The sequence below is a fragment of the Colwellia sp. BRX10-3 genome (assembly GCF_014077505.1).
In the GTDB taxonomy this organism is placed as follows: Bacteria; Pseudomonadota; Gammaproteobacteria; order Enterobacterales; family Alteromonadaceae; genus Cognaticolwellia.
This window is the reverse complement of record NZ_JACGWA010000007.1, coordinates 1-115,343: the sequence shown is the minus strand read 5'-3', so window position 1 is coordinate 115,343 and position 115,343 is coordinate 1. Positions and strand designations below refer to the sequence as shown.

The 115,343-nt window shown below is 37.9% G+C and carries 102 protein-coding genes and 1 other annotated feature (1 of these 103 running past the window's edge); of the genes, 48 read left to right on the top strand and 54 right to left on the bottom strand.

Annotated elements, in window-relative coordinates; genetic code table 11:
• The 3 genes in view from sdhA to sdhC are tightly spaced (each overlapping or abutting the next) and all read right to left on the bottom strand, a layout consistent with a single transcriptional unit that may run on beyond the window.
• Positions 1 to 1,728 carry the 5' portion of a succinate dehydrogenase flavoprotein subunit gene (gene sdhA / locus H4J38_RS11890; RefSeq protein WP_182132005.1) on the bottom strand. 42 nt of this gene lie to the left of the window's left edge, so 1,728 of the gene's 1,770 nt are visible here — the first part of the coding sequence; the start codon lies at positions 1,726 to 1,728; its stop codon lies beyond the left edge, outside the window.
• Complete coding sequence (sdhD, locus tag H4J38_RS11885; RefSeq protein ID WP_182132004.1) at positions 1,729 to 2,076, bottom strand: succinate dehydrogenase, hydrophobic membrane anchor protein; 348 nt, start codon at positions 2,074 to 2,076, stop codon at positions 1,729 to 1,731.
• Complete coding sequence (sdhC, locus tag H4J38_RS11880; RefSeq protein WP_182132003.1) at positions 2,070 to 2,444, bottom strand: succinate dehydrogenase, cytochrome b556 subunit; 375 nt, start codon at positions 2,442 to 2,444, stop codon at positions 2,070 to 2,072. The genes sdhD and sdhC overlap by 7 nt, the downstream gene beginning before the upstream one ends.
• A 406-nt stretch (positions 2,445 to 2,850) precedes the next feature.
• On the opposite strand from sdhC, the gene H4J38_RS11875 reads away from it, so the two are divergent.
• From H4J38_RS11875 to tcdA, 3 genes are all read left to right on the top strand, one after another.
• On the top strand, positions 2,851 to 4,137 hold the full coding sequence (locus H4J38_RS11875; RefSeq protein ID WP_182132002.1) for a citrate synthase: 1,287 nt from the start codon (positions 2,851 to 2,853) through the stop codon (positions 4,135 to 4,137).
• A gap of 215 nt (positions 4,138 to 4,352) precedes the next feature.
• A complete protein-coding gene (locus H4J38_RS11870; RefSeq protein WP_182132001.1) occupies positions 4,353 to 5,888 on the top strand; it encodes a response regulator in 1,536 nt (511 codons plus the stop codon).
• Positions 5,889 to 6,635: 747 nt separating this feature from the next.
• Positions 6,636 to 7,421, top strand: coding sequence for a tRNA cyclic N6-threonylcarbamoyladenosine(37) synthase TcdA (gene tcdA / locus H4J38_RS11865; RefSeq protein ID WP_182132000.1), 786 nt, complete (start codon positions 6,636 to 6,638; stop codon positions 7,419 to 7,421).
• A gap of 30 nt (positions 7,422 to 7,451) precedes the next feature.
• Here the strand turns inward: tcdA and H4J38_RS11860 are convergent, their stop codons facing one another.
• Positions 7,452 to 9,143, bottom strand: coding sequence for a SufS family cysteine desulfurase (locus H4J38_RS11860; protein WP_182131999.1), 1,692 nt, complete (start codon positions 9,141 to 9,143; stop codon positions 7,452 to 7,454).
• A gap of 199 nt (positions 9,144 to 9,342) precedes the next feature.
• Here H4J38_RS11860 and H4J38_RS11855 point away from each other — a divergent pair, with 199 nt between their 5' ends.
• Complete coding sequence (locus H4J38_RS11855; RefSeq protein ID WP_182131998.1) at positions 9,343 to 9,588, top strand: hypothetical protein; 246 nt, start codon at positions 9,343 to 9,345, stop codon at positions 9,586 to 9,588.
• Positions 9,589 to 9,661: 73 nt separating this feature from the next.
• Here the strand turns inward: H4J38_RS11855 and H4J38_RS11850 are convergent, their stop codons facing one another.
• The 10 genes from H4J38_RS11850 to rimP all read right to left on the bottom strand — a co-directional run bounded on the left by H4J38_RS11850 (position 9,662) and on the right by rimP (position 22,910).
• On the bottom strand, positions 9,662 to 11,098 hold the full coding sequence (locus H4J38_RS11850) for a hypothetical protein (protein ID WP_182131997.1): 1,437 nt from the start codon (positions 11,096 to 11,098) through the stop codon (positions 9,662 to 9,664).
• 18 nt (positions 11,099 to 11,116) lie between these two features.
• The gene (gene nlpI / locus H4J38_RS11845) at positions 11,117 to 12,034 is read right to left on the bottom strand and encodes a lipoprotein NlpI (RefSeq protein ID WP_182131996.1); all 918 of its coding nucleotides are present in this window, start codon (positions 12,032 to 12,034) and stop codon (positions 11,117 to 11,119) included.
• A 134-nt stretch (positions 12,035 to 12,168) separates the two neighbouring features.
• Positions 12,169 to 14,292, bottom strand: coding sequence for a polyribonucleotide nucleotidyltransferase (pnp, locus tag H4J38_RS11840; RefSeq protein WP_182131995.1), 2,124 nt, complete (start codon positions 14,290 to 14,292; stop codon positions 12,169 to 12,171).
• Positions 14,293 to 14,901: 609 nt separating this feature from the next.
• Positions 14,902 to 15,849 carry an alpha/beta fold hydrolase gene (locus H4J38_RS11835; RefSeq protein WP_182131994.1) on the bottom strand — a complete coding sequence of 316 codons (948 nt, stop codon included), beginning with the start codon at positions 15,847 to 15,849 and terminating at the stop codon, positions 14,902 to 14,904.
• A 464-nt stretch (positions 15,850 to 16,313) separates the two neighbouring features.
• Entirely contained in the window at positions 16,314 to 16,583 is a 270-nt protein-coding gene (gene rpsO, locus H4J38_RS11830) for a 30S ribosomal protein S15 (RefSeq protein ID WP_081180863.1), read from the bottom strand.
• A gap of 137 nt (positions 16,584 to 16,720) precedes the next feature.
• Complete coding sequence (truB, locus tag H4J38_RS11825) at positions 16,721 to 17,665, bottom strand: tRNA pseudouridine(55) synthase TruB (protein ID WP_182131993.1); 945 nt, start codon at positions 17,663 to 17,665, stop codon at positions 16,721 to 16,723.
• 2 nt (positions 17,666 to 17,667) lie between these two features.
• Positions 17,668 to 18,075, bottom strand: coding sequence for a 30S ribosome-binding factor RbfA (gene rbfA, locus H4J38_RS11820; RefSeq protein ID WP_081153081.1), 408 nt, complete (start codon positions 18,073 to 18,075; stop codon positions 17,668 to 17,670).
• Between the two features lie 141 nt (positions 18,076 to 18,216).
• Entirely contained in the window at positions 18,217 to 20,901 is a 2,685-nt protein-coding gene (infB, locus tag H4J38_RS11815; protein ID WP_182131992.1) for a translation initiation factor IF-2, read from the bottom strand.
• 21 nt (positions 20,902 to 20,922) lie between these two features.
• Positions 20,923 to 22,419 (bottom strand): transcription termination factor NusA, encoded by a 1,497-nt coding sequence (gene nusA, locus H4J38_RS11810; protein WP_182131991.1) that lies wholly within the window; start codon positions 22,417 to 22,419, stop codon positions 20,923 to 20,925.
• Between the two features lie 29 nt (positions 22,420 to 22,448).
• Positions 22,449 to 22,910, bottom strand: coding sequence for a ribosome maturation factor RimP (gene rimP, locus H4J38_RS11805; protein WP_182131990.1), 462 nt, complete (start codon positions 22,908 to 22,910; stop codon positions 22,449 to 22,451).
• Positions 22,911 to 23,395: 485 nt separating this feature from the next.
• Here rimP and H4J38_RS11800 point away from each other — a divergent pair, with 485 nt between their 5' ends.
• The 11 genes from H4J38_RS11800 to H4J38_RS11750 all read left to right on the top strand — a co-directional run bounded on the left by H4J38_RS11800 (position 23,396) and on the right by H4J38_RS11750 (position 35,093).
• Positions 23,396 to 25,282, top strand: coding sequence for an EAL domain-containing protein (locus H4J38_RS11800; RefSeq protein WP_182131989.1), 1,887 nt, complete (start codon positions 23,396 to 23,398; stop codon positions 25,280 to 25,282).
• Between the two features lie 226 nt (positions 25,283 to 25,508).
• Positions 25,509 to 26,090: an electron transport complex subunit RsxA gene (gene rsxA / locus H4J38_RS11795; RefSeq protein ID WP_182131988.1), complete on the top strand. Its 582-nt coding sequence runs from the start codon at positions 25,509 to 25,511 to the stop codon at positions 26,088 to 26,090.
• Positions 26,090 to 26,644 carry an electron transport complex subunit RsxB gene (rsxB, locus tag H4J38_RS11790; protein WP_182131987.1) on the top strand — a complete coding sequence of 185 codons (555 nt, stop codon included), beginning with the start codon at positions 26,090 to 26,092 and terminating at the stop codon, positions 26,642 to 26,644. Before rsxA ends, rsxB begins: the two co-directional genes overlap by 1 nt.
• Before the next feature lie 12 nt (positions 26,645 to 26,656).
• On the top strand, positions 26,657 to 29,050 hold the full coding sequence (gene rsxC, locus H4J38_RS11785; protein WP_182131986.1) for an electron transport complex subunit RsxC: 2,394 nt from the start codon (positions 26,657 to 26,659) through the stop codon (positions 29,048 to 29,050).
• Between the two features lie 9 nt (positions 29,051 to 29,059).
• Positions 29,060 to 30,124: an electron transport complex subunit RsxD gene (gene rsxD / locus H4J38_RS11780; protein WP_182131985.1), complete on the top strand. Its 1,065-nt coding sequence runs from the start codon at positions 29,060 to 29,062 to the stop codon at positions 30,122 to 30,124.
• Positions 30,124 to 30,765, top strand: coding sequence for an electron transport complex subunit RsxG (gene rsxG / locus H4J38_RS11775; protein ID WP_182131984.1), 642 nt, complete (start codon positions 30,124 to 30,126; stop codon positions 30,763 to 30,765). The genes rsxD and rsxG overlap by 1 nt, the downstream gene beginning before the upstream one ends.
• Positions 30,762 to 31,466: an electron transport complex subunit E gene (locus H4J38_RS11770; protein ID WP_182131983.1), complete on the top strand. Its 705-nt coding sequence runs from the start codon at positions 30,762 to 30,764 to the stop codon at positions 31,464 to 31,466. The genes rsxG and H4J38_RS11770 overlap by 4 nt, the downstream gene beginning before the upstream one ends.
• Positions 31,467 to 31,505: 39 nt before the next feature.
• Positions 31,506 to 32,165 (top strand): endonuclease III, encoded by a 660-nt coding sequence (gene nth / locus H4J38_RS11765; protein ID WP_182131982.1) that lies wholly within the window; start codon positions 31,506 to 31,508, stop codon positions 32,163 to 32,165.
• 396 nt (positions 32,166 to 32,561) lie between these two features.
• A complete protein-coding gene (locus H4J38_RS11760) occupies positions 32,562 to 32,981 on the top strand; it encodes a VOC family protein (protein ID WP_182131981.1) in 420 nt (139 codons plus the stop codon).
• A 113-nt stretch (positions 32,982 to 33,094) separates the two neighbouring features.
• On the top strand, positions 33,095 to 33,643 hold the full coding sequence (locus tag H4J38_RS11755; RefSeq protein WP_182131980.1) for a YaeQ family protein: 549 nt from the start codon (positions 33,095 to 33,097) through the stop codon (positions 33,641 to 33,643).
• Between the two features lie 184 nt (positions 33,644 to 33,827).
• On the top strand, positions 33,828 to 35,093 hold the full coding sequence (locus tag H4J38_RS11750) for a M28 family metallopeptidase (protein ID WP_182131979.1): 1,266 nt from the start codon (positions 33,828 to 33,830) through the stop codon (positions 35,091 to 35,093).
• 142 nt (positions 35,094 to 35,235) lie between these two features.
• On the opposite strand, the gene H4J38_RS11745 is transcribed toward H4J38_RS11750, so the two are convergent.
• Entirely contained in the window at positions 35,236 to 35,721 is a 486-nt protein-coding gene (locus H4J38_RS11745) for a GNAT family N-acetyltransferase (RefSeq protein ID WP_259365504.1), read from the bottom strand.
• 194 nt (positions 35,722 to 35,915) lie between these two features.
• On the opposite strand from H4J38_RS11745, the gene H4J38_RS11740 reads away from it, so the two are divergent.
• Positions 35,916 to 37,775 carry a DUF885 family protein gene (locus tag H4J38_RS11740; RefSeq protein WP_182131978.1) on the top strand — a complete coding sequence of 620 codons (1,860 nt, stop codon included), beginning with the start codon at positions 35,916 to 35,918 and terminating at the stop codon, positions 37,773 to 37,775.
• A gap of 189 nt (positions 37,776 to 37,964) precedes the next feature.
• Complete coding sequence (locus tag H4J38_RS11735; RefSeq protein WP_182131977.1) at positions 37,965 to 38,429, top strand: isoprenylcysteine carboxylmethyltransferase family protein; 465 nt, start codon at positions 37,965 to 37,967, stop codon at positions 38,427 to 38,429.
• A gap of 190 nt (positions 38,430 to 38,619) precedes the next feature.
• Here the strand turns inward: H4J38_RS11735 and H4J38_RS11730 are convergent, their stop codons facing one another.
• From H4J38_RS11730 to rpsB, 20 genes are all read right to left on the bottom strand, one after another.
• Entirely contained in the window at positions 38,620 to 39,189 is a 570-nt protein-coding gene (locus tag H4J38_RS11730; RefSeq protein WP_182131976.1) for a PhnA domain-containing protein, read from the bottom strand.
• A 180-nt stretch (positions 39,190 to 39,369) separates the two neighbouring features.
• Positions 39,370 to 40,605, bottom strand: coding sequence for a serine/threonine transporter SstT (gene sstT / locus H4J38_RS11725; RefSeq protein ID WP_182131975.1), 1,236 nt, complete (start codon positions 40,603 to 40,605; stop codon positions 39,370 to 39,372).
• A 152-nt stretch (positions 40,606 to 40,757) separates the two neighbouring features.
• Positions 40,758 to 42,134 carry a tRNA lysidine(34) synthetase TilS gene (tilS, locus tag H4J38_RS11720; RefSeq protein WP_182131974.1) on the bottom strand — a complete coding sequence of 459 codons (1,377 nt, stop codon included), beginning with the start codon at positions 42,132 to 42,134 and terminating at the stop codon, positions 40,758 to 40,760.
• A gap of 91 nt (positions 42,135 to 42,225) precedes the next feature.
• Complete coding sequence (gene accA / locus H4J38_RS11715; RefSeq protein WP_182131973.1) at positions 42,226 to 43,182, bottom strand: acetyl-CoA carboxylase carboxyl transferase subunit alpha; 957 nt, start codon at positions 43,180 to 43,182, stop codon at positions 42,226 to 42,228.
• A 52-nt stretch (positions 43,183 to 43,234) separates the two neighbouring features.
• Positions 43,235 to 46,798 (bottom strand): DNA polymerase III subunit alpha, encoded by a 3,564-nt coding sequence (dnaE, locus tag H4J38_RS11710; protein ID WP_182131972.1) that lies wholly within the window; start codon positions 46,796 to 46,798, stop codon positions 43,235 to 43,237.
• Positions 46,799 to 46,806: 8 nt separating this feature from the next.
• Complete coding sequence (rnhB, locus tag H4J38_RS11705; protein ID WP_182131971.1) at positions 46,807 to 47,457, bottom strand: ribonuclease HII; 651 nt, start codon at positions 47,455 to 47,457, stop codon at positions 46,807 to 46,809.
• Between the two features lie 18 nt (positions 47,458 to 47,475).
• Positions 47,476 to 48,624: a lipid-A-disaccharide synthase gene (lpxB, locus tag H4J38_RS11700; RefSeq protein WP_182131970.1), complete on the bottom strand. Its 1,149-nt coding sequence runs from the start codon at positions 48,622 to 48,624 to the stop codon at positions 47,476 to 47,478.
• Positions 48,625 to 48,688: 64 nt separating this feature from the next.
• Positions 48,689 to 49,477, bottom strand: a complete 789-nt coding sequence (lpxA, locus tag H4J38_RS11695) for an acyl-ACP--UDP-N-acetylglucosamine O-acyltransferase (protein ID WP_182131969.1) — start codon at positions 49,475 to 49,477, stop codon at positions 48,689 to 48,691.
• A gap of 1 nt (position 49,478) precedes the next feature.
• Complete coding sequence (gene fabZ, locus H4J38_RS11690; RefSeq protein ID WP_182131968.1) at positions 49,479 to 49,931, bottom strand: 3-hydroxyacyl-ACP dehydratase FabZ; 453 nt, start codon at positions 49,929 to 49,931, stop codon at positions 49,479 to 49,481.
• Positions 49,932 to 49,982: 51 nt separating this feature from the next.
• A complete protein-coding gene (lpxD, locus tag H4J38_RS11685; RefSeq protein WP_182131967.1) occupies positions 49,983 to 51,005 on the bottom strand; it encodes a UDP-3-O-(3-hydroxymyristoyl)glucosamine N-acyltransferase in 1,023 nt (340 codons plus the stop codon).
• A gap of 186 nt (positions 51,006 to 51,191) precedes the next feature.
• Entirely contained in the window at positions 51,192 to 51,710 is a 519-nt protein-coding gene (locus H4J38_RS11680) for an OmpH family outer membrane protein (protein WP_182131966.1), read from the bottom strand.
• Between the two features lie 141 nt (positions 51,711 to 51,851).
• The gene (gene bamA / locus H4J38_RS11675; RefSeq protein WP_182131965.1) at positions 51,852 to 54,326 is read right to left on the bottom strand and encodes an outer membrane protein assembly factor BamA; all 2,475 of its coding nucleotides are present in this window, start codon (positions 54,324 to 54,326) and stop codon (positions 51,852 to 51,854) included.
• Positions 54,327 to 54,355: 29 nt separating this feature from the next.
• Complete coding sequence (rseP, locus tag H4J38_RS11670; protein WP_182131964.1) at positions 54,356 to 55,711, bottom strand: sigma E protease regulator RseP; 1,356 nt, start codon at positions 55,709 to 55,711, stop codon at positions 54,356 to 54,358.
• 20 nt (positions 55,712 to 55,731) lie between these two features.
• Complete coding sequence (gene ispC / locus H4J38_RS11665; RefSeq protein ID WP_182131963.1) at positions 55,732 to 56,931, bottom strand: 1-deoxy-D-xylulose-5-phosphate reductoisomerase; 1,200 nt, start codon at positions 56,929 to 56,931, stop codon at positions 55,732 to 55,734.
• A gap of 5 nt (positions 56,932 to 56,936) precedes the next feature.
• Positions 56,937 to 57,803 carry a phosphatidate cytidylyltransferase gene (locus H4J38_RS11660; protein WP_182131962.1) on the bottom strand — a complete coding sequence of 289 codons (867 nt, stop codon included), beginning with the start codon at positions 57,801 to 57,803 and terminating at the stop codon, positions 56,937 to 56,939.
• Between the two features lie 30 nt (positions 57,804 to 57,833).
• Positions 57,834 to 58,601 (bottom strand): polyprenyl diphosphate synthase, encoded by a 768-nt coding sequence (gene uppS, locus H4J38_RS11655; protein ID WP_182131961.1) that lies wholly within the window; start codon positions 58,599 to 58,601, stop codon positions 57,834 to 57,836.
• A 192-nt stretch (positions 58,602 to 58,793) separates the two neighbouring features.
• Positions 58,794 to 59,351, bottom strand: coding sequence for a ribosome recycling factor (frr, locus tag H4J38_RS11650; protein WP_182131960.1), 558 nt, complete (start codon positions 59,349 to 59,351; stop codon positions 58,794 to 58,796).
• A gap of 20 nt (positions 59,352 to 59,371) precedes the next feature.
• Positions 59,372 to 60,112, bottom strand: coding sequence for a UMP kinase (gene pyrH, locus H4J38_RS11645; protein WP_182131959.1), 741 nt, complete (start codon positions 60,110 to 60,112; stop codon positions 59,372 to 59,374).
• A 285-nt stretch (positions 60,113 to 60,397) separates the two neighbouring features.
• Positions 60,398 to 61,270: a translation elongation factor Ts gene (gene tsf, locus H4J38_RS11640; RefSeq protein WP_182131958.1), complete on the bottom strand. Its 873-nt coding sequence runs from the start codon at positions 61,268 to 61,270 to the stop codon at positions 60,398 to 60,400.
• Positions 61,271 to 61,364: 94 nt separating this feature from the next.
• Entirely contained in the window at positions 61,365 to 62,093 is a 729-nt protein-coding gene (gene rpsB, locus H4J38_RS11635) for a 30S ribosomal protein S2 (RefSeq protein WP_182131957.1), read from the bottom strand.
• Between the two features lie 349 nt (positions 62,094 to 62,442).
• Between rpsB and H4J38_RS11630 the strand changes: the two genes are divergently transcribed.
• From H4J38_RS11630 to H4J38_RS11610, 5 genes are all read left to right on the top strand, one after another.
• Positions 62,443 to 63,069, top strand: coding sequence for a hypothetical protein (locus H4J38_RS11630; protein ID WP_182131956.1), 627 nt, complete (start codon positions 62,443 to 62,445; stop codon positions 63,067 to 63,069).
• A gap of 386 nt (positions 63,070 to 63,455) precedes the next feature.
• The gene (map, locus tag H4J38_RS11625; RefSeq protein ID WP_182131955.1) at positions 63,456 to 64,244 is read left to right on the top strand and encodes a type I methionyl aminopeptidase; all 789 of its coding nucleotides are present in this window, start codon (positions 63,456 to 63,458) and stop codon (positions 64,242 to 64,244) included.
• An 83-nt stretch (positions 64,245 to 64,327) separates the two neighbouring features.
• Complete coding sequence (glnD, locus tag H4J38_RS11620) at positions 64,328 to 66,952, top strand: [protein-PII] uridylyltransferase (protein ID WP_259365503.1); 2,625 nt, start codon at positions 64,328 to 64,330, stop codon at positions 66,950 to 66,952.
• 29 nt (positions 66,953 to 66,981) lie between these two features.
• Entirely contained in the window at positions 66,982 to 67,812 is an 831-nt protein-coding gene (dapD, locus tag H4J38_RS11615) for a 2,3,4,5-tetrahydropyridine-2,6-dicarboxylate N-succinyltransferase (RefSeq protein WP_182131954.1), read from the top strand.
• A 306-nt stretch (positions 67,813 to 68,118) separates the two neighbouring features.
• On the top strand, positions 68,119 to 68,472 hold the full coding sequence (locus H4J38_RS11610) for a hypothetical protein (protein WP_182131953.1): 354 nt from the start codon (positions 68,119 to 68,121) through the stop codon (positions 68,470 to 68,472).
• 43 nt (positions 68,473 to 68,515) lie between these two features.
• On the opposite strand, the gene truC is transcribed toward H4J38_RS11610, so the two are convergent.
• A complete protein-coding gene (truC, locus tag H4J38_RS11605; RefSeq protein ID WP_220465527.1) occupies positions 68,516 to 69,292 on the bottom strand; it encodes a tRNA pseudouridine(65) synthase TruC in 777 nt (258 codons plus the stop codon).
• Between the two features lie 382 nt (positions 69,293 to 69,674).
• Here truC and H4J38_RS11600 point away from each other — a divergent pair, with 382 nt between their 5' ends.
• The 3 genes from H4J38_RS11600 (at position 69,675) to H4J38_RS11590 (ending at position 72,919) form a co-directional block, all read left to right on the top strand.
• Positions 69,675 to 70,715 (top strand): DUF3549 family protein, encoded by a 1,041-nt coding sequence (locus H4J38_RS11600; protein WP_182131952.1) that lies wholly within the window; start codon positions 69,675 to 69,677, stop codon positions 70,713 to 70,715.
• Positions 70,716 to 70,723: 8 nt separating this feature from the next.
• The gene (locus H4J38_RS11595; protein ID WP_182131951.1) at positions 70,724 to 71,026 is read left to right on the top strand and encodes a DUF3301 domain-containing protein; all 303 of its coding nucleotides are present in this window, start codon (positions 70,724 to 70,726) and stop codon (positions 71,024 to 71,026) included.
• 1,020 nt (positions 71,027 to 72,046) lie between these two features.
• On the top strand, positions 72,047 to 72,919 hold the full coding sequence (locus H4J38_RS11590; RefSeq protein ID WP_182131950.1) for a hypothetical protein: 873 nt from the start codon (positions 72,047 to 72,049) through the stop codon (positions 72,917 to 72,919).
• A gap of 984 nt (positions 72,920 to 73,903) precedes the next feature.
• Here H4J38_RS11590 and H4J38_RS11585 read toward each other — a convergent pair.
• Entirely contained in the window at positions 73,904 to 74,554 is a 651-nt protein-coding gene (locus tag H4J38_RS11585) for a GNAT family N-acetyltransferase (RefSeq protein WP_182131949.1), read from the bottom strand.
• A gap of 172 nt (positions 74,555 to 74,726) precedes the next feature.
• The gene (locus H4J38_RS11580; RefSeq protein WP_259365502.1) at positions 74,727 to 75,542 is read right to left on the bottom strand and encodes a choice-of-anchor H family protein; all 816 of its coding nucleotides are present in this window, start codon (positions 75,540 to 75,542) and stop codon (positions 74,727 to 74,729) included.
• Between the two features lie 242 nt (positions 75,543 to 75,784).
• Between H4J38_RS11580 and H4J38_RS11575 the strand changes: the two genes are divergently transcribed.
• The 4 genes from H4J38_RS11575 to H4J38_RS11560 all read left to right on the top strand — a co-directional run bounded on the left by H4J38_RS11575 (position 75,785) and on the right by H4J38_RS11560 (position 79,897).
• On the top strand, positions 75,785 to 76,096 hold the full coding sequence (locus H4J38_RS11575; RefSeq protein WP_182131947.1) for a PepSY domain-containing protein: 312 nt from the start codon (positions 75,785 to 75,787) through the stop codon (positions 76,094 to 76,096).
• Between the two features lie 3 nt (positions 76,097 to 76,099).
• Complete coding sequence (locus H4J38_RS11570) at positions 76,100 to 76,789, top strand: response regulator transcription factor (protein WP_182131946.1); 690 nt, start codon at positions 76,100 to 76,102, stop codon at positions 76,787 to 76,789.
• Between the two features lie 110 nt (positions 76,790 to 76,899).
• On the top strand, positions 76,900 to 78,228 hold the full coding sequence (locus tag H4J38_RS11565) for an ATP-binding protein (protein ID WP_182131945.1): 1,329 nt from the start codon (positions 76,900 to 76,902) through the stop codon (positions 78,226 to 78,228).
• Between the two features lie 154 nt (positions 78,229 to 78,382).
• Positions 78,383 to 79,897 carry a DUF3300 domain-containing protein gene (locus H4J38_RS11560; RefSeq protein ID WP_182131944.1) on the top strand — a complete coding sequence of 505 codons (1,515 nt, stop codon included), beginning with the start codon at positions 78,383 to 78,385 and terminating at the stop codon, positions 79,895 to 79,897.
• A gap of 157 nt (positions 79,898 to 80,054) precedes the next feature.
• On the opposite strand, the gene H4J38_RS11555 is transcribed toward H4J38_RS11560, so the two are convergent.
• Complete coding sequence (locus tag H4J38_RS11555; RefSeq protein WP_182131943.1) at positions 80,055 to 80,402, bottom strand: DUF3192 domain-containing protein; 348 nt, start codon at positions 80,400 to 80,402, stop codon at positions 80,055 to 80,057.
• A gap of 172 nt (positions 80,403 to 80,574) precedes the next feature.
• Between H4J38_RS11555 and H4J38_RS11550 the strand changes: the two genes are divergently transcribed.
• Positions 80,575 to 80,907: a hypothetical protein gene (locus H4J38_RS11550; RefSeq protein ID WP_182131942.1), complete on the top strand. Its 333-nt coding sequence runs from the start codon at positions 80,575 to 80,577 to the stop codon at positions 80,905 to 80,907.
• A 55-nt stretch (positions 80,908 to 80,962) separates the two neighbouring features.
• Here the strand turns inward: H4J38_RS11550 and syd are convergent, their stop codons facing one another.
• Positions 80,963 to 81,544 (bottom strand): SecY-interacting protein, encoded by a 582-nt coding sequence (gene syd, locus H4J38_RS11545; RefSeq protein WP_182131941.1) that lies wholly within the window; start codon positions 81,542 to 81,544, stop codon positions 80,963 to 80,965.
• Between the two features lie 72 nt (positions 81,545 to 81,616).
• Here syd and queF point away from each other — a divergent pair, with 72 nt between their 5' ends.
• From queF to H4J38_RS11505, 8 genes are all read left to right on the top strand, one after another.
• Entirely contained in the window at positions 81,617 to 82,468 is an 852-nt protein-coding gene (gene queF, locus H4J38_RS11540) for an NADPH-dependent 7-cyano-7-deazaguanine reductase QueF (RefSeq protein ID WP_182131940.1), read from the top strand.
• A 185-nt stretch (positions 82,469 to 82,653) separates the two neighbouring features.
• On the top strand, positions 82,654 to 84,288 hold the full coding sequence (locus H4J38_RS11535) for a GGDEF domain-containing protein (protein ID WP_182131939.1): 1,635 nt from the start codon (positions 82,654 to 82,656) through the stop codon (positions 84,286 to 84,288).
• 22 nt (positions 84,289 to 84,310) lie between these two features.
• Entirely contained in the window at positions 84,311 to 85,651 is a 1,341-nt protein-coding gene (gene ppnN / locus H4J38_RS11530) for a nucleotide 5'-monophosphate nucleosidase PpnN (protein ID WP_182131938.1), read from the top strand.
• Positions 85,652 to 85,656: 5 nt separating this feature from the next.
• Positions 85,657 to 86,478 (top strand): flap endonuclease Xni, encoded by an 822-nt coding sequence (xni, locus tag H4J38_RS11525; RefSeq protein WP_182131937.1) that lies wholly within the window; start codon positions 85,657 to 85,659, stop codon positions 86,476 to 86,478.
• A gap of 164 nt (positions 86,479 to 86,642) precedes the next feature.
• Positions 86,643 to 87,020: a DUF3192 domain-containing protein gene (locus H4J38_RS11520; protein WP_182131936.1), complete on the top strand. Its 378-nt coding sequence runs from the start codon at positions 86,643 to 86,645 to the stop codon at positions 87,018 to 87,020.
• A gap of 465 nt (positions 87,021 to 87,485) precedes the next feature.
• A complete protein-coding gene (locus H4J38_RS11515; protein ID WP_182131935.1) occupies positions 87,486 to 88,493 on the top strand; it encodes an isocitrate dehydrogenase in 1,008 nt (335 codons plus the stop codon).
• 604 nt (positions 88,494 to 89,097) lie between these two features.
• The gene (locus H4J38_RS11510; protein ID WP_182131934.1) at positions 89,098 to 89,400 is read left to right on the top strand and encodes a hypothetical protein; all 303 of its coding nucleotides are present in this window, start codon (positions 89,098 to 89,100) and stop codon (positions 89,398 to 89,400) included.
• Positions 89,401 to 89,432: 32 nt separating this feature from the next.
• Positions 89,433 to 89,714: a hypothetical protein gene (locus H4J38_RS11505; protein WP_182131933.1), complete on the top strand. Its 282-nt coding sequence runs from the start codon at positions 89,433 to 89,435 to the stop codon at positions 89,712 to 89,714.
• A gap of 99 nt (positions 89,715 to 89,813) precedes the next feature.
• Here H4J38_RS11505 and rlmM read toward each other — a convergent pair whose 3' ends face one another.
• The 4 genes from rlmM to H4J38_RS11485 are packed head-to-tail and all read right to left on the bottom strand — an operon-like array spanning position 89,814 to position 92,861.
• Positions 89,814 to 90,899, bottom strand: a complete 1,086-nt coding sequence (gene rlmM, locus H4J38_RS11500; protein ID WP_182131932.1) for a 23S rRNA (cytidine(2498)-2'-O)-methyltransferase RlmM — start codon at positions 90,897 to 90,899, stop codon at positions 89,814 to 89,816.
• 5 nt (positions 90,900 to 90,904) lie between these two features.
• Complete coding sequence (locus H4J38_RS11495) at positions 90,905 to 91,306, bottom strand: DUF423 domain-containing protein (RefSeq protein ID WP_182131931.1); 402 nt, start codon at positions 91,304 to 91,306, stop codon at positions 90,905 to 90,907.
• Positions 91,284 to 91,949, bottom strand: coding sequence for an alpha/beta family hydrolase (locus H4J38_RS11490; protein WP_182131930.1), 666 nt, complete (start codon positions 91,947 to 91,949; stop codon positions 91,284 to 91,286). The genes H4J38_RS11495 and H4J38_RS11490 overlap by 23 nt, the downstream gene beginning before the upstream one ends.
• A 3-nt stretch (positions 91,950 to 91,952) precedes the next feature.
• A complete protein-coding gene (locus H4J38_RS11485) occupies positions 91,953 to 92,861 on the bottom strand; it encodes a transcriptional regulator GcvA (RefSeq protein ID WP_182131929.1) in 909 nt (302 codons plus the stop codon).
• 285 nt (positions 92,862 to 93,146) lie between these two features.
• On the opposite strand from H4J38_RS11485, the gene H4J38_RS11480 reads away from it, so the two are divergent.
• Positions 93,147 to 93,413, top strand: a complete 267-nt coding sequence (locus H4J38_RS11480; RefSeq protein ID WP_182131928.1) for a hypothetical protein — start codon at positions 93,147 to 93,149, stop codon at positions 93,411 to 93,413.
• A gap of 304 nt (positions 93,414 to 93,717) precedes the next feature.
• Here H4J38_RS11480 and H4J38_RS11475 read toward each other — a convergent pair whose 3' ends face one another.
• The 3 genes from H4J38_RS11475 to H4J38_RS11465 form a co-directional block, all read right to left on the bottom strand.
• A complete protein-coding gene (locus H4J38_RS11475) occupies positions 93,718 to 94,371 on the bottom strand; it encodes a thiopurine S-methyltransferase (protein ID WP_182131927.1) in 654 nt (217 codons plus the stop codon).
• Positions 94,372 to 94,411: 40 nt separating this feature from the next.
• Positions 94,412 to 95,461 carry a protease SohB gene (sohB, locus tag H4J38_RS11470; protein ID WP_182131926.1) on the bottom strand — a complete coding sequence of 350 codons (1,050 nt, stop codon included), beginning with the start codon at positions 95,459 to 95,461 and terminating at the stop codon, positions 94,412 to 94,414.
• A 198-nt stretch (positions 95,462 to 95,659) separates the two neighbouring features.
• Positions 95,660 to 98,077, bottom strand: a complete 2,418-nt coding sequence (locus H4J38_RS11465) for a VolA/Pla-1 family phospholipase (RefSeq protein ID WP_182131925.1) — start codon at positions 98,075 to 98,077, stop codon at positions 95,660 to 95,662.
• A gap of 280 nt (positions 98,078 to 98,357) precedes the next feature.
• On the opposite strand from H4J38_RS11465, the gene H4J38_RS11460 reads away from it, so the two are divergent.
• Positions 98,358 to 99,095: a YciK family oxidoreductase gene (locus H4J38_RS11460; protein ID WP_182131924.1), complete on the top strand. Its 738-nt coding sequence runs from the start codon at positions 98,358 to 98,360 to the stop codon at positions 99,093 to 99,095.
• A 142-nt stretch (positions 99,096 to 99,237) separates the two neighbouring features.
• Here H4J38_RS11460 and fadD read toward each other — a convergent pair whose 3' ends face one another.
• The 7 genes from fadD to H4J38_RS11425 all read right to left on the bottom strand — a co-directional run bounded on the left by fadD (position 99,238) and on the right by H4J38_RS11425 (position 106,606).
• Positions 99,238 to 100,893, bottom strand: a complete 1,656-nt coding sequence (gene fadD / locus H4J38_RS11455) for a long-chain-fatty-acid--CoA ligase FadD (protein ID WP_182131923.1) — start codon at positions 100,891 to 100,893, stop codon at positions 99,238 to 99,240.
• Between the two features lie 212 nt (positions 100,894 to 101,105).
• Positions 101,106 to 101,963, bottom strand: a complete 858-nt coding sequence (locus tag H4J38_RS11450; protein WP_182131922.1) for an alpha/beta fold hydrolase — start codon at positions 101,961 to 101,963, stop codon at positions 101,106 to 101,108.
• 66 nt (positions 101,964 to 102,029) lie between these two features.
• Entirely contained in the window at positions 102,030 to 102,734 is a 705-nt protein-coding gene (locus H4J38_RS11445) for a M50 family metallopeptidase (protein WP_259365501.1), read from the bottom strand.
• Positions 102,727 to 103,149, bottom strand: coding sequence for a hypothetical protein (locus H4J38_RS11440; RefSeq protein WP_182131921.1), 423 nt, complete (start codon positions 103,147 to 103,149; stop codon positions 102,727 to 102,729). The genes H4J38_RS11445 and H4J38_RS11440 overlap by 8 nt, the downstream gene beginning before the upstream one ends.
• Before the next feature lie 178 nt (positions 103,150 to 103,327).
• Positions 103,328 to 104,014 (bottom strand): tRNA (adenosine(37)-N6)-threonylcarbamoyltransferase complex dimerization subunit type 1 TsaB, encoded by a 687-nt coding sequence (tsaB, locus tag H4J38_RS11435; RefSeq protein WP_182131920.1) that lies wholly within the window; start codon positions 104,012 to 104,014, stop codon positions 103,328 to 103,330.
• 138 nt (positions 104,015 to 104,152) lie between these two features.
• Positions 104,153 to 106,105, bottom strand: a complete 1,953-nt coding sequence (locus tag H4J38_RS11430) for an ATP-dependent DNA helicase (protein ID WP_182131919.1) — start codon at positions 106,103 to 106,105, stop codon at positions 104,153 to 104,155.
• A 171-nt stretch (positions 106,106 to 106,276) separates the two neighbouring features.
• A complete protein-coding gene (locus tag H4J38_RS11425) occupies positions 106,277 to 106,606 on the bottom strand; it encodes a hypothetical protein (protein ID WP_182131918.1) in 330 nt (109 codons plus the stop codon).
• A gap of 288 nt (positions 106,607 to 106,894) precedes the next feature.
• Positions 106,895 to 107,026, top strand: a sequence feature (His leader region).
• A gap of 85 nt (positions 107,027 to 107,111) precedes the next feature.
• Here H4J38_RS11425 and hisG point away from each other — a divergent pair.
• The 8 genes from hisG to hisIE all read left to right on the top strand — a co-directional run bounded on the left by hisG (position 107,112) and on the right by hisIE (position 114,444).
• Positions 107,112 to 108,011 (top strand): ATP phosphoribosyltransferase, encoded by a 900-nt coding sequence (hisG, locus tag H4J38_RS11420; RefSeq protein WP_182131917.1) that lies wholly within the window; start codon positions 107,112 to 107,114, stop codon positions 108,009 to 108,011.
• Between the two features lie 2 nt (positions 108,012 to 108,013).
• Positions 108,014 to 109,372, top strand: a complete 1,359-nt coding sequence (gene hisD, locus H4J38_RS11415; protein WP_182131916.1) for a histidinol dehydrogenase — start codon at positions 108,014 to 108,016, stop codon at positions 109,370 to 109,372.
• A complete protein-coding gene (hisC, locus tag H4J38_RS11410) occupies positions 109,373 to 110,494 on the top strand; it encodes a histidinol-phosphate transaminase (RefSeq protein WP_182131915.1) in 1,122 nt (373 codons plus the stop codon).
• A 1-nt stretch (position 110,495) separates the two neighbouring features.
• A complete protein-coding gene (gene hisB, locus H4J38_RS11405; RefSeq protein WP_182131914.1) occupies positions 110,496 to 111,566 on the top strand; it encodes a bifunctional histidinol-phosphatase/imidazoleglycerol-phosphate dehydratase HisB in 1,071 nt (356 codons plus the stop codon).
• Between the two features lies 1 nt (position 111,567).
• Positions 111,568 to 112,188 carry an imidazole glycerol phosphate synthase subunit HisH gene (hisH, locus tag H4J38_RS11400; RefSeq protein WP_182131913.1) on the top strand — a complete coding sequence of 207 codons (621 nt, stop codon included), beginning with the start codon at positions 111,568 to 111,570 and terminating at the stop codon, positions 112,186 to 112,188.
• A 3-nt stretch (positions 112,189 to 112,191) separates the two neighbouring features.
• Positions 112,192 to 112,929 (top strand): 1-(5-phosphoribosyl)-5-[(5-phosphoribosylamino)methylideneamino]imidazole-4-carboxamide isomerase, encoded by a 738-nt coding sequence (gene hisA / locus H4J38_RS11395; protein WP_182131912.1) that lies wholly within the window; start codon positions 112,192 to 112,194, stop codon positions 112,927 to 112,929.
• Between the two features lie 109 nt (positions 112,930 to 113,038).
• A complete protein-coding gene (gene hisF, locus H4J38_RS11390) occupies positions 113,039 to 113,827 on the top strand; it encodes an imidazole glycerol phosphate synthase subunit HisF (RefSeq protein WP_182131911.1) in 789 nt (262 codons plus the stop codon).
• Complete coding sequence (gene hisIE / locus H4J38_RS11385) at positions 113,821 to 114,444, top strand: bifunctional phosphoribosyl-AMP cyclohydrolase/phosphoribosyl-ATP diphosphatase HisIE (RefSeq protein WP_182131910.1); 624 nt, start codon at positions 113,821 to 113,823, stop codon at positions 114,442 to 114,444. The genes hisF and hisIE overlap by 7 nt, the downstream gene beginning before the upstream one ends.
• The last annotated feature ends 899 nt before the right edge of the window (positions 114,445 to 115,343 follow it).

Genomic DNA, 115,343 nt, shown 5'->3' with positions numbered 1-115,343 from the left:
CGGGCTCATATTAACAGAGCGTTTGCTCATGTCTTCAGAACCTGGTGTGTAAATAGAGTGACATAACCAATTTTCGTCATCACGTACTTGGAAATCTTCGCGAGCATGTGCGCCGCGAGATTCAGTACGGAAATTAGCTGCTTTGGCAGTACAATAAGCTGTTTCCATCAAGTTGTCTAATTCTAAACACTCGATTCGATGAGTATTAAATTCAGAAGACTTGTCATCTAAATGGGCATTTTGCAGACGTTCACGAATTTCCGTAAGCTCTTTCATGCCTTGTGCCATTGCTTCACCTTCACGAAATACCGAGAAGTTAAATTGCATACATTTTTGTAAGTCTTTACGGATTTGAACAGGATCTTCACCGCTCGTTGATGATTCCCAACGATTAGTTCGAGCTAACGAAGCTTCTAAATCAGATTCTGTAGCATCTTTTCCTGTTTGAGTTTCACTTAAGTAAGTACCTAGGAAATTACCCGCTGCACGTCCAAAAACCACTAAATCAAGTAATGAGTTACCGCCTAAACGGTTAGCGCCATGTACAGATACGTTTGCAATTTCACCAACAGCAAATAACCCTTCGATGATTTTTTCTTCACCGGTTTCTGGGTTAAAGTTAATGGCTTGACCGTTAACATTACAAGGAACACCACCCATTTGATAATGACAGGTTGGTATAACAGGAATAGGTTCTACAGCTGGGTCAACGTGAGCAAAAGTTTTAGATAAATCACAAACTCCAGGTAAACGTTTTTCTAGCGTTTCACGGCCTAAATGATCAAGCTTAAGTTTAAGATGTGGACCTAAAGGACCGTCAAACCCGCGACCTTCACGAATTTCCGTCATCATAGAACGAGCAACAACATCACGACCGGCTAAATCTTTAGCATTCGGCGCATAACGCTCCATGAAACGTTCACCGTCTTTGTTGAGCAGATAACCACCTTCACCACGACAACCTTCAGTCACTAAAGTACCCGCACCAGCTATACCTGTTGGGTGAAACTGCCACATTTCCATATCTTGCATTTGTACGCCAGCACGAAGCGACATACCAACACCGTCACCGGTATTAATGTGAGCATTAGTCGTTGAAGCAAATATACGACCTGCACCACCGGTTGCCAATACTGTTGCGCGCGCTTTGAAGTAAACAATCTCGCCAGTTTCAATGCAAATTGCGGTAGTACCAACAACTGCGCCGTCGCTATTTTTAACTAAATCTAGGGCATACCATTCAGAATAAACGTTAGTTTTGTTTTTAACGTTCTGTTGATATAAACAGTGAAGCAATGCATGACCTGTACGGTCAGCTGCAGCTGCGGTGCGCGCAGCTTGTTCGCCACCAAAGTTTTTAGATTGGCCACCAAATGGACGTTGGTAAATTTTACCTTCTTCCGTACGAGAGAAAGGTAAACCCATTTTCTCTAGTTCGATGATAGATTCTGGACCAGTTTTACACATATATTCGATAGCGTCTTGGTCACCGATATAATCAGAGCCTTTCACGGTATCGTACATGTGTTGTTCCCAATGGTCTTCATGAGCATTACCCAAGGCTACGGTAATACCGCCTTGTGCTGATACTGTATGAGAACGAGTAGGAAATACTTTTGAAATCAAAGCACAAGATTTGCCTGATTCCGATATTGCTAGGGCAGCGCGCATACCTGCACCACCTGCGCCAATGACAATGGCGTCGAATTCACGAATTGGAACGCTCACTTACACACCCCACACAGTTAATAGGCCTGCTGCGAGGTATACAAGCAACAAAACAGAAAAGAAAAATTGTAAACCACCACGTAAAAGCGCAGGTTTAATATAGTCAGACAGTACCTGCCATACACCAATCCAAGCATGAACTAATAACGCAATGAGTGCTAAAATTGTAAATATTTTAGTGCAAATACCACCAAAAAATGTATGCCAGACTTCGAAAGTTACATCCGCAGTTGTAACGAAAAAGCCAACAAGATATAAAGTGTAAAGTGCTAAAATTATTGCACTAGCACGAATAAGAATAAAGTCATGTATGCCACTACGGCCTACTGTTGCTGCGTTATTTACCATAATCGAACTCCTACTACTACAGTAAGCACCAACCAAAGTGCGATAATAAGTTTTGCCGTAGCATTACCCGACGCGAGCTCTTCAAAATAACCTAAATCCATAATTAAGTGACGAATACCGCCAAGTAAATGATAGATAAGGGCAGAAAGCGTACCAAGGATAATTATTTTGAAGAATACACCACTGAGTAGTGACTCTATTTGGCTGAAACCTTCAGCAGAAGATAGAGATAAAGAAAGCGTCCACAATAAAATACCAATAGCAAACACCATGATCACACCAGATACTCGGTGCAATATAGAAGCATTAGCTGCTGCATGCATTTTAATTGTTGACAAATCTAGGTTTACAGGACGTTGTTTTTTCACGATTGTTGCCTAAGGAGCTCTTAGAGCCTTCAACTTATTTTTTTTACGTTATCTAACCAAATAATTGATCTAGATAACCCCCACTTCGATTTAAATTAATTTTACAAGTTTACATACGTATATGGATATAATTCAGATCACGTTGATTATATAGGTGAAAATCATTAATTACAATTCTCTTCACAGACAAGTTAACGCCTGTTAATAAGGCTTAAGCCTTATTAACAGGCGTTATTTACAAAAATAACATCTCTCGATTAACTTTAGTCTAGATCATTAACAAACAAATTGACTTTAAGGGGGTGATCTGAAGTAGAATAGCCCTAGTTTAATATTCACAAAAATTGACTAAACATTTAGTTTTTCCAATTTTCAAGATAAACAAATTTAAATGGGGACGAAACATATGGCTGACTCAAAAGCCTCTCTTAGTATCGACGGTAATGTAGTTGCAGAATTGCCAATTCTTAAAGGTAGTGTCGGTAACGATGTCATCGACATCCGTACACTAGGCGCAGCAGGTTACTTCACCTATGATCCAGGTTTTATGGCTACAGCGTCTTGTGAATCTGCAATTACCTTCATTGACGGTGATAAAGGTGTATTACAACATCGCGGTTACCCGATTGACAGCCTTGCTAAGCAAGCTGATTACCTAGAAGTTTGTTATATTTTATTACATGGTGATGCACCGAACAGAACGCAATACGATGAATTTAAAGGCATTATCACCAATCACACTATGGTACATGAAAAATTAGTACACTTTTTTCATGGTTTCCTGCCTGATGCACATCCTATGGCGATGCTATGTGGAGTTGTTGGCGCGCTATCATCGTTTTATCATAGCGACTTAGATATTCACGCACCTGACCAACGTATGCGCAGCGCACATCGCTTAATCGCGAAAATGCCAACCATTGCAGCAATGGCGTACAAATATAGCATTGGACAACCATTCGTTTACCCACGTAACGATTTAAACTATGCAGAAAATTTCTTGCATATGTTGTTTTCTGTTCCTGCGGAAGAATATGTTGTTAGCCCAACAGTTGCTCGTGCAATGGATCGTATTTTTACTTTGCATGCAGACCATGAGCAAAACGCATCAACATCTACTGTTCGTTTAGCCGGCTCTTCTGGTGCTAACCCATATGCATGTATTGCAGCGGGTGTAGCTTCTCTTTGGGGTCCTGCTCACGGCGGCGCAAACGAAGCATGTTTAACAATGCTTGAAGAAATAGGCTCGTTAGATCGTGTTGACGAATTTGTTGCTAAAGCGAAAGATAAGTCTGACCCATTCCGTTTGATGGGCTTTGGTCATCGCGTTTACAAAAACTTCGATCCACGTGCCACAGTAATGCGTGATACTTGTCATGAAGTATTAAGTGAATTAGGTATTAAAGATCCATTGCTTGACGTAGCAATGGCACTTGAAAAAGTTGCCCTAGAAGACAATTACTTCATTGAGAAAAAATTGTACCCTAACGTAGATTTTTACTCAGGCATCATTCTAAAAGCGATAGGTATTCCAACGAATATGTTCACGGTAATTTTTGCCATGTCACGTACCGTAGGTTGGATTGCTCATTGGGATGAGATGCTAGGTCAACCTGGACAAAAAATTGGTCGTCCACGTCAAAAATATACTGGCGAAATTGACCGTAAATTTATCCCTTTAAGCGAGAGATAATTTAACTAACTATGTTTAGTTAACACCTTATTTTCACAAATAAAAAGGCAGCCACATGGTTGCCTTTTTCTATTTGTCATCTTGCAAACTAACACACTGTAAAATAAGTTATAATAAAACTCATAGCTTAATATACTTGGTCTGCAACTTTCTCTACATGGTTGTAACAAGTACTATTTTATTACAACGTATATATTTATAACGGTAATGTATCTGTGCTTGAACATATTTTAATTGTCGATGAAAGTCGTTTAGTGCGAGAGGCTATTGCTAAAATATTACTCTCATGCGGTGTTAACAAGGCTGCAATTGCTTGTATTGAAAATGCCGATGACGCAAGAGAATATGCGCAATTATCAGCCTTAAGTTTATTAATTTGTGCAGATAATATAACGACCGAAAACACTCTAAATTTTCGTGATGAATTAGCTGAAATATCGAAATCAAAACAACTGCCTTTACTGGTGATATCGCATCAAATTGACGAACAAAATTCAGCAAGCCTGACAACAGTTACCATAAAAAAATGTTCGTTAAATGATAGCATTTGCCTATTTCCTCCCTTTAAAAAGCAACATGTAGTCGATGCATTATTTGAGCTCACAAAAGAGACAATATTCGAACACTATACTCAAGCTGATAGCGATGCAATATCAAAGCCTTTAACAGATGAGACTTCAGCGTTGTTAGAGCAAAAGCCAACCATTCTTGTAGTGGACGATGAAAGTAGCAATATCGATGTTGCCGCTGGCAACTTGCGTAATATTTATCGTGTAATGGCGGCAAAGTCAGGCGAACATGCACTGAAAATAGTCGACAATAGAAAACATGATATTAGATTAATTTTACTTGATATTATGATGCCAGACATGGATGGTTATCAAGTTTGTAAAAGCTTAAAAGCAAACGATGCCAGCGCTAATATTCCGGTCATATTTCTAAGTGCAAAAGCACTCGTTGAAGATATAAAATACGGTTTTGATCTAGGTGCTGTTGACTATATAACCAAACCACTCAACGGTGATTTACTCCGCGCTCGCGTTGCCACCCACATCAGATTACAGCAACAAAAAATAGCGCTTGCTGCACAGATAGTGACCCTTGAAGAAAATGCTAAATTACGTGAAGATATTGAAAAAATAACTCAGCACGATTTAAAAGCGCCTCTCAACAATATTTTATTTGAGACTTACCGTTTAACAGATAAAAAAGCCGCTAAATCAATTAACCGCGCAGTAAACAATGTGGTTAACATGGTTAATAACTCCCTCAATCTATACAAAATTGAGCAAGGTATTTATTCACTAATGCCACAAGTAACCAGCTTAAATGTACTGATCAACGATGCCATTAATGCAGTTTCAAACTTAAGTCATGATAAAAATATCCAATTTGTATTAAGCGGCTTTGAAATTGAACATTCTATTATGGCAGAGCCTTTGCTTTGCTTATCAATTTTCAATAACTTGATTAAAAATGCAGTAGAGGCATCGCCAGAAAGTCAAAACATAACAGTCGCATTAGCACATGCCTCTGACCAAGTTAGCTTTCAATTGACTAACCACGGGATCATTCCTAAGAGCATGCGCTCAACGCTATTTGAAAAGTATACTAGCTCAAACCATAGTACTGGCATAGGATTAGGTACCTATTCAGCCCAGTTAATGACTCAAGTTCAACACGGTGAGATATCGTTTAATATTATTGATGAGCAGCAAACGCAATTTATTGTCAAACTACCTGCGGCTTAAAACATGTTAGCCGATAATATTTAAGCCTAACATCAGTTAATGCAGTTACAAATCGGCATAATTCTAATAAAACACTTGTTATCCGAGTATCGAATAATATAATCGATTAAATCAATATTCTCATATTATATCAATTGGTAACGCCTTTTAAGTAGCTTGTTACTGCTTAATTAAGTTTTGAACAAATTTAACTAAAGTGACTTAATTGCCTCTAAGCTCAGTTGTGCATAGTCAATTAATTCGTCTATACCATAGATTAGTTACCGAAGATAAGGTGAGTAAATAGTCATATCAGGCTTAAATTACCTAATGTTTTTGTCATAATCAGACCAAATATACCTCGGCTTATTTATATCAACAGATTAGAGGGTAATTAAACGATTAATATTACGAATATTTTTAACTTACTGTTGTCAAAAGTAGGATTAAATCGAAATATATAAAATATTTATGCCTATATTTGTTCTAAATTTTTAATTATTACTCCACAAAGCATTCCTGAGTGATTAAATTTCAAGCAATTTTACCTTTTTTCATCGACATATTTGTAATTTACTATCATCATTTTTAATATTCGTCATAAAACAAATAAATACTCATCATGACCAAGTACTAAATACCAATACTAAAAATTGACTATAAAAAATAATAATTCCAATGTACCGAGTAGTTTACTATCTACATTCGTAGCTTTACTTTTAGGTACTGCTATAATGCGCAGCAAATTTTCAAGCTTGTGGAAAAATAATGTCAGATTATCAATTAAGGTTCGGCGGTATTGCTCGGCTGTATGGTAACAGTCAAAGCACTGCGCTACAGCAGGCACACTTCTGCGTGATAGGCATCGGCGGTGTTGGCTCATGGGTAGCAGAAGCATTAGCCCGCAACGGCATTGGTCAAATCACCTTAATTGATCTTGATGATTTATGCGTCACTAATATTAATCGCCAAATTCATGCTTTAACCGATACGATTGGTTTAAGTAAAGTAGAGGTTATGAGCGATAGAATTAAGCAAATTAATCCTGAGTGCGTCGTTAATACGATAGAAGATTTTGTTACGTTAGAAAATATTCGAGAAATACTGTCAAATTCGTTTGATTATGTTATCGATGCTATCGACTCTGTTAATGTTAAAAGTGCGGTTATTGCACATTGTAAACGCAATAAGCTACCGATTATTACTATTGGCGGTGCCGGTGGTCAAATTGACCCAAGTAAAATTGCTATTGCCGATTTGAGCCAGACTTTTCAAGATCCCCTATTAGCGAAAGTGCGCAACCAACTGCGTCGAGAATATAATTTCTCTCGTAATGTGAAGCGAAAATTTTCAATTGACGCCATATTCTCCAGTGAACAGTTACGCTACCCTGACACTGAAGGAAATGTCTGTCATGCAAAGCAATCGAATGAAGGTTCTATGCGTTTAGATTGCAGTGGTGGCTTTGGCGCAGCAACGCATGTTACTGCTTGTTTTGCATTTTTTGCTGTTGGTAAAGCAATGGACAAATATTTGAAAAAAGCATTAAGCTAGGTTACTCCTAATGAGCTCAGCCCAAATTAGTTATAATTCAATTGCGCGATATATTTTTTGCACAATAGCTCTTAGCCCGTTACCACGCGACGGACTTAAGTGCTGCAACAACCCTAACTCAATAAAATAGTTGTCCATATCAAACGCTCTAATTTGCGAAGCCGTTTTGTTATCAACAGCGGACAATATAATGGCAAATAAGCCTCGGATAACTTTAGCGTCGCTATCACCTTTAAATCGAAATAAGTTACCAGCTTCTTGATAACAGACTAACCACGCCTTACTTTCACAGCCCGAAATTAATGACAGTTCAGTTCTATCTTCTTCTGGTAAGCGTAATTGCTTTTTACCTAACATCATAATTTCACGATGTTTACTATCCCAGCTTTTCGCTTTGGAAAAAATGGTTAATATCTCATCAACAGTCAAATTAGTAATAACATGAGAATTAAGAACTGTAATTTCATCATGTTTTAATGTAGTTAAATTTTCACTAACATTCGACATTGATCCACTGATGATTTTCAGTTGTTGCACAGTAAAATCTATTTCTTCAAAGCTATTGTATGCAGATAAAGATAAGCGTATGCAGCCTTCAATATTAAGGTATTTCATTAAAGGCATAGCACAATGGTGACCTGAGCGAACCGCAATGCCAACGCTGTCTAAAGCAGTAGCAACATCATGATTATGTTGCCCCGCAAGGGTAAATGAAAATACTGGAATATCAGGCGCTTCATTAACAATAAATTTTAGCCCTTTGACGGCGGATAACTGCTCAAAGCAATATTGCTTTAATTTAGTTTCATATTCGAGTAACGCCGCTTGATCTTGGTTTTCAATAAAAGTAATGGTCGACCCTAGTGCCACAACACCGGCGATATTGGGTGTACCTGCTTCAAACTTATGCGGCAAGTCATTAAATGTAGTCTGTTCAAAGCTAACGGTCTTGATCATTTCGCCACCCGCTTGATATGGCGGCATTTTTTCTAATAATTCTTGCTTGCCATAAAGTACGCCAACCCCTGTTGGACCATACATTTTATGAGCGGAAAACACATAAAAGTCACAACCTAAAGCCCTTACATCAAGTTTTAAATGCGCAATTGCCTGTGCACCATCCACTAAGGTTAAAGCTTGATACTTATTAGCCACACGAATAATTTCTTCAACCGGATTAATTCGGCCGATGACATTAGATATATGACCAAAGCAAACAATTTTAGTTCGCTCACCAATAACTTCCTCTAATTGGTCAACATCTATTTGACCCGTTTGAGTTAAAGCTAGCACTTTAATTTTAGCGCCCGTTTGTTGCGCAACAATCTGCCAAGGTACAATGTTAGCGTGATGTTCGCTGTAACTTAAAACAATTTCATCGTTCGGTTCTAGACTTGATCGCCCCCAAGTCTGGGCAACTAAATTAATACTTTCAGTACTGCCTTTAGTCCAAATTACTTCTTTGCTTGTTTTAGCGTTGATGAATTTTTTTACTTGTTCTCTTGCCTCTTCATAAGCAACAGTCGCTTTTGCACTTAAAGCATGTGAGGCCCTATGAACATTGGCGTTATTCATTTGATAGTAATTTTTATAGCTATCAATAACGCAAATTGGTTTTTGTGTCGTCGCTGCATTGTCGAAATAAATTAACGATTGATCATTAATTTTGCTTTTGAGAATAGGAAATTGTTGACGAAAAGCTGTAAAAGAGAATTGTTCCATAAAAATGTAATAGTGATTTCATTAAGTTGTCACAATTATATCTTAACTTACTGTTTAAAATCTTTTTAAGCGCAATAAAAATTAAAATCGACAAAAATATTAAATATCATTAAGCAAAATTAAACAATTTGCGCTATACCTTAAAGTCAGTAATAAATTTGCGCGGTACCTTAAGGTTAGTAATAGAAGGAAACATACTATGGCATTATTTTCATGGTTTATTAGAAGGACAAACGTTAGTTCCATCAAAAACACCCAAGCTTCGTTAGAGCAAGAGCTATTAACATTTAATAACAACACCATGTGGCCGATAGCTAAAGTAAGAGGAAACGTATTAATACAGCAGCAAAAATACGTAAAATCGGCTTCGCATTTAAAAAATGAAATTAAGTTCAATTCACTACAGAAAATTAAGATTAATCTACTAAAAGAACACGTTAGCTAATGTTAAGTTGATCAAATAAAATACAAAAAATCAGCCAATTAACACACACATTAAATAAAAATTTGGCTGATTTTTAATTAAACATAGTAGCTTGTAATACTTCACTCGCCTTATCAAGTTTCCCCTCAACAGCTAAATCTCTACTCATGTTAAAATGATAACTAGGCATTAAATACTGTTTAGGTGCTAACGTCATAATATTCAAGTATTTTTCTGGAAAAGCCAACTCAAAATATTCTAATTTTGTTCGATGATATAAGGGTTTAAAAGCTTGTGTCACACCGTTTATATGACAAGAAGCCGTTGTAAATAAACCTATTTCGTTTTTATATTCGATTGGCGTGGCTAACTTCCAGCCTTGTTGATGCTTCGACAATATCGGTGTTGAATCTTTAATTAAACTACGCCATGGCACCTGTGACAATATACCTGCGCGTAACATATCACGCTCACCCTGGTAAAAATCTGCAATAACAACAAGGTTATGAGCAAATGGAGTTTGCTGAAATTCTTGACACTTTTGATGTTGCTTAGGTAACGGGTATTCATCAACAAAACCAATAAAGTGGCTTAGTTCATGTACCAAAACATCAAGGTTATCTTGTTGGTCTAAATACATAATACCGTTATCAACATTGGCCTTGCCTTGCTCGACAATAACCCCCAGATAGCGTGTATTTATATCGGTACGTGACATCCAAACACTGGCATTACAGCTTATTTTCTCAGTGGCTAAATGTTGGCAATTAACTGTATTTTCGGCAATATATATTGGGGTTTGCAAACAAATATATTTTGCTAACTTATGATGTTCAAATGATGATATTAACTGTTGCCCATGTCGTAAACCCGCTAAGTTGGTCGCAAATAGTTGTACATCAACCGAGCAAGTTGAGTTCTGTGCGATGATTTGCTCAATATTTTGCTTATTCGTTGTTTGCTCTACCTTTTGATTGAACACTGAAAAAAAATCAAGTTCATTGAACAGTAAAGCATTACTGCCTTGTGCTAACTTGCTTTTATAAGCATGAATAAACCCTAAGTCACCTTGATATAAAGCTAATTCATATAATAGTGCCAGTGCTTTTTCATCGGTCAAAATGGGTAATAACAAAGGCTTAATATCAGCATATTGTTGTCGGTCAAAATAGATATTCGACAAAGCTAAACGTGCCCCATTATGCTGCTGACGTATCGCTTCTTGATACCATAACTGTGCTGCTACTACTTGCTGAAGATTGAGAAAATATTCGCCGAGTTGATAAGCAGTATTAGCGTTAGTATCAGCATGGTATTTAGCTAAATGTAACCATGCCTGGTTGTTACCATTTGCTAACAGCTCTACTAATCGTTCATCCGTATTGGTAAATACATCAAACGTTTCGAGTAAAGATAATTGTTGCCGGGTTATTTCTGCGTTGGCAATTTTTTCACGATAGTCAGCGATGAAAAAAAATAAGCTTAGTAATATAACTATTACTAAGCTTATAAGAATTTTTTTATTGACCATTATCTATAACTAAAATGATTAAGGGGTACTGCTTTGTTGTATCGTTTGGCGCATTAAGTCTAATTCAAGTTTGGCATATCGATGTTCAACAAATTCATAGACATTGGTACTAAGCGCTAATTTAAAAAAATTAATGGCGGCATTAACATCACCCTGCATTTGGCTGTACTTTCCTAAATAGAAATAAGCTTCACATAAACGTTCTGTTAGTGCTTCGTTTGAATTAACATTTACCGCCAATAGATCAATAAAATTAGCTTGATTCATTTCACCTAAGTAAAGTTTAATAACATTTTTTGCCCAAACACTTTCATCTATTAGTTGTGCATATAATGCTAAATTTTGTTTGGCTTTTTGTTGATCTATTTCTAAATCTGCCAAATATTGCCACAACACTCGATAAGGATCATTTTGTTGATATTGTCTAAATACCTCAAAGTCATCTGATGCTAAATTTGGGCGACCACCATAATAGAGCGCAATGCCACGATTTAAAAAAGCGTATTCATGATCAGGCGCTAACTCGATAGCAGAATCAAAAGCGTCGTATGCCTGATTAAATTCTTGTAACTGGGTAAAGTGAATGCCTAAAAAATTATATGCGTCTACCATATCTGGTTTGAGTGTAATTGCATGATTAAAGTCAAATCGTGCTAAGGCACGTAAACCCACTTTGTCAAATTCAACACCACGTTGATAAAATAACTCTGCACGCTGGCCATCGCTGATTTCAGCTCTTTGTAATACTTGTGTTAACCGTGCTAAGGCTATTTCATTTTTATAGCTAATGGCAATCGGCTCAGCAATGATCAGATCCCCAATAGCAGACTGCTGATGATTTATTGTTGAGCAGGCTTGAGCGAGTAATAAACTTGAAACAAGTAATACTTTGGAAAATAAGGCTTTAGAAAATTGTGTATTAGAAAGTAAGCGCACGTAAAACAGAGTCCTAGTGAATATTTATAATATTGAGTATATAAAAAAGGGAGCAATTAAGCTCCCTTTTTGTGTACAAGATATTAGGTAGTGTTAACTAACATAACTACTGCACTTGATTTTCAGCAAAAATATTACTCTGCTGAGTCAGTTTCAGGCGTTGCTGTAACTGGCTTTTCCATCGCTTCTTTCATGCTCAGACGTACACGACCTTGACGGTCAACTTCTAGTACTTTAACTGTTACATCTTGGCCTTCTGTCAATACGTCGCTAACGGCGTTAACACGTTCTTCAGAGATTTGAGAAATATGTACTAAACCGTCTTTGCCTGGTAATACGTTAACAAACGCACCAAAATCAACGATACGTACAACTTTACCTGTGTAAACAGTACCCACTTCAATTTCAGCGGTAAGTGCAGTAATACGTGCAATCGCATCTTTTGCTTGGTCGCCATCAGTCGCTGCGATTCTAACCGTACCATCATCTTCAATTTCAATCGTAGTGCCAGTTTCTTCAGTCAATTGACGAATAGTTGCGCCACCTTTACCGATAATGTCACGGATCTTATCTTGTGGAACTTTCATGGTATGAATACGTGGAGCAAATTGAGAGATATCATCACGATGTCCGCCAATAGCTTCATCCATTACAGCTAAGATGTGATTACGTGCTGCTTTTGCTTGGTTTAAAGCAAGTTGCATGATTTCTTGCGTAATGCCTTCAATTTTAATATCCATTTGAAGTGCAGTAATACCACCCGTAGTACCCGCTACTTTAAAGTCCATGTCGCCTAAGTGATCTTCATCACCTAAGATGTCTGAAAGAACAACAAAGTTGTCGCCTTCTTTAACTAGACCCATAGCAATACCAGCAACTGAAGCTTTAATTGGTACACCAGCATCCATAAGTGCTAATGAAGTACCACATACAGAAGCCATTGAAGATGAGCCGTTTGATTCAGTAATTTCAGAAACTACACGAACAGAATATGGGAATTCTTCAGCTGAAGGCATAACAGCCAACATACCGCGTTTTGCAAGACGACCATGGCCAATTTCACGACGTTTAGGAGAACCAACAAAACCTGTTTCACCAACACAGTATGGAGGGAAGTTATAATGAAGCATAAAGCTATCAGTTTTCTCACCCATAATGGTATCAAGACGTTGTGCATCACGTTGTGTACCTAACGTTGCAACAACTAATGCTTGAGTTTCACCACGAGTAAACACAGCAGAGCCATGAGTACGTGGTAATACACCAGTCATTACGTCTAGCGCACGGATCATTTCAGGATCACGACCATCAATACGAGGCATGCCTTTAGTAATACGGCCACGAACAACCGTTTTTTCTAGGTCATGGAATAAATCTTTTGCTTCTTGAACGTCAAGATCAGCATCAGCGGCCAATAATGTTTCAACAACACTGTTACGGATGTCTTTAATTTTTTCGTAACGAACCGCTTTCTCAGTAATTTGGTAAGCTTCATCAACTTGGCTTTCAGAAAGCTCAGCAATTTTAGCGATAAGATCAGCGTTTTTAATCGGTGCAACCCAATCCCATTTAGGATTGTTAACTTCTGCAGCCATTTCTTTAATTGCTGTGATAGCCGTTTGCATTTGCTCATGACCAAACATAACAGCGCCAAGCATAACTTCTTCAGAAAGTACGTCAGCTTCTGACTCAACCATTAATACAGCAGAGTCTGTACCAGAAACAACTAAGTTCAGCTGAGAAGCTTCTAATTCAGATTGTAGCGGGTTAAGAATATATTTTCCGTCAGTATAACCAACGCGCGCTGCACCAACAGGTCCACTAAAAGGCATGCCTGAAATAGCTAAAGCTGCAGACGTACCTAATAAAGCGATAATGTCTGGAGAAATTTCTGGGTTAGCAGAAACAACAGTGATAACTACTTGAACTTCGTTAGTAAACCCTTCAGGGAATAATGGACGAATTGGGCGGTCAATTAGACGACAGATTAATGTTTCTTCTTCTGAAGGACGACCTTCACGTTTGAAGAAACCACCTGGGATTTTACCAGCAGCATATGTACGCTCTTGGTAGTTAACCGTTAATGGGAAAAAGTCTTGACCTGGTTTTGCTTCTTTTTTACCAACAACAGAGACTAATACTGAGGTATCGTCCATGCTTGCCATTACGGCACAAGTGGCTTGACGAGCAATAACGCCCGTTTCTAGAGTTACGGTATGTTGACCGAACTCAAATGTTTTAGTTACTGGATTAAACATTTAGTAGTTCCTTAAATATCTTTTGATTTTAATCAATCTGTACAATTATTTATTCACTTAGTTAATCATTTAAATATAAGGCGTTACCGGTAAGTTACGCACTAAGTTGAACAAAAAATTATACAGTTTGATTGATTAGTTTTTTACAAATACAAATTTTGCACGCACATTATACTTAACAGTTATATTTTTACTAGCGTCAAAGCCGAAATGTTGAAGTTAATAGGGGGAAATATGAAGATTTTTGTAAATTAGCGCTATTTTGACAATTTGTCGCTGGTTACAAAATTTAAGATTATAAATCATTGAATGAAACCGGCTAAAATTATGCAGCTAAATTTACCACACACAATACCATAGCTAAAATACAGTATCTAGAATACACAAATGCTCAAAGCCGATACGCTTTAAATTCAACAATAAAGTTTGCATTTTTCTTTGTTGATGTTTTTTTCACATAAGCAGCAAGCCGTAAACCGTAAACCAAACTCACCACAAATGTACTAACCACCAGTCCAAGTTTTTATAATGAGCCTAGTGATTAAGTATAAATTAACCGTTTGGTTAACTAGGCTGTTTGTCAATCAAATTGAGTTGATACTATTTACGTTAATTATTCTTCAAAAAATGTATCACCGCCGATACTGTTGTTTGAGGGTTTTCTTCATGCGGTACATGGCCTAGATCATCAAATATAATCAATTGACTGTTAGGGATCTCTTGTGCGAATTTTTTCCCAAATTTAAGTGGTATTAACTTATCTTTGTTCCCCCAAATTAAAAGTGTCGGCACATTAATAGTACTAATTTCATCCGCTAAGGCTCCTGGCAATGTTTGTTCAAAACGCGCTTTTAAAGCGCTACGATTGCCTTCTCGAAGAGATAGTTCGTAGTATCGCTCAACTAACTCATCGGTTACCAAATCTGGGTTTCCATAAACATTTTTAACACTTTTCTCTACTAATGATTTTGGTAAAACATTTTTTAATAAGCGACTTGCTATCGGGTTTTGTGACAATTTAAAAGCAAGGGGTACAGATTCAGGATCATAAGGATAGCCACTTGCATCAACTAAAATCAATTTAGATACTCTATCGGGATGAAATACTGCTGTTGCCCAAGCAATATATCCTCCTAAAGAATTACCTGCTAATACACTTTTTTTGACTGCTAATTTATCTAATACTGCAATAACAACTTCAGCATAATGTTCAATAGTATAATTGTTTTGCGGATCTGGCCCTGTTAAACCAAAAGCAGGTAAATCGAACCGAATAACTCTACGTTGATCTTTTAAAACCTCAACCCACCCGTCCCATGTATGTAATGACGCACTCGTACCGTGAATCAAAACAATAGGCTCTTGATCAGATTTTGGGCCTTCGTCTCTGAAATGAATATTCATTCCAGCAAGCTTTAAAAATTGTGAAGGTTCTGGCGCCCAACGGTCGCTAAGTTCTGCAACAGGCTTGTCATACGCTATATTTGCATAAAGATAAATGCCAAGGGAAACGACCACTGTCAGTAGTAAATACAAGCTATATTTTAAAATAATCAACTTTCTAAACGCCTTATTTTATCTGTTTTACTGTTTAAATTATTTACGATATCAATATTCTAAAAGCTACTAAAATTCGTAGACAGACAGCTTGTATAATTTCTAATTTTACTGCTAATTTCATAGCAAAGAATACATTATGCTTTTCAGTTCGTTAGGTCAATTCACTAGCTTTTATGATCAGTATAACTTTCAATGATTCACAAATATCATAGTGGTAAACAGCTAGAAATTTCGCTTGAATCGATGAATATATTCAGTCCATCATACTGCAAAATTTTCAGTTTTATGCCCAACAAGTACCAAGTACCTTCATTATGATAGCAACGCTAATATATCTGCGGTGTATCCTAAATTATCTCGAACATTGTTAAGAAATAGGTAAGTAAACTTAAGCCATGAAAAAAGGAGCCCTTGGGCTCCTTTTGATATGCTTTGCTTAATTTTATTAAATAAAGCTTGTCTTAACGACGTAGACCTAATTTACCGATTAAAGCAGTATAACGTTCAACGTTTTTGCCTTTTAAGTAATCAAGTAATTTACGACGTTGGCTTACCATGCGTAATAAACCACGACGTGAATGGTGATCATGGATGTGCTCTTTGAAGTGACCTTGTAAGTGGTTGATTTGTACAGTTAACAAAGCAACTTGTACTTCTGGAGAACCAGTATCACCTTCAGCTTGTGCATATTCTGCAACGATAGCAGCTTTTTCAGCAGCATTTAAAGACATATTATTTACCTTAATTTTAGTGTTTTAAAAATCGCGTCAAGCCGAACACTAAATCAGCAAGACGTTCTAAGAGCGCGTATTCTATCAACAATTACTGTAATTGCAACTTAAACTGATAGTCTATGCATAAGTATAAACTAGCTGACAACGGTAATACGTTTAGGGTTTACTAAACCATCGTCATCAATTTGTCCCACGCCAATAAATTCACCCGTATCAACATTATCACCAATGAATACTTGGACTAAACCGTCGGCCGGCGCATTTGAGCACTGTACTGGGTTACCATGGCGTAAAAAGTTTGCTGACATATCATCAACAAAAACCACTGGAATACCATCACAGGCCGTTGTCATTGGTAATAACAAAGGGTCTAAATACACTGATGGCGGCACGTCTTCAGCCTCAGCTTGCGCTAATAGTGCTTCTAACATTGCCATCGTGACCATTCTTTCGGTTGGATAATTACCCACTGCACTTCGGCGTAAATCAGCAACATGGGCTCCACAGCCCAAAAGCTCACCTAAATCGTCAATAATGGTGCGAATATAAGTGCCTTTAGAAACATGAATATCTAGGTCGACCTCATCGCCTTCAAAGCGAATTAAATCTAACCGAAATACTGTAATATCACGTGACTCTCTTGGTACTTCAATGCCTTCACGGGCATATTTGTATAAAGGTTGCCCTTGATATTTTAACGCCGAATACATTGACGGAATTTGTTTCGTTGTACCACGAAAGGAGTCTAATGCTGCTGCTAATTGCTCAGCGTTAACATCAACAGCTTTTTCACTAACAACTTCGCCGTCAGCGTCACTGGTAGTGGTGCGAATACCTAATTTAGCCGTAACTTGATACGTTTTATCAGTATCAAGTAGAAACTGAGAAAACTTAGTTCCTTCACCTAAACATATCGGCAACATGCCGGTTGCTAATGGATCTAAAGCCCCGGTATGACCTGCTTTTTGCGCGAAATAAATGTGCTTAACTCGCTGCAGAGCATTGTTAGACGACATATCATAGGGTTTATCTAGTAGTAAAACGCCGTTAATCGCACGGCCTTTTCTTTTCTTCGCCATTGTTATTCGCTCTCTGGGGCTGGGGCTTCGTCTATTTCACCTTCGTGATTTTTAACATCTTCAGCTACAGCTTTATCAACTAAGTTGCCCATACGAACACCTTCAACCATAGAGCTATCATAAATGAATCTAAGCTCTGGCATAATACGAGCATTAATACGCTTAGCCAACAAAGTACGAATGTAGCTTGAAGCTTCATTTAATACGTCGATTGAAACATCAACGTTTTGCCCTTCTAAAGTGAAGAAAGTTACGAATATTTTTGCATAGGCTAAATCACGGGTAATTTCTACCGCATTAACTGTCACCATACCTAAACGTGGATCTTTAACTTCGCGCTGAATAATCATCGCGATTTCTTTTTGAATTTCTTGTGCAACTCGATCAGTACGAGCAAATTCTCTGGCCATAAATAATTCCTACATCGTAATAAGCTAAAATCAACTAGGATATACCCTATCCAATATTAAATATTAAACATTACGTATATTTTGTAAATGAAAATGGAGGCTAAGCCCCCATTTTAACTAACCTATGAAAACTAAGCGAAATTAAAGTGTGCGTTTAATTTCAACTGTTTCAAATACTTCAATTTGGTCACCAACGCGAACATCGTTGTAGTTCTTAACACCAATACCACATTCAGTAGCGTTACGAACTTCTTGTACATCATCTTTAAAGCGACGTAAAGATTCCAACTCACCTTCGTAAATCACTACGTTTTCACGTAATACACGAATTGGTGCTGAACGTTTGATAATACCTTCAGTAACCATACAACCAGCAATTGCGCCAATTTTAGGAGACTTAAATACATCACGTACTTGTGCTAAACCAATGATTTCTTGTTTAAACTCAGGAGCAAGCATACCGCTCATTGCTGCTTTAACTTCGTCAATCAAAGAGTAAATAACACTGTAGTAACGTAAATCAATTTTCTCAGCTTCAATTACTTTACGCGCGGTTGCATCGGCACGAACGTTAAAGCCAACCATGATAGCGTTAGACGCTGCAGCTAAGCTTGCATCAGTTTCAGTAATAGCACCAACACCACTACCAATAATGCGAACTTTAACTTCATCAGTAGAAAGCTTAGTCAATGAATCTGAAATTGCTTCAAGTGAACCTTGAACATCAGACTTAAGTACGACGTTAACTTCAGAAACTTCACCTGTAGCCATGTTCGCAAACATGTTTTCAAGTTTAGATTTCTGTTGACGCGCAAGTTTCACATCACGGAATTTACCTTGACGGAACAAAGCAACTTCACGCGCTTTCTTCTCATCTTTCACAACCGTAGCTTCATCACCTGCAATTGGTACACCACTTAAGCCAATAATTTCTACTGGAATAGATGGGCCTGCAGATTGAATAGTGTTGCCGTTTTCATCACGCATGGCACGAACACGACCGTATTCTAAACCACAAAGTACGATATCACCTTGGTTCAATGTACCTTCTTGAACAAGTACAGTAGCTACTGGGCCACGGCCTTTATCAAGTTTAGATTCAACTACAACACCATTAGCCATTTTATCAACAACAGCAGTGAGTTCTAAAACTTCAGACTGTAGTAATATTGCGTCAAGTAATTCATCAATGCCTAGACCAGTTTTAGCTGATACATGACAGAATTGAACGTCTCCGCCCCACTCTTCAGAAAGCACGTCGTGTTGTGATAATTCACTCTTAACACGATCTGGATCAGCACCTTCTTTATCCATCTTGTTAACAGCGATAATAATTGGCACTTCAGATGCTTTCGCATGCTGAATTGCTTCAATTGTTTGTGGCATTACACCATCATCTGCTGCAACAACAATAATGACGATATCTGTTGCTTTAGCACCACGTGAACGCATAGCTGTAAACGCCGCGTGACCAGGAGTATCAAGGAATGTAATCATTCCGTGTCCTGTTTCTACATGGTATGCACCGATATGCTGAGTAATACCACCAGCTTCGCCATCAGCTACTTTAGCTTCACGAATATGATCAAGTAATGACGTTTTACCGTGATCAACATGACCCATGATAGTAACAACTGGAGCACGTGTAATAGCTTCACCCGTATGGTCGCGATCTGAAAGTACCGCTTCTTCAAGGGCATTTTCTTTCACTAATACGACTTCACGACCCATTTCTTCAGCAACTAATGCCGCTGTTTCTTGGTCAATAACTTGGTTAATGGTTGCCATAGCACCCATTTTAAACATAGCTTTTACAACTTCAGCGCCTTTAACAGACATTTTGTTTGCTAGTTCAGCAACAGAGATTGTTTCGCCGATGCGTACTTCATTAAGCTTGATTTCAACAGGCTTAGTGAAACCATGCTTTAAGCTTTGAGGAGAAGATAAGCCTAACTTACCTTTGCCTCTTGCATTACGACCACGGTTATTTCTATCTTGGCCAGCAGGTTTTTTCTTCTTACGGCGACGACCACTTTCATCAGCAGAATCACTTTTATCTTCAGCTTCTTGCGCGTATTTAGAAGAGGTTAAATGTACCACTTCTTTTTCTTTCGCTTTACGTTCAGCTTCTTGCTCTTTCCAACGTGATTCGTTTTCTTCAGCAAGTTTACGTGCTACTTCTGCAGACAAGCGTGCTTCTTCTTCAGCTTTTGCTGTTAACTCTGCTTCTTGTTGTAAACGTAATTTTTTCGCTTCTTCAGTTTCAGCAACAACTGCCGCCGGTTTAGCCGACTCTTCAATATTTTTTGCTTTAGCTATAGCAGCTTGTTTAGCTTTAGCTTCTGCTTCAACTTTTGCTTCGGCTTTGGCTTCTGCTTGAACTTCTGCTTTTACTGCAGCAACAGCACGAGCATTTACTGCTTCTTTTGCATCAGCTTCGGCTTTGGCTTTTGCTTCAACTTCTGCTTCAATACGCGCTACTTCTGCTGCTTTGGCTTCAACTTCAGCTTGTTGTTGCTCTTCTAAATCACTACGTTTTACATAAGTACGTTTTTTACGAACTTCAACTTGCACTGATTTAGCTTTGCTACCATGACCTAAAACCAAAGTAGATTTTTTCTTACGGCTTAATGTCATTTTGCTTGGGTTAGCAGTTGAGTCATCACCGTGTTGCTTTTTCAAATGATCAAGCAGGTTTTCTTTTTCTTCTTGCGAAACAGAATCAGTTGCCGATTTTTTCACGCCTGAGTCAGCCAATTGGCTAACTAAGCGATCCACCGGTGTACCGATTTCTTTGGCAAGTTGTTCTACTGTTACGTTTGCCATCTATATAATTCTCCCGGTGAGTTATTCTTCGTTAAACCAACAAATATTACGTGCAGCCATAATTAGCTCGCCCGCTTTGGTTTCATCTAATTCTTCAATGTCTGATATTTCATCAACACCTTGTTCAGCAAGGTGTTCTAAAGTTGTAATACCACGACTTGCTAATACAAACGCTAAATGGCGTTCTAAACCGGCAAGATTTAATAAGTCTTCTGCAGGTTCTGCACCTTCAAGTGTTTCTTCACTTGCTAATGCTTGAGTAGTAATTGCCGCTTTTGCACGTTCGCGCAATTCTTCAACCATGTCTTCGTCCATGCCATCGATATCTAGCATTTCAGCAACAGGCACGTAGGCAATTTCTTCTAACGAGGTAAAGCCTTCTTCTACTAACATCAAAGCAAAATCTTCATCAAGATCTAACTTGTCAATAAATAGTGTTAATACTTTATCGTTTTCAGCTTGGTGTTTCTCGTTCATGTCTGCAACGGTCATTACGTTAAGTTCCCAGCCTGTTAACTGGCTTGCTAAACGTATGTTCTGACCACTACGACCAATGGCCATGGCTAAGTTGCCTTCTTCAACAGCAATATCCATGGTGTTTTTGTCTTCGTCAACAATGATAGAAGCAACTTCAGCTGGTGCCATCGCATTGATCACGTATTGTGCTGGGTTATCATCATATAAAACGATATCAACACGCTCACCGCCTAACTCACTTGAAACGGCTTGCACACGTGAACCACGCATACCAACACATGCACCGACAGGGTCAATACGTTTGTCGTTACTTTTAACAGAAATCTTTGCACGAGAACCCGGGTCGCGAGCTGCGCCTTTTATCTCAAGCATTTCTTCGCCGATTTCTGGCACTTCAACACGGAAAAGTTCAATTAACATCTCAGGTTTAGTACGGCTGACAAATAATTGCGCGCCACGTGCTTCTGGCTTAATTTCATAAAGTAAACCACGAATACGATCGCCTGGACGGAAACTTTCGCGTGGTAACATGTCATCACGGTAGATAATAGCTTCTGCATTATTACCCAGATCTAAAATGACACTATCACGGCTTGCTTTTTTCACAACACCAGTAATGATTTCGCCAATTTGTTCTTGATAGGCATCAACTATAAGGCCACGTTCTGCTTCACGAATTTTTTGTACAATAACTTGTTTTGCTGTTTGCGTTGTTACACGGTCAAACTTAACGGATTCAATTTGATCTTCAACATAATCACCAACGTTTAATTCTGGTTCATCATATTGCGCCGCTGCCAAACTAATTTCAGCATACGGATTTTCCATCGGGGTATCGCTTTCTTCAACGATTAACCAACGGCGAAAAGTTTCAAATTCACCAGTTGCACGGTCAATACTGACACGAACTATAATATCGCCTTCATATTTCTTTTTTGTAGCTGTTTCCAAAGCTGTTTCCATCGCTTCAAAAATGCTTTCTCGTGGTAATGCCTTTTCATTAGAAACAGCATCTACGACCAGTAATATTTCCTTACTCATGCTAGTTAGCCTTTCTCAGTATTTTAAATTTATTTACGATGGTTAAAAACAAGGTGAGCCTTGTCTATGTTACTGATAACAAGTTCATATTCCTCGTTATCAACCATTACAATTAAACTGTCGTTATCTACGGCAACTAATTTGCCTTTGAATTTTCGACGGCCATTCAATGGCATTGAAATTTTTACTTCTACCGTTTCATCAACAACCGCCTCAAAGTGCGCTTTGTCAAAAAGTGGACGATCAAGCCCAGGTGATGAAACTTCTAAGCTATATTCACTACTAATGGGGTCTTCTACATCTAGAATGGCCCCTACTTGACGACTGACTTCAGCGCAGTCATCAACATCGATACCATTTTCATGGTCGATAAATAATCTCAAAACCGAATGGTTGCCGGCACTGATAAACTCAACGCCTAATAATTCCTTACCCGTTTCTTCAACGGCAGGACGTAACATTGCGGTTAATTTGTGTTCAAATTTAGCCAATCACTTTTCTCCAATTTGGAAGAGTCCAGAAACAAAAAAAGGGCATAAAGCCCAGCGATACACCTTGCTGCTATTGCATCTTTTCACAAAGTTAAGATACAAAAAAGCCCCAATACGCGGGGCTTATTCACTGAACCCACGATGTAAACCAAGCAATAACTCTCTTGGTTCTGTACAACAATATCTTAGATAGTTATTAAACTTCTATAAAAATCTTTTCAGTGAGATATTGCTATATTCAAGCTGCGCAAATTATATAGACTTGCTATTTTTATAGCAAGTTAATTTTCACACCTAGTGTAAGCTTTTAATTGTAAACTAATAGTGCAAAAGAGAAAAGAATAGCTGTTATTTTAACGAATATTAATATAATAATTATTGCGACATAATCAGATAGTTAGTAAATTAGTGTAGTTTATGTTAAAAATCGTTAGCGGCGATTCATTTGCTACCTTAATAACAGCACACAGGCACTTTGGAATTATATGTATACATATTCTCAATTACTATTAAAAAACTTTATTTTTGCTTTAGGTTTTAGTGTCAGCGTAGCCCTTGCTGGTGCTGTGCTATTAGCATCACAAATCTCTGAGCAACAAAGTCAACATCAACAAGTTTTACTGACTTTAGACCAACAAATAGATTTTGGAAAAAGTGAGACTCTAACTAAACAACTCCCCAAGTTTCATCACTATCATTTTATAAACATTATAGATATTAAGGGTGAAGTCATTGTTAACGAAAAGCAAAAGCTTACGTTTATAAACGAATTTATTTTAGCGCCAGTAAGCCAAGTCAAATTGCCAAATTCAAGTTTAATCATACAATTTCAATTAGATGTTAATAATGACTTAACCTTTTTGCACACTACTGTGCTAGCTGTATTTATCATTACACTATTATTCTCTATTTTTGCAGCACCATTGAGTATTGCAAAATCTCGTCGATTTGCAGGAAAAATTGATAACCAGGTTAAACGTGACCTTGCTCTGATTATTGCGGGTAAAGACAGCGCTGATGAAGTTAGCCGTGATGACATTGCTTTACCTGAAGTCAAACAAAGCTTAATAGACCTTAGAGTACTCATTGCAAATAAAATTTCTGCAACAGCCTTATTAGAAAAAGACGCCTATATTGAACCCGTCACAAAATTAGAAAACCGTAATCGCTTTGTACAATTTTTTGAAAATGCTGATAGCCGTTCTGATTTCGGTGTTTTATCCATTACTCGTTGTTCTGAATTACAAACCATTAATCAAATTCATGGTTACAATGAAGGTGATAATTATATTCGTAAAGTTGCAGATATTATGAAAAATGCTATCAGTCGTTATAAAGGTGCGCAGGTATTTCGATTAAACAGCTCTGACTTTGCAACGTTAATTCCTAATATTAGTTTAAAAAGTGCCGAAGCATTTGCTACAGAACTCACCGCAAACTTCAATAAATATCAGCAAGCGTCAGATTTAGACTCTGTTGGCTATACAGGTTTAGTTTATTTTGATAATGACAAACCATTAGGTGAATTATTAGCCTTAGCGGATACAGGTATTAGTGTCGCACAAACACAAAACGTTAACGCTTGGTATGCCCAGACTGACACCAGTATTTTAGACAATAGTAGCGCCAGTTACGGCAACCAAAATTGGCGTCAAGAAATTGATAGTGTAATTGCCAATCAAAGAGTTAACTTACTTGTACAACCGATCAAGCCAAGTACCCCTAACAACAGAGTTTACGGAGAAATTCTGACACGCTTTTTAAATAGTAATGATGATATTTTACCAACAGCCTCTTTTTTTGCGATGGCTGAAAAACTAGATAAAATCGTAGCTGTTGATCAAATGATTATAGAAGCGGCAATTAAAGAAATTACAAATAGAAACATGCAAGATAATTTTTTTGGAATTAATGTTAGCGCACGTTCGATTAACGACGGTCATTTCCTTATTTGGTTAGAAAGAAGGTTATTGCGTGACTCGATTATTGCCTCAAAGCTTGTCTTTGAAATTACTGAAAGTGGTTTACAACAAAATATAAAAACCAGCAAAAACTTTATTGATATGATCCATCGTGTAGGCGCCCGCATTACTGTTGAACGCTTTGGTATAGGCTTAACTTCTTTTAAATTTTTTAGAGATTTAAAGCCTGACTTTATAAAAATGGATAGCACCTATACGCGTGATATCGACGAAGATAAAAACAATCAATATTTTATGCGTTTAATGGTTGATTTAGCGCATAGATTAAGTATTAGCGTACTGGCAGAATGTGTTGAAAGCCAAGAAGAAAAATTTATGCTTGAAAAACTATTTGTTGATGGTTGCCAGGGTTTCTATATTGGTAAACCCAGAACCATATCTTCAGTATAATTTCTTATAAAAACCTCAACTAAAGCCACTAGAACATAGTGGCTTTTTATTTTTATGGACTTTTAAAAACGATTTAATTATCACGCTATTGATTAACTTTAATACAGTTTTATCAACACATTTAAATAACTAGACATTAAAATGAATAACCCTACGCTTCATATGTTGTTTATTGCTAGATAAACACGGATAATAGTGCGAATTTTCACGGTAATATATTGATCGAATGACTGATTATCTCTTGCTACTTGTTGGCACAGTATTAGTAAATAACTTTGTATTGGTTAAGTTTCTTGGCTTATGCCCTTTCATGGGCGTGTCGTCTAAAACTGAAACTGCCATAGGCATGTCGTTTGCGACAACATTTGTCATGACACTAGCTTCTTTATTAAGTTATATCGTGAATAGTTATGTCTTAGCACCTCTAGGGCTAGAGTATTTAACCACAATGACCTTTATTTTAGTGATTGCTGTTGTTGTGCAATTTACCGAGATGGTAGTTCATAAAACCAGTGCTAATTTATATCGATTGTTAGGTATTTTTCTACCACTGATCACCACCAACTGTGCAGTGCTTGGTGTAGCACTATTAAACCTTTATGAACAACATAATTTTTTCGAATCAATTATTTATGGTTTCGGCGCTGCAGTTGGATTTTCATTGGTATTAATCATGTTTTCAGCCATGCGTGAAAAATTGGCCAATGCCGATGTACCAACACCGTTTAAAGGTTCGGCGATTGCCATGATCACTGCTGGTTTAATGTCGTTAGCATTTATGGGCTTTACTGGATTGGTTAAGTTTTAATGAGCACACTCATCGCAATATTAGTCGTCGGTGTTATTGCCACTTTATTTGGCGCCTTATTAGGCTTTGCCTCTGTACAATTTAAAGTCATTGGTGATCCACTTGCTGAGCAATTAGACGCACTACTCCCACAAACACAATGTGGCCAATGTGGTTACCCTGGCTGCAAACCCTATGCAGAAGCAGTTGCCAACGGCGAAGCAATAAATAAGTGTGCTCCAGGTGGTGAAGACACCATCAAAAAAATAGCAGATTTAATGGGGGTAGAAGTTCAGCCCCTTGATGGAAATCACGAAACAGATAATTCACCTAAAGTTGCTTTTATCATTGAAGAAGACTGCATTGGGTGTACTAAGTGTATTCAGGCCTGCCCCGTTGATGCCATTATAGGCACAACCAAGCAAATGCACACAATAATTGCTGACGAGTGTACTGGTTGCGATTTATGTGTTGCTCCTTGCCCAGTAGATTGTATAGAGATGATCCCAGTAGCCACAACTACACAAAACTGGCAATGGGATTTAAATAGTATTCCAGTAACACAGATAGATTAAGAAGAGGTTTGGGTGGAATCGGTAATTGAACGTATACAACGAGGAAATTTTTGGCAGTTTCATGGCGGCATACATCCGCCTGAGCAAAAGTTTCTCACTTGCACCAAACCCATTGCAAGTGCGCAAATTCCTGAACAGTTAATTATCCCTATTCGTCAACATATTGGCCAAGCAGGCGACTTAATTGTCAAGGTTGGCGACAAGGTGCTTAAAGGGCAAGAATTAAGTGCCAGTGATACCCCGATGTCGCTACCTATTCATGCACCGACTAGTGGAACAATTACCGCAATTAAGTCGATGGCTATTCCTCACCCTTCTGGCTTGAGTGAAACTTGCGTAATATTAACACCTGACGGTGAGGACACTTGGAAACAACGTCATATTTGTCCTGACTTTCAATTATTAAGCAAAGCGAAAATCTTAGAAAAAATAGCGAATGCTGGTATTTCAGGTATGGGAGGCGCAGGCTTTCCAACGCAAGTTAAAGTAAGCACCTTAGCTAAAATAGATTATTTAATTATCAATGCTGCTGAGTGTGAACCTTATATCACTGCTGATGATTTACTGATCCAAGAACATAGCCCTACTATTTTAGATGGTATTAAAATTGTCGACCATTTGTTGAATCCGAAAAATATTCTTATCGGCATTGAAGACAATAAAACTAAAGCCATTGATGCCTTAAAAAAAGCCACTGCGGATATTGACCATATTCAAGTTTGTGTTATTCCAACAAAATATCCCAGCGGTGGCGAAAAGCAGCTTATACAAATATTAACGGGTCAAGAAGTCCCGAGTGGTGTTTTACCAAGTTCCTTAGGTATAGTAATGCAAAACGTTGCCACTTGTTTTGCTATTGCTGATGCTGTTATTAACGATACTCCTCTAATTAAACGCGTTGTTACCGTTAGCGGGCAAGCGCTAGAAAAACCGCAAAATGTATGGGCACTTATTGGTACTCCGGTTGGTTTTTTAACCAGTCAATGTGGCTACAACAATTCTAAAAACAGGCATTTGATCATGGGCGGTCCTATGATGGGATTTAGTTTGCCTCACGATCAAATTCCGGTGATAAAAAGCACCAATTGCATTTTAGCACCCAGTGAAATTGAAATAGCGTCACCCTTTTCATCGACTAGCAGTAAAGAAGTAGAATGTATTCGCTGTGGTCAATGTGCGGATGTATGCCCTGCGCAATTACTACCACAAGAATTACAATGGAGTGCGAAAGCAAAAGATCAACCACAGCTTTCAAAGCTTAACCTTTTTGATTGTATTGAATGTGGCGCTTGTGCTTATGTTTGTCCGAGCCAAATCCCGTTAGTGCACTATTATCGCGTTGCAAAAGCCGAAATACGTCAACAAAAATTACTTGATATCAAAGCTGAAAAAGCCAAAGTAAGATTTGAAGCACGTAAGCAAAGGCTTGAACGCGAAAAAATTGCTCGTGCAGAGAAGCATAAAAAAGCTGCCGAAGCTCGAAAAGCCAGAATGAATGCCGGTACAACAGCTGCAAAATCAGAAAAATCTGCAGTAGCTGACGCACTGGCCCGCGTAAAAGCAAAAAAAGCTCAAGCAAGTATAAACGCGAATACTACTGATAGTTCTACTGAAAGTACTGCTGAAAATGCTATGGCTAAAAACACAGCAGAGAATACGGCTGAAGCAGTAACCCAAGTTGATCAAATTGATGAGAGTAAAAGCCAAGTAGCTAATGCAATCGCAAGAGCAAAGGCGAAGAAATTAGCACAAAAAAATCAAGCACAAATCGATTCTTTGGATACGCTGCAAGACAATGAATCAACAAGCTCACTAACATCATCACAAGCAGCTCCAGTTGTTATCGACAAAAAAGCTAAAATTGCAGCCGCTATTGCTAAAGCTAAGGCAAAAAAACGCCAAGCAGAACCCGTATCAAACAGTGCCAACACTCAGGCTGACCATATCCAAGCCAGCGTGATCGAAGCTAACAATGTTGAGGCAACAACTGAGATTTTAAAACCTGAAGTACACGCTAAAGAAACTGCTATCGATGAAAAAGCCCACCAAGCAAAAGATATTACTTCATCAGGTAAAATTAACAACAGCGCAGAAGCTAGCGAAAATAAACAGCAAAGCAAACCACAACCTGCGAGTCAAAACGACACATTGAACCTCGACCGAAAAGCTAAAATTGCTGCTGCGGTGGCTAAAGCAAAAGCAAAAAAATTAGCCGAAAAGTCTCAGCAAGGTTCAGACGCAACATCAAGCACAATAGAAAGTAATCAGGCTAGCGAATTGACATCACAAGCCAATATTGCTGCAAATACTGTGGCAAATAAAAAAGCGCGAGTTGCAGCTGCAATCGCTAAAGCGAAAGCAAAAAAGCTGGCTGCTTCATCCGATAAATCATCAACTTCAGAGTAATTGAGTACCATGGCATTTTGGATAGCAAGTTCCCCTCATAATCATCAACAAAGTGAAACATCTGCCCTGATGAGGCTAGTTATCTATGCCGCGATTCCTGGCATTTTTGCACAATGGTACTTCTTTGGCTGGGGTAACTTAATTCATATCCTTTTAGCAGTAATTACAGCAATTGTTGCTGAGTTTACTGTTTTGTCATTACGAAATAAGAAAATAACGACTCAGTTATTTGATGGTAGCGCCATATTAACTGCGGTTTTACTGGGCATAAGTTTACCTGCCCTAGCGCCTTGGTGGATAACCATCATCGGCAGTTTTTTTGCAATCGTTGTGGTTAAGCAACTCTATGGTGGTTTAGGACATAATCCGTTTAACCCAGCTATGGCTGCTTATGTCATGTTGTTAATTTCATTTCCACTGCAAATGACTCAATGGCAACCACCACTATCTTTACTGGCCATGGATATACAATTAACCGACACACTTGCGGTTATTTTCACTGGTTATACACCCCAAGGTTACTCAGTTGAACAAATACGCACTCACATTGATGGCTTTACCATGGCAACCCCACTTGATACCGTTAAAACTAACATCACTTTGGGATTAACAGTCGTTGAAAGTATGCAAGCGCCAACCATAGGTAAGCACTTTGGCGTCGGCTGGGAATGGATTAATGCTGGCTTTTTACTCGGAGGCATATTTTTACTATTTAAAAAAGCCATACAATGGACCACACCGTTTAGCTTCTTATTAAGCTTATTTATCTGCAGTTTTATTGGCTTTATTATTAGCCCTGACAGCAGTACTTCAACCATGTTTCACTGGTTTACAGGTGCAACTATGTTAGGCGCATTTTTTATCTTAACTGACCCAGTGTCTGGTGCAACTAGTGTTAAAGGCCGACTAATATTCGGCGCGCTGGCTGGTTTATTAGTTTATCTGATCAGAAAATTTGGTGGCTACCCTGATGCCATCGCTTTTGCAGTTTTACTTTGTAATATGGCTGCACCATTAATTGACCAATATACCCGCCCTCGCACCTATGGCCACAAGTTAGGAGTGAAAAAATAGTGTCTGAGTTAACCCCTGCAATTAGTAAAAACTCAAAAATATTGGGCTTATTCGCTGTTGCCTGTACAGCGGCAGTTGCTTTAGTGCAGTTACTCACAGAAGATCGCATTGAACTTCAAGCCCAACAACAATTAATAAAACAATTAAATCAAGTTATTAAAACAAGTAACCATGATAATGAAATGTTTCGTGACTGCATTTTATCACCTGCTAACAACAATACAGACTTATTAATCGATGTTATTTATCGTGCTCGACTTAATAAAGTTCCAACGGCTGCAGCTATTAAAACAGTTGCACCCGATGGCTATAGTGGCAATATTGAATTATTAATCGCCATCAACATTGATGGCAGTGTTAGTGGCGTTAGAACTTTATTACACAAAGAAACCCCTGGTTTGGGTGATAAAATTGAACTAAGAAAAAGTGATTGGATAGAAACATTTGCTGGGAAAAAAGTTCTTGATGACAATGATAATCGCTGGGCAGTTATTAAAGATGGCGGCATGTTTGACCAATTTACTGGCGCCACCATCACACCTAGAGCTGTGGTAAAAACAGTTAGAAAAACAATCGACTACTTTCAGGCGAATCAAGAAGTTATTTTTAATACCGCGAGTAATTGTGGAGCTGAACTATGAAAATAAATCCCGAATATAAAGAGTTAGCTTGGCAAGGTTTATGGAAAAATAATCCTGGCTTGGTGCAATTGCTTGGTCTTTGCCCGTTACTGGCGGTAACCTCAACTGTTGTTAACGCATTAGGCTTAGGCATTGCGACATTGTTTGTACTTATTTGTTCAAACGCAACAGTATCTGCGATTAGGCATTGGGTACCAAAAGAAATTCGTATTCCAATTTTTGTGCTCATTATTGCTACCTTTGTAACCTGTGTGCAGTTACTAATGAACGCCTTCACTTACGATTTATATCAGTCGTTGGGAATATTCCTTCCACTTATTGTTACCAACTGCGCCATTATTGGTCGTGCTGAAGCCTACGCTTCAAAAAAACCCATAAAACTAGCCAGTTTTGATGGGTTGATGATGGGGTTAGGTTTCTTAGCCGTTTTAATGGTATTAGGTGCTATACGTGAGATTTTAGGACAAGGTACGTTATTTGATGGCGCAAACCTACTTCTAGGGCCATGGGCAACAGAGCTAAAAGTGCAAATTTACCATCTTGATAGCCAATTTTTATTAGCCATATTACCGCCAGGTGCGTTTATTGCCATGGGGTTTTTAATCGCTGGTAAGAACGTTATTGATAGTAAAATAGCACAAGCTAAACCTAAAAAACTCGAACAAGCCATTGAGCGTGTTCGTGTAAACTTTGAAAGTTAATTCTGCGCACTTAAATTAAAATAAAGATAAATAAACCTGATGAATAAAGAAAAACGATTAGGAATGTTAATTCGGTTAAGAGACAACAATCCTACTCCGACGACAGAGCTTAATTTTTCAAGCCCATTTGAACTATTAATTGCGGTTTTATTATCGGCTCAAGCCACAGACGTTAGTGTCAACAAAGCCACTGACAAACTCTACCCTGTCGCCAATACACCTCAATCAATACTTAACCTTGGTCTCGACGGCTTGAAATCTTATATCAAAACCATTGGTTTATTTAATACCAAAGCCGTAAATACCCTTAAAACCTGCCAAATGCTAATCGACCTGCATGGCGGGCAAGTACCTGAAAACCGCGCCGCGCTTGAAGCCCTACCCGGTGTTGGCAGAAAAACCGCCAATGTGGTACTTAATACCGCCTTTGGCTGGCTAAAAGATAACGAAGGTAAATACTTTATTGCTGTTGATACTCATATTCAACGAGTCGCCAACCGAACTGGTTATGCCAAAGGTAAGACAGTCGAAGAAACAGAAAAGAACATTGTCAAACACACGCCAAGAAAAACAGAATTCTTCTTTAATTTACATCATTGGTTAATTCTTCATGGCCGCTATACCTGCGTTGCTAGAAAGCCTCGTTGCGGATCTTGTATCATCGAAGATTTATGCGACTTTAAAGATAAGACTGATTAATATTTAAACCTATAATAGATTTTGTATACTAGCCAATGATACATAATGTCTTTAAGCGGTCTTCGAATTCAATCATAAATAGATTCAAGGCCGTTTTTCAAATTCTTATTTGCATTGTCCATTTTTTTGATACCATTTCTATCGCAAAATACGTGATAAAATACCATTCCAATTTTCCCAAGGAAGAAAAACTCCAAAGTAGGAAATGATGACCTAAACCACAAAATGTGGAATAAGTTGAATTGAAACGTTTAGAATTGGCACCAAAAGAGTTTTAGTCGATGCTTACTATTAGCTATATAGTTATGATGCACATTAGTGGTTCGAAATACCCGTTGCAGATCTTGTATTATAGAAGATCTTTTTGAATTTAAAGATAAAATTGATGAGTAAATTATGAAATTTTTACATACTATGGTTCGTGTTACTGACCTCGATAAATCACTCGATTTTTATATTAAGCATTTAGGTTTAATTGAAACTCGACGTGTTGACATCCCAGAAGGAAAATTTAGTTTAATATTTTTAGCAACTGAGCCCGGCGCTGCTGAAATAGAGCTTACCCATAACTGGCACTCAGAAGAGGAGTATACTGTCGGTAGAAACTTTGGCCACTTAGCTTTTGAAGTTGATGATATCTATGCCTTATGTGAAAAACTTATGGCTGCAGGTATTACTATTAACCGACCACCACGCTGTGGCCATATGGCATTTGTTAAATCACCCGATAATATCTCAATTGAGTTATTACAAAAAGGTGAGCGTTTAACGCCGCAAGAACCTTGGTTAAGTATGGAAAACTCAGGTAGTTGGTAAAAAAGCCCTTTAAGTAGAGATTAATTAATTCACTTATTATAAGTTGCTATCACAAGCGCTTAATAAACGTTAATATACTGAATTAATTAATCAAAATATTACTCTGAATCTTCATGGCCTTAAAATCTACCATCAATAAAGCGACGATCCATTTATCTGATATGGATCGTAACTATTATGACACTATTCAATTAACCATAGCGCAGCACCCTTCTGAAAACGATCGTCGTATGATGATCAGACTCATCGCTTATGTACTAAACGCCAGTGAAAACCTGCAATTTGGCAAAGGTGTGAGTGACGAAGACGAAGCTGCGATTTGGCGCATTAATTATAGTGAAGTTATTGAACTATGGATTGAGCTTGGGCAACTCGATGAAAAACGCCTTAAAAAAGCCTGTAACCGCGCACAAGAAGTTAAACTCTATTGTTATGGCAGTAGTGTAGATACTTGGTGGCAGCTATCTAAAAGCAAACTCAATCAACTCAATAAACTATCAGTCGAGAGCTTCAGTGAAGAAACAGCACAAGCATTGGAACTATTAGCCGATCGCTCTATGGAGTTTCAAGTCAGTATACAAGATGGTCAATTCTGGCTTACCTGCGGTGAAGAATCTCTATTGATTGAACTTAATAAACTTAAACAAAATAAATTAAATTAAGCTTACTATGGGTTAATTCTAAATCCTGATTAACTGTTTGCAGTTCTCCAATAGTAAACTTTTAAATAATAACTCTACCACGGCAATACCCATAAATATGATGATGAAATTTAACAATAATCTCAGTAATTTTAAGCTAAAATCGTTACTTGCGACACTCACTATTTTTAGCTCATTTTACAGCATGGCAGAAATAATACCGTCAGAACAAGTTATTAAAGATATTACCTATTTAGCCGCTGACGATCTAAAGGGTCGGGCAAGTTTCAGTCCTGAGATTGATCAAGCTGCCAACTATATTGCTAAACGTTTTGCTGACATTGGCTTACAACCGTTACAAACTCATCTTTCGACAACTAATAACAGCAGTTTTTTACAACGTTTTACGGTAAATCAAATTCTACCGGAAGCACTTAGCGTTATGTTAAATACAAAGGAAATTAGTCAAGAACACTTAGCGATAGCAACAACAATAGAACAGTTAAGTTGGCAACTAGGTAATGCACAAAGCCATATAGTTGGTAAAGATGATGATATGCGTAAAATATTATCTGAGTTAAACCAACAAGGCGGTCAACACTTAGTCATTATTAACAACGCTCATGCTAAAACTTTTAAAGCTTATCAGGGCTATTTCAATCGTGGTTTAACTAAGCTGTCACTCGAACATCTTGGTGCTATTGTAATGGTGTTAAGTGACGAAAGTGAGATTAAAACTTATAGCGTTAACGCCAGTGCAAAAATAACAGAACAATCGCTAACCAATGTGGTTGGTGTATTACCGGGGACAAAAAACCCAAAAGACATTGTTTTATACTCATCACATTATGACCATTTGGGCATCACTAAAGATGGTAAACAGATTTATAATGGTGCTGATGACGACGCGTCTGGCACGACTGCAGTATTAAATTTAGCGCAATATTACGCAAATAAAGGTGATAACAAGCGCACGTTAATGTTTAGTGCATTTACCGCTGAAGAAATTGGTGGCTTTGGCTCTAAATATTTTTCGCAGCAACTTAATCCTGACAATGTAGTTGCCATGATCAATATTGAAATGATTGGTAAGCCATCAAAGTTTGGTTCTGGAACCGTTTGGATGACGGGTATGGAACGTTCAAACTTGGGTACATTACTTAATGAAAAGCTAGCTGCTCTTAACACCCAAATACATCAAGACCCATATCCTGAACAAGGATTATTTTATCGCTCAGACAATGCAACCTTAGCGCGACTAGGTGTTCCTGCCCACAGTTTTAGCAGTACGCAGCTCGATAAAGACCAGCATTATCATCAAGTGACTGACGACATTAGCAGTTTAGATTTATCATCAATGCACAAAGTTATTGAATCGCTAGCAACGGCAACACAATCGCTTGTTGACGGCACGGTAACACCAACCCGTATTGATAAAGCACAAGTACGTGCTAACGGTAAAATTTTCTAAAGTATTTATCTTTAAAGCTCGTATGAGCACTGCTTTAAAAATAGCTTTAACAATAGCTTTAAACTCAGTCCAAAGAAAAAACCAGTGCATTAATATTCCTACACTGGTTTTTTATAATCAGCCAAAGCACAAACTTTGTTCATTATTCCCGCCAATGCCAGTACATTTGAAACTCCAGTTCATTACTATCAATAACAACAAAGTCGTGACGTAAATATAACTGCTTCGCAGGATTTTTTAATAACACGTTTAAAGTTATGGCAAGATTTTTTTCTTCGGCTTTGCGCTTAACTAACTCAAGGACACGGCTACCTATACCTAAACTTTGATATTGCGGTAATAACTGAAATTGTCTCAAATGAATTTTATCGGAAAACAAACCTAATTTTAATAATCCAATAGCATTGTTTTGGTATGAAATAATGTGTGAATCAGAAAAAAACTCATCAATTCTCAATAGATGTGAATTGTCATCGAGATAAATTCCAGCACTGTGCAAATGCTTATCCATCGTTTCTTTTCGCAATGCTAAAAGAAACGCTCTATCAAATACCATTGCTCGACGAAAACTAATAATCGCAGATTGCTTCTGGCTAACACTATCTAGCACTTTATTTATTGGTGACATCGAGCACGGGTAGTTAATCAATTAATGATACTACTATAGCAAGTTGATTAATGAGGTAAACCCTAAATAACTCCTTTGAAATATAAAAGTATTACTGGAAGTTACCGCATAAAATCTACCATTGAGCGCGGTAAGCTTGATCGATCAGCAAAAATAGCGGCAATATAGCGTATAAACTAAAATTGGACTCCAACATGACCTTCAATAAATCACTTATTGTTATCTCTATTTCAGCGGTACTAACAGTTGCCTGCAGTAATGAGACCACTACACAAGTTGTTAAAGGCGATAATGCACTTTCAATGTCGTCTACTTCAGCACAACTAAATAGCACAGTTAGCGTTTCTCAAGCGGCAAATGAGCTATTTGACACTATTTTTATGGAAGGTGTTAATCGTAATCCTGTCAGACAAACCTATCTTGGTATTAAAACGGACTATGATAAATGGCAAGACCTTTCAGAACAAAACAGTGCTAAGGAACTCGCTTTTGCAAAACAAGCTCTGCAACGTATCCAAGTTATTGACGTAAAAAAACTTGATAAGCAAACAACGTTAAGTTACCAACTACTTTCTCAAAAATTAGAACAACAAATTGCTGATTATCCTTGGCGCCACCATAATTACCCTGTTAACCAAATGTTTGGCGTGCATTCACAAATACCGGCATTACTGATCAACCAACATAGTATTAAAGACACTAAACAAGCTCATGATTATATTGCCAGGGTAAAAAACTCAAAAGTGTTACTTGAGCAGTTAGTAGACCAACTTAAAATAAGAGCAGATAAAGGTATTATTGCGCCAAAATTTGTTTTTGCTCATGTTATCCGTGATTCGAAAAATTTAACGCTTGGCGCGCCTTTTGATGATGGCGCGGATAGTACTTTATATGCTGATTTCACAAAAAAGCTTGCGCTGTTAGAACTTTCAGAACAAGACAAACTATCGCTAACAGCTGAATTATCATCGGCTTTAACCACTGAGTTTAAAGCCGGTTATCAACAATTAGTTAGTTACTTAATTGAGCTTGAGAAAAAAGCTGACAATATTGATGGTGCGTGGAAATTCCCACAAGGTGATGAATTTTATAATAATGCCTTAAAACGTACTACCACAACTGAATTAACCGCTGATGAGATTCATAACATTGGTTTAGGCGAAGTTGCACGCATCCACGATGAAATGCGCGTTATCATGAAAAAAGTGGGTTTTAAAGGTTCATTAAATGAGTTCTTCCAATTTATGCGCCATGACCCACAGTTTTATTATGCCGCAGATGATGCAGGTCGCGAGCGTTATTTAACTGAAGCAACGACGATAATTAACACCATGAAAGGTGAATTGGATCAGCTATTTATCACCAAACCTAAAGCTGATTTAAAAGTTAAAAAAGTAGAAGCGTTTAGAGAAAAATCAGCGGGTAAAGCATTTTACCAACAACCTGCACCAGATGGTTCACGCCCAGGTATTTACTACGCTAACCTCTACGACATGGCAGCAATGCCAACTTACCAAATGGAAGCACTGGCATACCATGAAGGCATTCCTGGTCATCATATGCAAATAGCGTTAAAACAAGAGCTAGAAGGCATTCCAAAGTTTAGAAAATTTGGTGGTTATACCGCTTATAGTGAAGGCTGGGGTTTATACTCAGAAATGATCCCGAAAGAAATTGGCTTTTATCAAGACCCTTATTCTGACTTTGGCCGCTTGGCAATGGAATTATGGCGCGCTTGTCGCTTAGTGGTTGATACTGGTATTCATAATAAAAAATGGGATTTAGCGCAAGGTATCGAGTATTACGTTAGCAATACGCCAAATGCTAAGTCTGATGCGATAAAAATGGTCGAGCGCCATGTCGTTATGCCATCGCAAGCGACAGCTTATAAAATTGGTATGTTGAAGATTGTTCAGCTGCGAGCAAAAGCAAAGCAACAATTAGGTGACAAGTTCGATATTCGCCAGTTCCATGATGTTGTGTTAACAAATGGTGCCGTGCCGCTTAACGTGCTTGAAAATATGGTTAATGACTATATCGCTGATAATAGCTAAAATGATCCAACAGTAAGTATTATCATTTGTTCACCTTATCATCAGTTAACGTGATAATGTGTTTAAAATAGAAAACTTTACAAACGCCAAATGCATAAGCCTTTGGCGTTTTATTTTATCTGCTGTCAAATAAAGCATCATCGGAGCATTATACTCAGTCAAGGCTTTAAAAACCCACAAGGAATGAGAATGGAGCTAAAAGTTATCCCAATTGTACAAGTGGTCATTGCCATGTTACTAATGGCACTAGTGCAACACTTTCTACCGACGTTAAACTATAGCGATATTATTAACCCAAAAATCAACTTAACATTGATAACGCTATTAGTGTTTATTGCTATATTAATCGGATTTTTTGCCATTTATAGCTTTCGAAAACACCGAACAACTGTCAACCCGAGTAAACCTGAAACCTCATCTCAGGTGGTTGATAGTGGTATTTATCAATACTCTAGAAACCCGATGTATTTGGCGATGCTTTTAGCATTACTGGCTTATGCTTTTTATCTTGAAAACTTCTTAGCTTTTCTGATTTGCGGGCTTTTTGTTTGGTATATTGGTAAATATCAAATTACACCTGAAGAACGTATGTTAACGAAGTTGTTTGGACCAGACTACGACAACTATAAAAACAGCGTGCGTCGTTGGTTATAGCCAAAGTTAAGTTAAGTTAAGTTAAGTTAACTAAGCACTTACCATACAATATCGGGAAACGTTATTGATTCCCTTACTGAACGCCTAAATACAAAAAAGCACTAAACAGCAATATGGCTGTTTAGTGCTTTTTTAACAAATTGAGATAATTATTCGCTAAGCAGTTTTCTGGCTTAGCCGCTTATTAAAGTTATGCTTTCTTTAAATAGCCTGCAACTAACACAATACGCGTGCCATTAACTTTACCTTCAATATGCTCGGGATTATCGGTTAAGCTGATACCACGTACCATAGTGCCTTGCTTGGCGGTAAAGTTAGCGCCTTTAACTTTTAAGTCTTTAATCAGAGTAACATTATCGCCATCTTGCAATTCTGCGCCATTACTATCGCGAGTTGGCCCTTCTCGCTCAGCGGCGGCAATACCCTGCTCTGCCCAAGTTTTCACAGCGTCTTCTAAGTAGATCATATCAAGAGCATCTTGCGCCCAGCTTTCAGCTGATAATTTATGCAACATACGATACGCCACTACTTGCACTACAGGTTCTTGATTCCACATAGCGTCTGTTAAACAACGCATATGATTAATATCAAGCGCTGTATTGCCTTCAACCTGCCCTAAGCATGTATCACACAAGTAAATACTTTGCTGGGCACTTAAGTCACTCGTTGGTGGTACAGGAAATACCGATAAGTTGTCAGGTGAAATACATAGTTCACAGCTATTATTACTGCGTGCTTTTAAAGCATTTTCAGTAGGCATAAAAGGTTCTCCTTAAATTTTTGCGCTATTATGCTCCTAATTGACCGATTTAAAAAGTGCAGATTTTTAGCAAGGAAGAATTAATACCGATAAATATTTATGTAATGAAGGGATTTTAAAAGGGACATACAAGCTTTGCTACCGACAATACGCAATAGTAGCAAAGCTATTAGGCCGAACTTAATCTAAATTTTTAGTAATATGGTGCGAAGCAGCTGCAGTGAAAACAACATCTGTTGAGCTATTTAATGCTGTTTCTGCTGAGTCTTGAATTACGCCAATAATAAAACCTATCGCTACCACTTGCATTGCAATATCGGTATTGATGCCAAACAAGCCACAAGCCAATGGAATAAGTAGTAATGAACCACCGGCAACACCAGAGGCACCACAAGCAGATACCGCCGCAACTACACTCAATAAAATGGCGGTCGCAAAATCGACTTCAATATTTAAGGTGTTCGCCGCCGCAAGTGTTAATACGGTAATAGTAATAGCAGCGCCTGCCATATTGATGGTGGCACCTAATGGGATAGACACAGAGTATGTATCTTCATGCAGATCAAGTTTTTCACATAACTCCATATTTACTGGAATATTTGCTGCAGAACTACGTGTAAAGAATGCCGTAATACCTGATTCTTTTAAACACGTTAGCACTAACGGATAAGGATTTTTACGCATAATAAAAAAAACGATTAACGGGTTAACTATCAGGGCAATAATAAGCATTGAGCCTAAAAGCACTAACACTAAATGACTAAACTCACCTAAGGTGTCAAAGCCTGTTGTAGCAACAGTATTAGCGACTAAGCCCATAATACCTAATGGCGCAAAACGAATAACTAATTTAACAACACTGGAAATAGCTTCGGCAAAATCATGCACCATGACTTTAGTTGATTCGCTGCCCTTTTTCAACGCGAAACCTAAACCTAAGCCCCAAGCTAAAATACCAATAAAATTCCCGGTAATAACAGCATTGAAAGGATTATCAACAATTTTAAATGCCAGTGTTGTTAATACTTCACCTAAACCTTGTGGCGGGTTAGCGCTAGCACCAACAATATCTAAGGTTAATTGCACAGGAAACATAAAGCTTAACGCGACCGCGACTAATGCAGCACTTATTGTGCCTATTAAATACAATCCAACAATAGGCTTTAAGTTAGCTTCGCTATTAGGTTTTTGGTTCGCAATAGACGAGGCTACTAACACTAAGACCAAAATAGGTGCAACGGCTTTTAATGCATTGACAAATAAACTGCCAAGTATCGAAAATGATTTGGCAATTTCAGGGGAAATAAGCGCTAAAACAATCCCAAATACAATAGCAATAATGATTTGGTTTACAATATTAATTGATTTTAGTTTGCTAAAAAATGAATGCTTTTCTGAAGTATTTTCTAATGTCATAGTTTTTCTTATTTAGTTATTGTTTTTATGAATATGAATACAATTTTTTGTTTACGGCCTAAGAGTGCGATTTATATTTACGACAATGTTACGTCAAAGTTTTTTACCACTTATTCACCAACACTGTCTAGTTTATTCGTTACATGGATGCTTTATGCAGACAGTTCACCATCCCATGAAATAAAATACCCTAAATTTTCATTATCCGCTAAATAGTCCTTACAAACAAAATGTCCAGCTACCGCGATAAGTTCATTATCATAAAATATAAAAGGCAATCGTTTTCTCTGCCATGGCGGTATTTCAAGCTCTTGTAATACTTTCTTTAAAGCGCGTGAATGTTCTCGGTATTGCGGTAAGCACTTTGGATTTTCGTGAGAAAAACAAACAGTGACTAATTGATTAATATTAGGTTTTTTAATGGCTGCTTGCCAATGGCTTTTAGCTTTATCATTACTTAATAAAGTTGAAAAACTCAAAGTACCCAATTCATCAGGCAGATCGACATTTAATGTTTTTTCATCCGCTAGACATTCCAAATTTACACTTTGTTGCCATAACGAAATATCCTGATAGATACGGGTTAAGTGCACCTCACCTTTGAAGCGTCTAAAACAGCAATTAGCAAGCTGTATGACTGGCGATTTATCAACATCTGCATTAAGTTGCAGGCATATTTGCTTTAATTGCTGACGTGTTGGCATTAAAAAATTATGGCGAGATAAAAAATAGCGTAAAAGATTTTTAACTCGGGGTTCACTCAGCTTATTTAAGTTAGGAATAGATAACTTATAAGATGAAAGCTGGCAATCAACTAAATCTTGCTGTGCTAATTCATCGAGTAGTTGTTGCGCTTCATAACAGTGTTCGGCACTTCGGGCTATGGTATTATTGATACTCGTCCAACGTTCATTCAATTTAGGTAAAATCTGATGACGTAAAAAGTTTCGATCATAGTGTTCATCAGTATTAGACTCATCTTCAATCCAACTTAGCTGATGTTCATTTGCGTAATCCATTATATCGGCACGTGAAATTGGTAACAGCGGACGAGCCAATTTGTGTTGTGCTAATGTCGAACTTGCTAGCATTGCCGATAAGCCTTTTAAACCTGAACCACGCTTTAATGCCAGTAAAAATGTTTCTGCTTGATCATTAAGATGATGGCCGGTAACAATAATGGCCGGCTCTGCACTTGCTTGTATTAAAACCTGATAACGCGCATCTCGTGCCATCGCTTCTAAGCTTTGCTGTGACAGTTTTTTTAAATTTAACTTGTGGGTTATGAGTGGCAGAGAAAAGCTATCGCATTGCTGTTGTGCAAAAGCTTGCCATGCATCGGCATGAGGACTTAATCCGTGATTAACATGACAAACAACAATAGTATTAGCCAGTTGTCCTTGCTGTTTTAATTTCGCTAGCGCAACCAGTAGCACTTGGGAATCAACACCGCCGCTATAGGCAATAACAATAGTTTTATCTGGTGTGTTTTTAAAAAACTGCACCAACGCTGATTCAATTATATTCACAGTTCCAAAAACATTAGGTAAAGGTCTTGTTGAGAGGGTTATATTTGTGTGGACAATAAAAAGCGACCTATAAAGGTCGCTTATTTTGAACTTAACAGTAACCGAATGACATTAACTTATCGTAACGACTTTCAATTAATTCCTCGCTTGAAAGTTTATCAAGCTCAGCAAGATCAGATTTTAATGCTTGCTTGAGAAATGCCGCCATTTGATCCATATCACGATGAGCACCACCTAAAGGTTCTTCAACGATACTATCGATAAGGCCTAACTCTTTGATGCGTTTTGCCGTAATCCCCATCGCCTCTGCTGCTGTTGGTGCTTTCTCAGCAGTTTTCCACAAGATAGAGGCACAACCTTCAGGAGATATAACAGAATAAGTTGAATATTGCAGCATATTCACTTTATCGCCAACACCAATAGCCAGTGCGCCACCAGAGCCACCCTCACCAATTACCGTACAAATAATAGGCACATTTAAGCGTGACATCACTTTTAAGTTTGTAGCAATAGCTTCACTTTGGCCACGTTCTTCTGCGCCAATACCAGGATATGCGCCGGGGGTGTCAATAAAAGTAATAATTGGCATGTTAAAACGTTCTGCCATTTTCATTAAACGTAAGGCTTTGCGGTAACCTTCAGGACGAGGCATACCGAAATTACGTTTAACTTTTTCATTAGTTGAACGGCCTTTTTGATGACCAATTATCATCACTGGTCTGCCATCTAAACGCGCAGTACCACCAACAATAGCTCTATCATCGGCATAAGCTCTATCGCCAGCGAGTTCATCGAACTCAGTAAAAATACGTGGCAAATAATCTAGAGTATATGGGCGCTGAGGATGACGTGCAACTCGTGCCGTTTGCCAAGGGTCTAAGCCAGAGAAAATCTTTCTAGTTAGCTCGTTATTTTTATCTCGCAACTGAGAAATTTGATCTTCTAAATCAAGATCAAGTTCTTGGCCATTGTTGACCAGTTGCAATTCTTCAATTTTCGCTTCAAGTTCCGCAATTGGAAGCTCAAAATCTAAAAAATTTAATGACATATGATTATTCTTACCTATGTTGTCTTTGAGTACCGTTATTAATAAACGCTACCTATTTAAATTTTAACTCGACTTGCTCTTCACCCAATAGGGTTTTCAAATCGTATAATAGCATGTCGCTTGGCGATACGCGCCACTGTACCCCTAACTCTAGCATACCTTGCGCTTCATCTCGTTGATAAAAAACGCGAATTGGGCAAATACCATCTTTATAAGGCGTTAGTACCTGTGTAAATTGTTCGATAAATTGTCCCGAAAGCTGATTTTTATCGATTTGTAAATCCAATGAAGTGACATAATTTTCACGTGCATCTGCAATAGTCATTATGTCTCTAGCGGTCATTGTAATACCTCCAGAGTAATCATCAAAGCTGACCTGTCCGCTACAAACCAAAATTGCATCAGATATGAGCAGTTCTGCGAACCTATCGTAGTCGTCTGGGAATAAACGTATGTCCATTCGAGCGCTTTTGTCATCAAGTGTTACCAATGCCCAGCGACGACCACGTTTATTGACTAACACCCTTACAGCCAGTACCAAACCTACCGCTACAGTAGTTTTATCTTTATTAGTGGGCTGTAAACTCACTAAACGCCCCGTTGCATAACGTTTAATTTCACTTAAATAACGATTTATCGGATGGCCCGTTAAATATAACCCTAATGTTTCTTTTTCGCCATCAAGCCATCGTTGCTCTGGCCATTTAGCGACCTCTTTATAGGCTTGTCTATTATCTTCTGGCTCTTCGTTGATTAAGCCAAATAAATCATTTTGACCAATTGCTTGTGCTTTAGCATGTTGTTCAGCAGCTTTTAACGCTTCAGGTAAAGACTCAAACAATGCTGCCCGATGTGGACCAGCTTTGGCATTAGGCCCAATCGAATCCATGGCACCAGACTTAATTAATTTTTCTAACACCCGCTTATTGATTTTCTTCAGATCAACCCGAGCACAAAAATCGAATAAATCGATAAACTCACCGTCACTTTCACGGGCAGCGATGATTGCTTCTATCGGGCCTTCACCAACACCTTTAACTGCGCCAATACCATAAATAATTTGATCGTCATCATTAACCGTAAATTTATATTGCCCGCGATTAACATCCGGTGGTAATAAATCAAGTCCCATATTGCCGCATTCATCAACTAAGGTGACAATTTTATCAGTGTTATCCATGTCCGCTGACATTACCGCCGCCATAAAAGGTGCAGGAAAATGGGTTTTCATCCACAGCGTTTGATAAGACACTAAGGCATAAGCAGCAGAATGCGATTTATTAAAACCATAACCAGCAAATTTTTCAACCAAATCAAAAATTTTAATGGCTAGCTCGCCATCAACACCGCGACCCACAGCGCCAGCTTCGAAGCCCTCACGCTGCTTAGCCATTTCTTCTGGCTTTTTCTTACCCATGGCACGACGTAACATATCGGCGCCACCCAGCGAATACCCCGCTAGTACCTGCGCAATTTGCATAACCTGTTCTTGATATAGAATAATACCGTATGTCGGTTCAAGGATTGGTTTTAAGTCAAGATGCTGCCAAGTTGCATCAGGGTAACTAATGGCTTCACGCCCATGTTTACGTTCAATAAAGTTATCAACCATGCCCGATTGTAGAGGCCCTGGTCTAAACAGCGCCACCAAGGCGATAATATCTTCAAAGCAATCAGGTTTAAGTTTTGCTATCAGCGATTTCATACCGCTGGACTCAAGTTGGAAAACTGCGGTTGTTTCCGATTTTAATAATACTTTAAAACTGGCTTTATCTTCGAGATCAATCGTGGCTAGATTAATCGGCTCTTCACCCTGCTTAAGCAGTTTGGCATCAGCCATTTCAATGGCCCACTGCAAAATGGTTAACGTACGAAGTCCAAGAAAATCAAACTTAACTAAACCAGCATCTTCAACGTCATTTTTATCAAATTGCGTTACCGGATTTTTACCTTCTTCATCACAATAAAGTGGTGCAAAATCGGTGATCGTGGTAGGAGAAATAACCACACCACCGGCATGTTTACCGGCATTTCGTGTTGTGCCTTCTAAAATTCGGCACATATCAATCAGATCTTTTACGTCACTGTCTTGGGCATAAATCTCAGGTAACTTTGGCTCTTCTTCGAAGGCTTTCGCTAAAGTCATACCCGGTGTTGGTGGGATCAATTTTGAAATACGGTCAACAAAACCATAAGGATGACCCAACACTCGGCCTACATCACGAATTACCGCTTTGGCTGCCATGGTACCGAAGGTAATGATTTGCGATACCGCATCTCGGCCATATAATTCAGCAACGTGATCAATAACTTCATCACGCCTGTCCATGCAAAAATCAATATCAAAATCAGGCATCGAGACACGTTCAGGGTTTAGAAAACGCTCAAAAAGTAAATCGTATTCTAGTGGATCAAGATCGGTAATCTTTTGTGCATAAGCCACCAATGAACCTGCTCCTGAACCACGTCCAGGGCCTACAGGAATATTATTGTCTTTACTCCACTGAATAAACTCCATTACGATTAGGAAATAACCCGGGAAGCCCATGTTATTAACAACTTTTAGCTCTATGGCTAAACGCTCATCGTAAGGTTTACGTTTTTCTGCATAATCAGGCGCGTTTTTATCAAATATAAACTCTAATCTTTCTTCTAAACCTTCTTCTGAAACTTTGACTAAATAGTCTTCTATCGATAAGCCTTCGGTAGGGAAATCTGGTAATACATATTCACCAAGGCGTACAGTAACATTACATCTCTTTGCTATTTCTACTGAGTTTGCGAGGGCTTCAGGAATATCAGCAAAAAGCGCTACCATCTCCTCTTCACTGCGAAGATATTGTTCTTTAGAATACTTTTTCGGGCGGCGTTTATCATCTAAAGTAAAGCCGTCATGTATGGCCACACGTATTTCATGAGCGTCAAAATCATCAGGACTTAAAAACATCACCTCATTAGTGGCAACCACAGGAAGATCATGGCGAGACGCAAGTTCTACAGCAAGATGGAGATAGTTTTCTTCATCATTACGACCGGTTCTGATGAGTTCGATGTAATAGCAGTTTGGAAAATATTGCAGATAAAACTCGAGCATTTCATCAACAAATTCACCGTTACCTTTTAACAAGGCTTTACCGACGTCGCCTTCACGGCCACCAGAAAGTAAAATTAAGCCTTCTGCTCGCTCAATTAACCAATCTCGGTCTAGTACCGCTTTACCTTGAATATGACCACGTAAATAAGCTTTGGAAATTAATTCAGTTAAATTTTTATATCCCACATTACTGGTTGCTAAAACAACTAACCGTGATAATTCATCTTCGAGCGCGTCGCTTTTAACCCAAAAGTCACATCCAATAATCGGCTTTAATCCTGCACCATGTGCAGCATGGTAGTATTTAACTAAACCACATAAATTTGTTTGGTCGGTTAATGCCATCGCAGGCATATTCAACTCAGCTGCTCTAGCAACGATTGGCTTAACTTTTTTTAGGCCGTCTGACATCGAATAATCACTGTGTATTCTTAAATGAATAAACTTAGGATCATTTCCTGTTGTAACGACACTAGAATCAGCGACGGACGTTGTGGTTATTGTGGACTCGGATTCAGACATCTAGTGCTCTAATTATTTTTATTATGCGTTGCTGCATTAGCGAGTACATTGGCGACAGGTTTGAAACTTCTACGATAGCAGTCAAGTACCCCATGCTCGATGATTCTTTCTAAATGTGCTTTTGTTGGATAGCCTTTATGTTGTGCAAAACCATAATAAGGATAAAGTTTGTCTAATGCGATCATCTCATCGTCTCTGACCACTTTAGCTAAAATAGACGCTGCACTAATTTCCGATACGCGCGCATCACCTTTCACCACACTTTGACTGGCAATATTACCGGTTTCAAAGGCAAATATTGGGCAACGGTTACCATCAACCAACACATAATCGGGTGTCACAGTTAATCCTTGTACTGCACGTTGCATAGCCAACATGGTGGCATGAAGAATATTAAGGCTATCAATTTCTTCTGGAGACGCTCGGCCAATCGACCAAGCGATAGCACGTTGCTTAATTTCTATCGACAAGTGCTGTCTTTTCTTTTCTGAAAGCTTTTTTGAGTCCATTAATCCTTCAATTGGATTATCCGGGTCTAATATAACTGCGGCAGTAACAACATCACCGACTAAAGGCCCGCGACCTACTTCGTCAACACCTGCAATACAATAGGCAACGGGATATTCAAAAGGCGGAAAAACTTTTTTAACAGCAGGCATAATTACTCTGGTTCAATATTATAATAAGTCGATAACAGCTTTAGCTGCTTGCTCACTGGCATTTTGCTTAAGCATTAAATGAATATCAGTATAGGCTTGATTTAATGCTGACTGATCTTCAAACAAGCGCTCTTCAATTAACGGAAGAATATTTTCTACACTAACCTCTGATTGCAGTAATTCAGGTACTAAGCTTTTATTTGCTAGTAAGTTCGGCAATGAAAACCACTTCAATTTCACAAAACCTTTAAACATATAATAGGTCAGCGGATTAAACTTATAACAAATCACCATAGGGCGTTTTACTAAGGCCGCTTCTAAAGTAACTGTGCCTGATGCCGTCAATAAGCAATCACTGGCAGCCATCACTTGTTGAGTTTTACCAACAATAATGCTAACAGGAAGATCTGGCGCTATTTTTTGATGTAGTTGATTAAATTGCTGTGCTCTTTTATCACTGATCATAGGCACAACAAAAATCAGCTCAATGGAATTGGCTTGCTCACTAGCTAATAATTTTTTTGCTGTTTGTAAAAAAGGCTCAACCAGTCGTGAAAGTTCTCCTCCACGGCTACCGGGCATCAGTGCAAGAATTTTTGCTGACTCAGACAAACCTAAGGCTTTTCGTGCCATAAGCTTATCGGAAACCAGTGGAATATCGTCAGCAAGCGAGTGGCCAACGAAAGTACAAGGTATTTGGTGTTTATCATAAAACGCTTTTTCAAACGGTAATAACGATAAAACCATATTAGTTGCTTTGGCAATTTTGAAAACGCGCTTTTCACGCCAAGCCCAAACCGATGGGCTAACATAATGTACGGTTTTTATTGTTTGCGCTTTTAACTTAGCTTCTAAGGCTATATTAAAGTCAGGTGCGTCAATACCGATAAAAACATTAGGCTTATTGGCAATAAAGTAATCACTTAATGACTTACGAATATGTAACAAACGACGCAGTCGGCCTAGCACTTCAAAAACGCCCATGACCGACAGTTCTTCCATGTCGAATAAATTTTCAAAGCCCAACGCAAGCATTTTAGGGCCACCAATGCCGATAAATTTGGCCTCTGGATGACTCAGTAGAAGTTGTTGCATCAAACCGGCACCTAAGGTGTCGCCGGAGTGCTCGCCAACCACTATAGCGAATGTAACTGCTGATTTATTCATAGTTTGACTAGTTGATAAATTATTGTTCAATAAAGGTTATTAATTCTCTGCCATCACCAGATAATTATCGGATAATACCGCGGCTAGAATGTTTAATAAAGTCAGTAAATAAAGTCAACTCCGCCATATAATCATCCCCTTCAGCAATCTTATTCATTGCTTCATCAACGGTTAAGCCTTGGCGATAAACTGCTTTATAAGCACGTTTAATATGCAAAATAACATTTTTATCAAAACCTCGACGTTTTAACCCTTCACTGTTTAACCCAAAAGGTTTTGCCGGTTGACCTGAAGCCATGACATAAGGCGGTACATCTTTTAATATGAGTGAATTGGCCGCAACAAAACAATGCGCGCCAATATGACAAAACTGATGCACACCTGCCATACCACCGATAATGACATGGTCACCAACATGAACATGACCTGCGATTGAGGCACCATTTGCTAAAATACAATTACTGCCCACTATACAGTCATGAGCTACATGAGTGTAAGCCATAAATAAGTTATTGCTGCCAATTTTAGTCAAGCTATTATCTTGAATTGTTCCGCGATGTACGGTGCAGTTTTCGCGGAAGATATTATTGTCACCAATCACTAACTCAGTTAATTCACCGGCATATTTCAAATCTTGACAATCTTCACCAATTGAAGCGAATTGAAAAATTCGATTGCCTTTGCCAATGATGGTTGGGCCATTTATAACAACGTGTGAGCTAATATGACAATTATCACCAATGACAACATTGGCTGCTATATGCGTCCATGGGCCAATTTTGACATTTTTGCCAATAATCGCGCCATCTTCGATAATAGCTTGAGGGTGAATCAATGCAGTTGAATTCAACATATTATAATGCTCTTCTTGCGCACATTAAGTCAGCAGAGCAAACAACTTTGCCATCAACTCTCGCTTCGCCGTAAAATTTCCACATACCACGTCGCTCTTTAATAAGTTCTAGATGCAAATGCATAGTATCGCCGGGGTGAACAGGCTTTTTAAATTTTGCTTTGTCTATAGAGGCAAACAAAAACAACTCGCCCTCGCCTTTATCTGCAACAGATTTAAAGCCAAGAATACCGCTAGCCTGCGCAAGAGCTTCGAGAATGAGTACGCCAGGGAAGATAGAATAGTTTGGAAAGTGCCCCATAAATGCGGGTTCGTTCACCGTAACGTTTTTAATCGCATGGATTGATTTCCCTGGCGTGTAATCAAGTACACGATCGACTAATAAAAATGGGTAACGGTGTGGAATAATTGTTTTAATTTCTTCAACATCGATAATATTATTTTGCGATTCCAAAATTTTTTCCTCTATTTACTTAACTATGTTCATAACCATGATGTCATAGTGCTAGCTTCTTGAAGCTAATTCTTTTTCTACAGTGCTTAATCGTTTCGTTATCGATTCAAGCTTTCTGATCCTAGCATTGCTTTTATGCCAATCTTTGTTTGGTTGGCAAGGCATACCAGATGAATATACCCCTGACTCAGATATCGATTTTGTTACCATGCTCATGCCAGTAAACACACAACCATCAGCGATGTTAATATGTCCATTTATGCCAACTAGACCTGCAATAACGCAATTTTTTCCAATTTCTGTACTGCCAGCAATAACACTACATGCCGCCATAGCTGTATTCTCACCGATTACAACATTATGAGCAATCTGTATTTGATTATCTAAAATAACACCATTATTAATAATGGTGTTACCTAAAGCGCCACGATCTATTGTGGTACTGGCGCCAATCTCGACATTATCGCCTATAACTACCGTGCCTAGTTGCGGTATTTTAACCCAATTCCCTTGGTTATTTGCATAACCAAAACCATCAGAACCAATAACAGAATTGGCGTGTACAGCGCAATTATCGCCAATAATCACGCCATGATAAACACTAACATTAGACCAAATGGTAGAATTAGTGCCTATTTGAGCAGCAATGCCAATAAAAGTACCAGCACCTATACTAACGCCGTCTGAAAGATTAACACCGGCTTCTATTACCGCATTAGCGCCTATAGTTACATTCTTGCCAATAATTGCTCCATCATCAATAACTGCACTAGCATGAATGCTATTAGCAGGTTTAGGTGTTGTATCTAGTAACTGAGCAACGAGGGCATAGCCCATGTAAGGGTTCGCCATGACTAAAGCATTAGTTGTACATTTTTCTGCTTCAGCCTCAGTTACAATAACTGCACTTGCTTTAGTCGAAGCTAATTGATCACTGTATTTACTGTTGGCTAAAAAAGCGATTTGTCCGGATGAAGCTGCAGCTAAGGTGGCAATACTTAATATTTCACATTGACCGTCTCCTTGAACAACAGCCCCTATTTTTTCAGCAATGTTTGCGAGAGTGTAACTCATAAGAATAAACTTCTTTTAAATGTGCTCTAAAGTATAATTTTAAAGTATGGGCTTAAAGAAAAACGTTAACCAGCAAAAGGCTAAACGCAATATTCCGAATCAAATGATTCGGAATATTAAATAGACGAGAAAGCACAGAATAAAAACTTAGATGAGTTTTTATTCAATCTGCCTGAAAATAAATTATTATTTCAGTTTGCTAACTTGCTTAACCACTTCTTCAGTGATCGTACTGTCTGGTTTTGAGTATACAACTGCACTTTTCTCAAGCACTAAATCATAATCGCCTTTAACTGCAATATTATCAATCGCTTGGCGAACTAAACCGATAATTTTGTTAGTTTCTTCATTTTTTCTAGCACCAGTGCTCTGTTGAAAAGCTTTTCCTTTGGTTTGGTAATCTTGAAAAAGCACACCAATTTTGGCTTCTAATTCTTCAATATCTTTAGCACTCATTAAAGAACCGTCGCGCTTACGCTTTTCTTGAAGATATTTAATATCTTGCTCAAGTTGTGCAAGCACAGCTTTTTCGTCTTTAAACTCTTCTTCTAAGCTTTTCATTACTGCCGCAGTTTGTGGAATTTTACCCATAATTTCTTGGAAATTTACCACAGCAATTTTTTGATCTGCTGCCATAGCTGAACTTGCTAAAATATACCCTGATGCCGCTGTAGCGATTGCGATAGTTCTAATCAAATTTTTCAATTTTTACTCCTAAAATATTTTCAAATATATTTATATTATTTTGTTATGCGGTAGTTATACCGTCTCAGTTAATTTGGTTCAAGCCTATTTATTTAAAGGATGCTTAATTTAAACAATTAATAACCTTTATTTAAGTAAACCTTAAAATGTTTGCCCGATATTGAAGCTAAAGAATTCAGTATCATCACCTTCAACTTCTTTCAAAGTTTTGGCAAAACTAAAAATCATAGGTCCCATTGGCGATATCCATTGTACCGATAATCCTGCAGACGCTCGGTAACGCCCAGCATCGGAATAGTCTGCAATTTTTTCACGTTCTACGCTATTCAAATCTTTATAGTCATCTAAATTAAATTCAGTATCCCAAACATTACCTGCATCGATAAATATACTTGAGCGAACACTATTGCTGAAGCCTTCATCTAAAAATGGTGTTGGTACAATAAGTTCAAGTCCCGCAATTGCTATGGCATTACCACCAACAGAACGTCTCGACGTTTGAATAAAATCATGATCTGGTCCTAAACAACAACCACCACCAGCGCCAACTGAATCAGGAGTGCCAGGAATTGAAGTGGGTCTACGATAAATGGCACGTGGACCTACAATATTAGCCTCAAAGCCTCTTAAAGTCCCTGAGCCACCCGCTCTAAAGTTTTCCCAAAATGGTAACACTTGGTCGTTACCTTCTACAGAACCATAACCGTTACCATAACCTAACTGAAATTTAGCTAAAACGGTCCAACGTTGGTCGCGTGTTAACGGGAAATACCACTTAGTATCTAAGTTAACTTTAAAGTAATTTACATCTGAATTAGGTGTAGTCATCTTGTAAGATAAACTTTGTTGCGAACCGTCAGTAGGAAATGTACCGCGATTCAGCGTTGAGCGCATTATAGCCGCATTCAGATCAAAGTTTTCAAAACTCAAACCACCATCCGGATCATTAGGATCTGAATATAATTCATAAAACTTCTGAATTTGTTCGTAAGTTTCTAGGCGAGTAATGCCATTATTTTTGTAGCCTACACCAAAACTCAAGCGTACATACTCGTTAACAGGAAAACCTAAAGTTAGGCCTGCACCATAAGTTTTATTATTATACTCAACGAGGTTGGCATTACCTGCATCAAATTCTTGATAGAAAATATTGCCACCTAACGATACTCCGTCAACGGTAAAGTATGGGTCGGTGAATGAAACATTAGCACTTTTTGAATAGCTTGAAGTATTAATGCTAAAACCTAAGCGATTACCTGTACCCAAAAAGTTATTTTGCTGTATACCGGCATTCAAACTTAACTGTGTTTGTGAGCCATAACCAATACCTGCGGTAAATGAACCCGACGGCTGTTCTTTGACTTCAAAGTCAATATTAACGAGGTCGTCTTCACCGGGTAATTGATTGGTTTCAAACTCAACAGTTTCCATGTAAGGCAAACGTTGTAACCAAGCTTTTGAGCCTTCAACTAAGCTATTAGATAACCAAGCACCTTCCATTTGACGCATTTCTCGGCGTAAAACATGCTCAGCGGTAACATTGTTACCTTTAAAGTTAATACGATTAACATAAACGCGCTTACCCGGGTCGATTGACAAGACCAATTTTACGGTTTTGTTTTCTTCATCGATTTCTGGAATAGTAACCACTTTGGGATAAGCATAACCATAACGACCTAAAAACTTGCTAACGAGTTCTTCTGAATAAGTCACAAGAGCACCATTATAAAGCTCATCAGTTCTAATTGGCGTAATGGCGCGAATAGTTTTATCAAAACCGGCCATATCACCTATAAAATCAACTTCGCTAACCGTATAAACCTCACCTTCAGTGACATTAAGCGTAATGTATACCGCTTCTTTATTTGGTGTCATTGACACTTGCGTTGAATCAACTTTATATTGCAAATAACCTCGATCGAGATAATAGCTTTTAATGGTTTCCATATCGCCTTGCAAAGTTTGCTTTTGATAGCGATCTTGCGCCATAAAATCCCACCAAGGAGAATCATAAGTTAGCTCAATTCGCTCTAGCAGCTCAGCATCTGAAAACTTTTCATTGCCGACGATATTAATTTGCTCTATCGCGGCGGCATCACCTTCTTTAAAAACAAAGTCGATGTTAACGCGGTTACGCGGCAAGTGCGTAACATTTGCTTTAACATCAGCGTTGTATTTACCAACACTGTGATAAAAGTCTTCTAAACCGACCTCAATACCTGAGATAACGGTCATATCAAGCGTTTCACCAACGCGAATATCACTGCTATCTAAGCTTTCAGTTAATTGCTCTTCTTTTAGATCTTTATTACCATCAAAGGTAATAGCACTAATCGTTGCTCTTTCTCGAACACGATAAATAACGGTGTTAGCATCTCTTGACACCACAATGTCACTAAAGTGCCCAGATTTATAAAGTGCCTTAATCGATTGTGATACCCGAAACTCGTTTAAGTTATCACCAACATTGAATGGGATATGCGTTAATGCTGCCCCTAGCGCGACACGCTGTAGACCTTTAACTTGAATATCTTCTACTTGAAAATCGTCAGCGGCATGCGCTGATGTTCCCAAACTACCTAATAATACCGCCAGGGCAAGTTTTTTAATAATCATAAAATATTAACTTTATATACTTCTTTTAGTTATAATCGCGATAAATCGTTAAATATGGCGATACTCATTAAGCTTAGTAGCGCTATAGTACCAAATTTAAAACCTATTTCTTGTATTTTTTCTGGTACGGGTTTCCCCGTTAAAAGCTCGATAAAATAATAAAATAAGTGTCCACCATCTAAAACAGGTAAAGGTAAAAGGTTAATTATGCCTAGGTTGATACTAATTAAGGCTAAGAAGCCTAAAAAGTAAACAAAGCCATAATCTGCACTATTCCCTGCACCTTGTGCAATAGATATCGGGCCACTTAAATTTTTAACCGATACGTCACCGGTAATTAACTTACCAATCATATCAAAACTTAAAATCACTAAATTCCACGTTTTTAATACACTTTGTTCAAGTGCAGTTATAGGACCATAAGCTTGATCAAATAAATATTCTTCTGGATAGGGTTCAGATATTGGCTGTACGCCCAAATATCCAATAACCTTATCCTGTAACTTTCTCGACTCAGGTTGTACATTAAGGGTAAGTTCTTTGCCATTTCGCAACACCCTTACCTGAATATTTTTTTCTGGATACCGTTTAATTTCATCAGAAAACGTCTGCCACTTGCCATTGATGTTTGCATCCTCAATCGACAGTAACTCATCGCCAACTTTAAAACCTGCTTTCTCTGCTGGACTGCCTTCTGCGACAACGGCTAACTTTGCTTGCACCTTAGCTCGATATGGCATGAAGCCTAGACTCGCCATAGAAGATTCTTTTTCCGGGGAAAAGGCCCAGTTTTGCGTGTTTAATGTAAAGTCTTGGGTGGATGTTCTACCAACTGACTTTACCGTAAAGGTAATTTTTTCGTCGCCTATTGCACTGACCAACGCTAAATTAACATCTTGCCAATCTAAGGTTTTTTGCCCAGAAATAGCCATTATTTCACTATTTTTAGGTAGTTCTGCTTCTGCAGCAATAGAGCCAACAATAACCTCGCCAATAATCGGCTTAACGCTTGGCACACCGATTAAAAACATTAAGTAAAAAGCGACGATGGCAAAAGCAAAGTTAGCAAAGGGCCCAGCCGCGATTATAGCAATACGTTGATAAACTGACTTAGCATTGAATGTACGACTTATTTGCGCTTCAGTTACATCATCGACTCGACTATCAAGCATTTTAACGTAACCACCTAGTGGTATCATAGCGATAACAAATTCGGTGCCATGGCGATCATACTTACGCCAAATGGCTTTACCAAAACCAATGGAAAAACGCTCGACTTGCACACCATTTTTGCGTGCAACCCAAAAATGACCATATTCATGAACGGTAATTAAAATACCTAATGCAACGACAAATGACCCAAGATTCCAAATAAACTCTATCATGCTACTACTCTATAATTGCTCTAATGCTTGGGTTCAGTGACTAATGATTGTGCAAAAATTCTAACATTGTTATCCAGTGCAACTACATCTTCAATTGAAGTCACCTTTTCTGAGACAAATTTATTCACAGAAGTTTCATTTATTTTCACAATATCAGTAAATTTAATTTTTTCGTTTAAAAAAGCATCAACGGCAATTTCATTCGCGGCATTAAGTGCTGTACATGCACCTTGACCACTTTTACAGGCTTCAATGGCTAACTTTAAGTTAGGGTATTTATCGAAGTCGACAGCTTCAAATTCTAACGATTTTGCGGCGAAAAAATCAAAAGGAGCTACACCAGATTCAATACGCTGAGGAAAACTTAACGCATGTGCAATGGGTGTACGCATATCAGGATTACCCATTTGAGCTATGACTGAGCCGTCTTTATATTGCACCATTGAATGAATGGTACTTTGAGGATGTAACACCACTTGAATATCATCGGGCTCAAGATTAAAGAGCCATTTAGCCTCAATAAACTCTAAGCCTTTGTTCATCATAGTGGCTGAGTCGACCGATATTTTTCGCCCCATATCCCAGTTTGGATGTGCACATGCTTGGTCTGGCGTTACCTTTTCTAATTCATCTAACTGCCAAGTTCTAAAGGGGCCTCCTGAACCTGTTAGTAATATTTTACTAACACCTTCATTAGGCAAATCACAATAGCCAGGTTGTTGCTGGGCGTTTAACGGTAAACATTGAAATATAGCATTATGTTCACTATCAATGGGTAAGAGTTGCGCGCCAGACTGTTTGACCGCATCAATAAATATAGCTCCAGAAGTAACTAAAGCTTCTTTATTGGCCAACAACACTTTTTTACCTGCCTTTACTGCCGCCAATGTGGGTAATAAACCAGATGCGCCAACAATAGCTGCCATTACAGTGTCTGTAGATGGGGCTTGGGCAATAGTTTCAAGGGCAGAAGTGCCTGAAGTAACCTCAATATCACTAAGGTTGGCAGCAACAAGCTTACTAGCAAGCGCTTTGGCATGCTTTGTTGAAACCATAACCACTTTATTTGGCCGAAACTCCAAACACTGAGCAAACATAAGTTCAACGCTTGAATGGGCTGACAAACTTACGATATCAAATTTTTCAGGGTGCAATCGCACAACGTCTAACGTGCTTTTACCAATCGATCCGGTAGAGCCTAAAATACACAAAGTTTGCATTTATTCTACCAACCCAAGTATGCGTAACATAAAGCATATATAGGTGCGGTAGCAGTTAAGCTGTCAATACGGTCAAGCACACCACCGTGACCTGGCAATATTGTCCCACTATCTTTTACACCAGCTTGGCGTTTAAACATACTTTCATTTAAATCGCCCAAAACAGAAATGGTTGTGATTAGAATAGTTACCGGTATAACAATGCGATATTGTTCAAAAGACCAGTCAATGAAATAGCCTGCAATTGAAACCATAATACAGGCAAAGATAACTCCACCTAAAAAGCCTTCTAAGGTTTTTCCAGGGCTTACATTGGGTAATAACTTATTTTTACCAATAGACTTACCAACGAAATAAGCACCTACGTCAGCACTCCACACCATTAAAAATAGAAACATCAATAATTGCGCGCCATGATAGCTGTCAACTTGATACTCACTGGTTCTAAGTACCATAAAAGCAAGCCAAGTCGGTACTAACGTTAACCAACCAAATAGCCCACGCACTGAGCGATGACTCGACCAAAACGCACTACAGCGTGGATATACAAATGTTAAACCTGCAGACAAAAGCCACCATGCAACAGCTAACCACAGCACTATGTTGGCTTGTTCAATTAAGAGTTTTGGCGCTTGCCATAATTGCTCAAGAGTTAAGAAATACCATAATGTTGCTATTAATATACTGGTAATACTGACAAAAGCGATACGATAACGTTTGCTAGCACAGCCCATGAGTGGACCCCACTCCCATGCGCCAATCGCCATAACAACCAACATTACAGCGGCAAAGTTAATTAGAGATAAATAAAAAATCGCCCAAATCGCAGCGGGTGCGAGTATTAATGCAGTTATAATGCGTTGTTTTAACAAACCATATTCCTTAAATTGTGTTAAGTATTTTTAGTTTTTATTAGTTACTTGTTCACCAGTTTTCCCAAATCGTCGTTCTCGTTGGTCAAACACAGTAATGGCTTTAGTAAATTCTATTTCATTGAAATCTGGCCATAGCACGTCGGTAAAATATAATTCTGCATAGGCTGCTTGCCAAAGCAAAAAATTACTAATGCGATAATCGCCACCTGTTCTAATTAATAAATCTAATTCAGGTAGTTCTGCCAAACTTATATGTTCATTAAGTGATGCTTCTGTAATTTCAGCAGCTGTAATTTCTTGGCGTTCAACTTTTTCAGCTAATTTTTTTGCGGCATAAGTAATATCCCAACGGCCACCATAATTAGCAGCAACCGATAATACCATACCGGTATTTTCAGCGGTTAATGCTTCTGATTCTTTAATCATTTTCTGCAGTTTGCTGGAAAACTTGCTTAAATCACCAATGACATTAAATTTAATATCATTTTTATGCAATCGCTTAACTTCTCTAGTTAAGACAAACATAAATAGATCCATCAACACGCTAACTTCGCTTTCAGGACGTTGCCAGTTTTCGCTACTAAAAGCGAATAAAGTTAAGGCTTTAACCCCTGCCTTTCCCGCAGCAGCGACAGAAGTTCTTACAGACTCGACACCAGATTTATGACCGGCTGCCCGCTTTTTACCTCTTAACTGTGCCCAACGGCCATTGCCATCCATAATAATGGCAACATGTTGAGGTACTTTCGCTTCTGAGACTAACAATTGATTTGTTAGGTTATCTGCTTTACTCACACAATCTCCATTGTAAGCTTAACGCTGAGTATTATAATATTTTATTGTTACACCCTTGCCACTTTAATATGCAACTTCAGCTCTACGCTAGAAAGTTAAATCAAGGTGTGATAAGTGGGTAATAGTTATTCTTTTATATGCAAAAACGCCGTAGTCATTATCTACGGCGTCATGGATTAAGCAATGAAAATTTTAAATTTCCATTAATTCCTTTTCTTTCGTGCTTAAAATATCGTCAACTTGTTTAATAAAGACGTCGGTAATCTTTTGCACTTCATCTTCTGCTTGGTGCATTTCATCTTCACTAATTTCTTTTTCTTTATTCAATGATTTAATGTCGGTATTTGCATCGCGACGAATATTGCGTATCGCAACTTTACCGCCTTCAGCTTCACCACGAACCACTTTAACTAAGTCTTTACGTCGCTCTTCTGTTAACGCAGGTAATGGAATACGAATTAGGGTGCCTTGAGACGAAGGATTAAGGCCTAAATCAGACTTTAAAATAGCTTTTTCAACAGCTCCAATCATGCCTTTATCAAATACGGTAATGGCTAAAGTACGAGCGTCTGGCACCGATATATTACCCACTTGGTTAAGTGGTGTATCCATGCCGTAATATTCAACAACAATATTATCAAGTAAAGAACGATGTGCTCGCCCAGTACGTACTTTGTTCAAACTAATTTTTAATGACTCGATACTTTTCGCCATTCTGTCTTGAGCGTCTTGTTTTATTTCGTTTATCACTATTTTTATTCCTGCACTAATTAATTTAAATTTTTGGCGTGATCTATCGTTGTACCTTCATCACCACCCATAATAACAGACCTTAACGCGCCTGGTTTATTCATGTTAAAAACACGTAGTGTCATACTGTGATCACGAGCTAGCGTAAAAGCAGCTAGATCCATCACTTGTAATTCTTTTTCTAAAACATCTTGATAAGTTAAATGGCTATACAAGGTTGCGTCTGGGTTGGAAACAGGATCTTCTGAGTAAATACCATCAACTTTCGTTGCTTTTAATACCACGTCAGCTTCAATTTCAATGCCGCGTAAGCAAGCTGCTGAGTCAGTGGTAAAAAATGGGTTACCTGTGCCAGCACTAAATATAACTACACGGCCAGACTTTAATAAACTAATGGCCTCAGCCCAGTTATATCGGTCACAAACACCAGCAAGATCGATTGCTGACATTAAACGCGTATTGACAAAAGCACGATGCAAAGCGTCACGCATGGCTAAACCATTCATAACCGTTGCTAGCATACCCATTTGGTCGCCTACTACTCTGTTCATGCCCGCTTCTGCTAAGCCTTTACCACGAAACAAATTGCCACCGCCAATAACCAAGCCGACCTGAATGCCCATTTCGATTAATTCTTTTATTTCTTGCGCCATACGATCCAATACTTTTGGATCTATGCCAAAACCTTCTTCGCCCATTAGGGCTTCACCACTAAGTTTTAAAAGGATCCGACGATACATTGGTTTGGGATTGATGCTCATGTAATAAACATTCCTTAAGAATTTTAAATTAAAATAGTCTAGGCCTGATCGACCGCAGCTATTTTAATACGTTTAGCCACGGTTCGAAAGTCAAATATGAAAAAAGACTAAAGTAGAAGCTATTTATCGTTTATTAAGCATAAAATAGTGCGATTTTTAAACGCTTATTCACGTTAAGAAAAAACTCTAATATAAAAAGAGTCTAATAAGCTTCAAATTTTTGCCAAAAAAAAAGCGCCTACTGGCGCTTTTTCAATTGAGCTAATATTAATTCACCGAAGTAAATTAACCTTTAGCTGCAGCGATTTGTGCTTCTACTTCAGCAGCAAAATCTTCTGATTTTTTCTCAATACCTTCACCAACTTCTAAACGTACAAATGAAGAAACAGTTAAGCCTTTCTCTTTTAATATAGCACCAACAGTTTTCTTAGGTTCCATAATAAAAGCTTGACCTGTTAAAGAAATTTCACCGGTAAATTTCTTCATACGGCCGATGATGATCTTTTCAAGTAAATCAACTGGCTTTTTCTTACTTTCTTCAAGAGCATCGTTTTCAGTTTTTAAAATATCTAATTGAATACGTTGTTCATTTTCAACTACGCTTGCAGGAACGTCTGCAGGGTTGATGTAATCAGGCTTGCTTGCAGCAACGTGCATAGCGATGTGCTTAAGAGATTCTGCATCACCTTCACCAGCAACAACAACACCAATAGTAGCGCCGTGACTGTATGAAGCTAATAAAGCGCCTTCAATGTACTCTACGCGACGAACATTGATGTTTTCACCAATTTTTGTCACTAGTGTAATACGCTTTTCTTCGAATTGAGCTTGTAGCTCTTCGATAGTTGCTTTAGAAGCAACAGCAGCATCAGCAACTTCGTTAGCAAAAGCTAGGAAGTTATTATCTTTAGCTACAAAATCAGTTTGACAGTTAATTTCTACTAAAGCAGCAACGCCAGCTTCAGTTTTAATTAAAATAGTACCTTCAGCAGCAATGTTACCTGCTTTTTTAGCCGCTTTCGCTTGGCCAGACTTACGCATGTTTTCAATCGCAAGTTCCATATCGCCATCAGCTTCTTGTAAAGCTTTCTTACAATCCATCATGCCCGCAGCTGTGCGTTGACGTAATTCTTTAACTTGTGCAGCAGTAATTGCCATGAAATTTTCCTCAATATAAAAAGTGTTCAGTAATTACCACAACAACCTTGGCTGTTGTGGTAATAACAGTATAAAACGTTACTTAAAACTGAATTTATTCAGTTTCAACAAAACCGTCTTTTTCTGCTTGTACTGCGATGTTTTGCTCGCGACCTGAAAGAACAGCATTAGCAGCTGAATCTAGGTATAAGGTCACAGCGCGAATCGCATCATCGTTACCTGGAACGATGTAGTCAACGCCATCTGGATTTGAGTTTGTATCAACAACAGAAATTACTGGAATGCCTAAGTTGTTAGCTTCTTTAATAGAAATGTGCTCGTGATCCGCATCAATGATGAATAAAACATCAGGTAAACCACCCATGTTTTTGATACCACCAAGGCTTTTCTCAAGTTTTTCCATTTCACGAGTACGCATTAAAGCTTCTTTCTTAGTAAGTGCTTCAAAAGTACCGTCTGAGCTTTGAGCTTCAAGATCTTTTAAACGTTTGATTGATTGACGAACTGTTTTCCAGTTAGTCAACATACCACCTAACCAACGGTGATTTACGTAGAATTGATCACATTTTATTGCAGCATCTTTTATAGCATCGCTTGCAGCGCGTTTAGTACCAACAAATAAAACTTTACCTTTCTTCGCAGAAACGTTGCTTAATACAGCAAGAGCTTCGTTGAACATTGGAACAGTTTGTTCAAGGTTGATGATATGAACTTTATCGCGTGAACCAAAAATGTATGATTTCATTTTTGGGTTCCAATAACGGGTTTTGTGACCGAAATGAACACCTGCTTTAAGCATATCGCGCATAGAAACGTTTGGCATGTTTTTTCCTTTGTGGGGTTAAGCGTTCATACATCCAATATACACGACCCTTATTGCGTTTTACTTATCGTAAATTCGCTGAGCACCCCGGTATATCTTTGCTAGATGTATGTGAGTTTAGTTTTAATGTATTGAATTTTTTCAATACCCTTTATGCTAAAAATATTTGAGAAATCTATTGAAGATTCAGACAAACAAATTAACGGCGCACTTTATACCATAAACTCGAACAATTAACCAGCTTTTAGCTTGAAATTAACCCTAATGATATTTTATTTTGCTTAGGACTAGGATCTTTAATACCAGCGAGTTAAAATTAACTTACTTTTTTTATCAAGCTAATTAAATCATGTCATTGAACACACCTACTGCAGAACTTTTTTATATTTACGATAGCCATTGTCCTTGGAGCTATGCCTCAACCGTATTAGTTGAAAAAGTGTTAAGCGCTTTTCCGGCTATTACCCTTAGAGCTATGCATATAGGTTATTACGATGGCGACAACAAAGTATCGCCGATCACTCTTTCAGCTGTTGGCGAATTTAGTCAAGTAGCGTTTGGTGCCAACTACATTGATACACTCAATTATACAAAAGACTCTACATTAGTGGCGAATTTAATGGCGTGGGTGCAAAACAAATCAGCAAAATCTGCTTTTGAATTATTGCAAAAGTTACAATATGCACACTTTGTTTTAGGTAACGAACTGACCGACGAAGAAAGTGTTAGTGACATTATTGATGAGCTAAAGCTCTCACCTCCAGCAAAATGTCTTCAATCTAACAAGTTAACTAAAGATGCTGAATTTGCCATTCATGACATCATAGAAGTGCAAGAGATTATTGGCACTCAAGCTATTCCAGCCATGTTATTAGCTTGCAATGAAAGTTTAGTGTTGTTGAACCACAACCTTTATTTAGAAAACCCTGAAGCGATAATAGAAGCAGTGAAGCTTGAACTAGAAAATTTATCATAAGCTGATTTACCATAGTGTTATTGATGGCAGCTTTGCGTTGTCATCAATATTGCGCCTAAAGGTAAATTTCAAATACGCCCAGTTTAAAAGATTTACTTTTAAAGCATTTTTCAATAAACATAGAAATCAACAATGACTTTATTTCTAAGTGTTTTTATATTTTTTTCATCCGTAGTATTTGGACACTATACTCAGCAAACACCAGCATATAACATTTAATTATTTACTCTGGCATTTTACGATTGGGCAAAGGTAAAAAAAGCAGGTAAAATCAGTAACAATGATTATTTATCTACAGCTATAATTTTTCATTCTCTTGAGAGAATGTTAAGCCGATAACTAATTTATCCTAATGACATTAAGTACAGATTCACATTTGAGGTTTTATGACAATCACGATTAAAGATCAGCAAGAAATAGAGAAAATGAGAATTGCGGGAAAACTTGCTGCAGAAGTATTGGAAATGATAGAACCTCATGTTCAAGAAGGCATTACAACAGATCAGCTTAATACTTTATGTGCTGAATATACTGATAAAGTGCAAAATGCGATTTCTGCACCATTAAATTATCATGGTTTTCCAAAGTCCATTTGTACCTCAGTTAACCACGTGGTTTGTCACGGCATTCCAAATGACACACCATTAGTGGATGGCGACATTATCAATATTGATATTACCGTCATTAAAGATGGTTATCACGGTGATACTAGTAAAATGTTTCTCATTGGCGAAACCTCAGCAGAAGACAATCGTCTTTGTCGCATTACTCAAGAATCTTTATATGTTGGTCTTAAAAAAGTTAAGCCTGGCAATACCTTTGGTGAAATAGGTACAGCAATTCAAAAGTTCATCAAAAAATCTGGGCGTTATTCAATAGTAAAAGAATATTGCGGTCATGGTATTGGTAAAGAATTTCACGAAGAGCCACAAATTGTTCATTATAAAAATAATGACAGTGAAAAAATGCAAGAAGGCATGTGCTTCACTATTGAACCTATGATTAATTTAGGTCGTGCTAACACCTTGCTTGATAAAGAAGATAATTGGACGGTATATACCTTAGATGCTAAAAAATCAGCGCAATGGGAGCATACGGTTGTGGTTACTAAAACTGGCTGTGAAATATTAACCTTGCGTAAAGATGATACCATCGCCCGCATACTGCATAATTAAATTGCCAATTACCCATTAACTAATTTAGGTATTTGTAAATTAAAGGCTAACGGCAATATAAATAAAAATATGAGAGCTAACTGTTGAATACACCATCATTAATCCCAGAAAAATACAGTGAAGCTCTAGCCATTAGTGCCCCTTCATTAAGTAGCTCACAAATATGTTTACTCAGTAATGAATTTCTTCAGTGGCAACAAGATCAGTTCCCCATCAGTGAAGTTACCTCGCTTGTTGCTGCAAGAGCCTTCTATGTTGATCTAATTTTAACCAAACTATGGTGCCAACACCATTTAGATGAGTTTCAAATTAGTTTGGCTGCTGTTGGCGGTTATGGCCGTCGAGAGCTTCATCCTTATTCAGATGTTGATATTTTATTAATTACCCAAGATGTAATAGCAGATGACTTAGCCGAAAAAATATCTGCTTTTATTACCCAACTTTGGGATGTAAAACTGGATATTGGTCACAGTGTTCGCAGTATAAAAGAATGCCTAAACCAAGCAATTGACGACGTTACCATAGCAACTAATTTGATGGAAATGCGTCAGATTTGTGGCAATAACGCTTTAGTATCTCAGTTACAACCCTTGTTGATTGAAGATATATTTTGGACTTCTGAGAAGTTTTTTATTGCCAAGCGCAATGAGCAATATCAGCGTCATCAACAATACCATGGCGCATCTTATACGCTTGAACCAAATTTAAAAGCAAACCCCGGTGGTTTAAGAGATATTCAAACCATTGGCTGGGTAGCCAAACGCCATTTTATGGCTGATACCCTAGAGCAATTGATTGACCATAACTACCTAACCACTAATGAGTTTTTTGAACTGCTTGAGTGTCAAGATTATCTCTGGCGTATGCGCTGTGCGTTACACTTTATTGCCGGACGTAATGAAAACCGCTTACTGTTTGATTATCAGGCCGATGTTGCTGAATTAATGGGGTTTGGTGATGGCGGCAAGCTTGCTATTGAACGTATGATGAAGCGTTTTTTCCGTATTATATCTCGCGTTTCAGAGCTCAATAGAATGCTGCTACAGCATTTTGAATACGCTATTTTAAACGAGAAAAAACACAGTAAAGAAATTGTCCTCAATGAGGACTTCGTGATTATTGACGGTCAAATCAAGGTTTGTAATAAACGGGTTTTTACTCGTTCAACCATGATCATGGAAATGTTTTTACTGATAGCACAACACAAAGAAATTACTGATTTACATCCTGAAACCTTGCGTTTAATGCGAAATGCGCGCCGACGTTTAGTTTCAGGCATGATTGACTATGAGCGATGTAGAGAAATATTTGTCGCCTTAATTAAACACCCTCGTGGTTTAGGTTTAGCGTTCACATTGATGCACCGCCATTCAATTATTGGTGCCTATTTACCTCTGTGGCGTAATATTGTTGGTCAAATGCAATTTGATTTGTTTCATGCCTATTCTGTCGATGAGCACAGTTATCGTTTATTGAAAAACTTGTACCGTTTTAGCCAAGCAGAACATAATGCTGAATACCCCTTGTGCAGTAAAATTGTTCAGCGTGTACGCAAACCTGAGCTATTATATTTTGCCGGTATATTTCACGACATTGCCAAAGGACGTGGTGGCGATCATGCAAAACTTGGCGCGATTGACGCGTTAGATTTTGCTAAAATCCATAAATTGGGTGATCACGATGGTCGCATGATAGCTTGGCTAGTTGAAAAGCATTTATTAATGTCAGTTACCGCGCAGCGCAGAGATATATCAGATCCTGAAGTTATTAAAACTTTCGCTGAAATTGTTCGTGATGAAGCTCATCTAGATTATTTATATTGTTTAACTGTCGCCGACATGCGCGCTACCAACGAAAGTTTATGGAATAGTTGGAAAGCCAATTTACTAGAAGATTTATATTTTAGTACCAAGCGAGCCTTTAGACGTGGTCTTGAAAAACCGGTCGATTTACGCGCTAAAATCAGAGAAAACCAACAACAAGCGATTGAAATTTTAAAAGCAGAAACAATCGATCAAGTACGTTTAAAGCAATTGTGGAAAGAGTTTAAAGCGGATTACTTTTTACGCTACTCACCTGAACAAATTGCTTGGCACTTTAAACATATATTGTCACACAACAAAGATAAGCCCTTGGTCATCATAAGTCCAAAACCTTATCGTGGTGGAACAGAAGTATTTGTTTATACAAAAGATAAACCCAATATATTTTTTAATATTGTTTCATTGCTTGGTGCAAAAAAGCTCTCAATTCATGATGCAAAAATCACCACCAATAAATCGGGTTACACGGCAAATACTTTTGTCGTGTTAGATAACCGCAATAAAGCTATTAATGATAGTGCTAGAGCTTTGACCATAGCCCGTTCATTAAGTGTTAAATTAGCCTCAAAGCAAATTCGTATCAAGCCAAAACCTTTGGCAAAAAGGTTTCGCCAATTTAAAGTGCCAACGCATGTTAGCTTTATAGCCGGTGCTGCTAAAAATCGTACTTTACTGGAAATAGTGGCGCTAGATCATCCAGGGCTGTTAGCGAATATTGCCACTATTTTTCAAAAGTGCAAAATTCAAATACATTCAGCTAAAATCACTACATTTGGCGAAAAAGCTGAAGATGTTTTTACGATTTCAAATAATGACAATCTCGCGCTTACTCAAGAACAAAAAGACGCATTAGAAGCTATGCTTTGCTCAGATAGTCAGCGATAAATTTTACAATATTAATATTAGGGATCTCCATGTCACAATTACAAACAATTATTGAGCAAGCGTTCGAAGAACGAATGAACATAACGCCTGCTACTGTATCTACTGAAGTAAAACAAGCCGTTTTAGATGCACTAGCGGCGTTAAATAATGGCTCTGCACGCGTTGCAGAAAAAATTGCCGGTGAATGGGTGGTTCACCAATGGCTAAAGAAAGCGGTGTTACTCTCTTTTAGAATTTGGGATAACGAAGTTATTGACGGTGCAGAAAGCAAGTTCTTCGACAAAGTACCAATGAAATATACTGATTATAGCCACGCAGACTTTGTCGCTGACGGCGTAAGAATTGTTCCGGGTGCTTCAGTGCGTACCGGTAGCTTTATTGGTAAAAATGTTGTGGTAATGCCGAGTTTCGTTAATATTGGTGCCTATGTAGATGAAGGCTGTATGGTAGACGGTTGGGCAACTGTAGGCTCTTGCGCGCAAATTGGTAAAAACGTACATTTATCTGGTGGCGTTGGTATTGGTGGCGTACTTGAACCCCTTCAAGCTGGACCAACAATTATCGAAGACAACTGTTTTATCGGAGCTCGCTCAGAAATTGTAGAAGGCGTAGTCGTCGAAGAAGGAGCGGTAATATCAATGGGCGTTTATATCGGTCAAAGTACCCGTATTTATGACAGAGAAACCGGCGAAGTACATTACGGCCGAGTACCCGCGGGCTCAGTGGTTGTTCCCGGCAACTTGCCTTCTAAATGTGGTACTTATAGCTTATATGCTGCGATTATCGTTAAAAAGGTTGACGCAAAAACGCGTGCGAAAGTGGGTATTAATGCTTTACTTCGCTCTGTATCTGATGAGTAAATAACGGCTATTACATAATAAAATCATACAATATTATTTAATAAAAATATTGTGTGATTTTATAAAATGATGTTTTTTTGACACTAAGTTAACAACAGTAATCACACAATAAATAATTTGCCAATAATCCCCTTTTCTACAATAACTTCAAATTTATTAAATACAAAAAAAATCAAACCACCCATTATAAATCAATAACTTATTAATCAAACACCGATAAAAAAACACAATTAAACATAGTCAAAATTACAATTGGCATAACCTTTGCGATAGTGATAATAAGTGCACTTAATTAGCAAAAGTATTATGAAAAAATTACCACTATTGATCGCTATTGTAATTGTTATTTTTCTATCAGCTTGCAGTACAACACCCAAAATTGTTGTTAGCAAAAAAACCTTGCTTTCAGACCACCACTTAATGATGAGTTTATTGAACCGTGAAATGACACAAGATCAACAAATGATGTTGGCCTTTGCTGAACAACGTGAAAATTATCAATCCATCTACTTTGTCAACGCGGTCGAAATTAGAGGGCCTAAAAGTGATGAGTACAATGACGACTTTAATGATAAGTACACAACAACAAGACCTACCAACAGCTACAGTAAATTAATTGCACAAGACTTTAATTCTGTGCTAATTAGCGGTCCAAATTAAGTGCAATTAAAGTAATTTCAAACATACGCGTTTGCATAGTAATTTACAGCACATTAAGCATTAACTCTTGCCATTCAAATTCATTAAAAATTTGCTGCCATTGTGTATCAAACTCTGCTTCAATCGTCACCGCTGTTCCGGTAACTGGATGAATAAAATCTACTTGCTTAGCGATTAGCATTAAACGTTTAAAACCAAAGTGCTCACCAAAAAATGGATTTTGCTTATTGTCGCCATAATTTATATCGCCAATTATAGGGTGACGTAAATGCGCTAAATGTCGTCGAATTTGATGACGTCTCCCAGTATGAGGCCGACATTTAATTAACGAATACCGAACGCTTGAATACTTCCCTAATGGCACCTGTAATGAAGCTGTAGCTACAGAATGATAGTCAGTTATCGCATTTTGCGCTTCTTTGTCACGACTAACATTTTTATCCCCTAAATCATCAAGCTTCTCTTTTAATGAGTAGTCAATTGTCCCATCATTTAACAAGTGTCCTCGCGTTAACGCGTAGTAGATTTTTTGAATCCTCCGCTCACTAAACGCCTGCCCCATTAAGCGAGCAACATCTTGAGTTAAAGCAAACATCAACACACCTGAAGTTGGCCGATCAAGTCGGTGTAATGGGTAAACATATTGACCAATTTGATCACGAATAAGTTGTAAAGCAAAATAAATTTCATCTTTATCCATAAAACTTCGATGGACAAATAGCCCTGCAGGTTTATCAACTGCAACCAAGTACTCGTCTTGATATAAAATTTTTAACACGGGTTTATCAACAATTACCGTTCCGGCATTTTTAATTGTCATGCTGATGTATTCTTCTCATATATATGATTATTTATTGGCCCCTGTAGAGTAAGCCATCAATATTTTTTGTTGCGAATTATTCACTGTATATTTTCCATTAAATACAATAAACAAGCCAGTTTAAGTCTTCAGCGATGTATTCAACAACATATGCAATGTTAATAAAAAATCATTGATGATATATAACTTACTATGGTTTTATAGCTACTTATCCTGAACAAAGTCCATCAATAAAACTGCTTAGTTTTTGTTTAATTTAGTTACTAAGAGAAAAGATTAACGGTGGAGTTAAATCACTATTATCTCTATAATATTGCGCCATAACAACTTGTACCTTCTTTTATCAATTTTTATTAACTTTAAATAGCGACAGTAATATTATATGAGTACAACTTCAGACACTATTTCTTCAATTTCAGCACTACTGAGCTTATCTGATTCTCAATATCGAATTTATGATATTGGTCGTCGAGTAGATAAAATATCGAAAGAGCAATTTGAAAAAATTGAGGCGGCTCAACTACCTTATCCTTATCCTATTCAAGGGCATGCATTGCTCGCTATTGCATTTTGGCAAAAACAATCAGCTAGCCCTTATTTATGGTTTATAAAACTACCTCTAGATGAACGTGGCTTATTAAATCAAGGAGCTAGAAACCATTTTATTGCTATTATCATTGAAGCATTAGGTGATAATCTCACGGTAAGTCCAACCGAGCAGCAAGAAGCTTTGCTTAAGAAAAACCCCTATCACTTTACGCCCGTTCAATATAAATTAGCCGCAGTAAACAGTGTTGTATCATCTTTACTTAAACAAAATGCCAGCAAGTTCTACGCACCTGCACAAAGTTACTTATCAGGCGATAACGGTTGGCAATATTGGCAAGAGATAGGTGTGCAAGGTTTATCTGACTTTGCCTTTCGATTAAATGAAGTTAACAATAACGATACTTTAGCAAACGCTTTAAGTTATTTGCCTGAACAAGTACTTGTGCCTCTATGTTCTGCACTTGAAAATATCACGTTATCTGCTGAAGTTATTATGCAAATAACGTCACGTTTCCAGCGAGAAATAAATGATAATAACAATACAGCGGCTATAGCATTACTGCGTGCACTTGCATCGAGTACTGAACATCCTTTTAGTCACGAATTTTTGACGTCTTTAATCACTAATAAAGCACTTAATGACGAAATACTGATTATTATTGCGGGTCGTTTATGGCCAATATTAAGTACTGAAAAAGTGCTTTTTGTCTATTTAGAACATTTAATAAAAGACAATGATAACGAATTATTTTCGGCAATATTTAAAGATTTAGTTGCAATACCATTGATACGCCCCGTACTATTGCAAGCAATTCGTTCACCAAAACGCAGCCCAGATTTGGCCCAAGCCATTGGCATGCTTTTTAAACAATAGGCATTCTCATGGAAAATATTTACTATTTACTTTTTATAGGGTTACTTTTTTGGTATTTCGTGTATTTACGAAAAGTCGCAGAGTATGCACGTTCACATGCTGATAAATATTGTAAACAAGAAAATTTACAATTTTTAGCGATAGCGCGTCTTTCTAGCCGATTTAAATTTTCTAAACACTTGGGGCCGCATTGGCTGAGTAATTTCGATTTTGAATTTAGTGGTGATGGTGAATCAACATACCATGGCACGATGACATTGCGAGGTTACAAGCTCGATAATATTGACACTCCTGCTTACCGTGTAAATTAATAAACCTCAAAATAAATGAGCAGGCAAATAAAAAGCGACATAATGTCGCTTTTTCATTTTGATTATTTAACTATATCCTTGGCTTGCTATCCTTTAGCACTTCTTCCCTAAAAAATCAGTTCACTCCATGAATAACCTATACATCCTGCATAACATCCTTATTTACCTAAGATTAAATAATCTAACTCCATTTTTAACAATAATTCCATTTAATCCATAAATACATCACTGTCAATGCTTTTGTACCTAATCGGTTTCCCTAACTCTGCGTCTCCTTGACAACAACAAGTTTAATTGAAGTGATTTTATAAAATAGACGGTAACAGTTTTATTTTCGTATGTGGTATTAATAAAAAACCATTTAAATAAAATAAACATTAAAAATCAGTATTATAAAAAAACAATAACAGATAAAAACCAAGTTAATTCGTACCAACTGACAAAACCTACAGATATCTCTTACATAATTTTGCTCAAATTACGATTTTCATCATTCATTTATAATAACCAGTCCTACACATATTAAATATTTACCTTACTACCTAGAACATCGAAATTTATACCGAAGAACTGCACTTTAAATCATGTTCAAATCACTTAAAATAACTAACCCAATAACTATGTATTGTACTGCCCCGTAAATACCCAAATAAATCGTCTAGATAAACTGACTTTGCAGTTGAAATTGGTTACCCTGCCCACTCTCATGGAGTTTTTATTCTAGTATTTTTCAAGTCAGCGCATACAATAAAGAGCTGACTTATTTTCGGAGGTTTTGTGCAACTTATTAAGTCACTATATTGCTGGCACGGTTTTGATAATCGACAACGTTTTATCTTTATTATGCTTTCATGCTTAATTGCTTTTATCATTTTAAATTTGAGCTTAAGTGATTATAAATTAAGCGTCAGTGTCATACTGTTAGTATGTTCATTAACTTGCTTAACGACGACTCGGCGCCGATTAAATGATGCACAACTGAATAGCAAATGGATTTTAGCTCCCGCGGGCAGCTTATTAATGACAGGTTTAATTATTATCTTTACCAGTTATGGCATTAGCTATTGGTTGTTGTTGATGCCATTATTTTTGAGTTTACTACTGTTAACTTATCCAAGTAAAAGACAAAAACGCTATATACTTGGCTATAATGGTCCGGTTAATTTATCAGACTTTCAACCAGTAAATAAAGCAAACGTACACAACAACCAACGTGTTGAACCAACAATGAATAGTATCAATGTTAATCAGCCTTCGGTATCTCAAAGTCACTATTCGCCATTTACAGACAGTATTGAAAACAGTTCTTCAACAAGCCAAATGAATCACTCTAGTGCGAATATACAAGACAAAATAGAACTTGCTGAATCAATTCGATTAGCACTCTTTAGTAAAAAAAATGCTCGGATCACTATCGCGGTAATTATTTCGTTATTTATGTTAGTGCTGGTAATATCTTTGATTTTTTCACGATCATCACCAACTCTAAGCCCTATAGAGCAAACAAGCCAAGTTCAAGAAACAACAAGCTATCAACATAAATTAACATTGCCAGATAACTTTTCTGTCATGATCGCTGCGGATGAAGCTATTGTTATCCATTGGCAAGCTGATGTGAAAAATAATCGTGAAGTTTGGGCCCTAGGCACTGCTAAAGGTGATAAAAGCTGTGAAACTATCAAGTTTAATGATGAAGAAGCAATAAGAACCTATAGTGTTAGCACAGCGGACAGCGGCTATTATGCCTACTTCTCACCATTAGATACTAAAAGGTTAATTAAAAATATCGCTTTTAAAAATAGCTTTGCGCTTTGCGGTTACAACTTTTCACTAAAGGGTAGCCAAGCAACGTTAGGGAAATCGCCCTTTTATGCCAATTTAATTGAATATTAAGCAAGAACACCAGATGGATATAAGCTGGCATACCAGATTTCAATACTTTATGGCACATTGTAATTTTTTACTTAATGTTTAAATTTGTATGACCAAAGCGAATATCTTAATACCAGATATAGCTACACAATCAGCTCAAAGCGAGGGTTGCCAAGAAATGGGTTGATTAATAGCTACTAAGAATTTGAAGCGAAGTAGGCATTGGCTATTGCGTTGTTTTGATAAGGATTAAAGAATCAGGTTGATTGAACTACAATGAATAAATTTTGGGCATAAAAAAGCGGTTCTATGAACCGCATTTCTATAACTAGCTTATATGCATCCTGCATAAATATATAATGATCCCGCTTCATCCATAAAGAGCTATCCCTAGCCTTTCCTAGCAAACCATTTGCTGTCCTCATTGTCCTTAAAAGTAACTATCCGAGTTACATCAATTGTCTGTACTCATCTTCCTGATGACTATTCCGTGACAATTTAGTCCATCTATCCTTGCGAGACATCCTATCTCTTTGCTAATCTAAGCATCCTATTGGTATATCCTTACCGTTATTTGTAATCCCTTTGTCTTCCTGACAGTTATAATAGTAGACTAAATGCGAACTATTCAAAGTGAGTAAATTAAAAAAAACAGTAAAAGTAAATGATGGCATTTAAATGCACAAATAAAAACATTAAAAAACATCAACTTAAAGCGTCACATTAAGTTACATCAGGCACCAAAAACACTATATCCTACAGCAACGTAAGATATCTCTTACATTGAATGGTCATATTAAGGCGATTGAGTAATTCTCTAGAGTGTGAGAGAAAAGCGATTTGATGTTTTAAGTGAAGTGTAATTTCATCGCCAATACTAGATAACCGTATCTATAATCAACGCTATGAAATAAAAACCTTTGAAGAGCCTATGTATTAGCTAAGTAAAGTTAAACACCTTGTGCTTAACCTTACTTAGGTAAAATTAACTAAAAATGCTAACGACTAGCTTTCGTCCGCTTCACGATAATAAACCATTAAAGAACCAGAGACATTGCCCACAGCAACCTCTTTAATAAACTGATAATTCACATCTTTAAAAAACGCTTTATATTTTTTACTCGTAGCGTAAACAGCAACACCTTCACTATCTTTATGTTCTGCAAGAATGGTATTTACTGCCGCCATTAAATAATGGCCAAAACCATGATGTTGATGTAATGGATGTATAGCAATAAATGACAACATATGAAATTTTTTCAAAGGTACTGAAGCTAAAACAATTTTTTCTTTTTCAATCATTTGTTTAGTACTAAAATACCCCGCACCGAGCAACATTTTTAAACGCCAATGCCAGAAGCGCTCAGATGACACTCCTTCTTCTGGATTATTCAAACAGGCAACACCCACCATAGTTTCACCTAAGTACAAACCAATCATAGGTTGTTTTGCTTGCCAAAAAGCATTTAACTCCTCGCGTATTGCAGCACGTAAACGTTGTTCGTAATCACTCTTTTCAGCAGAAAATATTTCAAGAAACACCGGATCATCATGATAGGCTTGATATAATAATGATGCAGCTAATTTCAAATCTTCCGCCGAAAGATAGGCGGCTTTTATATCAACATTGTTTTTGTCACTGGCTTGTGATGACATTGGGGATCCCTAAAAAATGGTACGAATTTTTATTATTCTTATCTGTTCACCATATCAGGGTTCTAGAAATCAGGTCAAATTATATTCCTAAAGGTAGGATAGAAGTCACGCTACTTTCGCTCATCAACCGTTTTATTGTTGGATGTAGCGTAACTTTATTAGGTTATGTATCTTAACGACGGCGAATAACTAATGCCATTAATGCACCAAACAACAACCAACTGCTGCCTCCTGAGTGTTCTTCGATGTATTCAACTTCTATATATTCAGGATCATAATCGCCACTTTCTAATGGTAGGCCATAAAGCGCATTACTATCGTTTGAGCTATAAGTCGCTACCACATCACTGTAACCCACTTCATATAAATCAATTAACACGTCGTAATTACTTGGCACATAACCTGAGTCTAACTGAGTAATCACCTCAAATTCATCTTCAGTATATTCCCCTGTTATAACGAAATCATCGGTAGAAAAATATAAAATCCAAGGTCCACCATCTTCACTCAAGTATAAGTCAGCATATACAACAGCTTGATCGTTAGGTATTGACGATAATACATCGGCATCAAAAGTTACGCCAAAGGTCTGGTAATATCCATCTTCATCAATATCTTCAATAAGTTGACTGTAGCCGGTGTAAATTGAGAAGCTATGATACAAAGCCGCACTATATTCAATGCTTTGGTTAAGTGAAGACGCTGGTACAAGTTGTTTTACTTTTTTGTTTCGGGCAAGTATTACCTCAGTTCTATCCATCCCCTTATAGGTTAAGGTTTTATGGTTGGCACCCACTTGATTCTTAGAGACAATATCACTTTTATCAAGCTCAACTATATTATTTTTTAGCCCACCAGTAGAGGAGCTTACCTGCTCTACTTTTGATAGTGTTTGTGCAAAAGATATTTGGCTTACCAACAACAAAGTTGCGGTTAGGTTGGTTGTTATTTTTTTATTAAACCTTTTTTTAAAAATTTTATTAAACATAGCGACAGCCTCAATATAAAGTATGGCTATCATTTAACCTGAGTTAATATGAACCCTAGCTGAACAACCTTTACTTGATTTATAACCCAGAGATTTTTTGAACATCAATAATTACAGACTAGCTAAAGAGTTAATTTATGTTCATAAAGCATTCAGCTTAGTTATATTAAAGTAAGGTTACTTGGATTACCTCAATCATTATTTTACACTGTTGAACAAGATCGCTTTGAAAAGGTACTAACATGAAAAAACAATTATTTATTTTAAGCGTAATAGCTTCATTATTAGCAGCACCTGTGTTTGCTAAGATCGAGGCAGTGCCTAATAGTATGATGATTGTAAAAGCTAAATACGGACAATCGAGTAATGCTAAATCCATTAGTGCTCAACAAGCTGCTCGTATCGTAAAAAATAAATTTGGCGGCAAAGTGTTAAAGGTTAACAACAGTGGTTCTAAAAAAAAACCAAGTTACCGAATTAAGTTACTTAAAGACAATGGCCATGTAATATCAGTCAATGTAGACGCCGAATCTGGCCGTATATCGGGACACTAATCAATGAGAATATTGCTCGTCGAAGACGATGAAAATCTACAACAACACGTAAAAAATCATTTAATCATGGCTAAATACAGTGTTGATGTAGCAAGTGATGGCGAATCAGGTCTATTTCAAGGCCAAGAGTTTCCATACGACGCGGCAATTATTGATTTAGGTCTACCTAAAATTGACGGTGTCAGTGTTGTTAAATCTTTACGTGAACAAGGTTTTACATTTCCTATCTTAATATTAACGGCGCGTGGCAGTTGGCAAGATAAAGTATCCGGATTAGACGCTGGTGCTGATGATTATTTAACTAAGCCTTTTCATATTGAAGAACTATTAGCACGATTAAATGCTTTAATTCGCCGCAGTACCGGCCAAGCGAGTCCAATAATCGAAAATGGCCCATTTGCGATAAATACTGCGAGTATGCAAGTTAGTGTGAATCAAGAAGTCATTTCGCTCAGCAGTTATGAATACAAGTTATTTGAATATTTGATGCATCATTTAGGCGAAGTAAAATCAAAAGCACAGCTTACTGAACATATTTATGATCAAGACTTTGATCTAGATTCAAACGTTATTGAAGTCTTTATTCGCCGGTTACGAAAAAAACTTGACCCTGACAATCAATACCAATTTATTGAAACGTTGCGTGGCCAAGGCTACTTATTAAAAAACTTAATCAACCTCAATTCAGGTTGATTTATTAGCGTTGTAGCCACTTAAGAATAAAAAGGTAGATTTAGTTGTTAAATTCGCTGAAAAAGTCACTAAACTCATTAAAAACAAGGGTACTGTTTAGTGCCTTATTAATGATTTTTATCTTATTACCCATCGTTGGGTTAATTATCAGTAATGCTTATGAAAAACATATGGTGGCTAGTTTAAAGAATGAGCTGTCAGCTTATTCTTATTCTATTTTAGCTATTATAGAAGTTGAAGATAACAGCCTTGTTATGCCAGAACTGCTATTAGAACCTCAATTTAATGTTAGCCAGTCAGGCCTATATGCTGTATTAACCCGTAGCCTAAGCACAATAAAAAACAACATAGCGCAAACAGGGTCAACTTCTACAGAAAAACTTTGGAGCTCTCAATCCTTACTGTCGCCATGGCAAACAAAAGGCTTACAGCAACCGGTATTAGGCGATAGTGCATTTTATCAAGTAGAAATAGATACGCAGCCACACTTTGTGTACAGCTTAAGTGTTAGCTATGGCAGTGAGCAACAACCTTTCCCCATGACTTTACATATTATAAAGCAGCAAGACGACTTAACTCAGATGATGGCAGAATTTCATCGCCAGCTCATGCTAGGGTTAGCAGGCTTAATGTTGGTGCTTTTACTGATTCAATATCTTTGGTCTTTGTGGACCTTAAAACCGTTAAAAGCCTTAACAACCGAGCTCAGTGATGTCGAGCAAGGAAAAAGTGAGCGACTTACAGGGGTTTATCCAACCGAGCTAACCCAGGTTACTGAACAATTGAACTTGTTGTTAAATGCGGAACAAAAACAACGTAAACGCTATCGTAATGCGCTATCTGATCTTGCTCATAGCCTAAAAACCCCTCTAGCTGTTATGCAAACACAACAAGAGTTATCAGCGCTCACTCAAGAGCAACTCAGTATTATCAATGTAATTATTGAACATCAACTTCGCAAAGCACAAAGCGCGGGGCAATCATCATGGTACTTGGGCACTGCGGCAGCACCAATAGCGAAAAAATTACTCAACAGTTTAGAAAAAATTTATCGAGATAAATCATTATCATTTAAGGTCAATATTGCTGCTGAATGTAACTTTAAAGGTGATGAAGCCGACCTATTAGAGATACTCGGAAACTTATTAGATAACGCCTGTAAAGCGGCAAAAAAAGAAGTTCAACTTGATATCAGCCTCAGCGCTAATAACACTAAAAATAGCATGATCATCGTTATACAAGACGATGGTGCAGGCATAGCACCAGCCCAAAGAGAAGAGATATTACAACGCGGTACTCGAGCAGACACTTATCAACATGGTCATGGCATTGGTTTGGCCATAGTACGAGATTTAGTCAATAGTTACCAAGGTAGTATGCTCATTGAATCGTCAGAGCGATTAAAAGGTGCAAAATTCACCCTAAACTTCCCTTTATAAATAATTAATACCAAATAGTATGTCTGTTCAGCTAAGGTTCAGTTTACAACGGTTAATATTGCAGCATAACTTAAAAAGTCATCTGAACAGCTTTTACTTTGAGCCGTTCATTCGAAGGCGACCTTTTAATCATCCGATATACAGGAGTGTTAACATGCAAAAAGTTAAATTAAGAAGGTCATTAAATTATTTAGTGCTATCGCTAACAAGCGCTTTGGTGTTTTCAACATCCGGCCTTGCCGCTGACAACTCTAGCTCAAGCCCTTATGGGGCAAACAGTAATGCAACCTTAACTGAGCAAGCAAATAACACCAGCAATTATACAGATGCGGAGCTAGAACAGATGCTAGCCCCTATCGCATTGTATCCAGATGCTTTACTTACTCATATTTTGATTGCCACAACTTATCCTATTGAAGTTGTTGACGCCGAACGCTGGATAAATAAAAACAGCCAGCTGAGCGCTCAAGCTCTTGCCGACGCTGCAGAACATAAAAATTGGGATGCCAGCGTCAAAGCACTATTACCTTTTCCAAATGTGCTTAAAAGATTAAGTGATGATTTACATTGGATGCGTAATTTAGGCGATGCTTTTTTACAAGATGAGGCAAAGTTACTGGCTAGTGTGCAAGTATTGCGTCAACAAGCAGATCAAGCAGGTAATCTTCAAAATATGAACAACGTAAAGGTTGTTCGTGAAACTAAAACAATCATTATTGAGTCAAGACAGCCCGATATAATTTATGTACCTTACTACGACACTAGAGTGGTTTATGGCGATTGGCGTTGGTCACATTATCCTCCAATTTTTTGGCATCACCCAGTACAATATGCTTCGCATCATGGTCCATATTACTGGCATAACCCGGTACATCTTACTGTAGGGCTGTTTTTTGGCGCTGTGCATTGGAGCAATCGTCATGTAGTTGTTCATCATCACAAGTCTAGATATTACAAACATCATAGCAAGAAAAAGGTTTCTAGCAGTCATCAGGCACAACGCTGGGAGCATAACCCTAATCACAGAAAAGGCGTAGCTTATCGTACGTCAAACATACAGAAAAAATATAGTAGTCACACGCCGAGCCAGCAACAACACAAGGCAGTGCGTGGAAAACAAAAGCATTTTGTGAATAAAAACAAACACACGACAAAACTGAAATCGAGTAAATATAACAGTAGTAAATATAACAGTAGTAAAAGTCAGGGTTTGAAAAATAAATTGCGAGTCAATCAAGCGGTCAAAATTGACAAACATCAGGTTAAAATTGATAAACATCAGGTAAGTAAGCAGTCATTGACTAAGCATGAACCCTATAAAGATAAAAATTGGCAGCACGCTAAAGACAGTAGAAAAGCTTACAATGGAAAAGTAAAAACTACTAGGTCGAGCAAATCATTACCTAATCGATCTACTAATAAGCATAATGCAGTCAAAAGTAAGGTAAGTAACGATAGTCATAGACAAAGTAAACAGGTATTTAGTAACCAAGGTGTTACTGAAAGAAATTATTCTAAACCTGTAAATACACCTAAAAGTACTTACAAGAAAAGTCAAAGTGCTAAAAGCGTAAAAAAAGTGAATAAACGCGCAGAGACTAAAGTAGCCAACCGCCGAAAAAGCAGTGGCAGCAGAACACATCAAAGCAGAGCAAAACAGCATAACTAGCTTTTTCTGTTTTAAGGTTAGCCACAAACTCATTTCTGTTAAAAGCAAAGATTGAGTTTACAAAGAAACAAAAAGGGCAATATCACTCAATGATATTGCCCTTTTTTCATTAAATTGTAGCGCTATGTCTACGCTAAAAAGTTACTCGAGTTCGTCTTTACTCTATAGCGGTTAGATTATTATTTACAAAAACTAATTTTGTACATTCATCTTTAGTGGTTAATCCATCTTTATGTAAGCGATGTGTACGGTAATAAACAACGTTCACCGTTTTTCCATCATCCAAATAAGATTCGCTAAAATCAGCTACGCCCATTTCACGAGAAACATCGGTAAATGAAGTGTTTAATTGAATGCCTGCGATTTTTTTTCTATTTTTGAATTCTCTATCTTCAAAATCACCTGAAATAGAGTGGCCATCTTCGCCACCAACGGCAATAACACAACCGGTTAAACCCAATGTTAATGGCGCGATAACGATTAATGCTAATAACGATTTTTTCATTTTATTTTTCTCTTATCAATGTAATGGTTTTGCTAAAGCTATTTGCAATTGCCAAACCACTTTTTTAACCCATTGATTAAGTTAAATATTATTAAATAAACATAAAACAAAGCAAGACAATATTAGTATTTTTCGCTAAAATATTGCCTCTTTAACACTTGAGTTATGACTAATGACTATATTTGATGAAATTTCCATCATCGCCAACAAACTTGCCAATGACGGTAAAGTTCCAAGTGTCGCACTGATTAAAAGTCAGCTGAGTCAAGCCACACCTTTGCCAAAAATTATTGCTGCTTTAAAAAATTGGCATCATGATCCAGAATTCATTCGTAGTCCGCATCAAGAAATTTCAAGCAAAGCATTAACTGAACTAAAACCTGTTCATGAAGAAATAAGCTTACAAATAGCCAATGCTTTAGTGCCATTACAGCAAGAAATAGCTGAATTAAAACAACAGGTAAAACAGCTGTTGGAAAATCAATTAATAAAAAATAATAACTAATCTAAGCTCAATCGCTGTTATTAGTTAAGATCATAATAGAGCTAAATATAGCTCACTAATCATTTTCTATAGCTTTTGGCGGAATACGTGGTGTAAGTTGCAAAATAAATTCAGCCAAGGTATCCGCTATTTTTTTATGCGGGTTGCAGCCAACTTTTTCCACCCAAACTGAGCCAGTTTCATTGTCTAATGATATTATATGGTCGTCGTCATCTGTGATGGCAAAAAATATGGTTAACTTTTGCTTTAACTTCGTTTTCATTAAAATATGACCAATTATATTTTCTTGTAAACGAGCAAAGTCTTTTTCGCTCCATGCAAATAGCAGCGACAAATCTCCTTCAACACAACTTGCATCTAAACTGTCACTATAAATAGCGGTAAAATACTGTTTAATGTCATCATGAAGCTTTACTTCTAATGCCGCTTCAACATTGTCAAACGTTAGGGCTTCATCAACTTTTATCGGATGCCATAAAGAAAAATCTTCTTCGTGATCTCCTTGTTCACAAGGCGATGCCCAATCTTCATCCTTATGAGTAATAGGTAAATGTTCAAACCTATGTTGGTAAGCTTGTAAGTAATCTTGTGAAAAATGCCACACAAGTTCATTAAGAGAATAATTTGATATTTTCATCTAACGGATAATTCCTATAAAATAAAGAAAATTCTATCTACATTGTTACAATCAGGAAGAAGTTACTCAAAAATGAGCACTTACACAAACGCAAAAGCGTTAAGCGACTTAACACTTGGAAAAGCAACAGAGTATTGTAGTCAATATAACGCAGAATTACTGCAGGCGGTACCAAGAAGCTTAAATAGAGACAGCTTAGGCATAACCGCTGATAAACTCCCCTTTATTGGTGAAGATGTTTGGTACGGTTATGAGCTTTCATGGCTAAATGATAAAGGTAAACCTGTTGTTGCGGTTGCTGAATTTAGTTTCCCATGTACAAGCCCCAACATTGTTGAGTCAAAGTCATTTAAGCTGTATTTGAATAGCTTTAATCAATCTACATTTTCCTCGTGGAAAAGTGTTGAATCTGCATTAACTAATGATTTATCGGCCACGGCAGGAGCTACTGCAGAGGTAAAGCTATTTCCTGTTAATAACTGCCCTGCACTTAATTTATCAGGTGATACAGCAATATGCATAGATGATCTAGATATTGAAGTTAACCAATACCAATTAACGCCTGAGATATTAATAAATGCCAGTCATGCTCAAGGCGATAATGTAACAGAATATTTAGTTTGCCATTTGTTGAAATCAAATTGTTTAATTACTAACCAACCTGACTGGGCAAGTGTTTATATAAAATACAAAGGTAAGAAAATTTGTCATGAAACATTATTAAAATATTTAATTTCGTTTCGCCAACATAATGAATTTCATGAACAATGTGTAGAACGCATATTTTGTGACATAAAACGTTTATGCCAAATAGATAGCCTAACGGTTTTTGCCAGATACACACGTAGAGGTGGTTTAGATATTAATCCTTTTCGCTCAACAATTGATAAAAAAGCACCGAAACTAAGAACACTCAGACAATAAGTAAAAGCAATGTACAATCTTTGAGCAATCAGGGGTTTGATATGCACTTATGCTAACTTTTTATGCACTTATGTTTATTATTAACATATACTGAAAATAGAGTTTTATCTGTAATGCTAAAGCTATATTTTTAAAAGCACACCCAGTGCTATTTTCATCATATCGTATTTTAGGGAAGATTTTTTATGAGCGAAATTTCTGTTGCCGAAAAAACAATTAAAACTTTAAAATCTCGGCTTGAGTCCGCTATTAACGCTCGAAGTGAAATAGAAAACGAATTTAGTGCACAGTCAGCCTTGTTAACCAGCTTTATTGGAAAATTATCACAAGCCTGTAAAGGCACTGACATATTGCTTGATAATAAATTAGCTAAATTAAGAACAACCCTAAAAACATCAACCAGCTTCACAGATTTAGACAAAGACATTAAAGCTATATCGACATTGTTACGACAGCACTCGCTAAAAAACGATAAAAATAGCATTGAAATACATGAACAATTAAATGCTTCCAGTACTGGTTTGCAAAAAGTCAAAAAATTTCCAAAGGAAAATCGTCATCAGCTGCAAGCACTAATCGGTAAAATAAAGCAAAGCCAATCGTCATTAATCCAGTACATACCAATAATGAGCGAATTTATTGCCTTTTATGAAAGTATTATACATCAGCAAATTAATAAACCCGCAGAGCAAGCACTAGCTCCTAACAAGTTAGTTTCACTCAGCTCAATCAATAAAGTTAGCACGAATGAGTTAACCGAAAAAACCTTAGTTACAGAACAAGTTGTTCCAAAAGAGTTAATAGGGAGATTTAGTTCAATCCTAAATACCTTAGTGCTTTCAAATAAGCATAAAGCCGATATCACCAAAATTAAATCGAGTTTACACGGCCCAGTTTCAAACCAACTATTAATGACAAAGTGCTTAAATGTTTTCGATTTTATGATTGAAGATTTAGAGCAAGAGCGCAGTAGAGCTAAAGTGTTTTTATCAACACTCAGCGAAACACTAAGCTCTGTTCAAGTTTCAGTAAGCGCAACTATTGTTAGTTCATCAAAATGCAGTGTGCAAAATGCAAAAATTAATAAAGAACTTACTGATAAAATAAACGCAGTGAGCATTGGCATTATCGACGCAGGCTCGTTAAGTGAAATGAAAGTCGATGTTAATGATAAAATTCAGCAAATTGCTAAAACATTAGAAAACAAAACTAAGTTAGAAGAAAAACAAAGTTTAGCTTTGCATGAAAAGCTAAATAATATGTCAGCACAGGTCGAGCAATTAGAAAAACAAAGTAAGGTTTTTGAAAAACGTATTCAAGAAGTTCAGGCTAAAAGTTTCCAAGATGCCTTAACTAAACTAGCTAATCGGGCAGCATTTGATGAATTTTTTGCAAAAGAAATAGTCCGATTTCACCATAAACCGTTTGATTTAGCGATAACTGTTATTGATTTAGACGACTTTAAACGTATAAATGACACTTATGGTCATACCGCTGGTGATAAAACTCTGCAGGTTATTGCCGATACCTTAACAAAATTTATGAGTAAAGATGTTTTTATTAGCCGATATGGAGGTGAAGAGTTCGTCTTAATTTTTAAAGGTGTAGACAAAATAACTGTGATGAACAAACTCAACATGTTACGTAAAAAAGTGTCAAGTTTACCTTTCACTTTCAAAGGTACCCGTGTCAGTATTACCTTCTCCATCGGCGTAACTTTGGTTCAAAGAGATGACAATGTTCACTCGGCATTTGAACGTGCTGATACCGCACTTTATCAGGCCAAAAATGATGGCAAAAATAAAGTGATATACGGGTAAAATAAAACGAGGAAGTTGAATAATGCACACCCAAGTTAATCCCGTAGGTAAAATGAACTTACTGTCACAAGCAGAAGTTGATCACTTGCAGCAATCCGCAACTAGTGAGCTCTATAATCTTTATCGTAATTGCTCTTTAGCCGTACTTAATGCCGGCAGTCATACCGACAATGCTGAAGATATTTATCAACAATTTCTAGACTTTCAAATTCAAGTATTACGACGTGAACGTGGTGTGAAGTTAGCATTAGATAACCCGCCAGAACATGCATTTGTTGACGGTGTTATTATTAAAGGTATTCAAGAACACCTTTCTGCAGTATTACGCGATATATTATTTATTGGCGACTCTTACAATGCAAAAGCAGTTGAAAGTACGACTAATGTTATCTTCGATATGTTACGCAATGCCAACGCCATAATTCCTGACAGTTCACCAAATTTAATCACTTGTTGGGGTGGACATTCCATTAACAGCACTGAGTATAAGTATACTAAAAAAGTCGGCTATCACCTTGGCTTACGTGGTTTTAATATTTGTACTGGTTGTGGTCCTGGCGCAATGAAAGGCCCAATGAAAGGAGCCACGTTTGGTCATGCCAAGCAACGTAATGCTACTGGTCGCTATTTAGGCTTAACTGAGCCAAGTATTATTGCCGCAGAACCACCAAACCCTATCGTCAATGAATTAGTTATTATGCCCGACATTGAAAAACGTTTAGAAGCGTTTGTTCGTATGTCGCATGGTATTATTATATTCCCAGGTGGTGCTGGCACAGCAGAAGAATTACTTTATATTCTGGGGATTATGCTGCACCCAAAAAATCAATCACAAAAATTACCCATTATTTTAACAGGGCCAATTGAAAGCGCAGAATACTTCGAGCAGATAGACAAATTTATTGCCGCTACCTTGGGTGAATCAGCTCAACAACTCTATACAATAATTATCGACGATCCGGAACAAGTCGCAAAAACATTGAAATCAACCACTGAAGATGTGGTCGCTCATCGTAAGCTTACCGGCGACTCTTATCATTTTAATTGGTCATTAGTTATTGAACCAGAATTTCAACAGCCATTTGAGCCAGATCATAAAAATATGGCTTCATTGAATTTACATTATGACCAAAGCATAGCGTCATTAGCGGCCAACTTACGTCGCGCATTCTCTGGTATTGTTGCAGGCAATGTAAAAGCGAGTGGTATAAAAGCAATTAGAGAAAACGGCCCCTTTGAAATAAGTGGTGATAGTAAAATGATGGCTTTAATGGATACACTATTAAATTCTTTCGTTAAACAACAAAGAATGAAACTGCCCGGCAGTAAATATGTTCCTTGTTATACAGTCATTGAAGGTTAGGTTTTATGACGGTCCACTTGGTATTAATTGATGCATTAAATTTGATCAGAAGAATTTATGCTGTGCAAGAGCGGCCTTTTTTGTTAAACAACGAATTGGCGGATAATACCAAACAACAAGTTTTATTTAATACCGCTAAAGCATGCGAACAAGCATTACAAAAGATACTAGAACAATTAGAACCTAGCCATGCATTGATGGTTTTTGATTCTCAAGCCCCCTGCTGGCGCTATGATATTTTTCCTGACTATAAAAAAGGCCGTAAAAAAATGCCTGAGCATTTGGCCGATAAACTACCTGATATTCAAGACCGCTTTATGAAACACTTTGTTGACTCTTTAGTTTCAGAAGCAGACGAGGCTGATGACTTAATTGCTACCTTGGCGATCAAAGTCGCATTACGGGGTCAAAATGTCACTATAGTGTCTACAGACAAGTGCTTTTTGTCGTTGCTAAACCCTAATATAAAGGTATATGACTATTTTAATCGACGTTATTTGGACGAAGAGTATGTGTTAAACAAATTCACTGTAAAACCAGACAAGTTAATGGATTTATGGACGTTAACCGGAGACAACACGAATAAAATACCAGGTGTAGCTGGCATTGGACAAGTAACCGCCTCACAACTACTAAATCAATATGGTTCGATTAAAAGTATACTGTGCGCCACAGACTTAAAAAGTAGTATCAGTGAAAAACTATCACAGCATGATGAACAAATAGCATTAAGTCGCAAACTACTCACATTAAAAATTGATATTCCTTTAGGTTTTAATCTTAAAGATATAAGACTACCAAGTGAAAATGGACTTGCCAGTAGTTAACAATCTGGTAACATCACAGCACGATAAAAAATCATCGTAATGTGGTTCACTATAATGGCATTGTAAATAATTAGTGGCTAAAAAATAGCCAGAGTTTAACTATTACGAGTCACAATAAGTACATAATATTAAAATCATCGGTCAGAAAGGTTCAAGGATTAAAAGTGAATAAAAAAATTATCGCTAGAATATTAGTCGCATTAATAGCATATGGTATATTTGTCGCACTAGTGATGAATTTTTACGATGACAGCCCTGCAAAAATGCAGTGGGAAGACCGAGAAGCTTATAACCGACAATTTATAGCTAAACTTGAATTGAAGAAGTTTAACTTTAATAGCGCTATCGAACAGCTTGGCAGTCCTGACATTACTGAGGCTAAGTTAGTCAATGAAAGAAGTTACCAGGTGAGTTTTTACCGTACACAACACGTAAAATCTGATGGCATCACTACACAAGATGAGTGCACAGCATTATTGTTTACCGACGGCATACTAACGGCGATTGGAAAAACAGCCTATCAGCAGTTCAAAGCGTTTTAACTCGCCTAAGTTTAACTAGCCTTAAGGCTTTATCTTTATAATCAACGACCAGATATTAGTCTGCACATACACTAGGTCGTTGGTTAATCACTAGGTCGTTGGTTAATCACTAGGTCGTTGGTTAATTTTAGGCTGTTAATCAAGCTAAATCAACCAGGACAATAAATCATGTTTTTAGCTAACATTCGATTGCTAAAGCCTTATCACTGTTAATTTCCGTACTGAAAATATCACTTTCGAAGCTCAACACTCAATATAAACCTTACATATAAAACTAAGACTAAAGTTTAACGCTAAAATTTACTAACTGCTCCGATTAGTTGCTATAATTGCAGCCATTAACTCGGTTGAATCTTTAACAGCAGTGCCACTTAAAACGTATCTGCTAGTAATTTTTTTATATGTAACCAATAGCACTCGATTCTCGCAATTCAAGAAAAGTAATACTCAAAAGGTAATAAAACAATGGCAAAACAAATCATAACAGTGATCCCAGGCGATGGTATAGGTCCAGACATTATAGACGCGACTATCAAAGTACTTGATAAAGCTGGCTGTAATTTTGAATATGAGTATGCTGACGCTGGCTTGACAGCCTTGGAGAATCATGGCGATTTAGTGCCAGAATCAACATTAGCGCTGATTGAAAAAAATAAAATCGCCCTCAAAGGTCCATTAACAACACCCGTAGGTGATGGATTTACATCAATTAACGTAACTTTACGTAAGCATTTTCAACTCTATGCAAATGTTCGTCCTGTGCTGTCGTTTAAAGGCACTAAAGCTCGTTATGAAAATATTGATATCATTACTATTCGTGAAAATACAGAAGGTATGTATTCTGGCCTAGGGCAAACAGTTTCAGAAGATGGCAATTATGCTGAAGCAATGAGCCTTGTTACCCGTGAAGGTGCTGAACGCATTGTTACCTTTGCCTACGAAACAGCAATAAAAGAAGGTCGTAAAAAAGTAACGGCTGTTCATAAAGCGAATATATTAAAATCTACATCAGGCCTATTTCTCAAGGTTGCCCGTGAAGTAGCCGCACGTTACCCACAAATTGAATCAACAGAAATGATCGTAGATAACTGTTGTATGCAGTTAGTTATGAATCCTGAGCAGTTTGATGTCATTGTTACCACCAATCTATTTGGCGATATATTGTCAGATTTATGTGCAGGTTTGGTGGGTGGTTTAGGTATGGCACCTGGCGCTAATATTGGTAATGGCTGTGCGATATTTGAAGCTGTTCACGGTAGTGCGCCTGATATTGCCGGTAAAAACTTGGCTAACCCCACCTCTGTTATTTTAGCTGCCATTCAAATGTTAGAATATTTAGGCATGGCAGATAAAGCCGATAACATTCGTCGCGCTATCACTGAAGTTATCGAAACTGGCGATCGTACAACCCGTGATCTTGGTGGCACACATGGCACCTCAGACTTCACCCAAGCTGTATTAGAACGTTTATAACATTATTTAGCGTTTAAGCGCCAAGTATATATATGAAAACCAAGCCCTATAGCTTGGTTTTTTTATATTCAAGTTATTGATTTCGTGCGCCTGTATGTCTAAAACTCAATAGCGTTAAGTCTATTTATTTGCATACAAGAACTTACCCTACCTTCACATAAAGCTAAGAGATTTATTATTTAGTTGAGGCGAATTCGCATTTATTAAAACCACCACTATACTATGTAAAGTTTTATATGCTGTTAATTGATACTAACGCTATAAAACTGTAATACTAGACTGCTCCAATGATGAAAGTAGTTATATTTAATGCGGTTAATTACTCGTTTTTTCAAATAAAGCGAAAAATTCTAGAGAACTTAAACTAAACAGATCAAAACAAAAGGACTTTGTTATGAATCAATTTCAATGCAAAATTACAGCTATGCTATTCACCTATTTACTTGCAGGTAATAGTTTTGCATCCCTAATAAACTATGATCTACTAACCCTAAATTTTTCACCACACATTAGCTAGGAAAATCCCTACACAGATGCTTTTTCAAGTAATGCAGATGGCTTTCAGATTTATCAAAGAAATATCTATTTAAATATACCCAGCGCGTTGTTAGATAACAGTGGTATAACAATCTCTGATAGTTTAGGCATTATTACTAGCACCAATACACAAGCTTTTTTTGGCATTGTGGATACCGTAAATCAAGACAACCCAAACAATAATGCTGTAGCTAGCTGGCAAGTAGATATCACCAACCTAACCGAAATAATGTTTTTAATTGATATGGCAGCCATGGGCGATTTTGAAAGTAGTGATTGGTTCGAGTGGCGCTATAGTATTGACAACAGTCCATACTCAAGACTTTTCATGGTCTCAGCGATGAAGACATCTCACAGAACTATCGCTTAGAAGATAACAGCCTGCTAACTATAAACGATCCCATGACAGTAAACTCAAAATTACTCAGCAATAAATTTACAGCATTTATTTCATCAATATTAGATACCGGAAATTTATTAACACTTGAATTAAAGGCCAAAGCAAATGGCGGTAGTGAAGTTATCGCATTTCAAAATGTAGTCATTCAAGGAGTATCTAGTACAGTAATAGTGAGTGAATCAAAATCATTAGGAATAATGCTCTTGGCATTACTATTTTTTATAGTAAGTCAGATACTTTCTAGACAAAAAAATGATGATAATCGAACCCGCATTTATGCATAAAAAGAGAAAACGATAAGTGATAGTTTTCACATAGTAAAACGCCCTGAACTTTATAAAAATTTAGGGCGTTTATTCAGATTGCTTTTACTAATATAAGACTTAAATATCTGTTGGAGGAGGAGAAAGCAATCTTGCATGAACGGTTACTTCTTCACGGTCATAATACAAATGTTTAGCAAACAATTCGTACTTAACGTTGTGAAGAGAAAATGCATCTTTCATGGCTTGTAAATCGTCATTAACTTGCTGATAACGGCCTTTCATCGGCAGTTTCAAGTTAAAAATTGCTTCTTGGCACAGCCCTTTTAATAACCACTCGCTCATAAGTTTTGCTACGCGTTGTGGTTTTTCAATCATGTCGCATACTAGCCAATAAACGTTCTTCTTTTGCGGAACATATTTAAAGCCATCCATAGTGCGATGTTTTACTTGCCCTGTTTCCATCAATGACTCAGCCATTGGACCATTATCTATTGACGTTACCATCATGCCACGACGGACCAATTGATAAGTCCATCCGCCAGGCGCAGCGCCTAGATCAACAGCATTCATACCTGATGTTAAACGTATATCCCATTCCTCTTTAGGAATAAAATATAAAAAAGCTTCGTCTAGTTTTAATGTTGAACGACTTGGCGCGGCGTTAGGGAATTTTAAACGTGGAATACCCATAACATGTGGCGAAGTGTTTCGCGCCAGTGAAAAGCCAAATATAACTTCTTTACCCGATAAAAATAACGCATGTAAAACCGCGCCGTCTTTATTACCTTTTTCAGTCAATATTTTTTCTTTTCTCAGTGCTTGTCGCAATGGTACCGCTAATTTTCGACAAAACTTAGACAGCTCTTTACCATCGTTAGTATCTGGTGTTTCCATACGCAAATCAGCGTATTGCCACTTAGTACCTAACGCTTCTACAATCGCTTCAACACGATTGTAATCAGGTAAGTCAATTTTTTCAGTTACCGTGACAAACCATTGGCGAGCAAAAATAAGACGACGTAATGGAATTTTTTCCATTAAGGCTTCGCCCTCTTCAGGTTTATTTAAATGAAAATAAACTACACCCTGATTTTTACTTAGCTCTAAATAGCCATAAACTTCATTCCATGAGGCTTTTTCTTGAATTTCTGCGCCACATTCTTTTTCAAATCCGGGGCGACAGTATAAAACTATTGCAGTCATTTCGATTAATTACCTAACTTTTGATCAAACATTTTAGTACCTGCAAATCCAACCAATAGCCATGCAAGTGCAAATGACAGGCCGCCTGAGGGCGCCAACTTTCCAATACTCAACACATCGAATAAGGTTTTGATATACAAACTGCCACTAAACAACACAATGCCAAGTGCAAACAAAATGCCTGCAATCAATAACATAGCTTTGGAATGAAGCCTATATAAGATAATGGTTAGCATTAACGCCAACGTATGAAAAAACTGATACGTTAATGCTGTTATTAGTCGCTCTTGTGACGCCAAAGGTAGTGATTGTCCACCATGGGCTAACCAAGCGCCGAATAATACAGAAAAACAACCACTGATACCAACAAATATCATCAGTAGTTTAGCAACAGTTATTAATTTCATCGATAAAGTACCTCATTTTATTCACTGCAACACTTTGGTGTTGTATTAAGGTATAACCAGATTTTACCCGTGGCTTTAGATCGTGGTCGCCATCATTAAAAAAATGTAACTGGCATTGCGAAGAAATTGTATATTCATTAATCTCTATCTCGTTACCCAGAGCATCTCTATCCCCTTGCAATATCAGTATAGGTAACTGCGTATCTTGCAGTGGCTCTAACCTTAATTTTTCTGGCTTCTTTACCGGATGAAACGGATAACCTAAGCAGATAACCCCCTGTATTTGATGAGCCGTTATCAAGATTTCATCTCCAGCTAAAGTGGCCGCCACTCGCCCACCCATAGATTTACCACCAATATATATCGGCAAATTTGTAGTGAAATTTGCTATTAATGACTGATAACAATCAATTAACGCGGGCATTCTGTCAGGCGGACGCCTTTTACCATCGAGTTTTCGCTTATCCATAAAAGGAAAGTTAAAACGTAAAACACTTAATTGTTGTGCGTTCATCAAACGCACGAGCTCTTCAAGATACTCATGTTCCATATCTGCACCCGCACCATGGGCAAATATAACTAATGCTTTTGCGTCTTTGGCTTTATTGAGTTTACTACTTACTGACAACTGTTGATTAATCAAACCTTACCCTTTATCAATAATATTTTGTTCATCAGCAACGGTTTGTAGAACCCATTCACGAAAGGCCGCTATTTTGCCTAATTCCAGTTGCTGTTCGCGACAGACAATGTAATAAGAATTTTTACTGACCAACACATCTTTAAAGGGACAAACTAATCGACCACTATCAATATCAGGTTTAGCTAATACACTATGTGCGAGCGCAACCCCTTGTCCATGAATAGCAGCCTGCAACACCATGGCAGAATGACTAAATATAGGTCCATGATTAACATTACCCCCGCTCACGTCAACATGCTTAAACCAGCGCTTCCAGTCTCTTCTCGATGTGTCATGCAACAAGGTATGATTTGCTAAATCTTCAATCTTATTCAATGGTTTTTTACCCGATAATAATAAAGGAGAGCACACGGGGATCAAATATTCGGTATGTAGCTGCTCTGCATGAATACCTTTCCAGCGCCCTCTACCATAATATATGGCTAAATCTACATCTTCGGTAAGCGAATTTTCAGGTTGATCAACCGCCTTTATACGTACATCAATATCAGGATGTAATAAGCTGAAAGTGTTTAACCTAGGCACCAGCCACTGTATTGCAAAGCTGGGTTGCAAGCTTACCGTTATAGCGCCCTTTTCACCGCGAGCTAAGAGTCTTTCAGTAGCGTCATGCAAAGCATTAAAAACATCTTTAATATCGAGATAATACGACTGCCCTTCTTCGGTCAGTAATAAATTTCTATTTTTACGCATAAATAATTTTATGCCTAAATTATCTTCCAAAGCTTTTATTTGATGACTTATCGCTGCTTGAGTGACGAATAATTCTTCAGCTGCCCGGGTGAAGCTCAACTGTCTCGCTGACGCTTCAAAAGCTCTCAAAGCATTAAGTGGTGGGAGTCTGTTCGCCAATCTGCACCTATTGAATCACGTTGATAATGAATATGCATATGCATAATTCACCAGATTTTCGACATAATCATGTCGGATTAGTTTTTCTAATACATAACATTATAATTAGTCGTTTTAAAATTTACCAGCATTACCGTACTATACCCACCATAGATGCAGGACTTCATCTTTACCGCGAATTGATCGGGTGATAATCAAACAGGCTCCCAACCCTTGTTTGTAATTGAAAAGAAAGAGTCCCTAAAGCATCTATACATACTATTGACGTTTTATTACAGGTGACTTATGAACAACATTATTAAATTATCAACTATCGCCATGCTAGCTTTAGTGGCAAATAACAGCCAAGCAACACAATTAGTAAAAGTACAAGCGTTCAACGCCGTTGAACTTTTAGAAATGACTAAACTACATTTAGCAGAATCAATTAAATTGAATACGGTAGTGATTAACCCTATCGAAAAAACGGCTCGTGCTCAAGTAGCAATGAATCGCTTATACACAAAAAAAGACGTTAATAATGTAAGTAAAGTTGAAACGCTTGCTGAATAGTCAGTTTGTCGACATAGCATTAATTTCTATAGAATTAATACGCGTAAATAAAAGGTGCTTAATGCACCTTTTTTGTTATCTAAAGCCAATCGAATCCCACTAAATATAAAAGCCATCAAACAACTAATACAGGGTTAATTAATCTATTGACGTTATCTGAGGATTATCATTTACCTTGGAGGATAAAAGTAACTGATGAATATAGTATTAATACCCCTAATTACATATAGAGAGGTCTAAGGCGGTTTGTTGTAGGTCAGCAGTTATGCCAAAAACATCAATTATATATTATTAGCCACAGGCATTAGTTGTCACATGAAATGACATAAAGCTTTTCAATCAAGTAATCAACTTCAAATTTACGCTGCGCAAATTGTTTATCTTTGATTTTATTTGTCGAAATACACTCAATTTTAAAACCTGAAAATAAGCTTTTTACATCAGTTTCAGTAACCGCAAACGGCGGACCGTTCAATTGCATTTTTGGAAACTCGACTGTCACTAAAAACAACCGCGTCTGCGCCGAGAAGAAAGTTTTTAAGTGCTCAACGTATTGTTGTTGCATGGCTGGTGGTAGTGCGATTAACGCAGCACGGTCATATATCCAATCTATGCTTTCGATTGCCTTTGCAGAAAGCTTAAAAAAGTCACCTTGTAATAATGAAAGCTGCGGGCAAGAAAAGTGTTCAAAATCACCTAAGGTCTGCTGTTGATAAGCGATATTGTGCTCAATAAAAAAGTCACGACAGGCAATTTCACTTAACTCACTACCCGTAACCTTCATAAACCGCGCTAAATACACCATATCGAGCGTTTTACCACATAAGGGCACAAAAACATGCTTATCAGTGCGTAAAGTTAGTTTGTTGAAATAAGAGGATAATAGCGGGTGCACATCACTTTGGTGAAAACCAAGCGTGTTGCGCTCCCAACATTTATGCCAAAAACTATTATCCATTTTTATTATTCAACTGCCGTTATTTATTTGAATAAAGCGATTAACCTGGGAAAATACGATTATTTTGCCAAACTTTACTGATAAAGGCATCGAACGACAAAGACGCGGCTTTTGAAAACTTTTCAGCTAAGCCTTTTTTCGTTGCATATTTAATTTGTACTATTTTATGAGATTTACAACGTGCTTGTAGGTAGTCGTCACTGGTTTGTAATTCATCAACTAGCCCTAAATCTTTTGCTTGCGTGCCAAACCAATGTTCACCCGTTGCCACTTTAGCAATATCTAAGCTTGGACGATGTTCACTAACAAAATTCTTAAATAGCACGTGGGTTTCTTCTAGTTCTTCAACAAATTTTTCACGGCCTTTATCAGTATTCTCACCAAACATGGTTACAGTACGTTTAAACTCACCGGCAGTAAACTGCTCAAAATCGACATCGTTTTTCTTTAATAGTTTGTGAAAATTTGGCACTTGAGCAATAACGCCAATTGAGCCAATGATGGCAAAGGGTGCTGACACTATTTTATTTGCAACACAAGCCATCATATAGCCACCACTTGCTGCTACTTTATCAACAGAAGCGGTAAGTGGGATGTTTTTTTGACGTATACGGTCAAGTTGTGAAGCAGCTAAGCCGTAGCCGTGTACCATGCCGCCGCCACTCTCTAAACGAACAAACACTTCATCGCTAGACTGAGCAACCGTTAATATTGCGCTAATTTCTTCACGTAAAGAACCAACTTCTTTAGCATCAATACTGCCGTTAAAATCTACAACAAATAAGCGTGGCGTTACTGCTTTTTCTTTACTTTCATCTTTGCTGGCTTTCTTAGCAATTTTTGCTTGTTCTTTTTCAGCTTTTTTATCTTTTTTATCTTTTTCTTTTAATTCTTCTTTCGATAATAAGTGATGGGTAATATCTTCTTCCACTTCAGTATATTGCTCAGACAAGTCAGTAATTTCTAACTCACCTTTCTTACCACCTTGCTTCATTGCTGAAGATGCGATGGCAATAATAATAGCAATTACTGCTATAACGAAGGTGATGGCTTTCGCTAAAAACAAGCCGTATTCATACAAAAATTCCAATATTTCTCTCCTAACTAACAAATTAACTTAAGTTAACCTTGCTGTTATGTATTAATGCTAAAAATTATTCTATCTAATAATATGGGGTGATTAGTTTATAAATAAAGGTCAACGATTAAATTATTCAAAAAAGTTAACTTTAAAAATGAGAACAAATAAAAAAGCCCTCAAAAGAGGGCTTTTAAACTTAAGCTAAGCTTAGTCTTGTTTTACAACAGCAGTATCCGTTACTGTGATTAATTGCCCCATGCTCGCAAAGAATGTCGCTACTTGCGTTTGCATCTCTTGAGTTGCTCTAGCACTTAATTCAGCGTCAGGTGATGCTGCAGCAGGACGAGGATCAAGTATTGAACTATGATGGCCATTAATAAACTTCACCACACCAGAGCCTGGCGTTGTTTCGCCAACACTTTGCAAGCCTAAGAAACGAATTATAGGATCAGTGCCGCCCATTGGAGTAAATGGTGCAGTATTCGTTACCGTTTGGTCTGATAGGTTATCGCCACCGTTACCCACGACTTCAATTAAATGCGTCGGTGTTTCAGTCGCAGCTAATGTTTGTATGTAAGCAATCGGGTCACCAGAATCAGTTACCGTTTGGGCTGCAAAAGTAAATTGCGCAAAACCACCATCTAATGTTGCTCTTTGCTCTGCCGATAAACTGTCATAAAAAGCAAAATAGAATTCACTTAATTCTGTTTGGCTATAATTAGCAGGTAAAGTTGCATCAACCGCCGCCTTAAACTCAGGCGATAATTGCAAGGTTAGATTAGATTTTGCTAAACCTTCAAATGCCGGTGAATCAATACCAAAGTTAGCTAACATTAAACCTGGCATAGCTAACGACGTACTAGCAATTTTGAATAAACCATCGATTTGCGGGTTTAAGTCGGTGTTTGCTAGACCAACCGTATTCATTCCGTATATACCACCTAACGAATGGCCTAAAAGGTGAACTTTTGAGCTATCTATTTTAATTGGATTGCCTTCAATATGCACTCCACCTAGGAAGTTCATACCTAAACGTAAACCAAGTAAGTCAGCGGTACTTTGACGCGTATTATCACGCATGGTTAACATGCTGCCTAAGTTTACATAATGTAATGTAGACACTGTACTGGTATTAATATCGTCGACATCATCACCGTTTAAGTCAAAGCCACGGCTGCCATGTAAAGGCTGATCAATAGCAATAGTTGCTATACCAAATAATGATAATATACCGGTAATCGGTAACATTTGTTCTTTAGTCGATGTTATACCATGCACCAACATTGCTACTGGCCAACCGTTTGCAGGTTCTTCTATCGCCTCTAATCCCATACTGGCACGAACAGGGTTAGCCCAAGCTAAATCTGGCGTAGTCATTTGCACATCAATTGGCAACATCGCACTTGTTGCTGGAATTGGGTTGAACTTAGTTAAATTACGTTCGGTATCAATTGCCATAACAGAGCTTAAGTCACGTAAACCAAAGTTCATACAAAAGCCATCATTTGCGTCTAATGGCCCAGTAGGTATTGCCGCTGGGTTTGCAGCTGCTAAACCAGCAAGGGTTGCACCTGAATCACAACGTGCACGCCACCAATCATTAACTGGTGCCAGTGGATTTTCCGCAGAAGGAACACCAGAGTAATATGGCAGTGTAATAGAACCCCGAATATAGTTAGCAGCAGAATATAACGGCACTAATTCTGGAGGAATCAAACCCGTTAAAACAGTAGCAACTGACATACCCGTATCTTGAACACCAATTGCAGGAATGCCCTGTTGAGCATTAGCAAGTAATTGCGGTACACCCGCTGCCATTAAAGATTTAACAGTACTTAAAACTCGTGTTGTAGATTGAGTCGTCATCGCAGCACTATAAATAATAGTGTCGCTGTCAACGCCAGCAGCAACAAGTGCGGCTTCGTAACTGTTAATTGCAGCTTGAAGGCCTAATTGTGATGCATTACCTAAAGGTGAGGTATTAATATCTTGGCGGGCTAGTTCATAAGTACTAGAGCCTGCAATAGCTTTACCATTATTATCACGAAGATTATTACTCATCATCATAATATAAGTTGTTTCAGCTTTAAGCGGTTGAATCGGTATCACAGCAACACTTTTGCCGTCGGCAGACATTTTCGTAGCAAAATCTTGCCCAAAAGTTAGTTCACCAACAATTTTACAAGCAAGACCTCGTGTTACAGGAGTACAATCACTGTCTGTTGCGTCACCACCCATAACCGCTTCAAAAATTCTTACTGACGTAGGATTAGAAACACTACTGCCATCTAAAGAAGTACCTGCTGGGAATTCAATACCAAGAGAGAAAGGTTGAGAAATAGACCAACCGTCAAGTGCACTAATGGCAACAAAAGGGTCTGAGCCATCAGTTGGATCGGCAACTGGAATTTCTAATGTTCCGTCAACGGTACCAGAAAAAATCAAATCATTTGGAATAGAAAGTCCGGCAGCACCTGCTGCTGGATCAAATTTAACGCGTGCTGTTGCTGTTACGGCAGTACCGTTATTTGCAACTTCTTGTTCAACATCTTGTATGGTTTCGTCTTCACAAGCACTTAAACCTAAGGTGCTGGCTATTGCGAGACTGAGTACTAGCTTTTTCATTTTATCTCCCCACTGTCTAGTCTTTATTTTTATAAACTTAGCTGTTTACTAAGCATATATTTATTATTTGCATTATTATTGTTGATTTTTATACCTATCCTAGCATTAACCTCAACTTGTTCGACCAGTCAAACTTAACTCAAGAATAGATCAAGTGCTAGTGATTTTTTGATTTATTCACTGTTTTGTTCCGCAAATGTAGAATACTAACGAAAAACACTCGTCAGCATAGCGGTGAAAGTAGTAGAATTATTAACAAACTTTTTCAGCAATTAATCATATGTTTGACTACGCAATAACACCACAAATTTTAGCAAATAAAACCATTTTAATTACAGGTGCAGGTGCAGGCATTGGTCGCCAATCAGCATTAACTTATGCAGAGCTTGGCGCTACGGTCATTTTATTAGGTAAAACTGTGGCAAAACTTGAAACAGTTTATGATGAAATTATCGCCAAGGGCTACCCTGAACCCGCTATTGTGCCACTTGATTTAAAAGGCGCAACAAAACAAAATTATATTGATTTAGCCGCCACCATTGATAATCAATTTGGCCAGCTAGATGGGGCATTACTAAATGCCTCTATATTAGGAGAGTTAACACCATTTCACCAAATTCATCAACAAATTTGGCAAGACGTTATGCAAGTCAACGTTAATGCACAATTTTTATTAGCTCAAGCAATAATACCTATCCTATTGAAATCTAAAAGCTCTTCATTAGTATTTACCTCTTCAGGCGTGGGTAATAAAGGTAAAGCTTATTGGGGCGCTTATAGCGTTTCTAAATTTGCTACCGAAGGCATGATGCAAGTTATCGCAGATGAATATGAAAACAGCTCGCTTAGAGCCAATGCCATTAACCCTGGTAGCACTAATACAAATATGCGTTCAGTTGCTTATCCGGCTGAGAATAAAGCTGACATTGCCTCTCCTGAAGACATTATGCCACTTTATGTATATTTAATGGCAGACGACAGTAAGGCAGTTAATGGTCAAAGGTTAAACGCACAATAGTGATTAGGCTAATGCATTAAGCTTGGGTACTTAGTTTTTGTCTGGAACAAAAAAACTGACTGTTCATCCTGAACATAAAAGGCCAACAACTGTTGGCCTTTTTTCTGTAACTTTAACTTAAAGCTATATAACTAAATTTGTTTTAGCGTAGCTCACGTCGTAAAATTTTACCGACGTTAGTTTTTGGCAACTCATCACGAAACTCAACAATTTTTGGTACTTTATAACTGGTTAAGTTTTCACGACAATGACTAATCAACTCTTTTTCGGTTAATTTAGGGTCTTTACGAACAACAAATAGTTTTACCGCTTCACCTGAAGCATCATTTGGAACACCAATCGCGGCAGCTTCTAATACACCTTCATGACTTGCTACTACCTCTTCAATCTCATTTGGAAAGACGTTAAAGCCAGAGACAATGATCATATCTTTTTTACGGTCCACTATTTTGAAAAAGCCATTCTCATCCATGCAGGCAATATCACCTGTTGCTAACCAGCCATCTTTTAAAATTTCATCGGTAGCTTCTTGACGATTATAATAACCTTTCATTACTTGTGGGCCTTTAACCCACATTTCTCCAGCTTCACCAACATTAGCATCACTACCATCTTCTAAAACAATACGAATATCTGTTGAAGGTGCTGGTAAACCAATGGTGCCACTGTAATGCGCTTGGTTGTATGGGCATATAGTTACTAAAGGTGCACATTCTGTCAAACCGTAGCCTTCAAGCAAGCGTGTTTTCGTGATACTTTCCCACTTTTCAGCAACTGGGCGTTGAACAGCCATACCACCACCTAGTGATAATTTTAAATTAGAAAAATTTAGTTCACTAAAACCTGGGGTATTTATTAAACCATTGAATAAAGTGTTTACACCGGTAATCGCCGTAAAATCATATTTTGCTAGCTCTTTAACAAAACCAGGCATATCACGCGGGTTGGTGATCAATAAATTTGTGCCACCTAAAGTAATAAAGGTTAGGCAATTCGCCGTTAAAGCAAAAATATGATAAAGCGGTAACGCAGTGACAACCAGTTCTTTACCTTCTTCTAGTTGTGGTTTAATCGCCGCTTTAGCTTGCTCTAAGTTAGCAACCATATTGCGATGGGTTAACATAGCACCTTTTGAAACACCTGTTGTACCACCGGTATATTGCAAGAAGGCTAAATCTTCACCGGTAAGCGTAATCGCTTTAAATGAAAGCTTAGCACCTTTTACTAACGCCTTATTAAAATGCTCGGTATTAGCAAGATTGAAAGCCGGTATCATTTTTTTAACGTATTTAATTACACCGTTAACAATCGTACCTTTAACTGTGCCTAAGCGGTCGCCAAGCGAAGTCAAAATAACTTTTTCAACCGGTGTGTTATCAATGACTTTTTCCAAAATACTGGCAAAATTTTCAATAATCAAAATTGCTTTGGTATTGGAGTCTTTTAATTGGTGCTGTAATTCACGTGCAGTGTAAAGCGGGTTAACATTCACCACGGTTAAGCCAGCTAACAAGGCGCCAAAGAGTGCAATAGGGTATTGCAAACAGTTCGGTACCATAATGGCAAATTTATCGCCTTTCACTAAACCTAAATCTTGCTGTAAATAGGCGGCAAAACTAGTTGCCTGTTCAGCAAGTTCACGATAGCTAATTTCCGCACCCATATTAATAAAGGCAGAACGATCGGCATAAACCTTGGTGTATTTATGGAACATATCGACAATTGAAGCGTATTTATCAGGATCAATTTCAAATGGAACGCCAGGAGGATAACTCTTCTCAAGCCAAATTTTTTCCACAGTGTATTTCCTCTTTATATTTTTATTCTTAATTTGATGATAAGTTTTATCAAATTTTCACTGGTCAATCCAGTTAATTTAAACACTTGTTTAAATTAACTGGATAATTAGTAAAATTATTTTAGTTGAACTAATTGAAATTTACGCTTAATAACCTAAAAAAAACTGAATTAATTTTGTTGATTAGCTTAGCGATAGCCTTGCTAATCAACTTACTGATGAATAAACTCATTTATTAGCATAGCAGCATGCTCAGCTTGTTCCATGTGAACATGGTGTCCACCAATCAATTTATGTACTGATAGTTTTTTAAACAACGGGCCAAAGTGTTTTAGCCCTTCAGTGACCATTTCCATGCCTTTACTGCCATAAAGCAATTGCACAGGTATGCTTATATCTGCAACAAGCTGCTTCGCTTGCGCCATGCTTAGCCGATATGGAGAAGTCGAGCGTAAACGATTGTCAGAGCGCCAAATAAACCCAGACTCTGTTTGCTCAATACCTCGCTTAACAATTAACGCGGCATTAGCTTGGCTTAAGTCAGACACCAACACCCTCGCCTGAATCGCAGAATCAAGACTAGTATGATATTTTTTAACTTTAGTATTTTGCGATAAACGGCTTAACAAGCCTTTACGTAATTGTTTGGTTGTGGTCATTTCGTCGGACGTTAACAAACCGATGGAGTCAATCAATGTTAATGATTTCACATGTTCAGGAAATGCGGCTGCGAACGCAGACGCTACCATTCCTCCCATAGAGTGACCAACAATATCAATAGCTTGCCACTGTTGTGAGCGAAATATATTGATTAAGTCAGACACCCAATCTAAAAAATGATAATGAGCATCAACACTTCGATGATCAGATAAGCCATGTCCGGGCCAATCAATGGCAATAACATGATAGTTTGACAAATGTGGCATTAAGGGTTCAAAGCTCGCAGCATTGTCGAGCCAGCCATGCAAGCATAAAAGCAATTTCCCCTGCACATTACCATTACTTAAGCCGCTAATTTTTCGTCCATTAACATCGAATACTATTGTTTTAAATATGTTAGAAGTTGGCATGAAAATCCTTTAATAAGCCGACAAAGGTATAGCTTGTTTTAAATGAAGATAATGTTGTTCTAGAAGCTAACGTGTGCTGCGTAATGATATTTTACTGAGTTTGTAGGTTGCCAACAATGCAGCTAAAAACCAAATAACAACCCAAATTATTTCAGGAATATAGGTAATATCCGCTAAGGCTGCACCGTCGCCACGAGCTTGGCCATCTAGTAAATAAAGCGGACTCATCAAACTATTAAGTAAGACTAATAAACCTGTTACTTGTAATGATTTTTGCAAGTACTTTTGTGATGAATACTTTATTTTCGCTAGCACTAAAATAAGCAAAACTGAAACAATAAATAAGGTTAATAAATCTCTTACCCACAACAATATACTACTCGCTAATAACCCGACCAGCAGAATAGAACAAACCTGTGCAATTTTTTGATGGCTCGAAGCCAAGTAGAATAATAAAGTACCCCACAATATTGCGCCACCATAACCCATCAAACTAATAAAAAACGCTGAGCCACCACGAGTTGTACATAATCCAGCACCATTAGGAAATAATTGAATTTGAACGATACTCCCACCAGTTAACAGCGCGGTTAAACCGTGGCTAATTTCATGAAAATAACTTTCTAGCCATTTAAATGGAATGGATATAATTGGCAGTTGTAGAATAATTAACGCTGTTAATAACATCAGCCAAAATTTATATTTATGGCTAAAGCTCATAGTTGATTTTTCAGAGGAGGAATTAAATTTTTTATTCGATGAATCAGGCAAATAAATCAACACCAAAAACTTGTTGAATGTTATCACGCTGAGAAATAGCGCCAACAGACTGATAAGCAGCTACTGCTAGTTTATTTTGACTCGATGGCGCATCATAACCACTATTGTAGCTATTTTGCTGATTGTTCGGCGTAAAGCTTTGTTGTGCGTTGTTGCGACTATTGGACGGCGGCAATTGCTCACGTTCGATAAGTGCAATAGCCTGTTCATCAATATCAAGGCGTTGGCGCGCGTTAACATCAGATTGTGAACTTTGTGTTTTATTATTTTCAGAGGTAAGTTCTGCAGAGTTAAAATTCTCACGCGCAAGTGCTCTAGTACGTTGCTCTTGAGCTGGTACAGAGGTGCTGTTTCCCAAGGCTATGGCAGCTTGGGATGCTAAATTGACAGAATTATTGACTTGCATAAAAGTTAATTTAACAAATTCTCGTCAGGGTGAACACTACTTTTTATCAAACTAAACTCAAAGTTAATAAACCAGCGACCTTAATTTACATTAAATATAATTGGGTAGAGTAAAATCAGCCAATGTGAGTAGCTTATAAAAGAGCAATAATTAAAACTAAAGCTCTATCAAATTTGCGTTATCTTCCAGGAAGCTTTTTCCAAGAAACCGTATCGCGAACGTATTTAGGTTGTGCGTGTTCAGCGTCAACACAATGTTGAGCAAAATCCACTTGCCCAAGTGTTAACATAGCCACAGCAGTTGGAAACAAAATTTCAGGCGAATCAGCATTTGATTTTAATGCAGATAATTCAGGGTAAGCATCCCAACCTGTGCCAACACCATAAGCCGGTAATGCTAGGTCTTGATAGTACTGAGCAACAAACTCAGGTTTTAACACCGTTTCTTCAGTTTTAGCTTGCATAATCCCTTGTTCGTCAACTTCAAAGTAGCAGGTATAAACTTCTGACATGCGGGCATCTATTGCTGCAATAACTTTGCCCTCACCTTTATTGTCGAATGCTTGCTGAGCCATCGCTTGTAAAGTAGAAACACCCCGTGCAGACAACTCTGCTGAAAATGCTAAACCTTGGGTTACACCAATACCAATTCGCACGCCGGTAAAACTACCAGGGCCTTGGCCAAAAATAATACCGTCAAGTTCAGTTAGCTTAACATTAGCCTGCTTTAACACGCTGTCGATCATCGGCAGTAAACGCAAGCTATGTGACTGGGGACACAGTTCATATTCGCTAAACTGTTTATCATTATATTTAATTGCTACTGAACAAGCTTCAGTTGAGGCATCGATGGCCAAAAAATTCACGTCAAAAACCTTTTAAGATTACTTCGTTATTTATCGGGCGAGTTTAACATTATTTTATGTTAATCCCAGAAAACTTTAACACTGGCGGGCTTGAAATCTACTAGTGTGAACTAAAGCATGCTTTAATTGTGAGCAACTTTATTCGCGCGCTACAAGTTGTGCTAAAAATGTTGCTGCTTGGTTAACATCTCGACTGCGTTTCATATCAGGTAAGCTCTTAAGAAAAACTTCGCCATAAGGGCGATTAACCAGTCTGTCATCACATATAACAAGAATACCATTGTCATTCACATCACGAATTAAACGCCCTACTCCTTGTTTTAAAGCAATTACGGCTTGCGGTAATTGAATTTCGGCAAACGGGTCTTTACCTTGTCGTTTTACATCTTCACTACGTGCTTGTAACAAAGGATCGTTCGGTGAAGCAAAAGGTAATTTGTCGATGATCACACAGGTAAGTTTGTCACCGCGCACATCGACACCTTCCCAAAAACTTGCCGTAGCTAATAATATCGCGCTGTCTTGCTCAACAAACTCTTCTAGTAATTTTCGCTTACCCATCTGCCCTTGCACTAATAATGGATTATCAATGCTCTCGGTTAATAACTCAGCTACCTGATGCATAACACGGTAACTGGTAAACAACATAAAACACGCGCCAGCACAGGCTTCAATTAAGGGAATAGCAAGCTCACTTAATGCTTTAGCTCGGTTCATATCGTTAGCGGCAGGCAAATAACGCGGTATTATTAATTGAGACTGTTTAGCATAATCGAATGGGCTATCGAGTAATAAACTCGCTGAATCTTCAAGGCCTAAATGGCTAGAGAAATGTTTGAATGCGCCATCTACAGCCAGGGTCGCTGAGGTAAATATCCAGCCAGCACCTGACTCTTTCACGTAAGTGCCAAACTTATCTGCAACCGATAACGGCGTTTTATGTAACACAACATGGCGTGGCGTGGTTTCATACCAAAAACTCATGCCCATGGCATCTACATCGGCCATTATTTCATATTGACTTAATAAATTTACGGCTCGGTCAAAACAATTATCGATAGCCTCATTGCGAGAAACACAGAGTTTGATCACTTGATAAAGAAAATCTAAGTCAATTTTTAATAGTTTAAAAGCATTAGCAAATTGCTGTTGCTGATGCTTTTCTCGCCAGTTGCCACGTTCAGGATCATAATTAAATAACAAACGAAATTCTTGACTGGTTTTTAACAGTTTTTCTGCTGCCTTTGCCAGTTGTTTTACGTCAGTTAATTCTGTTCGGTAAACTTGTAAAACATCACTACAAAGATCAAGCATCTGCCGAGTAGAAAACGCCTCGCCAAAGTATTCACTGGCAATGTCAGCTATTTGATGCGCTTCATCAAAAATCATGACGTCAGCTTTGGGAATTAATTCACCAAAACCGCTGTCCTTTAGGGCCATATCAGCAAAAAATAAATGATGATTTACCACCACTAAATCAGCATCTATGGCTTTTGTTCGCGCTTTAATTAAATAACAATCTTCAATATTGGGGCAATCTTTTGCGAGACAATTATCAACCGTACTGGTAACGAATGGGAATACTGGTGAGCCTTCTGTAACATTAACCAATTCTCCAATATCGCCACTGTGTGTGCCATTTGCCCAAGCACGTACTTTGACAAAATCGGCTAATGTTTGCGCGTCAAGTTGGCCGCGCGATTGTTGATATTGTTCTAAACGATAGATACAAAGGTAGTTAGCCCTACCTTTTAATAACGCCACTTGCGCATTGCTAACAAGTGCTTTGCGAATTAAAGGTAAGTCTTTATGAAATAATTGTTCTTGTAGGTTTTTAGTCCCGGTTGAGACAATAATTTTTATCTGCCCGGCATTATTTTCCGCATTAGCTTTGTTAGCCAATAGTGCTGGAATTAAGTAGGCAAATGTTTTGCCAGTACCTGTACCCGCTTCAACAATGAGCGAACTTTTTTGCTCAATAGCTTTAGCGACTTCCAATGCCATATCAAGCTGAGCTTGGCGTGGTGAAAAACCATTAATGGCTTTCGCTAATGCACCTTGATGTGAAAACGCATGTTCAACAACACTCATGAGGGGTCGACATTGGTAAATTTGCGCTCATTATAATCATCATAGATAAAAATAACAGAAAAAATAAAGCAGATACTCTCTAATAAGGTGTTAAATAAAAACTCAATACAATATCAGTTAAAACGCTAATAATATCTTTGCAAAAAATAATATCTTAAACAGTTACTTTTGTTATACGAAAATATCTAGGTGCGGTTTATCATCTTTTTTTTCGGGTGTGGCCTCACTATCATCAAACACATCAACATGTTGGCCGGTATTATCTGTAGGCACGCTTGATGGTTCAACAGCTACTGACTCCGAGTGCTCTGGGTTTTCTTTTTTATCTGACGATTTTTCTGCTGGCATTTTTTTAAAATATAACGCTGGCTCTTCTAAGCCCGCAATGTCATCAGAAACAGCACTAGTTGCAGCGCTTTTCGCCAAGGCTTTAACTTTTAAGTTGACAGGCTTTATAGGAACGGCAACAACGCGAGTTAATGCCGTAGTAAAAATATCCATTATTGCCCCCTTTTGAAAATATAATATCTGTATGTTTATATCGGCTATTTTAAGTTAATCTTTAACATTGTAGCCTCAAGACCTTAGAACTAAACAATACTAGCTTAGTTCAAAATATAATATCGAGTTGAAATTAATCGCTTGCCCTGTCTCAAAAATCAACGTAGTGTTGGGTTTCAATTAAAGTAAGTACTTTAATTCAAGCACAAGATAGATAATTAACTTACACCATCGCTTACTAAAGCACTCATTGAGTAAATAAAATATGACTTTAAATCTGATTGCCATCCATCATCATCACCATACGGATTAGCTGCTCAGGTTTATTCGCTGAGGGGCTTTGAACCTTTCAGCGGTGTAAGATAAAAAATTAATTTCTAAACCCCCGAAAGAGTTCTCCTCTCTCGGGGGTTTTCGCATTTTTATGGCTTTAGAATTGTATATACATGATGTTTTAAGCACATTAAAAGCGACTAAATAGTATAAAATTTAATAGGAAAATAACATGTCAACAGAACCACGTTTACGTATTGCAATGCAAAAATCAGGTCGTTTGAGCGACGACACACAAGCGCTATTAAAGCGTTGTGGCCTTAAGCTTAATGTCTCTGATCGCCGCTTACTTGCTCATGTTACTAATATGCCGATAGATATTATGCGTGTACGCAGTAGCGATATTCCAGGACTCGTGATGGATGGTGTTTGCGATTTAGGCATAGTCGGTGACAATACCCTAGAAGAAGCCGCGTTAGAACGTGCCTTAATGAATCAAAAATCAAAATATATCCGCACTTCAGGTTTAAATTTTGGCGGCTGTCGTTTGTCAATCGCTATGCCAGATGGCTTTAATTACAAAGGTATAAAAAGCCTTGACGGCCTCAGGTTTGCAACCACCTATCCACAACTACTCAATCGTTACGCCAAGAAAAATGGTATCAACGTCGAGTTTTGTTTATTAAAAGGCTCTGTTGAAGTAGCGCCTCGTGTTGGCTTGTCTGACGGCATATGTGACTTAGTTTCAACGGGTGCAACGCTAGAAGCTAACGGGCTAGTTGAAGTAGAAGAAATCTTTCAATCAAAAGCATCATTAATTCAAACAGCCAGTGCGTTAGATCCTCACAAACAAGCTATTCTTGATACTTTGTTACCTCGTATTCAAGGTGTGATGAAAGCAAAAGAAAGTAAATACATTATGCTGCACGCTCCAAAAGATAAAATAGCCGAAGTTAGTGCACTTATGCCAGGTAAAGAAACACCTACAATATTACCCTTAGCTGGGCGTGAAGATCTTGTGGCTGTACACGTTGTAGCAACAGAAACATTTTTTTGGGAAACCATGGAGCAACTTAACGCTTTAGGTTGTAACTCTATTTTAGTAATGCCAATTGAAAAAATGATGGGCTAAACATGAGCATAAAGAACCAAAACACAGCCGAACTAAAAGACTTAATTGTTTGGGAAGATTTGTCTAGTGCTCAGCGCAGCTTTGCACTTGCTCGCCCAGCAATTGCAGAAAGCGGCTTATTATCACAGCAGGTAGAAAACATTCTCGCTAATGTCAGAGAAAATGGTGATAAAGCTTTATTTGATTTAACCGAAAAATTTGATGGCGTGAAACTTGATACGTTTAAAGTTACACCTGAACAGGTTGCCGCTGCAAAAACTAGATTAACGGTTAAGCGCCTAAAAGCCATTGAAACAGCTTACGGACAAATCAAACGTTTTCACCAAGCACAAATAAGTGAAGACATTCGTGTTGAAACCACACCTGGTGTGATTTGTACTTTAAAAACTGAAGCCATTGACAGTGTCGGTTTATATATACCGGCTGGCAGCGCGCCCTTACCCTCAACGGTGTTGATGTTAGGTGTGCCTGCTCAACTGGCAAAATGTCCACGTAAAGTACTGGTTTGCCCACCGAATAAGAGCGGTCAATTAGCCGACGAAATACTCGTTGCTGCTTCATTATGTGGTATTGATGAAATATATAGCGTTGGCGGTGCACATGCCTGTGGCGCGTTAGCTTTTGGTACTGAAACCATAGCACCTGTTAACAAAATCTTTGGCCCAGGTAATAAATATGTTACCGAGGCTAAAAAACAGTTGTCACAGCAAGTTAATGGTTTCGCCATTGATATGCCTGCAGGACCATCAGAAGTGCTAGTGATAGCAGACGCCAATGCTAATGCAGGTTTTGTTGCTGCAGATTTATTATCGCAAGCCGAACACGGACCAGACAGCCAAGTTATTTTGTTATCCGATAGCAGAGTCTTAATTAACGCCGTGCAATTAGCATTAGAAGCGCAACTAACCACCTTATCTCGAGCAGAAATAGCGCGCCAAGCTCTACAGCAAAGTCGCTTAATACTGACAAAAAACTTAGTTCAAGCCATTGAAATTTCAAATGAATACGGACCAGAGCATTTAATTATTCAAACCGATAATGCTCAACAGCTATTAACAGGGCTTCGTAATGCTGGTTCAATTTTTGTCGGAGCCTATACGCCAGAATCAGCTGGTGATTATGCCAGTGGTACTAATCACGTGTTGCCAACTTACGGTTATTCAAAAGTTATTAGCAGTTTGTCATTAGCTGACTTTTCAAGACGTTTTACCGTGCAAGAAATCACTCGCGAAGGTCTAAGTAGTTTAGCGGAATGTATTTGCGAACTCACCGATGCTGAAGGATTAGACGCACACAAACGCGCTGTCACCATTCGATTAGAAACACCTGCAGATGCAGATATTAAAAGTACGGAGGCATAAATGAGCATTGCAAACAAACTTGCCCGTAAAGAACTAATAGATATGGTGCCTTATCAATCAGCACGTAGACTTTATGCCAGTAGCGGTGCCATGCAAGGGAAAATTTGGCTAAATGCCAACGAAGCATCAGGCCCTGGTGTTTACCAAGTTAACAGTAACCGTATTAATCGTTACCCTGACTTTCAGCCAGAAAACTTGATTAATGCTTACAGTGAATATAGTGCGATAGCACCAGAAAACCTGCTAGCAACGCGCGGTGCTGATGAAGGTATAGAGCTGATCATCAGAACATTTTGTCAGGCCTACCAAGACAGCATTATAATTTGCCCCCCTACTTATGGTATGTATGCGATTAGTGCTGAAAATCACGGTGCCGATATTATAAAAGTTCCTTTAACAACAGAAATGTCATTAGACTTAACGGGGTTAAAGGCACAAGTAGGTCAAGCAAAAGTAGTATTTTTATGCTCTCCTGGTAATCCAACCGGTAATTTACTCTCGCAGCAAGACATTAAAGCTACGCTTGAGCTATTTGCCGACTTAGCCATTGTAGTGGTGGATGAAGCTTATATCGAATTTAGCCCAGAGCAATCAGTAGCAAGTTGGCTTAAAACTTATCCGCATTTGGTTATTTTAAGAACACTATCAAAAGCTTTTGCATTAGCGGGTTTACGTTGCGGATTTACCTTAGCAAATAAAGATGTCATCACAATGCTCAGTAAAGTGATAGCGCCTTACCCTATTTCAGCGCCAGTTGCCGATATTGCTAGTGAAGCATTAGCACAGCCATGCCTTGAAAAAATGAGTATTCGCGTGCAAGAAACTAACATTTTACGCGCTCAATTATCAACGTGGTTAAAAGAACAAAGTTGGTGCGACGAAGTATTTAACAGTGATGCCAATTTCGTTTTATTTCGCTGTCAAAGTAACGAACTAAAAGATTTTATTTTTAATAGTTTAGTAGCCCAAGATATTTTAATACGCGACCAATCCAAACAGCAAAACTTAGCTAACTGTTTACGCATTAGCATTGGCAGTGAACGAGAACTTTCACTATTACAGCAAACTATTACCCATAGTTTTACTACGACAACAGCCCAAACGCTGGCACAAGAGAATTAATATGAGCCAAGAAAATATTTTATTTATCGACCGAGACGGTACCTTAATTGAAGAGCCAATTACTGATAAACAAGTCGATAGCTTAGAGAAGTTAGTGTTTGAACCTAACGTAATCCCAGTGTTAATAGCCTTAAAGAAAAAAGGCTTTCGTTTGGTAATGGTGTCGAACCAAGATGGTTTAGGCACGACCAGCTATCCGCAAAAAGATTTTGACTTACCCCATGATAAAATGATGGCCATGTTTGCCTCACAAGGTATTACCTTTGATGAAGTATTACTTTGCCCTCATTTTGAATCAGACAATTGTAGTTGTCGTAAACCTAAATTAGGTTTGGTTAGCGACTATTTACAGCAAGGTAAAGTTAACTTTGCCAACTCTTATGTTATTGGCGATCGCGACACCGATGTTGCCCTTGCCAAAAATATGGGTATTAAAGCGATTAAATATGACCGTCAAACCCTTAATTGGGATGACATTGCTGAACAACTACTGACCAGTTCAAGAGTTGCAAAAGTGGTTCGCACAACCAAAGAAACAAATATCAAGGTGGCTATTAACCTAGATAAAGTCGGTGATATCAAAATCAAAACCGGTTTAGGATTTTTCGATCACATGCTTGAACAAATTGCTGCACATGGCGGCTTTAGCATGCAAGTAGATGTTGATGGTGACTATCATATTGATGAACACCACAGCGTTGAAGACACCGCTTTAGCCTTAGGCCAAGCACTTAAACAAGCCTTAGGTGACAAACGTGGTATCGGCCGCTTTGGCTTTGTTTTGCCCATGGACGAATGTCGCGCCGAATGTTCGATTGATCTTTCTGGTCGTCCTTGGTTAGAGTTTGACGCGAACTTTACCGATAATAGGGTTGGGCAAATGTCGACACAAATGGTCTCGCACTTTTTCCGCTCATTAGCTGATTCCATGGCAATCACACTGCACCTTTCAACCACTGAAGGCAATTGTCATCACCAAGTTGAGAGCTTATTTAAAGTTTTCGGTCGTGCTCTTCGCCAAGCAATAACCGTTGCTGGTGACGATTTACCTAGCACCAAGGGATGCCTGTAGTATGAGCGAAAACAAGCAAGCTAACTTTGTCATTGTTGATACCGGTTGTGCAAACCTAGCCTCAGTTAAGTTTGCCGTAGAACGTTTAGGCTTTGTTATCACTATTACTGATGATATTAATATCATTAAAAGTGCCGATAAAGTTATTTTACCTGGTGTTGGCAGTGCTCGCCACGCAATGGAAAATATCAAAGCAAAAGGTTTAGTGGCGACGTTGCAGCAACTTACCCAGCCGGTATTAGGTTTTTGTCTAGGCATGCAGTTAATGGCGCGCACGTCTGTTGAAGGCGCAGGTAAAGATGAAGTGGTGCAATGTTTAGGTTTAATTTCTACCGATATTACGCCGCTGCAAGCGAACAATTTACGCCTGCCGCACATGGGTTGGAACACCTTAACGCAAGTTAGCGACCATCCCATATTCAAAGGTATTAAGGCTGAAGATTACTTCTACTTTGTACATAGCTTTGCCGCGCCCATTTCTGAATATACCCTTGCTCGCTGTCAATATGGTAGTGAGTTTTCTGCCGCCATTGCAAAAGACAACTTTATTGGTTGTCAATTTCATCCAGAACGCTCAAGCGCGCTTGGCAGTAAAATAATTAAAAATTTTTTGGAGATGTAAGTCATGATGATCCCAGCAATTGATTTAATCGACGGCGAAGTAGTCCGATTATTTCAAGGTGATTACCAACAAAAAACTAACTATCAATACACCGCAAAAGAACGACAAAACGTTTACGCAAAAGCCGGTGCGACCGTTATGCACTTTGTTGATTTAGACGGTGCAAAAGATAGTAATAAACGCCAATTAGCATTACTTGAAACATTAGTTAAGCATGACAGCATGATTATTCAAGTGGGTGGCGGTGTGCGTTGTAAAGAAGATGTTCAACAACTTCTTAGCTTAGGTGCAGACCGTGTTGTTATTGGCTCACTGGCGATAAAAGAACCTGACTTAGTGCGCACATGGATAACAGAGTTTGGTGGTGAACGTATCGTGCTAGCACTAGATGTAAAAATTGATGTGATGGGTAATAAAACCTTACCGACGCACGGTTGGATAAAAGACAGTGGCGTTAATTTAGAAGCATTATTAGATGACTACATAGCCGCCGGTTTATTACATGTACTTTGTACTGACATCAGCAAAGACGGCACGCTTACGGGCAGCAATGTGGGTATGTATCAAGAACTGTGTCAACAATACCCTAGCATAAAGTGGCAAGCTTCTGGCGGCATTGGTTCATTAGATGACATTAAAGCGCTGATCCCAACCGGTGTTGATGGTGTAATTCTCGGTCGTTCATTACTTGAAGGTAAGTTTACCTTAGAGGAGGCAATCGCATGCTGGCCAAACGCATAGTTTATTTTCTTAAATACATAGTCGCTTGTCTTGATGTTCACGACGGTAAGGCGGTTAATATAGGTATTGCTGTTCAGTTTCGTAGTGTCGAAATTAAGGAGTTAGTACAATGTTAGCCAAACGAATTATTCCCTGCCTTGATGTTCGCGATGGCAAGGTTGTCAAAGGTGTACAATTTCGTAATCATGAGATTATCGGTGACATAGTTCCCCTTGCACAAAAGTACGCTGAAGCCGGTGCCGACGAACTAGTTTTTTACGATATTACTGCCAGCTCAGACGATCGCGTGGTCGATAAAAGCTGGGTTAGCCGTATTGCTCAAGTTATTGATATTCCCTTTTGTGTCGCTGGCGGCATAAAAACCGAAGAAGATGCTAAGCAAATTTTAATGATGGGCGCCGATAAAATTTCCATCAATTCGCCTGCATTAAGAGATCCAAGTTTAATCTCACGCTTAGCTGATATTTTTGGCCAACAATGTATTGTGGTTGGTGTTGATAGCTTTTTCAATCAAGACGCGAACAATGGCGAAGGTGAATATCAAGTTTACCAATTTACTGGTGATGAAACGCGCACGCAAAAAACAAAATGGCGCACCTTAGATTGGATACAAGAAGTACAAAAATTAGGTGCGGGTGAAATTGTACTCAATTGTATGAATCAAGACGGTGTTCGCCAAGGCTATGATATTAAACAGCTTAAACAAGTGAGAGATTTGTGTAATGTACCACTTATCGCTTCTGGCGGTGCGGGTGAAATCTCCCATTTTGTTGATGTTTTTCAACAAGCAGATGTTGACGGTGCACTCGCTGCCAGTGTTTTCCATAAAGGTATTATCCCCATGGACGAATTAAAGCAAACCCTTAAAAATGAAAAAATTGAGATCCGATTATGTTAATTACACAAGATAATATAAACCAACTGGCATGGGATAAAATGTCGGGCATGATCCCAGCAATAATTCAGCATCAAGATACCGGCGCGGTTTTAATGCAAGGCTATATGAATGTTGAGGCTTTAGAAAAAACATTAAGCTCAGGCTTAGCGACATTTTACAGCCGCGCTAAACAAGCACTTTGGTGCAAAGGCGAAACTAGTGGTAACTATTTAAAGGTAAGCCAAGTAGTAACCGATTGTGATCAAGACAGTTTGCTTATCGCTTGTAGACCACAAGGCCCTACTTGTCATTTAGGCACAGAGTCTTGCTTTCCTGAACAAACCATAAGCCAACAAAACTTTCTCAGTCAACTTGAACAAGTTATTGCCAGTCGTAAAAATGATGCCCCAGAAGATAGTTATACCGCACATTTATTTTCACGAGGCACCACTAAAATTGCGCAAAAAGTTGGCGAAGAAGGCGTAGAAGTTGCGCTAGCTGCTGTGGCTGAAACCAAAGAAGATTTATTGGGTGAATGTGCTGACTTGTTTTATCACACCTTAGTACTATTACAAGACCAAAATATTGACCTAAGTGAGGTAATGGAAGTATTACAGGCACGACATCAAAAAAAATAAATGACGAGTTAAAAACGACTATGACACCGGTTTACTGGTATTTGTGCTCTTGATGATCATAAGAAATAAATCAAGGCAGGCGTTAAATTACCCAATAGTTGACTTTTGGGCTTGAGAGCAACGCTGCCTTGAGGTATTTTTACTTGTAAAAGTGGCCAATAATTTAGTCATATTGGTATTAGGATCAGTCAGTTTTAAGTAATGTGAGAAATACCGCTAAAATTTCAAGTCTGCGATATAAATATCTTCCCTATAGCAAAGCTCATATCACACTAGCATTATTTTAGCGATCGATGATTGACTCAAGTACTTATTGACTATATCAGCGTCTAAAGACTCCCCAAAAAACAGTCAGCCGCTAGCTAAAAGTGTGTCATATAATTCAAAACGACATTGTATAGGCTTTTAAAGCACCACTGAGGATTAGCAAATAATATTTAAATATTATTTGCTTAAGAAGTAGCTTAGATAATAATCACTCACACTTGAAAGATTTATTATGTGAAAACATTATAGTGCATCAGAGGTTAGAGCCACAGCTTACCAAAAGAATTTGAACCCCATATACTACCGCATGGCTATATTTTATTTATTGACCAAGCCATCTTCAAAAAGTATTAAAATACTGAATACTCAAAACTTAACATCAATCAATACAAACAAGAAATAATTGATTATTTAAATCAAAAGCGCTTGGGCGCGCTTTATGAAAACTAGTAAAATAAACATCGATTAATTGCACGACTTCAGCTTAGGCTAGTCATTTCTGCCTAACATCGTTGCTGTGTTTAATCTTCAAATTTGCTGTTGTAGACAAAGCGTAAACAATGACAAAAATCACATTAAAATAACATTCAAATAACATTCAAATAACATTCAAATAACATTCAAGTAACACT

Coding starts and splice junctions, on each gene's coding strand:
- sdhD (WP_182132004.1), bottom strand. CDS start 2,076: ATGGTAAATAACGCAGCAACAGTAGGCCGTAGTGGCATACATGACTTT.
- H4J38_RS11875 (WP_182132002.1), top strand. CDS start 2,851: ATGGCTGACTCAAAAGCCTCTCTTAGTATCGACGGTAATGTAGTTGCA.
- tcdA (WP_182132000.1), top strand. CDS start 6,636: ATGTCAGATTATCAATTAAGGTTCGGCGGTATTGCTCGGCTGTATGGT.
- H4J38_RS11860 (WP_182131999.1), bottom strand. CDS start 9,143: ATGGAACAATTCTCTTTTACAGCTTTTCGTCAACAATTTCCTATTCTC.
- H4J38_RS11855 (WP_182131998.1), top strand. CDS start 9,343: ATGGCATTATTTTCATGGTTTATTAGAAGGACAAACGTTAGTTCCATC.
- H4J38_RS11850 (WP_182131997.1), bottom strand. CDS start 11,098: ATGGTCAATAAAAAAATTCTTATAAGCTTAGTAATAGTTATATTACTA.
- pnp (WP_182131995.1), bottom strand. CDS start 14,292: ATGTTTAATCCAGTAACTAAAACATTTGAGTTCGGTCAACATACCGTA.
- rpsO (WP_081180863.1), bottom strand. CDS start 16,583: ATGTCTTTAAATGCTGCTGAAAAAGCTGCTATCGTTGCAGAATATGCA.
- truB (WP_182131993.1), bottom strand. CDS start 17,665: ATGGCGAAGAAAAGAAAAGGCCGTGCGATTAACGGCGTTTTACTACTA.
- rbfA (WP_081153081.1), bottom strand. CDS start 18,075: ATGGCCAGAGAATTTGCTCGTACTGATCGAGTTGCACAAGAAATTCAA.
- infB (WP_182131992.1), bottom strand. CDS start 20,901: ATGGCAAACGTAACAGTAGAACAACTTGCCAAAGAAATCGGTACACCG.
- nusA (WP_182131991.1), bottom strand. CDS start 22,419: ATGAGTAAGGAAATATTACTGGTCGTAGATGCTGTTTCTAATGAAAAG.
- H4J38_RS11800 (WP_182131989.1), top strand. CDS start 23,396: ATGTATACATATTCTCAATTACTATTAAAAAACTTTATTTTTGCTTTA.
- rsxA (WP_182131988.1), top strand. CDS start 25,509: ATGACTGATTATCTCTTGCTACTTGTTGGCACAGTATTAGTAAATAAC.
- rsxB (WP_182131987.1), top strand. CDS start 26,090: ATGAGCACACTCATCGCAATATTAGTCGTCGGTGTTATTGCCACTTTA.
- rsxD (WP_182131985.1), top strand. CDS start 29,060: ATGGCATTTTGGATAGCAAGTTCCCCTCATAATCATCAACAAAGTGAA.
- H4J38_RS11770 (WP_182131983.1), top strand. CDS start 30,762: ATGAAAATAAATCCCGAATATAAAGAGTTAGCTTGGCAAGGTTTATGG.
- nth (WP_182131982.1), top strand. CDS start 31,506: ATGAATAAAGAAAAACGATTAGGAATGTTAATTCGGTTAAGAGACAAC.
- H4J38_RS11760 (WP_182131981.1), top strand. CDS start 32,562: ATGAAATTTTTACATACTATGGTTCGTGTTACTGACCTCGATAAATCA.
- H4J38_RS11755 (WP_182131980.1), top strand. CDS start 33,095: ATGGCCTTAAAATCTACCATCAATAAAGCGACGATCCATTTATCTGAT.
- H4J38_RS11750 (WP_182131979.1), top strand. CDS start 33,828: ATGGCAGAAATAATACCGTCAGAACAAGTTATTAAAGATATTACCTAT.
- H4J38_RS11745 (WP_259365504.1), bottom strand. CDS start 35,721: ATGTCACCAATAAATAAAGTGCTAGATAGTGTTAGCCAGAAGCAATCT.
- H4J38_RS11740 (WP_182131978.1), top strand. CDS start 35,916: ATGACCTTCAATAAATCACTTATTGTTATCTCTATTTCAGCGGTACTA.
- H4J38_RS11735 (WP_182131977.1), top strand. CDS start 37,965: ATGGAGCTAAAAGTTATCCCAATTGTACAAGTGGTCATTGCCATGTTA.
- H4J38_RS11730 (WP_182131976.1), bottom strand. CDS start 39,189: ATGCCTACTGAAAATGCTTTAAAAGCACGCAGTAATAATAGCTGTGAA.
- sstT (WP_182131975.1), bottom strand. CDS start 40,605: ATGACATTAGAAAATACTTCAGAAAAGCATTCATTTTTTAGCAAACTA.
- accA (WP_182131973.1), bottom strand. CDS start 43,182: ATGTCATTAAATTTTTTAGATTTTGAGCTTCCAATTGCGGAACTTGAA.
- dnaE (WP_182131972.1), bottom strand. CDS start 46,798: ATGTCTGAATCCGAGTCCACAATAACCACAACGTCCGTCGCTGATTCT.
- rnhB (WP_182131971.1), bottom strand. CDS start 47,457: ATGCCTGCTGTTAAAAAAGTTTTTCCGCCTTTTGAATATCCCGTTGCC.
- lpxB (WP_182131970.1), bottom strand. CDS start 48,624: ATGAATAAATCAGCAGTTACATTCGCTATAGTGGTTGGCGAGCACTCC.
- lpxA (WP_182131969.1), bottom strand. CDS start 49,477: ATGTTGAATTCAACTGCATTGATTCACCCTCAAGCTATTATCGAAGAT.
- lpxD (WP_182131967.1), bottom strand. CDS start 51,005: ATGAGTTACACTCTCGCAAACATTGCTGAAAAAATAGGGGCTGTTGTT.
- bamA (WP_182131965.1), bottom strand. CDS start 54,326: ATGATTATTAAAAAACTTGCCCTGGCGGTATTATTAGGTAGTTTGGGA.
- rseP (WP_182131964.1), bottom strand. CDS start 55,711: ATGATAGAGTTTATTTGGAATCTTGGGTCATTTGTCGTTGCATTAGGT.
- ispC (WP_182131963.1), bottom strand. CDS start 56,931: ATGCAAACTTTGTGTATTTTAGGCTCTACCGGATCGATTGGTAAAAGC.
- pyrH (WP_182131959.1), bottom strand. CDS start 60,112: ATGAGCATCAATCCCAAACCAATGTATCGTCGGATCCTTTTAAAACTT.
- tsf (WP_182131958.1), bottom strand. CDS start 61,270: ATGGCAATTACTGCTGCACAAGTTAAAGAATTACGTCAACGCACAGCT.
- rpsB (WP_182131957.1), bottom strand. CDS start 62,093: ATGCCAAACGTTTCTATGCGCGATATGCTTAAAGCAGGTGTTCATTTC.
- H4J38_RS11630 (WP_182131956.1), top strand. CDS start 62,443: ATGTCATTGAACACACCTACTGCAGAACTTTTTTATATTTACGATAGC.
- map (WP_182131955.1), top strand. CDS start 63,456: ATGACAATCACGATTAAAGATCAGCAAGAAATAGAGAAAATGAGAATT.
- dapD (WP_182131954.1), top strand. CDS start 66,982: ATGTCACAATTACAAACAATTATTGAGCAAGCGTTCGAAGAACGAATG.
- H4J38_RS11610 (WP_182131953.1), top strand. CDS start 68,119: ATGAAAAAATTACCACTATTGATCGCTATTGTAATTGTTATTTTTCTA.
- truC (WP_220465527.1), bottom strand. CDS start 69,292: ATGACAATTAAAAATGCCGGAACGGTAATTGTTGATAAACCCGTGTTA.
- H4J38_RS11600 (WP_182131952.1), top strand. CDS start 69,675: ATGAGTACAACTTCAGACACTATTTCTTCAATTTCAGCACTACTGAGC.
- H4J38_RS11595 (WP_182131951.1), top strand. CDS start 70,724: ATGGAAAATATTTACTATTTACTTTTTATAGGGTTACTTTTTTGGTAT.
- H4J38_RS11590 (WP_182131950.1), top strand. CDS start 72,047: ATGACAGGTTTAATTATTATCTTTACCAGTTATGGCATTAGCTATTGG.
- H4J38_RS11585 (WP_182131949.1), bottom strand. CDS start 74,554: ATGTCATCACAAGCCAGTGACAAAAACAATGTTGATATAAAAGCCGCC.
- H4J38_RS11580 (WP_259365502.1), bottom strand. CDS start 75,542: ATGTTTAATAAAATTTTTAAAAAAAGGTTTAATAAAAAAATAACAACC.
- H4J38_RS11575 (WP_182131947.1), top strand. CDS start 75,785: ATGAAAAAACAATTATTTATTTTAAGCGTAATAGCTTCATTATTAGCA.
- H4J38_RS11570 (WP_182131946.1), top strand. CDS start 76,100: ATGAGAATATTGCTCGTCGAAGACGATGAAAATCTACAACAACACGTA.
- H4J38_RS11565 (WP_182131945.1), top strand. CDS start 76,900: ATGATTTTTATCTTATTACCCATCGTTGGGTTAATTATCAGTAATGCT.
- H4J38_RS11560 (WP_182131944.1), top strand. CDS start 78,383: ATGCAAAAAGTTAAATTAAGAAGGTCATTAAATTATTTAGTGCTATCG.
- H4J38_RS11555 (WP_182131943.1), bottom strand. CDS start 80,402: ATGAAAAAATCGTTATTAGCATTAATCGTTATCGCGCCATTAACATTG.
- H4J38_RS11550 (WP_182131942.1), top strand. CDS start 80,575: ATGACTATATTTGATGAAATTTCCATCATCGCCAACAAACTTGCCAAT.
- syd (WP_182131941.1), bottom strand. CDS start 81,544: ATGAAAATATCAAATTATTCTCTTAATGAACTTGTGTGGCATTTTTCA.
- queF (WP_182131940.1), top strand. CDS start 81,617: ATGAGCACTTACACAAACGCAAAAGCGTTAAGCGACTTAACACTTGGA.
- H4J38_RS11535 (WP_182131939.1), top strand. CDS start 82,654: ATGAGCGAAATTTCTGTTGCCGAAAAAACAATTAAAACTTTAAAATCT.
- ppnN (WP_182131938.1), top strand. CDS start 84,311: ATGCACACCCAAGTTAATCCCGTAGGTAAAATGAACTTACTGTCACAA.
- xni (WP_182131937.1), top strand. CDS start 85,657: ATGACGGTCCACTTGGTATTAATTGATGCATTAAATTTGATCAGAAGA.
- H4J38_RS11515 (WP_182131935.1), top strand. CDS start 87,486: ATGGCAAAACAAATCATAACAGTGATCCCAGGCGATGGTATAGGTCCA.
- H4J38_RS11505 (WP_182131933.1), top strand. CDS start 89,433: ATGACAGTAAACTCAAAATTACTCAGCAATAAATTTACAGCATTTATT.
- rlmM (WP_182131932.1), bottom strand. CDS start 90,899: ATGACTGCAATAGTTTTATACTGTCGCCCCGGATTTGAAAAAGAATGT.
- H4J38_RS11495 (WP_182131931.1), bottom strand. CDS start 91,306: ATGAAATTAATAACTGTTGCTAAACTACTGATGATATTTGTTGGTATC.
- H4J38_RS11480 (WP_182131928.1), top strand. CDS start 93,147: ATGAACAACATTATTAAATTATCAACTATCGCCATGCTAGCTTTAGTG.
- H4J38_RS11475 (WP_182131927.1), bottom strand. CDS start 94,371: ATGGATAATAGTTTTTGGCATAAATGTTGGGAGCGCAACACGCTTGGT.
- H4J38_RS11465 (WP_182131925.1), bottom strand. CDS start 98,077: ATGAAAAAGCTAGTACTCAGTCTCGCAATAGCCAGCACCTTAGGTTTA.
- H4J38_RS11460 (WP_182131924.1), top strand. CDS start 98,358: ATGTTTGACTACGCAATAACACCACAAATTTTAGCAAATAAAACCATT.
- H4J38_RS11450 (WP_182131922.1), bottom strand. CDS start 101,963: ATGCCAACTTCTAACATATTTAAAACAATAGTATTCGATGTTAATGGA.
- H4J38_RS11440 (WP_182131921.1), bottom strand. CDS start 103,149: ATGCAAGTCAATAATTCTGTCAATTTAGCATCCCAAGCTGCCATAGCC.
- H4J38_RS11430 (WP_182131919.1), bottom strand. CDS start 106,105: ATGAGTGTTGTTGAACATGCGTTTTCACATCAAGGTGCATTAGCGAAA.
- H4J38_RS11425 (WP_182131918.1), bottom strand. CDS start 106,606: ATGGATATTTTTACTACGGCATTAACTCGCGTTGTTGCCGTTCCTATA.
- hisG (WP_182131917.1), top strand. CDS start 107,112: ATGTCAACAGAACCACGTTTACGTATTGCAATGCAAAAATCAGGTCGT.
- hisD (WP_182131916.1), top strand. CDS start 108,014: ATGAGCATAAAGAACCAAAACACAGCCGAACTAAAAGACTTAATTGTT.
- hisC (WP_182131915.1), top strand. CDS start 109,373: ATGAGCATTGCAAACAAACTTGCCCGTAAAGAACTAATAGATATGGTG.
- hisB (WP_182131914.1), top strand. CDS start 110,496: ATGAGCCAAGAAAATATTTTATTTATCGACCGAGACGGTACCTTAATT.
- hisH (WP_182131913.1), top strand. CDS start 111,568: ATGAGCGAAAACAAGCAAGCTAACTTTGTCATTGTTGATACCGGTTGT.
- hisA (WP_182131912.1), top strand. CDS start 112,192: ATGATGATCCCAGCAATTGATTTAATCGACGGCGAAGTAGTCCGATTA.
- hisF (WP_182131911.1), top strand. CDS start 113,039: ATGTTAGCCAAACGAATTATTCCCTGCCTTGATGTTCGCGATGGCAAG.
- hisIE (WP_182131910.1), top strand. CDS start 113,821: ATGTTAATTACACAAGATAATATAAACCAACTGGCATGGGATAAAATG.